The sequence below is a fragment of the Formivibrio citricus genome (assembly GCF_900115065.1).
Lineage (GTDB): Bacteria > Pseudomonadota > Gammaproteobacteria > Burkholderiales > Chitinibacteraceae > Formivibrio > Formivibrio citricus.
Genome location: NZ_FOVE01000014.1, coordinates 1 through 99,287, shown reverse-complemented (window position 1 = coordinate 99,287; position 99,287 = coordinate 1). Strand labels below are relative to the sequence as shown.

Below are 99,287 nucleotides of genomic sequence, written 5' to 3'. Positions count from 1 at the left end.
CATCATGTGCAGGAAGTTCTCCGCGTAATTCAGTTCATTGCGCGGATACATGAACGGCTGGCCCACCGTGTACTTGTAGGCCATCGCCACGATGGTCGGCATCTTGGCCACCAGGCGCGTGGCCGCCAGCAAACGGTGTTCCGGATTGGTGATGTCGAGCGAATCCTGGTAATAGGCCGACAACGCCCCGACCACCCCGACCAGAATCGCCATCGGATGCGCATCGCGGCGGAAGCCCTGGTACAGGCGCATGAGCTGCTCATGCACCATGGTATGACGCTTCACCGTGGTGACGTATTCGTCGTACTGCGTCGCAGTCGGCAGCTCGCCGTTCTTGATCAGGTAGCAGGTTTCCAGGTAATCGCAGTGCGTGGCCAGTTGCTCGATGGGGTAGCCGTGATAGAACAGCTCGCCCTTGTCGCCGTCGATGTAAGAAATTTCTGAAGCGCATGTGGCTGTGGAAATCAGGCCGGGATCATAAGTGATGAGCCCTGCGTGTTTGTACAGGCTGTGAATATCGATAGCTTTGGGGCCCATCGTCCCCCTGAGTATCGGCAACTCAATCGACTTGCCCAAGTAGCTCAACGTGGCGGTATTGAATTTATCCATCGTTCAAATTCTCATTGGCGAACGAACTGCACACGTGACAAGCACTGCGCATTACCCATGCGAAACAGGATGAGCTGGCTTGCTGTCCTGCTCATGACCAAGTCCCCGGAAGGAATCTCCAAATTTTTGTTGTTTTTGACTGAGTCCTGAAATCCCGGGGATTCCCCCGGGAACTCCAGCTAGTTAATTTGCACGTTCGATCTGAACGATCTTGTGCGGGCCAACAACTACAGCAACCGCAGCCGAAATGGCGGCAACATGCTGGTCTGCAGCGTTGCCAGCCGGTGTGACAGAAGCCGCGGCCGGCAGTGCGCTGTGGCCGTGACCATGTACATGCTTTTTTCCGTGCGAGTGCTTGTGGCCGTGCTTGTCTTCCGCACTGGCGAAGCGATTCAGCAACGGAAAAAACGCCAATACCACACCAATCCCCGCAATGATCACAAAACTCAAAAAGAAATCGATGATGCTGAGTATCAGCGCCCCCGCAAGGGTATCTGGAATAATTGCGTTCACTTTCGCTCTACCTCCATATCAAGTTCAGAGCTGATTTGACGATCAGTCTGCAAAGGTCAGGCAATCGTCATCAGAACCTGGCCGGTTTCAACCTTGTCCGCGACCTTGACGGCAATGCTGGTGACCTTGCCAGTCTTGTTGGCGACCATGGAGGTCTTCATCTTCATGGCCTCCACTATCATGACCTTGTCCCCTTCGTTGACATGCTGGCCGACAGTCACTTCGATCGAATCCACGACGCCCCCCAGTCGGCAGGTGAGCGGGGTATCGCCACCTGCAACCGGAGTGGCTGTAGCCACAGGAGCGGCCGGGGTGGCCGCCACGACCGGCTTGGCTTGGACGGCAGCCGTTGCATCGACTTCTTCCACTACGACGTTGTAAGCAGTGTTTTCAACGGTGATCTTGAATTTGCGCATGATTATTTTCTCCTCCGGATTGCTCCGGCTCAGTTCAATTTGATAACTTGAATTTCAAGCAAAAAACCCGGGGCATTGCCTTATGCTGCGCCCAGCAGTGCCAGCAAGATTCCGCCCGAGATGGCCGTGCCGAATACGCCAGCGAGGTTTGGGCCCATGGCGTGGTAAATCAGCAGGTTGTTCGGGTTTTCCTGCTCGGCCACGATGTGCGAAACGCGAGCGGCAATCGGCACGGAAGCAATCCCTGCGGAGCCGATCAACGGATTGATTTTGGTTTTCAGGAACAGGTTCATGATCTTGGCGGTAACCACTCCGGAGGCCGTGCCGAAGGCAAATGCCACCAAGCCCAGAACGACGATCTGAATGGTCTGTACGGTCAGGAACTTGTCTGCGGCCATGGTGGAACCGATAGCAACAGTCAGGATCATGATGATGACGTTGATCAGGCCGCCCGCAGCTGTCTTGGCCAGACGATCGACCACGCCACACTCCTTGAACAGGTTACCCAGCATCAACATGGTGATAAGCGGGGCAACCGGCGGGAAGAACAGGTTGACGACGATGGCGATTACAATCGGGAAAGCGATCTTTTCCAGCTTGCTAACCTTGCGCGATTGGGCCATGCCGATCTGACGCTCTTCCTTTGTGGTCAGCAAACGCATGATCGGTGGCTGGATCAGCGGCATCAAGGCCATGTAGGAATAAGCCGCAACCGAGATGGGTCCCAGCAGGTGGGGTGCCAGCTTCATGGTCACAAAGATCGCCATCGGGCCATCCGCGCCGCCAATAATGCCGATGGCGCCTGCTTCGTTCATGGTAAAACCGAGCATCTTGGCAAAAATCAGTGCAACAAAAATGCCCAAGTGCGCGCCAGCGCCAAGCAGAACCAACTTTGGGTTGGCAATCATCGGACCGAAGTCGGTCATGGCACCCACGCCAAGGAAGATCAGCGGCGGAATGATCAGCTTGCCGACGCCTTCAAAAGCGAAATGGAACAGGCCGCCTTCCTTGACCACGTAGAGCAACGCCGAAACAGCAGGTCCACCAGGCACATCGGGCGGCCCCGGGATATTGGCTACGATGCAGGAAAAACCAATCCCGATCAGTAATAATGGTTCAAAGTGTTTTGTAATAGCCAGATAAATCATCACACAGCCCAGTACACACATTACAAAATTGCCAAATGTGAAGTGCACCAAACCGGTTTGATCTAACATGGCCTGAAAAAATGGCAACAGCGTTTCAAACATTTACATCTCCAGATAAGACAACAATCCAAACAACACAAACACCGAAAACACAATCAAAAACATTTATCAAAATTAACAATTAAATTCAGGGATAAACTCTACTTGCAATATATGCCTGGCAGGGATGAACGCCTCCAAGGACATCTATGGATTTTGTTACAAGAATAACTTGTGCATTGTTTACATTGGATTCAAAATTGGCAAACATACCAAGATGGGCATTCAATATTTCAGGATCGACCAACGCATCCATGCCATCCATGCAAACAACCCCACCTCCCTCTAGGGCTGGAAGCAAGACGGATAGCTGCACGAATACCGCCATAAATTTTCTATCCTCAAGCCAAATCGGTGTGACTGAATAGCCGTCTGGCTTGCGTGTGCAGGAACGGATAATTTCCGGTACGTAGTAAAAAATGGGATTCCCATCGCGCGGAATGTGACGTGAACGCTTCATCTTTACATCACACAAATCAAACCCTTGATGAACAAGAAAATTCACCATCTTCTTGCGCAATAAATCATGGTTATAAAAAAAGTCTGCCGCTTTTAAAACCTGGCCAGGCAAGACATCCTGCAGATCGCGCACCGCACCTCCTCCCATCATTGACAGGAAGCTACTGGCCATTTTTTTCGCGATCAAAGACCCTTGCATGGCTCCGGCATAGATTAGCGATGAGTTGGCTTTGACATGGCGCAGACATTTTTCAGTTACTCCAAAGTTTTTGATTTTGATTTCGTTCAAAAAGCATACTTGATCAATTTCACGCACGAACAGATAGCTATACAATTTAGCGCGTTTTTGATGAAGCGATTCATACACAATCCGCCCTCTTTCTAATTCAAGAACGTATCGATACAACACCCCATTCATCTCAAACTCAAGCGAAAAATTTCCATTCAGCACTGAACCAAGTGGCAAGAACGAGGTGCAACCCAAATGACCGCACAGTAAATCCTCTTCCCCGCCATTGAACAGCCCGACCAAAAAATTGATCGCTTTAATAAAATTACTACGGCTTCGATCCTCCCCTGCCACTACAGAAATTGGTGATAGACATATCTCGTCATTAGCCGAAGATTTAAATCCATCACATGAATGCGCATTCTTGCCATCCAGCACGAACGACATCGAGCAATCTCCATCGAACGACAGAAAATTGGAGAAGCTGAAACTATGCAGTATTAAATTATTCATGTGCGTACAACCCAACTACTACACTTCCATTTCGCATACATGGATTACAACTTGAATCGCACAGCTACTTGGTTGAGCTCGCGCGCCAGCTCATCCAGTTGCCGCACCTGATCGTGCGCGGCCTGCACGGCGGCGTCGGATTCTTCGACCATCTGGGCGATGCGTTCGACGTTGCCGGCAATGTTGTTGCTGACCTGACTTTGTTCCTGGGCGGCATTGGCGACTTCGCGGGTCTTTTCCAGGGTGGCGCGGGCGCCGTCGTTGATTTCACGCAGCGCTTGGGCGGCCTTTTCGGCGAGTTCGACGCCGAGGGTGACCTGGTCGCGTACACCTTCCATGCGCGCGGCGGCGACGTCGGTGTCGCTCTGCACGGCGCGGATGGTGCGGGTGATGTCCTGGGTGGCACCGCCGGTGCGTTCGGCGAGTTTGCGTACTTCGTCGGCGACGACAGCGAAGCCTCGTCCCTGTTCGCCAGCGCGGGCGGCTTCGATGGCGGCGTTGAGCGCGAGCAGGTTGGTCTGGTCGGCGATTTCCTTGATGACGGCGCTCATGCCGTCGATTTCGCGCGAGCGGTCGACCAAACCTCGGATGAGGTCGGAGGCGGCACTGATGTCGCTGGAGATGCGGCGGATTTCTTCGGCAGCATCCTTGGCAAGCTGTTCGCCGTGGGTGGCGAGTTCGGCGGCTTGCCGGGAGTTGCTTTCGGTTTCCCGGGCGCTGGAGGAGATGTGGCTGATGCTGACGGTCATCTGTTCCACTGCGGCGGCGGTGGCGGCGGTGGCTTCGGAGGTCTGCTGGCTGCCGCGGCTGATCTGTTCGGTTTCTTCGGTCAGTTGCTGCGAGGCGGTGGCGAGCGTGGTGGAGGCCTGGTTGAAGCGGGCGACGATGTCATGCAGCCCTTGCTGCATGACGCGCATGGAGCCGAGCAGGCTGTCGGCCTTGCCGTGGGCGTCAATGCTGCGCGAGAGGTCGCCGTTGGCAATGCCCTGGGCGATTTCAGCGGCGTATTGCGGTTCGCCGCCAATTTGGCTCAGTATCTGGCGGGTCATTCTGACAATAAGAAACGTAACTACGCCGAGGAGTATTAAATTGACAATGACTAAAATACCTGCCTGCTTCCAAAACGTAGTCTCAATATCATCCACATAAAAACCGACACCAAATACCCAACCCCATGGTTTAAACGAAGTAACACCAATAAGCTTCGGCTGCGGTTCTGTTTGACCCGGCCTGGCGATCATGGATTTGACAAATCCCACCTTGGATATTGCAAGAGCATCTGCAAAAGCTTGTGCTGAAGTGCGCCCACTGGGTAGTTTCACCCCCAAATCTACTTTACCAATACTTTCCGCATTAGGATGAACAAGACGGATGTTGTCGGTGGTTCGAACAAAGATATAGTCATCACCGCGACGAAGCCCGCGCAAGGCTTCTTTAGCCTTATTTTGCGCTTCTTCATGAGTTAATTTGCCTAATTGTTCCTGTTGCTGATACTGGGCAGTCATGTTTACTGCGAGCTCCAGCGTAGTGCGAATTTGGGACTGCCGCTCGTTAAGAATGGAATGCCGCAGGGAATAAAGCGCCACACCAGATAGCGTCAACAAGCCAAGTAAAGTAGCCAAAATAATGATCGAAATCCGAGTTTTTAGCCTCATGACAGTCTCCAGTTTAGAAAAAATTGTCGTTATATATAACAATAAACATACAGAATCTAAACTTTTATTCTGCCAATTGACCTATTAAACAGAGAAGCAAAACCAAGTACTTTTTTCAACCCTCTCTGCAAAACATCTAAATCAGCATCTGACTTTGTTCTCAAATATGTCTTGACATTTTCATCGAAATCGCGCACCTGCTCTTCAAGTAAGTCTGCATTTTCATGAATAGCGACAGAAATATTTTTTAACTTCATCTGCATTATCTTTAGGGAGGACATCAAACTTTCTCCATCCCCGTTTTTTATATTTATATCGACACCAAGATCACCGGTTGCAATTTTTTGCATACATTCTTTTGCGTATTGTGGCTCACCGCCAATTTGGCCCAGTATCTGGCTGGTCATTCTGACAATAAGAAACGTAACTACGCCGAGGAGTATTAAATTGACAATGACTAAAATACCGGCCTGCTTCCAAAACGTAGTCTCAATATCATCCACATAAAAACCGACACCAAATACCCAACCCCAGGGTTTAAACGAAGTAACACCAATAAGCTTCGGCTGCGGCTCTGTTCGCCCCGGCCTGGCGATCATGGATTTGACAAATCCCACCTTGGATACTGCAAGAGCATCTGCAAAAGCTTGCGCTGAAGTGCGCCCACTGGGTAGTTTTACCCCCAAATCTACTTTACCAATACTTTCCGCATTAGGATGAACAAGACGGATATTGTCGGTGGTTCGAACAAAGATATAGTCATCACCGCGACGAAGCCCGCGCAAGGCTTCTTTAGCCTTATTTTGCGCTTCCTCATGAGTTAATTTGCCTAATTGTTCCTGTTGCTGATACTGGGCAGTCATGTTTACTGCGAGCTCCAGCGTAGTGCGAATTTGGGACTCCCGTTCGTTAAGAATGGAATGCCGCAGGGAATAAAGCGCCACACCAGATAGCATTAACAAGCCAATTAAAGTAGCCAAAATAATGGCCGAGACGCGAGCTTTAAGTCTCATCTAAAACCCCGACTTCAAATATAATTATATCTAGCAATTGTTAATTGCAACAAAACATCAGATTCTGGCTAAATAAATTTAGTCGCCGTTAGATTGCATAGGCGTAACGAAGAGCAACTCCGATCATAGTGCCTCCAATCCAAAGGATTTATTTAAAGTCAACAAACAATACGCAGCCAACTTAACTTTCTATAACAATGGCAATATTTGTCAGCAATACTTGAACACAAAATACAAGCCAACACTCTACCCTCCTCATGTCACAAGGAAAAAAATATGTGTTTGGCAGAAGCAAGTAAAAAGAAAGGTGGGTAGGATTTTCACCGAAAATAAAAATCCTCTGGCTAATATAGGATTGCTCAGCCGCCCACCCTTTCAAAGTTCCCTTGAAGGAGGTATGTGAATTAGAAGCTGGTTGTTACGCCAGCAGCAATGGTCGTAACTTTCATACCAGGCACAGCTGCAGGGCTAACTGAGCCACCTGTAACATAAGTGGTTCCCATGCTATATGATGCATTTATATCATTCTTGGTATAACCAACCGATGCATGCATATAGGTCTGCTTGCTCAGTGCATACTTGTATTGCCCTGCCACAAGATACGCACCGGTATCGTCAGAGGTAAGTCCTGTACTCATGTTCTTCTGGTTGCCGATCTTGCCATAATGCACACCGAAACCATGTTTTCCAGTCGCATAGTTAGCACCAATTGCCCATGCATCTTGCCGAATTTCAGCGGCTGCGGTACTTGCCTTGGTTTTCTTGCGATCCCACATTACAGAAACGTCCAGCCCATTAACCGGCGTTAGCGTAGCGCCAACGAGGTAGTTTTTCAGGAAGGCTTCTGCGGTTGGGGTGACTGTGCTATTAACCAGCGCTCCCGTCTGCTGACCAACAGTGTTGGTGTCATTATTTTGCTTGTAGGTTGCACCAACCTTCAGCATGCTGAATTTGTAGGTGGCAGTCGCTTGGTAGCCTTGATAATTACCCGCAGTAGTCTTGGCACCAAAGTCGTACAGGGCATTAACTTGTGCGCCCCCCAAGAACACGGGAGATGTGTACTGAGCCAGATTGCTCAGGCGAGCTTGACTTTGGTTGATACTTCCCTGTACGCCATTGATGGTTTCGTTGTAGTTAATCAAGCCTCGCAGGTAATCAAAGCGCGCCTGGAACGGCAAATCAAACATTGCGGTTCCAACAACGACACGGCCAAAGTTGCCTTCAACACCTACAAAAGTGTCGCGAGTATTGAACCCACGGCTTTGATCTCCTGTGCCTATGTAAACTCGGTTTTCGACTTGCCAGAGCAGTTTCAAACCATTATCCAGCTTGTCGGTACCTTTGAAGCCAATACGAGACAAGTTGTCTACCAAACGAACACGAGTCAGATCACTGCTTGTCGTGTCTGAAATTTTTGAATATTCAACGGACGGAGCTGCAACGCCATATACAACCACTTCGGCCAGAACAGAAGGCGCGACAAATGCAGAAGCCACTGCGATAGCAATAATCTTTTTCATGGAAATATTCCTCATTTATACAACTTGGCTACTTAGTAGAGCAGAAGGCATAAACCATTTACACCTTCTACATATAACTTACACGCAAACAATTTTGTGCCTGTGGCTCGGCAAAAATCTGCTACTGAGTTGAAAAATTATTTTCACTAAATTATTCAATATTTCTTCAACCCACACAGCCATACACTTCACCAGCACAACAAAATGTTATTTGATAGTCGCATTAAGTTCTTCTTGAAGCACCTTATCGTCCAGAGCATTCTCCCATTTCGAAACAAAGATGGTTGCAACAGCGTTGCCGATCATATTGACTGGAACCAGCCCTTCTGCCATCAGGCGGTGAATGCCCAGAATAAGCGCAACACTCGTTACGGGTATTGAGCCTACCGTTGACAATGTCGCGGCCAATACTACGAATGCCGCGCCAGAAACTCCGGCGGCACCTTTCGACGTCAAGAGCAACACCAACAAAAGACCAATTTGTTGCATCACATCGAGAGGGGTATTGGTTGCTTGCGCAAGGAATATGGCAGCAAATGCTAGATAGAGACACGTACCATCAAGGTTAAATGAATAGCCGGTTGGAATAACTAGGCCAACAACACTCTTCTTGCACCCAAGTTTTTCCAATTTCTCCAACATGCGTGGCAACACAACCTCAGACGACGTTGTTGCCAAACAAATTACGACCTCTTCTCGGAAATATTTAATCAATTTAAAAATGCTATATCCGGTATATTTTGCAACTGCCCCCAAGACAACTACTACAAAAAATACACATACGATGTAGAAATACCCCAAAAATTTGCCAAGAGTCGCAAGAGAGCCAACGCCATACTTGCCAACGGTAAAGGCGATGGCTCCAAAAGCTCCAATCGGCGCAGCCCACATGACAAAATTGACAGCTGCAAACAGCGTTTTTGCCAGCATTTCAACAAAATTAATCAGCGGCTTACCATAATCGCCCAAGGCACTCAATGAAAAACCAACCAAAACAGACAAGGTAAGGACTTGGAGTACATTTCCTTCGCTAAAAGCCCCAACAAATGTGTTAGGAATCAGATCCATTAGAAACTGCACAGTGCCTTGAGTTTTAGCCTTGGCAACATACTGGCTCACTGAGGAGGTATCTACAGTTGAAATGTCAACATTCATTCCAACGCCAGGCTGCCAGTAGTTGACCGCTATCACTCCAATAATAAGAGCGATCGTCGTCATTACTTCGAAATATATAAGCGCTTTAACTGCAACTCGCCCAACCTTGGTCATATCCCCCATGCCTGCAATGCCGAGCACTACAGTGGAAAATATAATTGGTGCAATGAGCATTTTAATAGCTTTAATAAAGCCATTGCCAAAAGGCTGCATTAACACACCAATATTTGGAAACCAGTGCCCAAGGGCCACTCCAGCAAACATTGCCAAGACAACATAGAACCACAACTGCTTGTACCAAACTTTTTTGCTCATGGCTGGCCCCTCTCGTTTGATTGATTCATTTTTGTCACTTTCCTGTGACAAGACAATTTCCAACGCCATTTTCTCTCACTCCTTTTTACACTTATTATGATTGACAACACGAATTATATTCAAACCTCTTCGGGCCAATACAATTGCATTGGATTCCCAACCAACAACTTCTCCTGCAATTCAACGGTTGGCGCTATATGCGGAATAAAATCAACCAAAAGACCATCGTCTGGCATATGATTTTTGAGGTTGGGATGCGGCCAGTCCGTTCCCCATAAAACACGATCAGGAAAGAGCTCAACCAGACGTCGAGCAAATGGCACCACATCGCGATACGCATTTTGTTCGCCGTTAAGCGCAGTAGGCCCAGAAACACTCAAACGCTCCGGACAACTAACTTTTGACCAGATATTTGAGTGTTCCCGCATCAGTTTTATAAAAAGCTCGAACTCAGGGCCATCTACCGGCTTGGTTACATCGGGTCGTCCCATATGATCGACAACAACCGTGGTTGGAAGCTCGGTAAAGAAATCCCACAATTCAGGAAGATCGACTGCCTCAAAATAAATAACCACATGCCAACCCAAGGGAGCTATGCGATTGGCAATCTCCATCAACTCTTCCTTGGGAGTAAAATCGACCAGCCGCTTGACGAAGTTAAAACGAACACCGCGAACCCCGGCTTCGTGCAACTCCAGTAGCTCCTTGTCCGAAACGCTACGCCGAACGGTTACAACACCGCGAGCCTTTCCGTTCGAGTATTTGAGTGCATCTACAAGCGCACTATTGTCGGCGCCGTGACATGTTGCTTGAACAATGACATTTCGCTCGAAACCCAGCTTGTCACGCAAAGCGAAGAGCTGCTCCTTCGATGCATCGCAGGGGGTATATTTGCGCTCAGGCGCATAAGGAAACTGCGCTCCAGGGCCGAATACGTGGCAATGGGCATCTACAGCGCCCAAGGGGAGCTTGAATTGGGGACGAGAGGGGTTGGCGTACCAGTCGAGCCAACCCGGGGTTTTTTGGAATTCCATTGGTATCCTCTGCAGTTTGGGTAACGGCCAATTGCCAAAATTGACCAAATTACAATTGGCTAGTCGATGTACTTGAGCCCAGCTTTTTCCAGCGGCTCTCGCATCTTGTAAATATCGAGTCCAAGCTCACCAGCCGCAAACTTGGCGCGTTTTTCGCCTTCCAAGCTCTCACGCTTCTCTGCTGCATCGGCCACCTGTTGCGCGATTGCGGCAGGAATAACAACCACGCCGTCGATATCGGCAATTACCACGTCACCCGGATTGACCGTGGCACCAGCACAAACCACGGGAACATTGACCGAACCCAGCGTGGCCTTGATAGTTCCTTTCGCATGGATCGCACGGGAAAAAACCGGGAAAGACATTTCTGTCAGATCATTCACATCACGCACGCCGCCATCAATAATCAAGCCTTTAGCACCTCGCGCACGGAAAGATGTAGCAAGCAAATCCCCGAAGAAACCATCTGCGTTGTCAGTCGTACAGGCTGCGACAGCGACATCACCTGGCTGCAATTGCTCTGCTGCGACATGCATCATCCAGTTGTCACCGGGTTGCAGCAGGATAGTCACGGCGGTACCGCATACCTTTGCGCCTGGGTAGATCGGGCGCATGTATGGCTTCATCAGCCCGACACGACCCATCGCTTCGTGAATGGTGGCCACACCGAAGCGGGAAAGTTTCTCAACAGCAGCTTTGTCTGCTCGCACAATGTTGCGTTTTACAATTCCCAAATTGTTCATACTCATGATCACAGTCCTTTAGCTTTGAGCGCCGCATCAAGTCGCGGATATACTTTTCTGGCGTTACCTTCGTAGATCTGAATATCAATAATCATGTGTTATCTCCTTTATTCCAGATGACTGAGGGAATCATGACTTCGCCGCGCATAATTAAGCGCGCCGTACGAAGCAGGGCTGCACGATTAACTTTTTGCGGATCAACTTGATCTATTTCGAGTTCGACAGAAAATTCGCCGGTGGGATGCTCGACCGATATCGCCTTGACATTGCCTTCAGGCACGACAGCAATACCTTGTGTAACTGAACCATCCAAAACGCATGCAGTACCCACCGTCACTGCGGCAAGTACGCCAATAGCGTCATGGCATACGTGAGGAATAAAGCACCGAGTGCTAATGCTGCCGCCCTCTTTGGGGGGAGCTACTAGGCACATTTTGGGGTAGGACTTTTTGCTGACATCTCCCAAGCCCATCGCTATACCGGCCTTCAGACGTAGCTGCTCAATGCGCTCTTTGAGTTGAATATTGCCATTCAACTCTGCAACGGTTTCGTAACCAGTACAGCCAACATCAACAGCCCGAAACATCACCAGCGGCATACCGTTATCGATGCACGTCACTTCAATTTCATCGATCACATCCAATACACTACCTGTGGGCAGCAGCCCAGAACACACGGAGCCCGCCGTATCCAGAAAATTGATGGTTATCGGCGCAGACGTACCTGGTGCGCCATCGATGCGTGCATCGCCCTCATAACTGACCTGCCCACCCGGTGTCTGCACAGTAATATCACACTGCATATCGGTATTCAGCGTCAGCACACGTAGCGTTGTCGTGTCGCCCTGCGGGGCTACAAGCCCTGCCTCAAGTGCAAAAGGCACCACGGCGGCAAGCATGTTTCCGCAATTTGGAGTGGTATCAACGGTATCTTTATCCGGTTGCAATTGCGCAAAAAGGAAATCAAGATCGACGCCTGGCTTGGAGCCCGGACTGACGATACCGACCTTGCTTGTCAACGGATGTGCGCCTCCCAAACCATCAATCTGGCGTGAATCTGGAGATCCCATAACCGCCAGCAGTACACGATCACGCGTAGCAATGTCTTTGGGTAGATTTCGTGCAGCAAAAAACGGGCCGCGAGATGTGCCTCCGCGCATGAACATGCAAGGAATCGGTGTTTGCATTGACCTCTCCATCCATTAAATAAATTTTATGTACTCATTCTGGAGCGAGCGATGCAAAGCGCCTAGTAGGCCTGCACACTACTAGCTATCACAATTTGTTATACGCCACGCCTTACAGATTCGGACGTCTTGGACCGTCTATCTGACCGAAGCAAAAAGCAGAATAGATGGCGACCCGAAAAGCGTAGACAGTCTGTTTGGCAAACCATTACCCAACAGGAGGGGTGTGAATTACATAGAGCTATACTCTCGAAATATCTGGCGGGAGCGGCCAAGCTGGTACATGAGCGAAGAATGAAGGCCGAGGCCACAACTTGGCTGAATATGAATCAGGGTATATTGGCCTACCGGGTCACACAATTCCGCGAAGGCACAAGATTTGTTTCTACTACAGACCTACCGTAGGTAGAGTCTTTGCCTGCGGAAGTTCTGCAATTGTGCAAATAAATGGCGGGAGCCCGTTTGGAACGGGACATTCTAAAAAAGCGACGGTGTACTTTGCCCGGGAATCGACTGCCTGATTTGATCTGACAGTCCTGCACCGTCAAAACGGGGAACTGTCAGATCAAGTTGAAACTTCCACACCGCAGCCGACGTAGAGTCTATTGGGCGTTACCAACTACACGCTCCAACATTATCGATTCAAGTTACTTCATTATTCAAAGCGACTCGACAACTGATGGCGTCAAACGCATAAAGCCTTCCGCGTATTCAATGTTACGGGTTGCCGTGATGCCAATGTTACGCTTCGCCTGAACGCCTCGCTGCTGAGCCACTCGTGTGTAGTAATGCCACAGATGCTCCTGCCCCTGCATACACTCGATCGCGCGACGCTTGATGTCCCAAACATCGGTGATGTCCAAAAAGGTATTCGGTTGCCATTCACACTGTTCAGTTTGATGCGGTTCAAAGGCAAACACAGGAGGAGCCCCAAGAATTTTTTGCCCTGGATTATGACCTTCAGCTTGCGCGGTTACGCGTGCCTCTAGCGTCAAATGCATTGCCAGTGGATGATCGAAGTTATATGGATCCTTGACTGAGTGGCTAAGCACAAAAGAAGGTTGTAACGTGCGATAGAGATCCACCATACGGAACATAATCTCGTCGTTTACTCGCATCGGATAGTCACCAATATCCCAAAATTCTACTTCACCACCTAGGATATCCGCAGCCTGCTGAGCCTCCGCTTTGCGCACTTCCTTTACTTTACCCAACTCCATATTCGGCTGGCGCCACAGCTTGGCGGACTCCCCTCGCTCGCCAAAGGAAAGGCAAACAATCTTTACCTTCCAACCTTCTTTAACATGTTTTGCGATCGCGCCGCCCGCGCGCCAGACAAAATCCGCGGAGTGCGCACTTACAACTAGGGCTGTTTTATTTGAAATATTCATAGTGTTTCCTTTTTAATGTTCTTCCAAGACAAAATTTCATGGGGCTCAACGATAATTGGCTATCGCTCAACACTGGAGGACATCCAACACAACTTAATAGCCATTAAAAAATTCTTTTTGATTTAACCATTTTATGGCCCCTATCAAATATGCATAGTAGGCACATGATCTACTTGATATAACGTTTTTGCATATCTTAGCCACACACCCCCGTCTGCCACAAAAAACCATAAAAAACAAGCAATTACATCGTCGCATAGCCGAAATATGGCATACCCTGCAACCGAAAGTTGTGTGTTTCTTAGAAAGGCCAGGAAAGAAGGCGACGTCCACCCAAGATTGAGTAGCGCAAGGAATTAGAGTCCAATCCCATCACTGAAGGAGATTGGACATGAAGAAGCGCTACACGGAAGAACAGATCATCGGCTTTCTGCGGGAGGCCGATGCCGGCATTCCGGTAAAGGAGTTGTGCCGTCGGCACGGCTTCTCCGAGGCCAGTGATTACCTCTGGCGCAACAAGTTTGGCGGCATGACAGTTTCTGAAGCCCGGCGGCTCAAGGAACTGGCAGCCGAGAATGCCCGCCTCAAGCGTATGCTGGCCGAGGCGATGCTCGAAAACGAAATCACCAAGGAAGCCCTGCAAAAAAAGTGGTGACCGCGCCAGCCCGTCGAGAGCTGGTGCGCCATCTGACTGCGCGTGGCCTAAGTCAGCGGCACCTTTCTGGCACTAAAACTGTGTAACCAACGAAGTCGTGTGCTTTTTCCATGAGATCGCACATGATAAAGGCGCTAGTCAGCCAAGCTTTATGACAAGTAGCGAAGCAGAAACCATAGGAAGCGGGTTCGATCCTGCATTCGGATCAAGGCGGTCGCGATATTGCACGCGGGGTTAGTCAGAATAGGCCGAATCCTCTACAGGTCACCAGTAATTGCCTCACGGGCCACGGGGCACACGGAACGGCGCTACCGACTCCTTTAGCCACGCTGCTTGCGATGAGAGCTGATCCGACATCGAAGCCAATTCCTCACTTGAGGCGGCATTCTGCTGAATAACCATCGTAAGCTGACTGACTGCAGAAGAAACCTGCTCGACCCCACTCGCCTGCTCGCGACAAGAAAAAGATATTCCCTGCACGAGAACCGAGGTTTTTTGGATGCCAGGCACAATCTGACACAAGAGGCTACCTGCTTTTTCCGCCACAGATACGGAAGACACCGACAGCGCAGATATTTCACCGGCGACCTTCTGGCTATGCTCAGCAAGCTTGCGCACTTCCGAAGCCACGACGGCAAACCCCTTTCCGGCCTCTCCAGCCCGAGCCGCCTCAATCGCGGCATTGAGCGCCAACAGATTGGTTTTTCGCGCAATTTCCTCGACAACTCCGATCTTGTCAGCAATTTCTTGCATCGCAACAACCGTTTGCCTTACCGCTCGACCACCTTCTTCGGCATCCTGTGCAGCTTTCTGGCTGATCGCTTCCGTTTGCTCAGAATTGGTTGCGTTTTGCTGGGTAGCTCCGGCCATTTCTTCGACCGTGGCTGACACCTCTTCCACGTTTGCGGCTTGCTGCATTGATCCTTGCGAGAGCGATGCCGCCGTCTCGGCTATCTGGCGAGAGCCACTTGCCACCTGATTGGCAGCAGAAACGACACCGGAAAGCATTTCCGATGTTTTTTCGATGAATTGATTGATCCCCACGGCAAGCATACCGATTTCGTCGTTTTTTTTCGTATACGTCGGATTAATTTTGCGAGTGAAGTCACCTTTTGCCATCTCATTGAGGACGCCAACCACCTCCACAATCGGCTTTGCAATGCGGTTGGACATGACATAGGTCCAAACCATAAAAACAATGACCATAAAAGCGCCAATAAGCAGCAAAACCATGGCCCGGGACCAGAACAGCGCCTCGATATCGTCTACAAAGAAGCCAATGCCAATCATCCAGTCCCAAGGTTCATATTTAACGATGCCGTTAAGTTTTGGATAGAGCCTGTTTTTATCTTCTTTATCCGGCCTGGCAACTTCAGTCCGCACAATGGTCTTAGCGCCCATGCTCTTGTTGAGCGCATCCTTGTAGGTCTCGACCAAGGTTCGACCGTCCGGCATTTTTCCACCATCACGAACCTTGCCAACTCGGTCGGCAATGGGAATGACAAGTAAAATATCGTCTTTTAGCGAGCGGACAAAATAGTAATCAGAACCTCGTTGCTGCGCCGCCAGAGCCTCCTTGGCTCGCGCCTGAGCTTCTGCCCGCGACAGCTTGCCGCTTACCTCCAGGCTTTGATAATGCTTAGTCAGTGCTTCAGCAAAATCCAGAAATTGAAAAATCTGCGTTTTGCGCTCTTCCAGAATGTTTTGCCGCAGCGAATACAGTCCGGAAAATGAGAGCACAAGAAGCCCAAGCAATGACGTCAAAGCCATTACCCAGATTTTCGTCCTGATACGCATAGTCACTTACTCCGTCAGATGTGCCGCGTAACTCTGTCAACGTAGTTATTACAAATTTTAACTTCGCCGCCAGCCGGTTGAGTTCGCGCGCCAATTCATAGAGTTACTGTACCTGATCATATGTTGCTAGTACGACAGGCCGCGAATTATTCAACCATTGAAAATTTGATAGATGAACTCTGGGGCAAGGTGCACAAAGTACCTAGTACACTTTTCCACTACTCGTTATCGCATTTTGTTATACAAGCCACTTGCTCGTTTAAAATGCGGAACCCAGGAGCGAAACCAGTGACAGTTCATAAGTGGCAATTTGCACCTCGATTCCGTCGTAACGCATTTGGCTGGAAATCTGACACCCCGATCCAGCGCATTAAGGAAGCTGTTTCAGAAATCAAACAAGTGGTGCGCAAGGACCCTGAACTTGCCGCCGAAGGTGCCGTGGTATTCCTGGAAAAACTGACTCCAGCCATTGAGCAGGTTGATAGCTCATCCGGGGCCATCAGCACTGCGGTCCATCGCGCCATTGAAACACTGGTCCCCATCATCGCCAAAGCAAAGGTTGATGCGAAGGTACGCAATCGGTGGCTGGTGCGCCTGTGGCAAGCCATCCAGGATGACGGCATCAGTTACATCGAAAGCCTGGCAGACCATTGGGGCGACATGTGCGCAGATCCCAATGTTGCGAAACGCTGGATTGAGGAATTCAAGCCGATGGTGGAATACGCATGGCGCCCGCATTCCAACGGTCATGGGTATTACAACGGCACGGCCGCCTGCCTGTCGGCGATGCTGGCTGCAGGCCAGTATGAACAGTTACTCGCGCTGCTCGAGTTGGCGCCACACCCGTTATGGCATGACCGGCGGTGGGGGGTGAAAGCGCTGACGGCACTCGGCAAGAAGGCCGAAGCCATCAGATATGCCGAAGCTAGCCGAGGACTCACTCAATCTGATTGGCAAATCTCGGAAATCTGCGAGGAGATCTTGCTCTCGTCCGGCCTTGCCGACGAAGCGTATCAACGCTATGCCATCGCGGCCAACCAGGGCACGACCAATCTGGCCACTTTTCGTGCCATCGCCAAGAAATATCCGCACAAAGCACCCACGAAAATCTTGCGCGACCTTGCCGCCAGCACGCCGGGAGCAGAAGGAAAGTGGTTCGCTGCTGCCAAAGATGCCGGGCTGTTTGATGTGGCCATCGAGTTAGCCAGGCGAAGCCCAACCGATCCGCGAACACTAATCCGTGCAGCCAGGGACTTCGCTATCAAACGTCCAGAGTTCGCGATCGCCACTGGCCTCTCGGCGCTGGGGTGGATGGCCAGAGGCTACGGCTACGAAATTACAGTACTTGATGTGTACAGCGCTTATGACGCAGTGATGGAGGCATCCCTCGGCGCGGGGATGGATAGTCAACAAATCAAAACCCAGGTGCACCAAATGATTGATGTACCCCCGTCAGGGGTAAATTCTGTACAGAAAATTCTTCAATCCAAACTGAGTCCGTGAAGGGCCTGTGCTGAATTTTGCGTAAACTAAGTAGTGGGTGGCGCTGAGGGAATGCTGAAGCTTCTGAATTCTAACGCCCGTGAGGATCAAGACGAAGCCAATTCCTGGCGCGTCCCTCGCCTGTTTGATCTACGCGCCGGCAATGCCACACTGGTTCGCATGACTGCCAGTCACTGGGATGGCAATTGATCCTGCGGCTCATAAAAATAGCAGTCGGATCATTGTCCAAAAAAATGCCGCCCAAAGGCGGCACAGTCTGGGAGGAGTATGGAATAAGCCGGTCATTTCCCGGCATCGGGTTGCGCCGATGTTTGCTTAACGCTGCTGTGGTTTGTGGGTTGACAGTGGCTCGTGTTTTTTCGGGTTTATTTAAAATCCAGGATCGTCATGCCTTTGGCTTCTCAACCCAGCATGAGAAGCTTGGCCCTGTTCAAGAAGCTTGTCATGCCACGGTATGGGCAACATGATTTTGGTTCATTCCATGGTGTGTTTACTGGAAACGGGAACGAGCAGCTCCGATGCGGCCAGTGTATCAGGGAGTAAATACGCCCCGCCCACGAAGGGCATATTGATGATGTCGCGCTGGTTGGTCAGCGCAATGCCCGCGGTTTTCCAGGCGGTTTCGACGAGTGTTGTACAGTAAATTTCACCCTTGGCATCGGCGGCATCCGGGTGAATCCCGAACGGCATGCCAATCATGCGTCTTGCTGCTTTTACTACCGTTTCAGCTTCCTTTTCTCCGACGCCTTTGACCCGCATCACTGCTGCATTGGTCGCTCGCTCTTTCGCCAGAAAGTATTCAAGGCTGTCTTCTTTTACCACATCGGGTTTGCCCTCTTCCTCGGCGGGAACGGCATGGATGACGGTCACCCCATGGGGGCCTGAAGCGATAAGCCCAACGTGGCTCCATAAGCCGTTTCGTTCAGCAATGACGACAGCACCCGCCTCTGTGCCTTTGCCACGCCTGAAGATCAAGGCGCCATTGGGCAGACTATTCTGTTGAATTGCCTGGTATAGAGCACCCTCCGCAGAAGGATCGTCACGGGAAGTCCAAACGGAATACAGCAAAAAACAGGCGCAGGCCATCAAGGCCGCTGCGCCTGCTTTAACACTCAGCCGTTTTACTTGACCTTCCATGCGCCGTTGATTTTTCTGACTTCAGTGTTTTGCTTCTCTGAACGACCATTCCCATAAGTAATGATTGTTATGCAATTTTTCGCATCATCCCCCCCCGAACATGTCGCTTTGAGGTCTTTAATTCCGCCTTTCATTTTGATCTCGGCTGCGGCCTGCCCAATAACAATCTGGAGTTTTTTCTCATCCTGCATTGAAATATCGTGCCCAGCATAATCAACCGAACGACTCAGGACACCTTTCAAATCACCATTAGCAAGAGATGCGTAAAACGATTTAATCGTCGCCTCTGGGCCCGCCGAAAAAAATAGAATTTTTGCTCCGAACCCAACCGCCAATACCAGCAAGCCCAAAACCAAACCACCAACGATTTTTTTCTTGGTCGCGGGGTCGGCTTCATTCACCCCCTTGATTGCCCGTGTTCCGATTTCGCCAACAATGGCGGCGCCGGAAGCCGCAGCAGATGCAGCAGCGGACGCGGCAGATCCCGCTACATCCACGGCAGCATCCACGACATACTTGGCTTTTTCCGCACGTTCGGCCGCTTCTCGTGACTTGCTGGCATCCTGACTGGCAGTAGCCTCGGGCGGTTTAATGGGGGCGACGGAAGGCGTGCCCGCCATAGAAGAACCGCACTGACCACAAAACTGGGATCCATCATCCAATTTGGTACCGCATTTAGAGCAAAACGCCATTTTGTTTTCCTTTGTCTATTAATCGCGTAGAAATATCTTTCTCAACAGCACATTGATAAGCCCCATCCGGCTGAACACCTCACGGCGTAGTCGAAGCCAACCGGGGCGGCCGCGCGCTACCGCCCCTCCCCGGCCTGCTTCCGCCACTCAGTCTTTCCGGTTAATGACCACCGTGCCGGCCACCAGGTCATGCAGGGTTTGCTGCTTCTCGTTGAAGAACGCAAAAAAATAGCCGGCAAAGAGGAACAGCCCCGAGGCAATCGACATCAGCGAGCGGATCAGGGCTTTTTCCGGGGGCAAGCGGTTACCCTGGAGATCGCAAACCTCCAGTCCCATGGCTTTCATGCCGAGGGTGCCCCGGTAGTCCTTGTTGCTCATGAAGAAGACTTCATAAGCAATAAACAGCGGCAAGGTCAGTACCATCCCCATGCCGAGGGTCATCACCGAAAGCACCATGCCACAGACATAGATCATCAAGTGGTCGATGATGCCGCCCAGTATCCGTTTGGAGAGAGGGGCCAACTCCAGTGCCCGATTTGTTTCAGTTTGCGCAGATGGGGGAACGACCGGTGCGGGGGCAGGAACGACCTGCGGACTCACAGGCGCGGCGGCGGTCAAAGCCTGTCCGCAGTTGCCGCAAAAGGAAGCCGCAGCTTCATGACTGGAACCGCATTTGACACAGAATGGCATATTCAATATCTCCTTGGCTGTGTTGGGGAAGGTTCATCGGACAGCAACTTCAACAATTCCGGCGCGCCGATTTTGTTGCGGTCGATCCTGACTACCAGATCATCGATGGCTGGCGACTTGGGGTCGTACCATTGCACCGTATATTCGAAGCTCCCTTTGCCGCCGACCGATTGGTATTCGCCCGCGCAGCGACGGATTTGCCTGATCGGGTCATAGGCGATTTCTCTGGCGCGCCGCAATTCGATGAGGCTCACCGGGGAATAACGATTGACCAGCTCCAGTCCTGATCCGAAAGAAGCATAGATTTCTGAGGCCACGATCTTGCTGCGGCACTCGGGCAAGACGAGTTCCATGCCCGCTTTGCCTTTGACGGCATACACGAAGCGATCCACCGTTCCCGCTGGTGCTACCAGCAGATACAGTCCCGCGCCGATCAACAACAACAGAAGCAGCAGGATCATGGCGATTCGAAAGAACCACTTGGCAATGGCAGGCTTTTTGTCGGAAACAAAAACAACCGGTTGGGTCATGGGCAGTTCCTCGTGTCTCGTCGAAACATCTGCGTATCAGTACTTGGGACGACGGCGCTTGTTGCTTTCATATACGGGCATCAACTCTTCGGCCCATTTGCCGTTGTCCGCGATCCGCGTTTCGTTGGACGGATGGGTGCTTTGGAACTCAGCAGGGGCGTTCCCCTTCATAAGCTTGTTCATTTTTTGCCACAATGAAACGCCGGCCATGGGGTTGTAGCCCGCCATCGCGGCAATGCGCAGTCCGATGTGGTCGGCCTCGGACTCAGCCGAACGCGAGTTGGGCAGTTTGACCAATAAATTGCCCCCCTGTTTCATGAGGAGTTCATTGCTTTGGGCAGTCTGGCTGGTCGAGGCAGCAAGCGTTATCGCCGCTTGCACGCCCATTGCCATGGAAACTTTTTCACGACCATGCTCCGAGATGGCATGCGCGATTTCATGTCCGATCACTGCAGCCAGTTCATCGTCCGTGGCATGTAATGCGCCAATGATTCCCGTGTAGACCGTGATCTTTCCGCCGGGGAGGCACGTGGCATTGACGGTTTGGGGATCATTGATCACGACCGTTTCCCACTTCCATTGAGCAGATTCCGGCTTTAACTTGATGGCTTGGGCGATGAGGGCTTTGGTGATCTGGGTAATGCGGGCCACTCGTGCTTTGTTCGTGTCGGCTTGACCTGCGCGTCTGGCCTTTTCTTTGGTATCTGCAAACTCTTTTTCACCCATGGCCACGACCGTGGCACTGGGAATGAGCATCAGCTGCTGGCGCCCGGTCACTTCATTGGTGGCACACCCGAGGAGGCTCCCCAAGCCCATTGCCAGCGATGTTGTCCAAATCATTCTTTTCATGATGCAGCCTCCCTGTTTTTTGCCATTGAATGGCAAGGCTGTTGTTGCCCATTCATGCAGCAGGCCAGCGGGCTCGTCCGTTGGCCATGTACCGCTTATTTGGCCGTGCAGTATTTCTTTTGAAATGCATTCTTGTTGGGTGCTTTCTTGCTCTGGCCTGCCTTGATGCAATCGGCATCGAATGCGTCGCTCATTTTTTGGCCGAGCAATTCCTGAACACTCATCCGGGTGGCATTCCCCATTCCAAACAACCCATCAGGACTCCCTTCTGTCGTGCATTTGCGCATCACGGCAAACAACTGTGCGCAATCGTTCTGGCGCAGGCCCTTGCTGGCACCCCGCTTGGCGCCGCAGTGTTCAGCGATCCATTCTTCGACCCCGGCTTTCCCATATTCGCTTTCCACGCCGGCGGGAACGTTTTGTACACACTGTTCCCAGCTCTGGGATTTGGGGTTGGGGGCGGCAAAGGCAGAGGAAGCCAACGCGCACGCCAACAAGACAAGAGGAAGTTTTTGCATGGAGGTGTCCGTTTCATGTGAAAGGAGAAGGAATAGCTTTATGGGCCAGCTTGTCCGGGATGACCCTACCGCCGAAATACTAAGTAAATCTTAGTGCGAAGGCAAGTTCAAACTAAGACGATCTTAGGTACCATGAATGAAAAGATTCCCCCTTCCGGTTGTTTTGCCAAGCGCTTGCGTGATGCTCGGATGCGCCTTGGCATTTCCCAGATGACATTGGGCGTGCTTGCGGGAATCGATGAGATGTCGGCCAGTCCGCGGGTCAATCAGTATGAACGCGGGAAACATGTCCCCGATCTGGACACCATGGGGCGGCTGGCGGAGGTTTTAGGTGTGCCAACGGCTTACCTTCTGGCCGAAGAAGATGAGCTGGCCCGCTGGATTCTGGTTTACCAGTGTTTGGATGCTGCAGAGCGGGCGCCGATCTTGGCGCGGCTTGGGCAGGTTTAAAATCACGTCACCCGCGCCTCGGCCCCACCAAGCACTCCGTCTTATCGCCCAGTTCAGATGATTTGGCCTCGGGGGCGAATTTCTGCAAAAACGCCATCCGCTGGGCTGGATCGGCCAATCTCGGAGAAAGATCGGCGATCGCGTAAATCGCCTTTTCATGTGGCACCCCCTCCAGTACCGCCTTGAGCAGGGCCGCTTCTTCGACTTGTTGCCAATCCACCTTACCGAGCACTTCCCCGCTCGCTTGCAATGCCCAGGTGGCGCGCTCGGCAAATATTCGTTCAATGCCAGATTTTTTCCGAAGCACTGGCATGTTCTTAACGCGCCGCCAGTATTCATCGACAACCTGCGGAGAATGCGCCGCAGGTTTGCCTGACACATGCGGAATCACAGGAGCGGCCGAAGGCGAAGCACAGGCACTATGCCGATTTTTGGCTGGTGGAATGGCATATTCTGAATTGGAAATGATGCGCGTGCAGGTACGCTGCTTGACAGGGCTAGCGATACCCACCCCCTCATCGCCACAGTCAATTTTCGGCAGCGATGGGGTCAGCTCTGGCGCGATCGATATCGCCATATCATGCTCAACGACATGAATTTCGGCCTGTGCCGGTACGGTGGAAACGACGGGTTCAGGCACGGATGGCAAGGCCGGCGGTGTTGTTTGGACAGCCTCGGCAGCCATGGCAACCTCCGCACCGGCTCTGAGCGCGACTGACTTGGCACAAAAAATCTCGATAACCTCGTGATCTCGTTCAACATCGTATTCGATGCCTCGCTCAAGCAAGCCCTTGAACGAATAGTCACACCCCAGTGCTCTGCCTTTTTTAGTATTCCCGTCATAACGGAAAGCAATGCCGACACACTTGCCCGCCGTCACTCTTGGGAAAGGCGTCACGCCCGCCTTTTCCAGTGCGAGCAGAAATTGCCCCATGTTGGTGGCGCACGCCAGCACCTGATCGATTTTGTCCTGCACTCGGGTGTTCCACGGGGCTTGGGAGCGTTTTTTCATGAGCTGCAGATCAACACCATCTGCGGCTGCGCGCCGAATTCTGCGGGAAGGATCTCGGTCGCGAATGGCAACCGCTTCTCGCTGAATCACTCGCGTCAGCTTGTAGAAGATCTCCTGGCGCTCCATCTCCAGTTCCCACAACCGATAATCTCGGTGTGGATTGAATATCAGCCCGACCTCCAAGTCGACTGTGCCTATGATGCAGTGAACATGAATGTGCTTCCTGTCGCCATGAACCACATATATGGCCATCCGACGACGTTTGGTGACATTCTTTGTGGACTCGCGCGCAAGCGCTATTGCTTTCTGCGCGACTTGCGCGCGGCTCAAGCTTGGAAAATCATCTGGCGACAGAGCTATTACGATGCGTTGAGCCAGATTTTGGGGCATTTCGCGATTCATCCGCATTCGCCGCGCAGCTGCTTCCATTTGAGTGGCAATTCGCTCAGCTTCCAATTCAGGATTGATGATCAGCAACGGCGCAACAATATAATCCGCAGCAACGGCCAGTACACGGGTGCATTCAGCAGATTGTTCGTTCTCTGGCTTAGGGGTGATTATGTACAGCACAGAACGAAAAACATCAGCTGCATCGGGCAAATCTATTTTATCTGCAATCATAATTTCAGGCTCCGCAAGTCATGCGCCATAGAAGCCAATGCGGCCATGTCGATTTTATTGTCTTGCTGCGCGACAATGGTTAGTTCGTTCAACTTATCGGCGATTTCACATAACACCGACATGTATTGCTCGCGCCTCTCATCGGCCGCATCCGTAATCCGGATAGGCACACAATCGAGAGAAAGCGTCATACGCATCAGGTCGGAAACTGAGCGCCCCATCTGCTTGGCTTTCTCCTGGGCCTGAAGGTATTCCTCTTCAGTGACTCTAATTTTCAGAAATTTTGATCGCATCGCCCATACCCCAGTTCAGTGCAAGCGTAGGTATTAACCACACCTGCGATAGCCAGTTAAATTTGCGAGACCGGTGTGGTAGCCACATATTGTGGCCACAGCAGCCCTTGGTCCCTAACTACGGATTAACAGGCTTTATTCTGGGGAAATACTCAAGGTCAATCAACACGTAGATCATTGTTTTGCATGACATTTTTTAACAGTCCACACCATTCTTGTCAACAAAGCCAACATCCAAAATTGCACCATAATGATGCAAAAACATGTAACAGACCCCTATCCGGCATAAGGATTTAGGCGCACATTCGGCACGTATTGCTTGATCAATTTTTTTACCAAAGCCGGACCTGACATATTTTTTTGCGCTATAAAAAATAGCTTTGCGCCGGTGGTTGGAATATTTACTTTTATCCCCATATTTTCTGGCTTGTCATGAACCACCACTTCATCGGTGGAGCATGATGCGCAAATTTCTTCGACTTATTTATATGGAGCATGCCGTGATCGATATTTCGACGCTGAGCCTGATTGAACTGGCCGAACTGAAGAAGCAGATTGATGTTGAAATCGTTAAGCGCAAGGAAACCGAGAAACAAAACCTGCGCACTGAAATTCAGCGTATGGCTGCCAATGCAGGTATGACTTTGAATGAAATCCTGTCTGGTTTGGACAAGAAGCCCCGCAAGCAGGCGAATGCGGGTATTGCCCAGTTCCGTAACCCTGCAGATGCTGAGCAGACCTGGACAGGGCGTGGTCGCAAGCCGCAATGGGTGTTGGATTGGCTGGCCAGCGGCAAGAATCTAGACGGCCTGCGCATCTAAGCGCCCATCCGAATCTGTAGGGATATCTCGCTGGTCTTGGTGGCCCGCGAGATAATTACCCTCGTCCCGCTGGCGCCGTTCTGCGACGGAACACCTGATTCACTGAGGGTAAGACCTCTTCAACGCACGCGCAGTACTGGATATGCACCAGGACGCGTGACATTACAGGGCAGCAATACGGTCCATCTGCGCCTGTATGGGATACCGCGGATTTTGTAATCACCGCGCTCCGACCGGGTTTGGCAAGCCCCTCCCCTCGCATCGAAACACACCGTCTCATTTGCGCCATGCGCCGTAGCAACATGCTTGGCGGGATCGATATCAACGGCGATAATGATCGTGATTGTCTAATGCTGTAAGTTATCCAGTGGGAGATGAAAATCCCATCCTGGCACTCCGCTGCCGAAGTGGCTTCCTCCATCGCTTCGGGATGGCATCGTCCTTTTTTCGCAAGCACGCATATGAACCGACTGATCACTCATCTTTCGCTTGTTGCACTGGTACTTTGCGGTCCAGTATTTGCATCGCCATCGAACCCGACTGATAGCCCATCCAGTGCCGTCGAAGTCGTCAGCGCCGATTTTGGTCTTTTCAATTCGGCAGAGTCCGGAAACCCTCCGTTTGAACCTGCGAAGGTAGTACCTCTTACGCCAAATCAAGGTTATGGCTGGGTCATGCTTCTTCGCACGGACAAGCCCAAGATCAAATGGCGCGAGGAATTCACCCTTCCGGCAAAGCCTGACACCTGGGGGAACCCTGAACCATTGGGCACGCGTTCGGTTTCGACCGACGGCCGAGTCTCGATCACCGAGCGGGAGGTTTCCCCTGAACGGGGCATCATTTTCAATTCCTGGGCAGTGGCGCCGGGAGACCCCAAGGGGCGTTATGTCATTCGCGTTTTTATCGAAGGCGTTTTAGCCAGCGTATTTGAGTTTGATGTGCAATGAGTAAGCGCCGCAACGTCACTCCCAAATTTCCTGTTGGAAGGTTGGATTTATCGCGGCTTTTTTATCTAGATGAGGGGATATATGCGTAATTTTCTGATCGTACTTCTTGTTTGTTTTGGTCTTGCTTCCATGCCGGCAGAGGCTCGCGGCAGCCGAGGTGGCGGCAAATCCCACGCCAGCAAGTCTTACTCAAAGAAATCGTATTCCAACAAAGGGGGCCATTATGCCGGTGGCAAAGGTTCATCCCACAAAGGCGGGAAATACAAAAACCGTCGTACCAATGATCACTACACCAAGCGGACATAAATCATGATGCTCCGCCTCGCTATCGTTTTCAGCCTCCTCCTCCCCGGCGCTTCCTTCGCCCGAGCTCCTATCTCGGACACCCAGATCAAGCAGCAAATCATCAAGGATTCCCTCGCGAACTATCCCGGCAACTGCCCGTGCCCGTACAACACAGATCGGGCTGGGCGTAACTGTGGAAAGCGCAGCGCATATAGCAAGCCCGGGGGCTACGCGCCACTGTGTTACCCGAAGGACGTGACGCAGGAGATGGTTGAGGAGTGGAAGAAGGACAACATCAAATAGAAAGGATTTTATGAAAAAGATCAGCGTAGCTTTGTCTCTTGCCATGCTTGGCGCCTGTGCTTGGGCATCGGCCATGACACCGCAGGAAGCCATGGACTATTCGATCAAGGATGCGCGCGCCAAAATCGCGAAGCAATTCCATAACCCATCGGCAGTAAAGTTCAACGAGTCGTTTGCGATCTATTCAAAAAACATCGATCAAATCTACGTGTGCGGATCGATGGCCTCCGGTGACTCTGTCGGTCAGTTCGCTGGCAACACCCGATTCGTGGCGACCTACAACTTCTATGCCGACGAATCCAGCCCGCCCAATTTCTCCAGCGTAGCGTTCAATGTAAAAGGGGAACCGATGGTGAGGTCTGCGGATGGATCAGGTAAACGGGCGACCTGGTTCGACGACATGAACTGGAATCAGCGGTGTGTCGATGAAAAGCATCCTCCCCGGTACTCAGAGGATGAATAGCGCGACGGGATGTAAAAAACGATGATCCTTAGCATTCATGTGTACCGGCATCGTTTTCAAATTGCGCACCCTGATAGTCAGGTGACTATCGAGCGATACACGCGCTTTCGCGATCCCGTATATCTGCACTGTCCGATACATGGAGAAGTTAAGGCATCCTCGGCCGCCAACCTGCTTTGGGCGGCACACGCCTGCCCGAAATGCGGGGAAGAGGCCAGTCAGTCGCCGAGCTATCCATTGCCGGAAAAACACAAGGCCTCAAGACGGTTCAGCGATACGGTTCTGCAACGGCGGATGGCCCAATCGCCCACCCCCGACTGCCGCGATGTTCAGCGCGACCCCGCCGATCCCCTGTTTGCTCTTTTTATATGCCCCCGCCATGGGCAGCAAAAGGTGCGCATTGGAGGGTTGATTTGCGGCTGTATCTTGTGCCGAAAGGATCGAAATCGGGAAAAACGTGAAGCTAAATTGCAAAAATGAGTAGTCATGACCAAAAGCTATGGCTTGCTTGGACCTATACATCCCTGGGGAGGGTACTGTTCGAATCCCGGTGATATATGTCTGTAGTTCGGCCAAAGCGGGCGTTGACCACCAACTGAGGGAACGACTACTCTCGGCCAGAAGCGGTCATCCGATCCAATGTTGTTGTAGGGGCGATAGCATCGCGTAATCGCCCAGTTCGTTGGCGCGCAAAATCAACATGCGTGCGATTATGCTTCGCTAATCGCACCTACGGCCCTGTACTTGTAGCTATGAACAAGCAAACAGATTAATGCATAATGGGAATAATCCTGAGGGGCATTATAACATGGATAACCAACTCAAGCGCGAATTAGAAGAAATATACCGACGATACGGATTCGAAACTGCAAAGGTTTACGAGCCTGAAAACGTAATCGTCTTCACTCTTAAGACGGGCTACTTCGACAACGCAGACATTGTCCCGCTGAGCGAAAGCGCCAACACCAAGAAGCCATTTGATGATTTTTCGGCCACTGGCTATGCATGTACTGTGCGAAGTTTCTTGTCTCCAAAACAGACTGAAACAGAGCTGTTCAAAGGGTTCTTTTCTGTTGCCTCAATTCTCGACAGGCTTGATAAAGACTATAAGCAATTCACTAATAACATTGTTAAGCCATTTGCCGACGACGCGCGCTACGAATACATCAATGCGCCCTATAGCGTCAACGGGAAGGATGGCAGTAAGTCACCAGCTGCCGAAGTCGTCGCTCGATTAAATGCTGCCCGCCCTATCCTCTTTCTGATTGAGGCCGCCGCCGGATTCGGAAAAACCTGCACCGCCTACGAAATAGTTCACCAACTAATACAGGAGAAAAACTATTTACCACTTTTCTCTGAACTGTCTCGAAACAGAAAGGCCCCAATATTTCGCTACGTACTTCTTGATGAAATTGACAGAAAATTTCCGACACTCAGTTCCCGCCTCGTCCAGAGCGAAATGATAAATGGACGTGTGGTTACCATCCTCGACGGCTTCGATGAACTTTTACGAAAGACCGACGAAGATGATGACTTCGAGAATCAGGAGCCAATGCTCGAAACTATAGGCCAGTTTTTGACGGGCAACGCCAAAATAGTTCTTACCACGCGTCGCACGGTTTTGTTCGAGGGGGACGCTTTTCATAGTTGGGCGGCCACACATTCTGACGAATTTGAATTAATAAGGATCCGAATTGGCGAACCATCACTTATCGACTGGTTGCCAGAAAATCGACTCAAGGCTATTCAAGCCACATCCTTGGACATAAAGAATAGTCTTACCAACCCCGTTCTGCTTTCTTACTTACGATGCATTCCTGATGATAAATTCGACGCAGTTATCGAATCGCCGCAAGGTTTGGTGGAGCGCTATTTCAACTTTCTGCTCGAGCGAGAAAGACTGAGGCAAGATCTGCAGATGAGCGTCGACACACAAAAGTCGATCCTTACAAGCATCGCAGCCGACATGATCTCAGGCGGATACACATCAGAACAGAGAGACTACATCGTCGATTTGATACTAAAAAATTGTATACAAGAAATCGAAGAGGCCTTGGTGCTTTATCCTTCATCAGAGCGCCCGGATAAGGAATTTATTGCAAATAAGATTGCTAGTCACGCCCTTCTAGACAGAAGTAGCAAGGAAGAGAACAAAATAGGATTCATCAATGAATTTGTCTTGGGCTATTTTGTGGCAGCAAATATTATTAATGACGACGATTGGTTAAACGACGATGTGCGCTTTCTTGAGCCAGCTGTGGTTTCATATCGTCCGCGAACTATTTTTGAACGCAAAGAGCTTCTCGAACGCATTCGCCAATCGTTAGAATTCACAGCGATTTCATACAAAACGGACTTTACGGCGCGACTAATAGGCGCCGTCGACTTTCCCCTTCAATCCGATGAGGCCGAAGGCCTTGAGTTTGATGCGGTTAAGTTTGGCTTAGAGACAATCGAAAGCTTTCAGTTTAACGATTGTACATTTAGAAGCTGCGAATTTGCGCTTGACAAGTTGTCCGGCGTTACATTTCTGAATTGCAAGTTTTACGGCGACAACGTTGCAACCGGTAAGCCCGCTGGCTCCATATACATCCTTGGCGAAGTAGGTGACAGTGAATTCCTTAAAAAAGTAATAGAAAATATTGATGAAATTGATTCTTCAGTCTTGCCAACTCATGCACTCTTGCTTGAAAGGCATGTTCTTGAAAAATTTTGGCCTGTCGGACGTGAAAAGCTCATGCACAAGCATCGTCCAATATCGGGGATTTGCAACGGATACGGCGGCTTCCGGCCTGATGAAATATATAACGCTATTCACCAATTAAAGAAAAGAGGTGTTTTGCTTCAACCCCATAGTGCAGCGTTTGTCGAGCTGAATTTTGACCGGCTACCTGAGATTCGTCATATTTTGGGAAGGGCGCAATGAGAAGCAAATATGAACATATTGCAGCAGAAATGCGGCGTGAAATTGAAGATTTATTGTCTGCCGTCGGCATTCTTTTTCGCGTCTTTTCCAGAGGCAAAGACGATGCATCCCTCAACTCGAAGCTTATGCGGGAACCTGGAAAGTATCGAGTCGGCGGGAAATTGATTCAAGACTCCATCGGTATTAGGATAGCGCTATATTTTCCTGACGACATTCCAATCGTCAAATCAATTCTCGAGTCAAATTTTCGTATTGATAGTAGTGCTTCGACAATTGATCGACCGGAAAGAGACCAATTTTCTGTAACGCGTTATAACTTGATATTCCGCCTCCCAAGTGAATCCACCGATAATTTTCTCAGGATTAAAGGCGACGCACCACTCGATTCAACATTCGAGGTTCAATTGCGTAGCATCCTTTCCGAGGGGTGGCACGAAGTGGAACATGATCTGAGGTACAAAGCCAAAGAAAATTGGAACGGTCATGATGACCTTAGTAGGGTACTGAACGGGATTGTTGCCACTCTCGAGACATCTGAATGGAATATGGGAAAGGTTTTTGAGGAACTTGCCTATCGGCATTACAAATCGCGGAATTGGCACGGGATGTTACCGAGCATACTAAGAATGAGGCTTAAGGGCGAAATTACACAGCCCATAGTTGACGCACTCAACTCCGACATTCAAGTAGCAAAAGATTTGCTTAGAATTGACCGGGCTAGACTCCTGAAGTTTTTGTCGCTTGCTAAGCCAAAGCTACCGGTAACGCCAGACAACGTGATCTTGTTTTGGAATGCAACTGGTCCTCAGCACCAGTGCCTACAATCGCTCACCCCTGTTATTGTGTACGATGCAGCTGCCGGTCTTTCTCCAAGTTGTCATGATCGTCCCGTGATCGAACATTCAGAGGTTTCTTGCTCCTATTAGACCCCTGCAACCAAGTCCCGCGACTGAATGGCAGCTAAGCACCAGACAGTTGCCTATCGTTGCAAACCAAGCCAACGGCAGCTAAGGCCGAACTCCGGGCCCTGAGTGCGTATTCCCCCCTATTTCCGCCACCCGTTCTCGTTCAAACCGTACCAGTTAATCCGGTTCAATGCGGCCCAACGGTTCTCCTTTAAACTAAGCCAAGCATTCCGGCTCAAAACCAGCCAGTCGCATAAAAAATAACCCGCCACTCCGGCGGGTTGGTGGCGAATAAAATGGGTCAGTCTGTTATGGATTTTTTACTGCGTTGCTTGCGCATGGACTCCCCCTTAAGCTCAATTCGATGCGTCCCGCTGACCAAACGATCAAGGATTGCATCCGCCACGGTTGAGTTTTTATCCCCCAGATAACTGTGCCAGCTTGAGATCGGCAGTTGGCTCGTAATGAGCGTGGCGCGCCCACTGCTGCGGCTTTCGATGACCTCCAGCAAATCGTGACGGCTGATTGCATTCAATGCCGAAAGACCAAAGTCATCCACGATCAGCAAATCAACTTTAGCGAGCTGTGCCAACTTCTTACGGAAACTGCCATCGCTATGCGATACGGCAAGGTCTTCCAGAAGCAGGGGGAGGCGCTGAAAGCTGACGGACATTCCTTGCCGACATGCCTGGTTGCCGAAAGCACAGGCGAGCCATGTTTTTCCGCTTCCGGTTGGGCCGGTCACGATCATGTTCAGCCCATTTCGAATCCAGCGCCCCAGTGCCAGCGATGCGATTTCCGCACGTTCAAGCCCGCGCCCCGGCCGGAAATCAATATCCTCGACACAAGCATTTTCCTTAAGCTTTGCAGCTTGGAGAAGGCGCGTTAGACGGCGGTCTTCCCGTAAGGTGGCCTCATGATCGACCAGCATGCCGAAACGTTCCTCGAAACTCAGTTGTCCTGCCCCTGCACTGGCCAGCTGATCTTCAAATGCTTTGGCCATGCCATACAACTTCAGTTCATAGAGCTTGCGTACAGTTTCTTGAATCATCATTTTTGAGTCTCCGAATTCAGTGGTAGTAACCTGGGCCACGCACATTGACATGATCGAAAGCGGCCTCTTGAATACCTGATTCCGCACCTTTTTTATCTAATCCCGCGCGTAAAATTGAACGCACACTACTCATGGAGTCGGCGTCTATTTCCAAGGCGCGCGCACAAGCCGTATTCAGTCGCTCTGCCCCATAGTCCTTTTCCAAGCGTTTCATTGCTCCCGCAGCGCGCATGCCAAGGTCCTTGCGCTTCACTTGTTCAAGCACTTTTTTCAAGAAAGACCGGGCATATTCACCAATATCGGCAGCCCACTTCAGTTCAATGTCCGGCGCCCAAAAGCCCACATAGCGATGTTCTGGGGACAAATGTTGTGGGTCAATGACAGGCTGCGATCCCCGGCTGCGCTCATGACTTCCGACGCGGCGCCCGCGATGCAAAATTTCCACGGTCGCAGCTGTCACACGCAGCTCCACTTCTTGTCGGCACAAAGCCCATGGCGCGCTGTAAGGGCATCCATCGAGCTCAAATAAACCATCCTGTCCGACTCGTACCTTGCGGAATTCCGTGTACTCGTAATGCTGGATTGGAAGGGGTTTGAGTGCAGGCCGGTCAATGGATTCATATTGGCTTCTGCGTGACCCTGGCAATTTCTGGAATGGCCGATTATTGAGCTCGATGAGCAACTCACGGATAGCCGCATTGAGTTCATCGAGACTGGTAAAGACGCGTTTGCGCAAACGAAACAGAATCCAGCGTTCTACAACGAGTACGCCGTTCTCGGCCTTTGCCTTGTCCTGGGGTTTTCTGGGGCGTGCAGGGATGATCATGGTCGCGTAATGTGCGGCCATGTTCTGATATGTGGCATGAATTTCAGGTTCGGTTCGACTGGCCTTACTCACCCCAGCCTTGAGGTTGTCGCACACCACAACCGCTGGTACGCCACCAAAGAACTCGAACATCCTTGTATGGGTGGCAATCCAGTCGGGGAGTTTTTGACTCCAAAGCGCTTCCGCGAAGGTGTAGTTACTGGCACCCAACACTCCCACAAATATCTGTGCACGACGCTCCTTCCGCGTTTCTGGCAAATAGATCGGCATGGTCGGCCCCGCGAAATCGACGAGAGCCTTTTCGCCGGCAATATAGGTTTGCCGCATGTAACGCTTAAGATGCTTGGCCCACTTGCGGTAGGCGTCGCAATAGCGGCTATACGCCAAGCCGTCCGGGTACTCTTCCAAGTATTCTGCATGTAAGGCCTGAAGCGTCGCCCCTTTTTTCTTGAGCTCTACATGCACCGTAGCCCAGTCGGGTTGTGGCTTGCGAATTGATCGTTGTGATACAGGAGGAAACAGCAAATCCTCGAGGGCTGCATCATCAAGGTCTGGGGGGAGGGGCCAACTTAACTTGGCAGCGGCCGCACGTACGAGATAGTCCCGCACCGTATCGCGATGCAAGCAAAGGCTCGCTGAAATTACACGCCTACTTACCTTGTCATTAAAAGCAAGTCTCAATACTTGCCGGATCTGTCGCATGTCGATTCTCCTGTTTGCCATGGCAAGATCGAAGCCGCAGGCTGTACGGCCTCGTCGTCTCTCCGAGAAGACCTGCTTTACCGCGCCTCATAGCGCGCATGCAGGTTGGTCATTGGGATGCAGTCAGGCCGCCAGCCTTGACAGGCTGGCATGGGAAACGCAGAATCAACTTGAAGGGTCGATACTTTCAAGCAGTTCCTGAAGGGGTTCGGAGTTGACGCTCCGAGCCCTTTTGCTTTTCCTGGCCGTTGTTTTTTGTACGATCGGGATCAGTTCATTTTTTTGCCCTCCTTGGGGTTCGCTAGTTCTGCAAGCCAGCGTTCTACTTCTGGCCGTAGAAACAGCCGCCGCCTCCCGACTCGGAATGAGGGTGGCATGGGCAGGTTCAAACTTAGCCGGTTGCGTGCCGTATGTTCTGAAATCCGGAGAACCCGGCTGACTTCAGCAAGTGTCATCGTATCCACTGTCACACCCTTCCATGTCCTTTAACATCACGGCTACTCATGCTATTAAGTCAGCCCGGCTTTCGCTACTGCCTTAAATGGACACTTGAATTGTGCCGCTCTACATCGACGACGAGGATATCTTTGCCAAATTCACAAACACAGATGTCATTGTCGGACTTCTATCAATAAAAATTATTGCTTCCTCCGTTGCGATCACGCCCGCATTGGCTCAGCAGTTAATTCGGCGCTATTTGCGACCATTAGCATCTACAGAAGGCCGGCGAGCCTTTGACGAGAGGCAGAAAGCCCGCTGGAACAGCATCTTCTTTTTGTACGTAGAACTTGGTTCCCTCTCAAAGGATGATGACAATCTCTGGCAGTTAGCATGTGCCGTGGAACTCGTGTATTCCCATACAAAGAAACCGCCTAGAGATTTGGAATTCGCGCCGATTGAAGTAAATACTTTCTTCGACCTTTGCGGCTATCTTCGCCTCCCGACGCAGGCTGTACGATATCCGATGGGGAATCGGGATATTGACCCATTGTGTTTCTGTACATTGTGCTGGCGTCAGCCCATGCCAGGCAGAGCGCTGTGCGGATACCACGCACCGAGTGGCCCGGAACGGTTCAAGGATGATGAGCGCAGTGCTGCAGCGCGTTATAAATCTGGAATAAGGCAGGAGAAGTTGTTCGAAAATACAGTCAACCGCATTCTGACGCGGGAAACTATTGAATTCCACGAAAGTTCATTTCAAGCCCAGACACTATTCCCTGACCGGAATATTGCCTTATGGCTCGTAGAACGACGCCCGGCTGTCTGGAATGAACTTGGGCATCATCAGCACGAATTAACTGATGAGAATGCCATTCAAATACTACTGAATACTTTGCACAATCCAGATGCCTTGCCCATCAAGGCCAAGGCGTTGTATCGGGTTATCAACGAACACATCCAGTCCCATCCCGCCTTGATCTGGCCAATGTTGGTCAGAGCCGAGGGCTGGTATCAGAGTCGCGAGCTCATGGAAAAAAATTGGGGCGGGAAGCGTCTTGGAGCGGGCAGACCTGAACAGGCAAAGACTTGCTAACCCGCTTCATTCAAGCATGGTGGCATGTTTCAAATCCATCTACGACTGTCCACAGACAGGTCTTCCGCCTTTGCTGCCGTTGAAGGAGGAGCCCTCCATTGGTCGGTGCCGCGCAGGTTACTGCCGTTGACCGGCTGCGCGACCCGAACGGCCGCCTTTACTCTTCGGCGTAGAACAGCATCGTACCCGTCGCTATCATTGCCCCCTACCGCTGTCCGCGAGTAAAGCAGCGGTACATGGTTTAAGCACGAAAGCCATTTACCAGATGAACTCAATGTTAGATAGTGGCACTGAACAGCCGGTTCTCGGCTGATCGTTCTGCTCCCCATTTGTATTTTTAGACCTCCATTACGGCGGTTCGAGATGGCCGTGCCTGCTTGGCGCGGTTCAAACTTTTCGTATGCCCGCAAGGGCAGGTCTACGTTTGCCAAGGCCGCAGAACATTATGAGCCTCAACATTCTGAAAGAACTTTTTGTCTATTACCCGACCGTTACTTGGGAGTCCTTCCGCAACCAAAGAGGGGCTGACAACCCTGCTTGAGACGGGCCAGAGAAACAACGCCGCAAGTCGAGGCTCATCGTGTCTTCTCCTCAGGATGGCAGGCACAGCCTTCGCCTTCGGCAGCCTGCTCCAGAGTGCGCATGATGCCGCACTCCCCGGTTTTCTGGTTGGCATGGCAGGTATCGCGCAAGGCGTGCAATTGCCTTTCGAGTTGCCGCAGCGATTCGGTCTGCTCGTGAATGCGTGCGATCTGCTTGTCGATCAACTGGTTGATTTCGTCGCACGCCAAGTCGGGAGTGGACTGGAAGCGACGCAGGATGCGCACCTCTGTAAGCCCGATACCGAGCGAGCGGCAATGACGGATGAAGTTGAGTTGCGTCAGATGCTCATCGGAATACTGCCGATAGCCATTGGCCTCCCGTGCGGGTCGGTCGAGCAATCCTTCACGTTCGTAAAAGCGCACTGTTTCTACATCGCAGTTACTCAGCTTTGCCAGCTCTCCGATTCTCATTTCGTGCTCCTCAATGCTTGACCCTGTAGCAGCTACAGGCAGTTAAATAATCGCATTGTTCCGGGAGGAACGCCACCAACATTGCTGACTTGCACCTCATTCCGCAATTTTCACCACTCAAGGAAATTTAAATGCACATGATCAATAAACGACTCCTCATGGCCGGCACGGTTTCGCTTGTACTTCTCAGCGGCTGCAATGCAGATCGACAAGCGAACTCCACGGGCTTGGCAGCAAAAGATGCTGTCGAGGCAACTGTAAATGGCTTCGCTATCAGCAAAAGCCGCGTCGATTTGCTTGCCAAGCAAAATATCAATACAGACCGCACCGGCGACTCAGAAACCAGAGACAACGTCATCGAACAGTTGATCATGCAAACTCTGCTCGCAGAGGAAGCCTCCAAGAAAGGGCTGGATAAAAAAGCCGAAAACAAGGAGAAGATCGACCTGATTCGCCAATCCGTTCTGGCCGATGCCTATGTTCAGGATTTCCTCCAGAACAATCCGGTTAACGACGATACGCTGAAGGCAGAATACGAGCGCTTCAAGAGCAGCGCGGGCAATGAATACAAGGCGCGCCATATTCTGGTAGAGAAGGAGGCTGAGGCCAGGGAGATCATCGCCAAGCTCCGGAAAGATCCGGCATCCTTTGGCAAACTGGCCCAAGAAAAATCAAAAGATATCGCCTCCAAAGCCAAGGGGGGGGATCTGGGATGGTTTAATCCTCGCCGCATGGTTCCGGAATTTGGCGCCGCAGTCAAAACACTGGACAAGGGTAAATTTACCGAAGAGCCGGTCGTAACCTCGTTTGGCTACCATGTCATCTTGCTGGACGACTCCAGACCCATTGAGGCGCCTCCCTTGGACAAAATCAAAACGGGCCTGACGCAACAGATCCAGCAGCAAGCCCTGATGAAACATCTGGACGAGGTCAAAGCTAAAGCCAAGATCGTGAAGACCGGCGCATCTGCTGTGGAAGCCAAGACCGCCCCCGTCAAGGCCTCTACCGTGGATGCGAAGTAGCACCCTCCGCACCCCCCGCAGCGCGGCACAATGAGCTGGCGCAGCGGGGGAATTTGTCCGTAAAAAAACACTTGACCCTGTATCGGCTACAGGCTGTTAAATGAAGCAGAAACATCGCCATGCGCAGGAGACCATCATGAACCCGTCAACAAACTCCAAGCCGGAGCTTAGTATTCACGTCAAGAAAACAAACACGTGTTGCGAAGCAGGTCATGCCCCTCAGTCTGGAACTTCACAGGCCGACGTACCTGTGAAAGCGACATGCTGCGCATCGGAGCATGGCCACGGGCAAGCCCTCGACACATGCTGCACTTCGGCCACGAAAACGGATCAAGACTTGGCGCAGGACAAGGCGCCACCGCCAGCCGGTGCCAGGCAGGTACGCTACCGTATCGACAAGATGGACTGCCCGGTTGAGGAACGCTTGATTCGCAACCGGCTGGAACCCATGGCGGAGATTGTGCGACTCGATTTCAATCTGCTGGCACGCGAACTGACGGTCTACCACCGTTTCGACGACCCGCAGCCGATTGCAGACGCATTGAGCAGTCTGGACATGGCCCCCAGACTGCTTGAAGCCGGCGCACCTGCTGCGGCACTGCCGCCAGCCCTGAGCCTCCGGCTCAAAATCCTTCTGGCCATCAGTGGCCTTTCGGCAGTTGGCGCCGAAGCGATTGCCTGGGCAACCGGCAAGGAAACCTCCTGGCCTGTGCTGATTCTGGTGGCACTTTCCATCTTGAGTGCTGGTCTACCTACCCTGAAGAAGGGCTGGATTGCCGTCAAGAATCGAACCCTCAACATCTATTTCCTGATGTCGCTGGCGGTTGTCGGCGCGGTACTCATCGGCAAGTGGCCGGAAGCCGCGATGGTGATCTTTCTGTTTGCAGTGGCCGAGGCCATCGAGGCGTTGTCGCTGGAACGGGCGCGCAACGCCATCCGCGCCCTGACCGCGCTGGCGCCGGAGACCGCCGAGGTACAGACAGCGGACGGCTGGCGCGAGCAGCCGCCGGCCGAGGTGCCGGTCGGCAGCCGCATCCGCGTGCGCACCGGAGCGCGCGTGCCGCTCGACGCGCGCGTCGACAGCGGCCACGCCGCGCTCAACCAGGCGCCGATCACCGGCGAGAGCCTGGCGGTGGACAAGCAGCCCGGCGACCCGCTCTACGCTGGCACGATTGTCACCGACGGTGTGGTCGAGGCTATCGTGACGGCCGCCGCCGGGGACAGCACGCTGGCCCGCATCGCCACGGCGATTCAGGACGCGCAGGCACAACGCGCGCCAACACAACGCTTTGTCGATCAGTTTGCCCATTACTACACACCCGCTGTCGTGGTCGTGGCGGCACTGGTGGCCGTACTCGGCCCGACGCTGCTCGGCGGCGGCTGGGGGGAATGGATTTATCAGGCGCTGGTCATCCTCGTCATCGCCTGCCCGTGCGCGCTGGTCGTGTCGACGCCGGTGACCGTGGTCAGCGGCTTGGCCGCCGCGGCCCGGCACGGCATTCTGGTCAAGGGCGGCGTCTTTCTGGAAGGCGGGCACCGGCTCAAGGCCATAGCCTTCGATAAGACCGGCACCCTGACCCGCGGCGAGGCGGCACTGACCGACGCAGCCACGCTGGGCGACATGCCGCTCGAACGCGCCCTGCTGATCGCAGCCAGTCTGGACGAACACAGCACCCATCCGGTGGCGCGCGCATTGGTCGACGGCTGGCGGGAACTCCAACCGGCCGCGTCGCTTCTGCCGGTGGACACCTTCAAGGTACTGACCGGGCGCGGCGTGCGCGGCTTCGTTGAAAAACAGGAATGGTTTCTCGGCAACCACCGGTTGGTCGAGGAACTGGGCGTTTGCTCACCGGAACTGGAAAAACGGCTGGAGCTGCTTGAGCAATCAGGCAAGACGGCCGTCGTGCTGATCGAGCCGACGGGGCCGGTAGCGGTGTTCGGCGTGGCCGACACGCTGCGCCCGGAAAGTGCCCAGGCCGTGGCAGGTCTCAAGGCGCTCGGCATTGCAACGGTGATGCTGACCGGCGACAATCAACGCACCGCCGATGTCATCGCCAAGCAGTTGGGCATCGAGGACGCGCGCGGCAACCTGCTGCCGGAAGACAAGCAGCGCGTCATCGCCGAGTTGAAGGCGCGGCATGGCGAGGTCGGCATGCTCGGCGACGGCGTGAACGACGCGCCGGCGCTGGCGCGGGCCGATATCGGCTTCGCCATGGGTGCAGCCGGCACGGCCACCGCGCTGGAAACAGCCGACGTCGCGATCATGGACGACGATCCGCGCAAGCTGGCGCGCTTCATTGATCTCAGCCGGCACACGGCAGCGATCCTCAAGCAGAACATCGCGCTGGCGCTGGGCATCAAGGTGGTGTTCCTTGGTCTCGCGCTGGCCGGCCAAGCCACGCTGTGGATGGCCGTGTTCGCCGACATGGGCTCTAGTCTGCTGGTCGTCTTCAATGGATTACGCTTGTTGCGTAAATAGACAGCTTTTTACACCAAGGGATGAAATGAGATCCTTTCGTCCGAGTTGACTTCCAATCTTGAAACAGAGAATTGTTATGAGATTATTTAACCTGTTGTCGTGTGACCAGTCTGGTAGTGGGCGGGGACGAGGGCGTGGCGAATCTGACGATTGCGTAACTTTCACCACGTTTTCTTCAAGACCTCTTGTGGGTATCTGGCTCCTGCTTGCCTTGACGCTGGTCGGTCTGGATCAAGCCATCAAATATGTGATTCAAGTGCTGATATCTTTGAACGCCAGCATCAAAATCACTTCCTTTTTCAATCTGGCTTATGTTCTGAATCCAGGCGCAGCCTTCTCGTTTCTGGCCGATGCTGGCGGATGGCAACGTTATTTCTTTATTGGACTGGGCTTGGCGGTCAGCGTGCTCTTGGCGTTCACCTTGTGGCGAGGAGTACGCAATCGACTCGAAACAGCCGCCTACATCAGTCTGATTGGTGGCGCGCTGGGCAACGTCATTGATCGCCTGCGCATCGGTGCGGTTGTGGATTATCTGGACTTCCATTGGTCGGGCTGGCACTGGCCGGCATTCAATTTGGCTGATGTCTTTGTTATCGGCGGCGCGGGGCTCCTGTTTTTGGCCAGCTTGGCGAGTCAAGAAGGATCATCTCGACGGGGTGTCGACAAAATGCCACGACGCCCGCTCACGGGCGATCAAAATGGAGGCTCAAATTCATGAATATGAGCTTGTTTCGTTTTGCCTTGCTGGCAGGCCTGCTGACGAGCGCAGCAGCCAAAGGCAATGTCCTGGATCAACCGGTTACGCTCAAAACGGAAAGCGATCTTATCCAGGCAGTTTCCGTCACGCTACAGCATGCCATCGCCACCTCGGAACAATATCGCGGAACAGAACCCCGTCTGCAGCGTTTTGCCCGCCGGGAAATCGCTACACGCCGCAAACCCATCGATCAACTGAACAAGTTGGGCGGCATCCAGCCCAAAACCGTAAAGACACTCGCCATCCCCCCCAAAGACAATGTCAGTTACCAGCGTGCCATGCTTCGCAATCACGCCAGGCTTATTGAATTGCTTGGATATGGCCGGGGATTACCGCTGTCCGCCAATACCAAACGCCTCATGGACACGTTGTCGCGTGAAGCCACTGCGGAATTTGCCATGCTCAGCAAACTGGAGAAGCCATGAGCCCTGGATATTACAAACCTGCGCACTGGAACATGCTTTTTCTCTGCTGGCTCATTGCCTGTATCTCCACGCTGGGGAGCTTGTTTTTCAGTGAAGTGATGGGCCGGACACCTTGCGTTTTATGCTGGTATCAACGCATCTTCATGTATCCGCTGTTGTTCATTTTTACCGTCGGGCTATTCCCTTTCGATGCCCGCAGCGTTCGCTATGCCTTGCCGATTGCAATAACCGGTTGGGCTTTCGCGCTGTACCACTGCCTGCTCTACTTGGGTGTCATCCCGACGCAACTGCAACCCTGCACGCAGGGAGTATCATGCACCGATGCGAAGCTGGAGCTTTTCGGTTTCGTCACGATCCCCCTGCTCTCGCTTCTCGCATTCACCCTCATCATTGCACTGCTCCTGGCCGTGCGAAAAGGCGTCAAGTCATGAAAAGACCATACATTGTCATTGCATCGGCTCTCGTTTTGGTGTTGGCCTTCGCTGGCGGCGCCTACTATTTCAAGACGCAGCAAACACAGGAAATCGGCTGGTTGGTCAGCGCGGAAGAATCGGCGCTCAATCGTTCCTCATCCCCTTCTTTGGGCGCGGAATCTGCCAAAGTACAGATCGTGGAGTTCTTCGATCCGGCCTGCGAAGCCTGCCGAATGATGTATCCGTATGTCAAATCGCTTATACACACCAACGATGGCAAGGTTCGTCTGACGTTGCGCTATGCCACCTTCCATGACGGGTCCGATTATGTTGTCAAGGTACTTGAAGCCGCCCGTATGCAGGGGCAGGACATGTACTGGAAAGCGCTCGAAGCCATTTTGGCCAACCAACAAACATGGGCCACTCACGGTCGCACGGACCCCTTGTTGGTCTGGAGTTTTCTCGGGGGAACCGGGCTGGACATTCCCAAAGCCAAGCAGGACATGAACGATCCGCGGATCGCTGCAATACTGAAACAGGACGCCACGGATCTGGCAATATTAAAGATCAACAAGACACCTTCGTTCTTCATCAACGGAAAGCCGCTGAATGACTTCAGCCCGAATGGGCTCAGAATCCAGATAAAACGTGAAATCAGCGCTGCGTACCATGTAAATGAGTCTAATTAGCTAATGTCATCTTTAGTAACGGCCGCGCTCCGCTGTCCTCTGATTCATTCCGCAGCGCAGTACGGGGCCAGACCCTGTTCGGACTCAAATCTGTTTAAAAAGATCAGAACAACCCCAAGCCCAGACTCGTTTCGCAGTCAATGTGCCCCGCCGATCCAACCGGAATCCATGGCCTAATTTGGATCGGAACCTCCGACCGTCATTGAATGAGAACGCTCGGTAGCTTTTGAACTGGAATGTTTGGTTGGTTTTAACCGGAATACGCACCTGAGGATCGGTGCTGCAAACCACGGTGAGTTTTCTGTGCTGGCAGACTCATCATCGGCCTAAGCGGTCGGCGGCGAAGACGGCCAGAAAAGACCGCTTCGTGCCCAAAGCGGAAATAGCTGACTTGAGAATGCGGACGCTCAACGTTCAAGGTCAGGGGCGCTGCGCGGCTTTATCGCGCAGCGTCCCCTGCACCGCCGGGTTAGGCTCTTGGGATGGAGATGACACAGCTCGCTTTACTGCAGCCTCGATGTCCTTTACGTCTGGGCTCTTCCAGGTTAAGTAAAAGCTCCACGTTCCCACTATTAAGCTGACAATGCCGGCAATGTTGAGCCATTTCGCCTTTGTTCGATTCTTTTCAACTTCGGCCTTCAGTTCGACATAGGTGCCCAATGTTTTCTGCACCGGACTGAGAAGATATTTGTCGCTCTTTACGGAGCTTGCATCGCACAACTCTGTAAGCCGCACTAAAGATGGTTTTACTTCCTCAGGAAGATCATCAAACGGCTCTTCTTTTTCAAGCTCAGCGGTAAGGCGCTGCAATTCTCCAAATGTGACTGGGTCGTTAGTGGCGCTAAGAAGTTGATTCAAGCATTTTCCAACACTCGGTCTAGCTAGGTCGGCACCCTTTGCCATGTTGATGACATCGTTAATCGACAATGGAATAGCGGCCTTAAATTTCTCCAATAGGTTTTGCTTAAGCTCGTGCCTTGCCTTACGTTTATCGATGACAAGTTTTGCCATCACGACAAAGAAAACCGATAAGCCACCAACGTAAATTACCAAGAAGATGTAGTTGAATATTTTATCGAAGTCCATGGCCGATCCAATATGTGAAGAGCCTAACGAATAGCGTTTATCCGCCGTAGCGGGAACGGTTGATGAGAAGGCTGCATCATGGCGGCGGATAAACCTTGTTGGACTGAACCGCCCCACGGGCAGTGACTATGGGGATTGTAAGCGGGCTGTATGGGCCGTCAATGGATTTTTCGCACGGTTTGATCGCATTGCCCGGTGTTGACCGGGTTTTCGGGATCTCGCTTTGACCAATGGCTGCTGTGCCAAGTGGTTTTTGTGCCCTGTTTGCACCGATTCGCCGGTGTTCGGGCGAACGCGTGCCTGGTAAGGTCCACCATTTCCTTGTTCTTGCGAAGACACCCGATGGGTATAGCGCGCCAGATACTCCAGCACCTGCGCCGGACCACCCAACGGTTGCTTGGCATACACCACCCAATCGTGGGCATGTACATTCCCCATGTGTTTTCGGTGCCTACTGGGCGTGGAGTTCGCCCGGATAGATATTTTGTGGCAGAGGTTGCAGTGACTGGTGGCTGCGCTGCCTCGAAAATTATGTTGAGCGCACACTACTCCCAATTGCCCGCAGGCCCTTCGTAAACATGCATACGAAACGGGATGGTTCAGAAGCTCAACATAATCACGAGATCTACATAATCGGCCTTATGTTGAGCTCCACATAAGGCCGAAAAACAGTCACACCGCTTATCGCTCTGTTGTTTTCGCCAAATCCAAATTTATTTCAAATCCCTCTCGAACAATTTGGCCACAACACGGGCAAATAGTCTTTCCTGAACGTTTCCCCATTGCCACACGCAGTGTGCTCTCTGCTACTCCAGCCTTCTGGGCGGCTTCCTTGGGCGTCATTCCTTCCTGCAGATAGGCGAGCGCCTGCTGCGTTTTACTCAATGCCATACCAGGCTCCTCGTCGATAAGTAGCCATTCTACAAAAAAATCGTGCGCATGTTGCACAATATGCTTGACTCTTCATTGCATGTTGTACATACTGCAATACGCAAACATCACAAAGGAGCCAATCATGACACACACCCTCAACCCACACGTCAATCAAGCCCTACTTCTACTTGAAGGTCTTCCTGAAGACTTTAAAGTTCTGCGCCGCTTGAAACCACACGACCAGTTTGCCACCTCGGCCAACGAACCATGCTATCGAGGCATCGCCCTTGACATTGAAACTACGGGCAAACGCCATCAACACCACCGCATCCATCAATTGGCAATGATTCTGTTCGAATACACGGCAGAGGGAAAGGTCATCCGCGTCCTGGATCGCTATTGCGGCTATGAAAATCCCCAAGCCCCGCTTCCACCGCCAGCCGACATTCCTGGGCCACGACCTGATGGGATGTACCACGTTTATTTTGATGAAAATCGCATACGTCAGATGCTGGAGGGCGTCTCCATCGTAATTTCGCACAACGCCAGTTTTGACCGCCCTTTTGTCGAGAAACGCTTTGGATTTTTCAGTGAACTGGCCTGGGGGTGCTCGTTGCATGATGTCGATTGGCTCAGAACCGGCATCCGTAGCGGCAAGCTTGAACACTTGGCAATGCATTACGGCTTTTTCTACGACGCACACTGCGCGGAAGAGGATTGCAATGCCCTGCTGGAGATTCTCTCCAAGCAACTTAAAAAGCAGCGATACACAGTACTAAAGGCGATTCTCAACCAAGCCGTCACTGAAAAGGTTCGGATATGGGCAGAACACGCCTATGGAAAAAATCCCCAGCTCTTCGACCGTGAATACGCCTGGGGACCAAACAGCCGCTGCCGTTATAAAACTTTGCCGCGCGACCATCTGGAAATGGAGTTGAGCTGGCTTCAAACACATGTCTATGGCAATCGGATGTGCCCGACAACGATCCATATTGAGCAATTACCACCGCAGAAGCGGTTTGCAGATCGGCGTTACAAGGGCCTGCCATTCACATTCAAATCAATCAAGGAATCCCATCATGAGCAACTCGCTGCATGAAGACGCATTAAACACCATTGCCGGGCAAATCACGGACGGAGAAGAACCCGATCCGGACTGGGATGAGGTGCCGGAGGAAGATGAAGAAGACGTGATCAGCGAGGCAGCCCATCCTCCCGGGTTTGCCTTGCTGCTGAGCTGGCTGCGAGCCGAGCGGTGTTTGCAGGCCCATGGGCAAAAAGGCGCGGCGTTGATTCAGATCTGCGCGCCGCAGGCGGTATATGAGTCTGCGGACTTTGAAGCCTTGGCTTGGGCGGGGGGGTGTCAGTTGAGTTCGGCGTCTTCCCGTCGCCCCCGCAAGCGTGATTCCAGCGCTGCGTCGGATGTGCAGTTGGTCTTGTTGCCCCCAGAGCGCTTGGAGGCGGAGGCTTGGGTGGCGCGCCACGGGGCTGCGGTACGGTGTATCGGCCTATGGTGTTCGGAATCCGCGGAGCCTTTGTCAGGGGTGCCGGCCAGCCGGTGTTTAAAAATCGATCTGTTCGCTGAGCCCTTCCGTCCTTTCCTGATCCGCCATCTCTGGCAGCAATGGAGCAGGCAGGCTTTTGGCGAAGAGGTGGCATTGAGCACGCAGGTGTTCGAGGAATTGCAGTCGTTGCCGCGCGAGCAGGTTTTACCGGTTTTGCATGTGTTGCTGAGCGAGGCACTGAGTGGCGGCGATCTGCAGCATTTGCCGGGCTTGGCGATGGTGGAGCAGACGGCATGGCTGGCGGACGGGGGGATGATCTGGTCTGAGCCGGAGAGCGTGCGCGAGTGGGTCTTGGAAACTCTGTGTCACTGGTGGCAGGCACAGCATATGACAGTACTGCGGACAGAAGAGGATCGGTTGCAGTGCGTGATGACCTGGCGACCACCGAGAGGGATCCGTTTCGAGTTGGAATGTTCGGTCGATCGTTTCGGTCAGTTGCTGTTGGTGAGTCGCAGTGAGCGGCGATTCGAGCCTGAGCGGGTGGCGGTGTTGATGGGCGCGGTGAATGACTGGAATCAACGCGCAGGCTTGTGTGCGGCGGTCGTCAGTGAAGAGTCGGCACTGCTGGTGACTTTGAGTACCACGCTGGAATTCTCGCCAGGGACTTCCCGGACTTGGGCGCGCCAGTCCTTGTTGAAGGCGGCGCGGCAGATCTGCGAGTTCTGGTTGTTGAGCATGGGGGTGTTGCTGGAGGGCGGGTTATGAATGTCGATGTCACACAGTTACTGCAAGCTCATCCGCGTGCGCTGCTGCAGATGCTGCCCCGTAGGGCATCGGCTTCCTGTCTGTGGCGCGCCCGGCGTCTGATGGATCAGCCGGTGCCAATGTCGAAGGCCGTGCCAGAAAGTCCGCATTCGGTGGTGTTGGCCGATCCTGGGGCGTTGCTGCAACGACTGCAATCGGAGAACGGCAAGGATCGCCTTGCGCTGGTTGAGCAGTTGAAGGCATTGGCCCAGCCCAAGACATTGCTGATCCCGCAGGCGAAACATTGGCAGCAGTTGTTGGCATTGCATGAGCAGTTGCCCCATCAAAAAATGTGGATGGATCAGGTTCTGAACCGGGTGAAGTTGCAGGTTGCGACACAACAACCTTTGAAGCTCTCCCCTACCCTGTTGGCGGGGCCGCCGGGGAATGGCAAAAGCCATCTGTTGCATCAGGTGGCCGAGGTCTTCGGAGTGCCGACACTGGAAATCCAGTTGGGCGGCAACGCGGACAATCTGTCCTTGATCGGGACCAGCCGACATTGGGGCTCGGCCTCGCCGGGGAAACTGGCCTTGTTTATGGCGCGCTGTGAGGTGGCGAATCCGTTGATCTTGTTGGAGGAGGTCGACAAGAGCGGTCTCGGTCAGCATGGCTGGACACTCGACATCATCCTGATGCTGCTGGAGCCGGAGAATGCCTGTCGTTTTGAAGACAAGTTCGTCGATGTACCGATTGATTTGAGTTACTGCTCCTTCCTCGCTACGGCCAATCAGACAGACTATTTGCCGGCACCGCTGCTAAGTCGATTCCAGATCTGCCCGGTTCACGCACCGAAGGCGCGGGAATGGCCCGTGATTGTGCAGAAGCTCTATCAAGCGCTGCGCTTGCGCGATGGACGTGCGCAATTGTTTGCCGAGGAATTACCTCTTGAAGTGATGGAGGCCTTGTTGGCCAACTGCGGCAGTATTCGTGAACTGCGCTTGCGCTTGGAACAAGGATTCGATGCGGCGTTGGGCAAGTTCGATTCGCCGCAGGCCTTGCAAGCCTGTGCGGGGAATTTGTTGCCGGAGCCGCCGGAACCGCAGGCGGCGAATAATGCGCGGCGGATGGGGTTTGTGTAAGCGCTGATCCGCGGCCGCGCTGATATGAAATCACACCGTTGATACTGGCGGCAAACTTTAAGCTGGGTTGTGACTTAAATAGTGCATGGGCCCGTGGTTTTCACAAAAAAGCGGCCTAAAGTTTGAGTGTTTCGTGGGGAATGTGATTTGCTATGCACTTCAATACAAAGGAGTTTTTCCATGGCGATCATTGAAATCAACCTCTGGCAAATTCCCGTGCCACCGGCAGTGTCCCCATCGTTACCCAGCCAGGATCACCCGGCGATTCGGCAATGCGGGCAATGGCTGGCCACGGCTTATCGACAAGATCAGCAGCAACCGTCGATCACATCAAATGCGTTGGACGCAAACACATCAAATGCGCTGGATGCAAATGCACTCCCTTTCCCGGAGGATGCTCCATGAGAGTCGCCGCCTATTGTCGTAAAAGCACCGAGGATAGTCGCGTGGACGATAACAAATCGATCCATCGCCAGATGATTCGCTGTCGGGAATTTGCGCAAAGCCGCGGCTGGCAGATCGAAGATGCCGACATCTATGTGGACGATGGCATCTCCGGCGCTGAGTATTTATTGCGAGAGGGATTAAACAGGCTACACGCGAATCTGTCTCGCTATGATGTTTTGATCACGGCGGATCTGGATCGGCTGGGGCGCGACTCGCAACTGAATGTACTTTTGCTCGATGACATCATCAACCAGCACCATATTCAGGTTTGGTACTACCAGACAGGGCAACGTGAACTGGCTGATTCGCCGGAGGCGCGCCTGATGATCAATCTGCGTTCTTATGCCGGAGAGATGGAGCGAATCAGTGCCTCTGTGCGCAGTCGGGATACCCTGGCGCGCAAGGCCAGTCTGGGGCATGTCACGGGTGGGCGCGTATACGGTTATGAGAATGTGCCGGTTTTTACGACGGATGCGCATGGGCATCAGGTGCGCAGCCATACTGAGCAGCGGCCACTGGAAGCAGAAGCTGGGGTGGTCAGAGCGATTTTTACGATGTACGCCGATGGCTTGGGCTACCGCGATATTGCTCGGGTGTTGAATGGCGAGAATTCGCCACGCTATCTGGCGTTGAATTGCAAGTACTTGAACGGTGTTACCCCCCCTTCGCCCAGTGCAGGCAACCGAGGGTCGGGGAGCTGGTCCTCCAGTTGTATTCAGCCGATGCTGTGTCGGGAGCGTTATATCGGGGTGATCAGTTATGGGGAGTATCGTAAAACCCGACAACGGGGGCGCAAGAACAAGCGGGTGAAACAGGATGAATTTGCCCGGTATGAATTCCCTCATTTACGCCTGATTGAACAAGCGCTCTGGGATAAGGTGCAATTACGCGTTCAGGCGCACCGGGAGAATTACAACCGGCAGGTTAAAGCCGCGCCCCCGCCGAGTGCCTTCACCGTATCTGGCACGCCCTCTTCCGATTGGGCCTTGCCAGGCTTGTTGTCCAAGCCCGCGGCCATCGACACAGGTAAATCGAGTAAATACCTGCTGACGGGGATGATGCGTTGCGCGCTCTGTGGCGGGAACATTGTGATGCTGGGTGGAAAACCGCCCAAAAATCCTGAAAACGATCCTCGTAAATACTTGTACTACGGGTGCAGCACCCATCGCAATCGGGGCAATAGTGCCTGCAAGAACAGTTTCCGGATCAATATGCTGGTTCTGGATACGCAGGTCTTGGATCAAGTGAAGAAAATCCTGCTGACACCAGAAACCCGCGATCTGATGGTGGCGCAAGCCAAGGACTTCATGACGCAGCATGGTAATGAATCGGACAGCACGCAGCGCACAGAACAAATGAAAGCGACGCTAAGCAAGATTGAGCGGGAACTGAAAAACTTGCTGGGTTATCTTGCCGAGGGATCAGCCCCCAAAAGCGTTCTGGATGAAATTCGCCAGCGGGAGCAGTTACGCGAGGGGCTTCAAATTGGGTTGAAGCAAGAAGAAATGGTCATGCGTCAGCGCCACCAGTTTGACGAACAGGTGCTGAGCGACTGGCTGGACGAAATTCAACCCAAGTTGGGTGAGTTACTATCAGGGAATCTAGAGGAAACGCGAAAACTACTGAGAGAACTGCTTGCTGAACCGTTGGTTGCAACACCGCTCGCGAGTGCTAAAGGTAAGAAGCAGTTTTTAATTACCGGCAGAACCACACTGGGAGCAGTGATTCGTTCTGCGGGTTATATAAAAGTGGCGTCCCCACGGGGAATCGAACCCCGGCCGCCGCCGTGAAAGGGCAGTGTTCTAACCGCTAAACTATAGGGACTTCAACTTTTTACAAACGAATGCCGCACATTCATGCGGCCTTCATTTTATGTCTTGGTGGAGGTAAACGGGATCGAACCGATGACCTCTTGCATGCCATGCAAGCGCTCTCCCAACTGAGCTATACCCCCGAAGAGATTCGAATTATGCAGCACCCCTTCAGACCTGTCAACACCCCACTCAAACTTTTTGAATCAGAGCGGCGACCACCACCACGGGTCGCTCAGGAAGTTTTCCTGCATAGCCTTGCTGTCGGGATAATTTTTCTGCAATACGCGCTTGGCATCGTCACGCAGATCCTTCATGCCCAGCTTGTCGTAGGAAAGCACCATGAGCCCGAGCGCGCCTTCGACCTGTCTGGTGTTACCGTACTGCTCAATCAACAACTTGGCGCGGTTGGCTGCAGCCAGGAACGCGCCTCGCTTGTAGTAATAGCGCGCCACATGCAGTTCGTGCGAGGCAATCGCACCAATCAGGTAGTTCATCCGCAAACGGGCATCCTGCACGTACTTGCTGTCCGGATAGCGGTTCACGAGCTCGCGGAAAGCGTCGAAGGATTCCCGTGCGCTCTTCGGATCGCGCTCGGACATATCCTGTTGCGAGACTTTCGACATGAAGCCCTGCACTTCATTGAAGGAAACCAACCCCTTGAAGTAGTAGGCGTAGTCCATGTTCGGGTGCGTCGGATACTGCTTCACGAAGCGGTCGATTGCCGCCAGCGCCAGCGCGGGCTCTTTGTCCTTGTAATGGTTATAGGCAATCTCCAGCTGCGCCTGCTGGGCATAGCGCCCATACGGGAAGCGCGCCTCCAGCTTTTCGAAAAGCTTGGTCGAACGGTCGAAGTTGTTGCTGGATTGCTCGCTCTTGGCTTCGGAGTAAATCTTGTCCGCGCTCCAGCCTTTGGCCAGATCGTTGTCGTCCGGCGTGGAGGAACAGCCGGCAATCAAAATACCGGCACAGGCAACGGCAAGGATTCGGGTTAGAATCTGGTTCATGATGAATTCCACTATTGAACCCGACGATTATAGCGACTTCACGGAGGAGCGTGTTCTAACCGTTCCTCGGGAGCTCGCCGGCGAGCGGCTGGATGCCGCGCTGGCCAGTCTGATGCCGGAGTATTCTCGCAGCCGGATCAGCAACTGGATCAAGGACGGGCTGGTCACGGTCGACGGCAAGGAGTCAGTCCCCAAGCTGAAGCTCTGGGGCGGCGAGCATCTTTGCGTGCACATCCAGGCCAATCCGGAAGAAACCTCGTTCCAGGCCGAAGACATTCCGCTCGACGTTGTCTACGAAGACGAATCGATCCTCGTCATCGACAAACCGGCTGGCCTGGTCGTACACCCCGGCAGCGGCAATTGGTCCGGCACCGTGCTCAACGGTCTGCTTTTCGCATTCCCCGAACTCAAAACCGTTCCGCGCGCCGGTATTGTGCACCGGCTGGACAAGGACACCAGTGGGCTGATGGTCGTCGCACGCACGCTGACCGCGCAGAACAACCTGGTCCAGCAACTGCAGGCCCGCACGGTCAAGCGCCACTATCTGGCCATCGTCCAGGGCAAACTGGCCGGTGACGGCACCGTGGACGCCCCCATCGGCCGCCACCCGCGCGAACGCATCAAGATGGCCGTGGTGCATACCGGCAAACCTGCGATCACGCACTGGCGCGCCATCGAGCAATTCGCCGCGCATACACTCGTCGAATGCCGGCTGGAAACAGGGCGCACCCACCAGATCCGCGTGCACATGGCGCACATCGGCCACCCGCTCGCGGCCGATCCGGTCTATGGCGGCAAACCGCGCCTGGCTTCGCAAGAAATGACGCTGGCACTGGAAGACTTCAACCGTCAGGCGCTGCATGCGCGCAAGCTCTCGCTCGTCCACCCGGAAAACGGCAAGACCATGACCTGGAAAGCGCCGGTCCCGGAAGACATGACCGCCCTGCTCTATGCCCTGCGCGCCGACGCCGGCATGGCCGAAGAAGAGGAAGACTGGGACGATGACGATTGGGGCGACGAAGACGACAATTGCGAGATCTTCTATGTCAAGGAATGAGCCGGAATTCATCATTCCGGACTGGCCTGCACCGCCCAACGTCAAAGCGCTCGCCACCACCCGCCGGAGTGGCTTCAGTGGCGCGCCGTTCGATTCGCTGAACCTTGGCACCCATGTCGGCGACGACGCGCAAACCGTGGCCCGCAACCGCGCAAGCCTGCGCCGGCATCTCCCCACCGAACCGCTGTGGCTGAACCAGGTGCACGGCACCGTTGTCGCTGATGCGAGCCAGACTCCGGCCGGCAGCGATGCCGATGCAGCCGTTGCCCATGCTCCCGGCGCAGTCTGCGCGGTCATGACTGCCGATTGCCTGCCGGTACTGTTCTGCGACGAAACCGGAACCGTCGCAGGCGCCGCGCACGCGGGCTGGCGCGGGCTGTGCAACGGGGTGCTGGAGGCTACCGTTGCGGCGATGACGGTTGCGCCAGAACGCATTCTGGCATGGCTTGGCCCGGCCATCGGCCCGCAAGCCTTCGAGGTGGGAAATGAAGTTCGCGCCGCCTTTGTGGCACGCGATGCACACGCCGCCGACGCCTTCCGACCCGGAGCCGCGGAAGGCAAGTGGCTGGCCGATCTCTACCAACTGGCCCGGCAGCGGCTCGAAGCCTGCGGCGTTACCCGCATCTACGGTGGTGAATACTGCACCTTCAGCGAGCCGGCGCGTTTCTTCTCCTACCGTCGCGACGGGCAGACGGGACGGATGGCCAGCCTGATCTGGCTTGAGAACCCGTCATCATCCCGGCCAGAAAATCGCTCGACGGGATGAATTCCGTCCTGCGGCCTTACCGTCGCAATGGACAGACTGCCTGATCAGGCAGAAATGAGAAAGCCGGCTTGCGCCGGCCTTTTTGAATCCACTGCTACGCAGCAGTTATGCGCCTTCGCAGCAATTATTCACACGCTTGTCCTGCTCAATCAGCGCATAAGCCGAATGATTGTGGATCGACTCGAAGTTTTCCGATTCGACCACATAGGCGGCAATGCGGCTGTCGGCATTGAGACGCGAAGCCACGTCGCGCACCATGTCCTCGACGAACTTGGGATTGTCGTAGGCACGCTCGGTCACGTATTTCTCGTCGGGGCGCTTGAGCAGGCCGAAGAGCTCGCACGAGGCTTCCTTTTCCACCAGTTCGACAATCTCCTCGATCCAGACGTGTTCGGCCAGCGTGGCGGTCACCGTGACGTGCGAGCGCTGGTTGTGCGCCCCGTATTCGGAGATTTTCTTGGAGCACGGGCACAGGCTGGTGACCGGCACCTGCACCTTGAGGCGCATCTCGAACTGGCCTTTCTTGATTTCGCCAACCAGCGTCACCTCGTAATCCATAAGGCTTTGCACTTCGGAAACCGGCGCGCGCTTGTTGATGAAGAAGGGGAAACGCATTTCCAGGTAGCCGGATTCCGCCTCCAGGCGTTCGCACATCTGGCGCAGGATGGTTTCGAACGAATCGACCGAGATCGCCTTTTCATGGCTATTGAGAATCTCGACAAAGCGCGACATATGCGTACCCTTGAAATGCTGGGGCAGGAATACGTACATATCGAAAACGGCCACGGTGTACTGCTCACCGTCGGCTCGGTCGGATACGCGCACCGGGTGGCGGATCGACTTGATGCCCACCTTGTTGATGGCGATGTTGCGGTTATCCGGTGAATTCTGCACGTCGGCAATCGCTGCGGACATGGGGTCTCTCCTGAGTATTTTCCGGGATTATAACGCAGCCAATAACCGATTAAAGTAATCGGGAATTATTACAGGCGGGATGGAGCGCAATCCACCCAAAGTCACCCTCCGAACGCCCTCAACAGTTTCAGGAAATGACGGGTTATTTCGCCCAGGAAACCGTTGATGTACGGAACGAGGTAAGGCAGCGAAAGATAGAGCGCCCCAGCCCCGATGGCCAGCGTGAGAGGGAAGCCGATGGCAAACACGTTCAACTGCGGCGCGGCGCGCGTCATCACCCCGATCGCGAGATTGGTCACCAGCAGCGCAGCCAGCACCGGCAGGGACAGCATCACGCCCGAGCGAAAAACGAAAGCGCCAAAATCCGCCATCAGCTTGAGTCCGCCCGCGCCCGGCGGCGCCGGGCCGATCGGCAATTGAGCATAACTCTCGAGCAACGCACGCAGCACCACGAGATGACCATCAAAGGCCAGAAAAACCAGCAACATGAAAAGGCTCAGCAATTGCGCCACGACGGGTGTACTGGTCGCATGCTGCGGGTCGTAAAAAGTGGCAAAACCCAGCCCCATTTGCAAACCGCTTAAATGCCCGGCCATTTCCATTCCGGTAAAAATCAGGCGCACGGTAAAACCCAGCGAGGCGCCGATCAGCAGCTCTTTCAGGGCAATCAGGATGCCTTGCGGGGACACGACGGGGATATGCGGCAAAGGCTGGAGGTTCGGCGCCACCAGCAACACCAGGAGGATCGAAAGTCCGACGCGAACCCGTACCGGAATCGAGCGACTGGAAAAGAACGGATCAACGATCATCAGCCCGAAGATGCGCAAGTACGGCCACCAGAACAGCGCCAGCCACGCATCCACCTGCCCCTGGGTAAAGGAGAGCATGGCAGATTCAGCCGACCATCTGCGGAATGCTCTGGTAAAGGCGCACGGTGTAATCCGTAATCACCTGCAGCATCCACGGTCCGGCCAGAACGAAGACCAGAAACGCCACCAGCATCTTGGGGATGAAGGACAGCGTAGCTTCGTTGATCTGGGTAGCCGCCTGGAACACACTGACCACCAGCCCCACCACGAGCGTCGCCAGCAGCAAGGGGCCGCCCAGCAAAACCATAACCTCCATCGCACGCTGCAGAAGGCTGATTACGGACTCCGGCGTCATTCCGCCCTCCTCACAGCAGGAAGCTCTGCACGAGAGAGCCCATCAACAGCGTCCAGCCATCGACCAGAACAAAGAGCATCAGCTTGAACGGCAAGGAAATGATCATGGGCGAAACCATCATCATCCCCATCCCCATCAACACACTGGCCACCACGACATCGATAATCAGAAACGGGATCATCACCAGAAAGCCGATCTGGAATGCCGTCTTGAGTTCGCTGGTCACATAGGCCGGCACCAGCACGCGCAACGGCACATCCTCCGGCCCATTGGGCTTCTGCGCACCGGAAACCTCGATAAAGAAAGCCAGATCCTTCTGCCGGGTCTGCTTGAGCATGAACTCCTTCAACGGCACCGACCCCTTGGCCAACGCCTCGTTGAAACCGATCTTCTGCGCCGAATAAGGCTGGTAGGCTTGCTGATAGACCTTGTCGAACACCGGCGCCATCACGAAGAAAGTCAGGAACAGCGACAGACCGACAACCACCTGGTTGGGCGGGGACTGCATGGTTCCCAGCGCTTGGCGCAAGAGCGACAGCACGATCACGATGCGCGTGAACGCCGTCATCATCAACAGGATGGCCGGCAGGAACGACAGCGCCGTCATGAACAGCAGCGTCTGGACCGGCAGGGTGTAAGTCGTGCCTCCGCCGGAAGACGAGGCGTTCAGCAGCGGAATTCCCGGGTCAGCTGCCCAGACAGGGGCAATCAACAAGCCGAGCAAAATGAAGGGGGCGAAGCGTTTCATGTTTTTCCCGGCGCATTGCCGGATGCGCCGCCGATCCGTTTTTGCAGAGCCCGGCCCAGCCATTCGGCGAATGGTGGTGTACCGGGCGCAGAGACAGCCGCATCTTCGGGCTTGGGCATACTGGAAAGCAGATTGACGTTCTGGGCGGTCACACCCAAAACCAGCCATTGATCGCGCACCTCGACAATCACCACGCGCTCGCGCTGCCCCACCATCACCCCTGACACGACCCGCAGCTGCCCGCCAGCCGCAGAGGGAAGAAGGGAGAAGCGCCGCATCAGCCAGGCAGCAGCCACAATCAAACCCAGAACGAAAACCAGCACCAGAAAAACCTGCAGCATGTTCCCGGCTAGTGACGGCTCCGCAGCCGGCGCAGAGGCCGTTGCGCGGGCGATGCAAGGCAAGCCGGCTGGCAACGCCGCAAACAGACACCGGAGTTGCATTGTCGATTACTTGTGCAGACGGCGGATACGTTCCGCCGGGGTGATGATGTCGGTCAGGCGAATCCCGAATTTGTCGTTCACGACCACGACTTCACCTTGGGCGATCAGGCAACCGTTGACAAGCACATCCATGGGCTCGCCCGCCAGGCCGTCAAGCTCCACGACGGAGCCTTGCGCCAGCTGCAGCAGGCTGCGAATGGCGATCTTGGTACGACCCAGTTCCACAGTCAGCATAACCGGGATATCGAGCACCATGTCGATATTGCTGGGCGCAGAACCGCCGCCCCCTATCGTATGGGTATCGAAACTTTCAAAGATATTGGCTGCCTGAACGCTGGGCGAAGGCGCACTCTCTGCCGTTTCTACAGTTTCCTGTTCGGCAAGCGCGGCCGCCCAGTCATCCATGATGCTGGAATCGTCTGCGGATGTATTCTCGTCGTCAGCCATTCGGCTCCCCCTGGCCATCATCTTCCGGCAAACCGGCCATCATTTCCGGCGTGCTGAGTATCTTGTTCACCTTCAAGGCGTACTGACCGTTAAGAATACCATATTTGCATTCAAGCACTGGAACTCCGTCCACCTCGGCCACGACCGCCTCGGGAATATCCAGAGAGATCACATCTCCCACTTTCAGGTTCACGATATCGCCAAGTGTGACCTTGGCATTACCCAGCTGCGCAACGAGATCGACCTCCGCCTGCTGGACCTGGCGACGCAGCAACTTCAGCCAGCGGGTATCCGATTCCATCCGGTCGGCCTGCATGGAGCTGTAGAGCATGTCGCGAATCGGCTCGATCATCGAATACGGCAGGCAGACATGGAAATCACCGCCACCGGCACCCAGTTCGATCTTGAAGGTATAAGAAACAACGACTTCGGTCGGAGTAGCGATGTTGGCAAACTGGGTATTCATTTCCGAGCGCACGTAGGCGAACTCGCACTCGAACACCGGTTTCCAGGCTTTCTGGTATTCCTCGAACACCACGTCCAGCAAACGCTGGATGATGCGCTGCTCGGTCGGGGTAAAGTCACGGCCTTCGACTCGTACATGGTAGCGCCCATCGGAACCGAAGAGATTGTCGACCACCAGGAATACGAAATCCGGATCGAAGATGAACAAGCCGGTGCCGCGCAGCGGCTTCATGTGGATCAGGTTGAGGTTGGTCGGCACCACCAGATTGCGGATGAAATCACCGTATTTCTGAACCTTGACCGGCCCCACCGATATTTCGGCGTTGCGGCGCATGAAATTGAAGAGGGCAATGCGCAGGTTGCGGGCGAAACGCTCGTTGATGATTTCAAGCGTCGGCATCCGGCCACGAACGATGCGTTCCTGGCGGCCGATGTCATACGAGCGGACAGCCGAACCCTCGGCTTCCTCTTCAGAAGAATCCTCCTCGCCGGTCACACCGCGCAGCAGCGCATCGACCTCTTCTTGGGAAAGAATATCGTCTGCCATGATTCTTCAGCGACAAACCCGGTTTACTTTCTATCGGCTCAACGCACGATAAATGTAGTGAACTGCACCGAGAGCACGCCCTCACCCTCGCCTTCTATCTTGAGAATCTTGTTGATGAGCTCGCGAATCTCCGCGCCGAGCTTGTCTGTTCCTGCCGCGGTTTTCACTTCCTCGGGCTTCTTGGAACGCAGCAGCTTGTTCACTTCACTCTGGATCTTGGGCATGTACTGCTTGAGCAAATCCTTTTCCTTGACGTTCGACAGCTCGACCGAAATATCGGTTTGCAAGACTTCGTTGGTTTCGGGCGCATTGAGGTTAACCGTAAACTGGGCCAGCTTCTCGAAAACGGGCGCGGCCTTCTTTTCGTCTTTCTTTTTCTTGGCGTCTTTCTTGGCTTCCGTCTTGGTTGCTTGCCCGCCATCGTCTTCGGAATTGCCCGATTTAAGCATCAGAAAGGCCGCCAGTCCACCGCCGACCAGCAAGACCAGAACCACCACACCGATGATGATGAACATCATCAATTTTTTCTTGGATTTGGGAGCGGCATCGGCTTTGGCTTCGGACATGACTCACCTCTCGTTGAAACTGTTTTATAGCCCCCTGCCCGAACAGCAGAAAGCGGCGCTTACGGCAAAGCCAAAGCGCCTCATCGGGTTATAAAACAAAAACGCCCTAAAAACAAGAGATAAGCGAGCTGTGTTGAGATATTACTTGGAATACAACACCGCAATCATACGTACAAGCTTACGCCCGAACGTGCTACCGGCACCGTCGTCTCCGTGCGCCAGTAGGGCGCAGCCGATTCCCCGTCAAAGGCACGGCCATTTTGCCCCCCTTGCCCCGCACTCTGGAAAGAGGAAGCCTGCTGCTGGCGCGACTGCTCCTGCGCATGCTGGTGCAGGGAATCCGACGCCACCTGAACATTGACCAGCTGGATACCCTGATCAGCCAGCAAGGCCGTGAGCTTGGGCGTGGCGGCCTCCAGCGCTTCCCGCACCGCCGCATGCTGGGAGGCAAATACGACGCTGGCCTGCTCCTGCCCCAGCGTAAGCCGGACTTCCATCGGCCCCAGATGCGGCGGATTGAGCTGCATTTCGACCTGCTGCTCCTGCCGCCCCAGCATCATGCTGACTCGTTGAGCCACCGCATCTCCCCAACGGGAATCACCGACCGGCTCGGCAACGACATGCTGCGCCGCGGTCTTGGCGACCTGTTCGCCGCTGGATTCGGGCGAACGGATTGCCGGCTGGCTGACCGCCAGCCAGTTCTGCGACTTCGCTCCCTCTTCGGAGCCAAGCGCATCTTTATCGTTATCCAGGCGCCCGGCGAGGATGCCGGAAAAAGACATCTTTTCCAGCGAGGCAGACAGATCCTGCGGCAAAGCCTTGCCGGATTCCGTGACAGAGTTTGCCGCCAACATTTGGCCAAGCCCCCCCGTGACCGGGGCTCCGGGCTCGCCATTGCCTGTACTTGCCAGCTCCCCGAAGGGTTGCGCTGTTGCTGCCTTCCCTTGCCCTTGCGCCGCCAACACCGTGGCTTTTGCGCCCTCAGGGGCAATTTTGGCCGCGTCCGTCAGCCCCTGCATCTGCGGCATGATCTGCGTCGCCTGGGCTGTCTGTTGCATCATCAACAACCAGGGCATGGCCACTGCATCTACCATGGCCTGCTGTTCGCCTGTAGCGCTTGCATCTGCTGTTTGCGCCTCGGTGGTAGTTGCTGCTTCGGCTGATGCGGTTTCTGTCTTTGCAGATTCTGCCGCAGCCTTCTCCCCTGCTTGCTGCTCTCCGCCCTTGCGGGACACTTCCCGTGCAAGCACCTGACCAAAAGGCTGCTCTGCAGAAGCTTCCGTCGTGGCCGATTTCGTTTCCACACCGCGACCGATACCTGCACTGACGGACAAGACTTGGGATGCTGAAGCCATGGTATTCACCTTGACGAAAAATTTGCTCTTGCCGGACATAAAGCAAGGACAATGCCAGGCAGATTCTGGAGCTAGCCCAAACGCAGCTTTCTAACCAGCGTCAACAGAACTTGGGTCAGTGATACACTTCGCGCATGGCAGAGGATTCCGATCTCGAACGAACAGAACCGCCTTCCCCGCGACGGCTGGAAGAAGCCCGTCGCAAGGGGCAAGTACCGCGCTCGCATGAACTCACGACCTTTGCCGTGCTGATGACCGGGCTCATGTCCGTATTCATGCTGGGCCCCTCCCTTTTTTCCACCCTGAAGCAGATCATGGTCGGCGAATTCGGCTTTACGCGCGCCGTACTGGCCGATCCTTCCATGATGTGGCTGCATTTGCAGATGGCCGTTCGTGCAGCCATGCTCGCCCTGTTACCGGTCTTTCTGGCCTGTGCGCTGGCAGCCGTCCTTACGCCGATCATGATCGGCGGCTGGCTGTTCACGTTCGACCCCCTCACCCCCAACTTCGAACGCATGAACCCGATGAACGGGATAGGCCGCATGTTTTCGATTCGCAGTCTGGTCGAGATGACGAAGACGGTGCTCAAGTCGGGGTTGGTCGGGGGCGTAGCGGCTGCCGTGCTCTGGAAGGACCGCGACCAGTTCCTGCAGATCATCACCATGCCGCCGGATGCAGGCTTCGTGTTCCTGGGGCAGATGGTGCGCTTCACGCTGACGATGACCGTCGCAGCGATGGCGCTGATCGTGCTCATCGACGTTCCCTATCAATTGTGGGACTACCACAAGGGCCTGCGCATGACCAAGGAAGAGGTCAAGCAGGAAATGAAGGAAATGGAAGGCTCGCCGGAAATCAAGGGCCGCATCCGCCAGTTGCAGCGCGAGGCCGCGCGCAAGCGCATGATGGCCGCGATTCCCAAGGCCGACGTGATTGTCACCAACCCGACCCACTATGCCGTGGCCATCCAGTACACGGAAAAGATGCGCGCGCCGATTGTAATCGCCAAGGGCTCTTTCCTTCTGGCCGAGCGCATCATCGAGATCGGCAAGGAGCACAAGGTCATGGTTATCCGTACCCCGCCATTCGCTCGAGCCCTTTATCATCACACCGAACTCGGCCAAGAAATTCCTGCTGCGTTGTATACTGCCGCAGCCGAAGTGCTGGCCTATATCTACCAGCTCAAGCAGTACCAGAACCACGGCGGCGTGGAACCTGAACTCAACGACAACCTGCCTGTTCCCAAAGAACTGGATCCGGAAGCTGAAAACTAAACGTGTGGCGCGACTTTAATCTCAACCGGCTGGCGGGCCCGATCCTCGTGCTGATGATCCTCGGCATGATGATCCTGCCCTTGCCGGCGCTGGCCCTCGATTTTTTCTTCACCTTCAACATTGCCATCTCGGTGATCGTGCTGATGGTAAGTCTGTATACGCGCGAGATCCTGGAATTCTCCTCGTTCCCGATCGTACTGCTGATGACCACGCTGCTGCGACTCTCGCTCAACGTCGCCTCGACCAAGCTGGTGCTGACGGCCGGGCACACCGGCCCGGATGCAGCCGGCAAGGTCATCGAATCGTTCGGCCATGCGCTGATCGGCGGCAACATGACTGTCGGTATCGTCGGCTTCATCATCCTGACCATCATCAACTTTGTCGTGATTACCAAAGGTGCTGGCCGGATCGCCGAAGTGTCGGCCCGCTTCACCCTGGACGCCATGCCCGGCAAGCAGATGGCCATCGATGCCGACCTCAACGCAGGGCTGATCGGCGAGGACGAAGCCCGCCGGCGCCGTGCCACCATCTCTCAGGAAGCCAATTTCTTCGGCTCGATGGACGGCGCCTCCAAGTTCGTCCGCGGCGATGCCGTTGCCGGCATCATGGTCATGATCATCAACATCGTCGGCGGGTTGATCGTCGGCATGGTGCAGCACGACCTGCCCTTTGCCGAGGCCGGCAAGGTCTACACGCTGCTCACCATCGGCGACGGTCTGGTCGCCCAGGTACCCTCACTGATCATCTCGGTCGCGGCCGGCATCGTCGTTTCGCGCGTCAGCAACAACGAAGACCTTTCCGAACAGCTGCTCGGCCAGCTTTTCGCCAAGCCGCAGGTGCTGTACGTCACAGCCGGGGTGCTGGCGATTCTTGGCCTGATTCCGGGTATGCCGCATTTCGCTTTCCTGCTCATGGCCCTGCTCGCCGGCGGCTTGGCCTGGTGGCAGGAACAACGCGCCAAGGAAAAGGAAGCGGCCGCCCAGGCTGCACCTGCCGCTGCCGCAACAGGCGTAGCCCCGGCGGAAGCGCCGCTACAGGACGTGAGCTGGGCCGATGTGCAACCGGTGGACCAGATCGGGCTGGAAGTCGGCTATCGCCTGATCCCGCTCGTCGACCGCACTCAGGACGGCGAACTGCTGCGCCGTATCCGCGGCATCCGCAAAAAGATCGCGCAGGAACTGGGCTTTCTGGTTCCGGCCGTGCACATCCGCGACAACCTGGAACTGAAACCCAACCAGTACCGCATCCAGCTCAAGGGCGTGGACGTCGGCGCCGGTGAGGCTTATGTCGGCCAGTGGCTGGCGATTAACCCCGGCAACGCAATGGGGCAACTGCCCGGCACGCAAACCACGGACCCCACCTTCGGCCTGCCAGCGACCTGGGTCGACAGCGGTCTGCGCGACCAGGCGCAGGCCATGGGCTATACGGTCGTTGATGCCAGCACCGTGGTCGGCACACACATCTCCAACATCCTGCAAAGTCATGCTTCCGAATTGCTCGGGCGCGAAGAAGTACAGCAATTGCTTGACCATGTCCGCAAGGAAGCGCCCAAACTGGTCGAAGACCTGATCCCCAAGATCGTTCCGGTTGGTACCCTGCAAAAGATACTGCAGAACCTGCTGGAAGAAGGGATGCATATCCGCGACATGCGCACGATTCTGGAAACCGTCGGCGAACATATTGTGCGCAACCAGGATGTCGATGAACTCACCTCGGCAGTACGCGTGGCATTGGGCCGCGCCATCATCCACCAGATTTTCCCCGGCGAGAACGAGCTGCAAGTGGTCACGCTGGAACCGCAACTGGAAAACATCCTGCTCTCCGCCGCTACCGGCAAATCGCAGGGGGGGTTGGAACCGGGACTGGCCGAGCGCCTGCTGCAACAAGCTTCGGCGCTGGTCGAAAACATGGAAAACCAGGGGCTCAACACCGTCCTGATCTGCCCGGCGCAACTGCGCCCCATGCTCTCGCGCTTCCTGCGCCGCAGCACACCGGGCCTGCGCGTCATTTCGCACAACGAGATCCCCGACAACAAGACCATCCGCATTGTTGGCGTGCTGGGCGGGCAGTAAATTCTATCTAGCGTTCACGCTTTCTTTCGCCCCACATCCGGCAAAAACGCCGTCAACAGCCCCAGCAGCGGCAAATACGCGCAAACCTGATAGACGAACTCGATCCCGTACCAATCCGCCAGTTTGCCAAGCAGCGCCGCGCCGATGGCCCCCATGCCGAACGAGAAGCCGAAGAACAAACCTGCGACCATGCCCACGCGCCCCGGCATCAGCTCTTGGGCAAACACGATGATCGCGGAAAAGGCCGACGCCAGAATCAGGCCGATGATGAAGCTGAGAATGCCGGTCCAGAACAGGTTGGCATGCGGCAGCATCATGGTAAAAGGCGCCACGCCGAGAATCGAGAACCAGATCACGCGCTTGCGGCCGATGCGGTCGCCGACCGGGCCGCCGATGATCGTGCCCGCCGCAACCGCGAACAGGAAAACAAAGAGCTGTATCTGCGCCGCCTGCACCGAAATCCCGAACTTGTGCATCAGGTAGAAAGTGAAGTAGCTCGACAGGCTGGCCAGATAAAAATATTTGGAAAAGATCAGCGTCAGCAGTATGGTAATCGCCGCCACCACCTGGCCGCGCGGCAAAGCGTCGGGCTTCACGCCCTGATTCAGCTTGGACTTGAACGTCCCCTGCGCTTGTTGATGCGCATACCAGTTACCGACTTTCCACAACACGGCCATTGCCAACACCGCGGCCAGCGCAAACCAGGCCACGCTGCCCTGCCCGTTGGGAATCACGATCAGCGCTGTGAGCAGCGGTCCCAGCGCGGTTCCGGCATTGCCGCCGACCTGAAACAGCGATTGCGCCAGCCCGAACCGCCCACCCGAGGCCATGCGCGCCACGCGCGACGATTCCGGATGGAAAATCGATGACCCGCTGCCCACAAGCGCCGCCGCACACAGCAGGCCAGGATAGCTCGTCGCCATGGCAAGCAGCAGCAGGCCCGTCAGCGTGCAGCCCATGCCGAACACCAGCGAATACGGCTTGGGATGACGATCCGTGTACATGCCCACCAGCGGCTGCAACAGCGAAGCCGTGGCCTGGAAGGTAAAGGTGATCAGCCCGATCTGGGCAAAGCTCAGGTTGAACCCGCCCTTGATCAGCGGGTACATCGCCAGGATCAGCGACTGCATCATGTCGTTGAGGAAATGCGAAACGCTGATGGCTCCCAGCACCCGGAAGGCCGTTTCGTGTTTTGCCACAGCCGATTCACTGCTTTGCGTCATTTTCCATCCTTGCAAAACGCCAGTTTTAATGGGTTCGACGATACGCCCTGCCTCATCGCCGGACAACGCAAATACGAACCAAACTCCCCGCTCCGTGTCAGGCTACGGAGTGGGAAACAGACAAGATTTGTACAGAATGGGACTTACGGACAATAATAAGCGGATTCCATTCGGCAACCGGTTATGGTCGTTAAAAAGTTCTACGGAGCCACCACTCGAGATGCGCTGCGCCAGGTTCGTGATGAACTGGGGCCGGATGCGCTCATCCTGTCGAACCGGCAGGTAGCCGGGGGCGGGTTCGAGATCATGGCCGTCGCGGAAGCCGACGTCGCGATCCTGACCAACATCCAGTCCGGCTCCTCGGCCCCCAAGCCCACGGCACGCGCCACGCAAAACGGCGCGCGGCTGGTGCAATCGGCGCAAAGCCAGCCACCGGCCGCTCGCGCGCTGGCACGCTCCTACGCGATTCCCGATGAAGACCACGATCCGACGCTTGACGATCTGCCGACCGAGATGCCTCCGGTCATCCGCAGCAACCGCCAGGCCCCGCCGCCCGCGCCACCCAAAGAACAAGCACGCTACGAAGCAGAACCTGAACCACAGCCGGTGCGCAGTGCACCTCCGCCGCGCCGCGCCGTAACGCCCGCAGCCCGGACCATGCCGATCCTCGACTTCGAGGAACGCACGCCTCCCGCACCTTCGTTGCAGGAGCAGGAAGTCGCCCAGGATATCGCCCGCGAGATCCGCCTGCTGCGCGGCCTGCTGGAAAGCCAGATGGCCGGGATGGCCTGGAACGAGCTCGCCAAGCACGCCCCGGAAAAACTGGAAATCCTGCGCCAACTGCTCGGGGCCGGCTTCTGCCCGGCGCTTTCACGCCAGTTGATCGACAAGATGCCGGCCGGATTGAGCATCGAGCAGGGAATCGGCTGGGTCAAGGCCGCGCTCAAGCACAACCTGCCCACCCCCGTGCCGGGCGAGGACATCATCACCCGCGGCGGCGTCTACGCCCTGATCGGCCCGACCGGCGTGGGCAAGACCACCACGGTCGCCAAGATCGCTGCGCGCGCGGTGCAGGCCCACGGCCCGCAATCGGTCGCGCTCCTGACCACCGACAGCTACCGGATCGGCGCGCACGACCAGTTGCGCATCTACGGGCGCATCCTCGGCGTACCGGTTCACGACGTGAAGGACGAAACCGATCTGGAACTGACGCTATCGGACCTTTCCGACCGCCATCTGGTCCTGATCGATACCGTGGGTATGGGCCAGCGCGACCAGCGCATCGGCGAGCAACTGGCACTGTTCAACCTGGAAAACATCGGCACGCTGCTGCTGCTTTCGGCCAACGCGCAGGCATCGACGCTCGACGACGTGGCGCGCCGCTACCGCAACAGCCACCTGACGGGCTGCATCCTGACCAAGCTTGACGAAACCATGGCTTTCGGCGGCTGTCTCGATGTTGCCATCCGCCACCGCCTGCCGCTGCATTTCGTCACCAACGGCCAGCGTGTTCCGGAAGACCTGCACGGCGCAAATACCGGCTACCTGATCGACCGCGCTTTCCGCACCCAGCAAGACAGCAACGCCTTCCAGCTCAAGAAAGACGAGTACCCGATCTTCATGGGTGCGCAAGACATGCCGCTCGATTTCGACCTGAACCTCGGAGCACCCCGTGGCTAGGATGAAGCGCGGCCACGATCAGGCGGCCGGGCTGCGAGAATTGTTGTCCACCCCGGTCTGCCGCAGCGTCAGCCTTGCGGGCGGGCGCGGGGAGGCCGGATCGACCACGCTGGTCATCAACCTTGCTGCCGCGCTGGCGCAACGCAGCCGTGACGTAATCGTGCTCGACGAATTTTCCGGCACTGGTAACGTCTGCAACCGGCTGCAAGTCGCGCCCCACCACGATTTTGAATCCGTACTGCGCCGCGAAGCGAGCCTGGGCGATGCCTTGGTCGATAGCGGCTACGGTTTTTCGGTGCTGCCGATTGCCGCCCGCGCGCAGACGCTCGCAAGCCTCAACGAGCTGGAACAGCGGCGGCTGGCGCATGAATTCGAACACCTGGCGCAGGGCGCGGACTTTCTGCTGCTCGACACCCGACCCGCAGCCAACAGCGACGTTCCCGGACTGAGCCTCGCCGCCGACGACGTGGTCGTGGTGCTCACCAACCGCGCCGAGTCTCTGACCGATGCCTATGCCACGATCAAGTTGCTGCATACCGAGTACGGCCGCCACGAGTTCCGCATCCTCGTCAACCGTGCGGAAACGCTCGACGAGGCCGCTGCACTGTTCGGACGCATCCGGCAAGTGGCACGCCAGTATCTGGGCGAAGGCATCCACCTCAAGCTGATCGGCTTCGTCCCCGAAGACGAAAAACTCAACCGTTCCGCGCGCCTGGGACAATCCGTGCTGGAAGCCTTTCCCGATTCGGAATCGGCCATCGCTTTCCGGCAACTCGCCGACGCGATGCTGCGCTGGACCCCGCCGCGCCATCCGGCTGACACGCCAGCGGTTTTCGTGCACCGCCTGATCGAATCCAGTCGTTTGCTTTCCGAACAGTTGCGCCACTGATCATGGACACTACACCGCCCTTTGCCTCGCTCGATGCTTGCCCGCCGGGTTCGGACGCCGATTTCGCACTGTCCGGCAGACTGGAGCTGTCTACGGTCAGCGCGCTCTGGCAGGAAACCCGGCAACGGATCGCCGGCCCGACCCGCATTGATGCCAGCAAAGTCAGCGCTTGCGACGGCGCGGGGGCCGCGCTGCTGTTCGATCTCCACCGCCAAGGTGCCCGCATTGCCGGCCTGCGCCCGGAGTTCCAGCGTCTGCTCGATTCGCTGGAGCCGGACAAACCGTTCGCGCCGGGCAAATTGGCTCACCGCAAGCCGCTCTTGATCCGCGCCGGACAATTCCTGCACGACTGGCTTCTGGAATTGCGCCAGCAGATCACCTTCACCGGAGCGATCGCGGCCGATCTCGCCGACCTCGTGCGTCATCCCAGGAACCTGCGCTGGCAGGATTTCCTGCGCCAGTGCGAACTCACGGGCGCCAACGCGCTGCCGATCATTTCGCTTATCGCCTTCCTGATAGGCGTGATTCTTGCCTTCCAGTCCGCGCTGCCGCTGCGCCAGTTCGGTGCGGAAATCTTCGTCGCCAACCTGCTGGGGTTGTCGCTCGTGCGCGAGATGGGACCGCTGATCACCGCGATCCTGCTCGCCGGACGCACCGGCGCGGCCTTCGCCGCCGAAATCGGCACCATGAAAGTCAATGAGGAGGTCAACGCGCTGACGACCTTCGGCTTCGACCCGGTGCGCTTCCTGGTTCTGCCACGCCTTCTGGCCGGGCTGCTGATGGCCCCGCTTCTGACTGCCTGCGCGGAAATCGTCGGCCTCGTAGCCGGCGCACTGGTGCTCGAAGGCTTCGGCATTCCGTTCAACACCTTCTTTCACCAGGTCGCCAGCAGCACCAATCTCGCCGATTTCGTCGGCGGCATGGTCAAAGCTGCCGTTTTCGGGCTCGAAATCGCCGCCATCGGCTGTCTGCGCGGGCTGGCCACGGGGGCTGGCGCAAGCGCCGTGGGCAGCTCCACCACGCGCGCGGTCGTGCAGACACTGGTCATCCTCGTCGTCACCGACGGCCTTTTTGCCATGCTCTACTACTACCTGAAAATATGATTGCCCCTACCATCCGCGTCGAAAACCTGCGCTGCGGCTACGGCAAGCGGGTCTTGCTCGACGACATCAATTTCAGCATTGAGGCAGGCGAGGTCGTCACCATCCTCGGCGGCTCAGGCTGCGGCAAATCGACACTGCTCAAGCACCTGATCGGCCTCTACAAGCCGATGTCCGGCCGCATCGAGATCGGCGGCGACGATTTTGTAGGCGCCAGCGGCGCCCTGCGCGAACGCATCCTGCGCCGCTTCGGCGTGATGTACCAGTCGGGCGCGCTGTTCGGCTCGATGACGGTGCTGGAAAACGTGCGCCTGCCGCTGGAAAGCTTCAGCGATCTGGACGAAAAATCGATTGACCTCGTCGCGCGCCTCAAGCTGCGCCAGGTCGGGCTGGAAGACTTCGCCGCGTTTCTGCCCTCCGAGTTGTCCGGTGGCATGCAGAAACGCGCCGCGATTGCCCGCGCCATGGTGCTTGATCCTGCTATCCTGTTTCTGGACGAACCTTCGGCCGGTCTCGATCCGGTCACTTCTGCCGGGCTCGACGCGCTGATCCGGCGGCTGGCAGAAATCCAGGGCATGACCATCGTCGTGGTCACGCATGAACTTGCCAGCATTGCGGCGATTGCAGACCGGGCGATCATGCTCGACCGCGACGCCCAAGGCATCATTGCCGTGGGTACGCCGGCAGAACTCGCCGAACACACCGACCCGCGGGTACGCCGCTTCTTCCTGCGCGAGCCGGAAAATCATTTGACGGGATCTTGAGATTGGGATCATGACCGAACACAAAACCCATTACCGCCTGGGGCTGTTTGTCCTGGCCTCGCTGCTGATCAGTGCCGGCCTGATGATCGGCTTGGGCGCCAAGAAATGGTTCACCACCTACACGATGCTGGAAACCTACTTTGACGAATCGGTCCAGGGCATCGACATCGGCTCCAAGATCCGTTATCGCGGTGTGGTGGTCGGCGAAGTCAGCGAACTGGGGTTTTCCCATACCCGCTATGAGCAGGACAAACCGGTCAAGGATCGTTACCAGTACGTCATGGTACAGGCCAAGATCAAGAACGACGTGTTCGGCGATCCCAAGATCGCCACGCCGGACCAGGCCACACTCAACGAAGGCATCGCGCGCGGCTTGCGCATCAAGCTCACGCCACAGGGTCTGACCGGCACCAGCTATCTGGAAATCGACTATGTCGAATCTGGCCAGAACCAGATCCTTCCCATCGACTGGAAGCCGAAAAATCTCTACATCCCGTCCACCAAGAGCACGGTCAAGCAGTTCGTCAACGCCTTCCAGGATACGCTGGGGCGCCTGCAGCGCATCGACATCGAAGCCTCGCTCACCCGCCTGAACCGCGTACTGGAAACCACGGAGCGCAAAATCGAGGCAATTCCAATGGAGCGCATCGGCCAGAATGTCGAGCGATTCTCGGATCAGCTTGCCAAAGCACCGGTCGGCAAACTGGCCAGCGAGGCCAGCGCGTTGGTCGCGGAAGTACGCGACAGCAACCGCCACCTCAACAAGCTGCTGGCCGATCCAGCACTGGCTTCCGCGCCGGCCGACATCGCCGCCAGTGCCAAGCGGGCGCGCGAGCTGCTGGAAAATCCGGAACTCAACCAGACCGTCGCCCGTCTCAACCAGTCGCTGGGCCGCATCGACCGGCTGCTCTCCAGCCGCGACCAGGAAATCTCGGCGCTGGTCGACAACCTCAACGAGATCAGCGCCAACCTCAAATCGCTATCCGAAAACGCCCAGCGCAACCCGGCCGGGCTGTTACTGGGAGCACCCCCGAAACCCTACGAGCCGCCACGATGAAAACGCCAGCCATTCGCACCTTCCCGCTGCTCGCCGCCCTGCTGCTGGGCGCGTGCAGCCTGCAAACCGCCGCGCCGGAAAAAACCGTCTACCAGTTCGGCGCCGCGCGTTCCGCATCGAAAACCGGCGCAGCCCAAGCCCGCTTCGGTCTGTTGCGCGTGCAGGATTTCCGCGTCACGCAGGTCAACCGCACCTCCAGCCTGGTCTACCGCGAAACCGACCAGCGTTACGTCGCCGATCCCTACCGTATTTTCGTCGCCCCACCCGCCACGCTGGCCGCCGAGCGCACCCGCGCTTGGCTAGCCGCCAGCGGCCTGTTCCGCGCAGTTGCTCCGGCCGGCAGCCTGCTGGCCGCCGACCTGACGCTCGAAGGCGAACTCGCCGAGTTCTACATCGATGTACGAGAACCCAAAGCGCCGACCGCCGTCGTTGTCCTGCGCGCCTGGCTCGTCGGCAGGAACGATGCGCTGGTCCGTCCGGAATGGCGCTTCAGCAAGCGAATCGCGCTCGATTCACCTGACGCCGCCACGGCTGTCGCGGGCTTCGACCGGGCGCTGGCCGAGGCATTGAGCGATCTGGAAATGACACTGGCAAAATAACGGATTATTTTGGGGAGTTTCGTCTTTCCGGACAGTCTGCTTCGGTAGGCATAGCCGCCTGATGAAATAGGCTCTAAACTGAAAGGCGTTTATTCAAGACCTCGTCATGGCCAGTCCGCGCGCACTTTCGCTCTATCAATCCACGCAATCCACCGCCGAAGGGGATCGCGTCGCCCAGTACATGCCACTGGTACGGCGCCTGGCCTACCATCTGGTCAGCCGCCTGCCGGCCAGCGTGGAAGTGGACGACCTCTATCAGGTCGGCCTGATAGGCTTGATGGATGCCGCGCGCAATTTCGATCCCAACGCCGGCGTGCAGTTCGAGACCTATGCCTCCCAGCGCATCCGTGGCGCGATGCTGGACGAACTGCGCAACTCGGACTGGCTACCGCGCCAGGCACGGCGCAACATGCGCGCAATCGAAAGCGCCGTTGCCAAGCTGGAACACCAGTTGGGCCGCGCGCCACAGGAAAGCGAAGTCGCAGCCGCGATGCAAGTTCCGCTGGCCGAATACCAGGGCATGCTGGCCGACGCACGCGGGCACCAACTGGTACATTACGAAGACTTCGAGGAAAGCGACGAAAACGACCAGCTCGACCAGTACGCCGCCGACCATGAAGCCGACCCCGACAGCATCCTGACCGACGCGGCCTTCCGCAAGCTGCTGATTGAGGGCATCGAAGCGCTGCCGGAACGTGAAAAACTGATGATGGCGCTCTACTACGACGAGGAACTCAACCTCAAGGAAATCGGCGCCGTGCTCGGCGTGACCGAATCGCGCGTCTGCCAGCTCCACAGCCAAGCCGTGGCGCGGCTACGAGTCCGGCTCAAAGACTGGCTGGGCAAGTAACCAGCATATTTTCAGGATATTGAATGGACAAGATCAGCATCATCGGCATCGCACTGGGGTTGGCCGCCATCCTGCTCGGGCAGGTACTGGAAGGCGGGCATCTGGGCTCGCTGTTACAGCTTACCGCCTTCCTGATCGTGATCGGCGGCACCACGGGCGCCGTGATGCTGCAAAGCCAGACACGACACTTCATCGCCGGCGTGCGCATGCTGGGCTGGATTTTCGTTCCACCGCAGCTCGATTTCCGCAAGGTACTCGCCACGCTGATGAACTGGGGGCAACAGGCGCGTCGCAACGGCTTGCTGGCACTGGAAGCCTACATGCACAGCGAAAAAGACCCCTTCGTGAAACGCGGCCTGACCATGGTGGTCGACGGAGCCGAGCCTGCAATCGTATTGCGCGCGATGGAGCTCGACATCGAATCCTACGAGGAACACGCCCGCGCCGCAGCGCGCATCTGGGAATCCGCCGGCGGCTATTCGCCCACTTTTGGCATTCTGGGCGCGGTGCTCGGTCTGATCCATGTGATGGAAAACCTCTCCGACCCCTCGCGCCTCGGCGCCGGCATCGCCGTCGCGTTCGTCGCCACCATCTACGGCGTGGGCGGCGCCAACCTCTTCTTCCTGCCGATAGCCACCAAACTCAAGTACTACATCGCCCTCGAAGTCCGCCGCCGCGAGATGCTGGCCGAAGGGCTCTACTCCATCGCCAACGGCGAAAACCCGCGCCTGCTGGAAAACAAGCTGGCGGGGTATTTGCATAGTTAATTTGATGCAGAACCGATTCAGCCTCAAGCTGCTGGTCGCTGCCATTTTGTCTATCCCGCTACTGGTCGCGGGGGACTCATCTCAACTAGTCCTTGGCAGTCTGTTCAGTTATCGCCTGAACCGGATTGAAGTGCCGACGCAACTTTCGGCCTTGACTCCTTTTGACTGGAACGAGGTTTGCGCTTCACATCCCTACGATGGAGACTTCCGGCACCCCGTGACCGGGCGAATCTATCCCGCTCCGTTGGAGCATGCCCACGACGGCACATGGGTTCTGCTTTTTCTAGACGCGAAGGGCGAACCGCGTCATCTGACAGGAAAGAGCCCGTTTATCGAGGATTTCTCTGGTTGTATTCTGCGGCGTCACGCCATCATTTCGCCTTCTGCCGCTGGCCGCCAGAGCAAGACATTCAGCGTGCAATCATCTGCCTCTCCACGAGAGTAAACTGGCGCGGCATTCAAACAGCAAGCGCTGCTTACGCAATTGCCACGGGAACAGCGAACCGCGAGGGATACAAACGTGGGCAGCTATTGTTTCCATTGCAGACGGTTTTCCTTCCCCTCAGCCAGCGCCGAGGAAGCGGAGCGAGACAAGTTTGTTTACAAAATTGGCTCGCGACCGACCGAGGGTAGCCCGGAGGGCCGCCAAGCGGGGGCGCCTTCTTTTGGTTTCTTTTCTTGGCGAGACAAGAAAAGAAACTCGGCCGCCGGGACGAACTCCCGGCATTCAAACCAGCGCGCCGTCAGGCGCATAACACCATCCGCCGACCCCGCTTCGATTCGCGGATTTCATCCGCTCCCACAGCCATCCCGTCGCTGGCGAGCAAGCCCGCGCTGGACACGCATTGCCGTTCTATAGCACCATCGCTGTCTGGCGGCTCCATCCTTGCTGATTTTCTTTGAAAGAAGAGAAACCATGCCTTTGCACACTCTCTCCCCTCTTCTCGAGCGCCGGAAGAAACGGGGCAAGAGCTTGCATCTTTCCCGGCTCGCCTGCTGGGGAGCCTTGTTATTCTCGCCGCTGGCTGCGGCCTCGCTCGAAGCCGGCAAGCTGATCGACCTGCCGCTCGAAGAGCTGCTCAAGATCGAGGTCGTCAGCGCATCGCGCTTTGCGCAGTCCACCACAGAAGCCCCCGCCACGGTTGCTGTAATCGAAGAAGACGAGTTGCGCCAGCACGGCTACCGCAATCTGGCGGAAGCGCTCGTCACGGTGCCCGGTGTCTATTCCAGCAACGACCACAACTACACCTACCTCGGTGTGCGCGGTTTCAACCGTCCGGGCGACTACGGCACGCGCATCCTGCTCCTGACCGACGGCGCACGGCGCAACGATCCGCTCTACGACCAAGCCCTGTTCGGCAATGAAGCGCCCATCGAGATCGACTGGGTCAAGCGCCTTGAATTCGTGTCCGGCCCGGCTTCGGCCGTCTATGGCCCGAACGCCCTGTTCGGAACGGTCAACACGGTCATGCTCGAAGGTGGCGACATCAACGGCGCCCGGGCATCGCTCGATGCCGGGACCTGGAACACCCAGCGCTTCGGCCTCGTAGCGGGGCAAAAGCTGGAGGGCGAGCGCGACTGGTTTCTGGGCCTGGCGGCCTACCAATCCGGCGGCGAGAACTTCTACTTCCCCGAATACCACAACGGCACCAGCAACGGCCGCGCCGACGGCCTCGACGGCGAGCGCTACCACAAGGCGTACGCAAAATTCCGCTGGGGCAACTGGCGGCTGGCCGGCAATTTCAGCTCGCGCACGAAAGACCTGGCCACCGCACCGTGGGGCACGATGTTCGGCGCGGACGGCACCTGGAACCGCGACACAACCAGCCTGATCGAGCTGCGCTACGACGGCGACAACCACAAGGGCTGGCAGCCGAGCTTCCGGGCGTATCGCGGCGGTTACCGCTATGACGGCAGCTACCGCTACGAAACTTCGCCCAACTCGAAAGACCGCGCCACAGCCGAGTGGCTGGGCAGCGAGTTCCACCTGGCCTATACCGGTTTCGCCCAGCACAAGCTGATGGCTGGCGTGGATGCGCAGTGGAATACCCGCGTCGAGCAGGTCTATTACGAGACCGATCCAAGGAGCGCGATCCTCGACACCAACAATCCGTCGCGTGTCGTCAGCGTCTTTGCCCAGGACGAATGGCGTTTCCTCCCGGAATGGCTGCTGAACCTGAGCTTGCGCCACGACAAGCACAGCGACTACTCGGGCGTCACCTCGCCGCGGGCGGCGCTGATCTGGAATGCCACCCCGCGTCTGGCCCTGAAGGCCATGCTGGGCAATGCCTACCGTTTCCCCAATGCCTACGAGCGTTTCTACCACGACGGCAACGTCACGCAATCGGCCAACCCGAACCTCAAACCGGAGCAAATTCACAGCCGGGAGTTGTCCGCCACCTATCGCATCGGACAGGGCGGGCGCGTCGGTGCCAGCTTTTACGACAACGACATCCGCAACCTGATCGACCAGGTAACCGATTCGTCCGGCGTTTCGACCTATACCAACCTTGGCAAGGTCCGGGCTCGCGGCGTCGAACTTGATGCCGAAAACCGCTGGAGCGGCGGCTACCGCCTGCGCGGCAGCGTGAGTTGGCAACGCAGCAAGCTGGAAAACGGCGGGATACTGGCCGACTCGCCCAAATGGCTGGGCAAACTGGTCGCCGACGTTCCGTTGCCCCATGGCTGGATCGCGTCCGGGGAAATGCTCGGCGTTGCAGCGCGCGATGGCAACAACGGCGCAGTTCCCGGTTACGGCATCGTCAATCTGAAGCTGTCGTCGGCCAGAAGCAACAAGCTCGGGCAGGTCAGCATTGCCGTCTACAACATCGGCAACCGGCGCTACTACGCGCCCACCAACGCCTATCTGGTTCAGCATGCCGTCGAACAACCCAGACGCCAGTTCATGCTGCGCGCAACATTGGGGCTCTGAGCGGAAAAATGGTTTCCTTCCGATCCAGCCTTTCACGGAAAGCCTGCGCCATAGCGCTGCTGGCACTGTATCTCGCCGGCGCCCCGGCCACGGCCAGCGCCCAACCCCGAGCATCCGAGCCCGCGCTCAAGGCAGCGATCATCGTCAACATGCTGATGTTCGTCGACTGGCCGCAATATCCCGGGTTGATTTCGAACCAGCTGCGTATTTGCTATCTTGACAGCAGTCCGGTAGCGGAAGCCCTCAACGAGGCCAACGGAAAATCGATCAGGAACAAAACCGTGCAGGTGCAAAAGAAAAGTATCGATACGCTTCGGAGTTGCAACGCGATCTATCTGTCTTCGGCAGATCAGCCCTTGCTACCGGAAGTCTTGGCCTTGGTTCGCGACCAGCCTGTTCTGCTGGTCAGCGATTCGCCGGCCTACCTCCAGCAAGGAACCATGCTGAATCTGGACGTGGCTGCCGGCCGTATCGTTTTCGACTTCGATCTGCGCGCTGCCCGACAAGCCAAACTGCAGGTCAGTTCCAAAGCGCTACGGCTTGCCAGACGCATCATCGAATAGACCATGGAAATATTCGCCCTCACACGCGACACCAAGCGCCTGAACCTGCTGACGACATCGGTATCGGTGCTGGTTGCCTTCCTGCTCTTGATGACCCACCAGTATCTCTCCGGCCACAAGCAGATGCAGGAAGAGCTGCAAACCCAAGCCGCCATCGTGGGCGCGAACAGTGTCGCTGCACTGGTTTTCGACGACGGCAAAGCCGCACGCGAAAGCCTCGGGACCATTCTGCTCAACCCCCGCATCCTCGGCGGAGCGTTCTATCTTGCTGACGGCTCGCTGTTTATCGTGGCCAACGACACCGACCGGATTTTCCCGGATCGCATCGACCCGCGCGCGCAGAACACCCCGCCAGTTGGCAAGACCGAACTGCAGCGTTTTACCGGCTTGCTGCGCACCGAAATCAGCCAGGACGGCAACCGGATCGGTTCGCTCGTGTTGCATGTCAGCCACAGGCAGCTTTACCTGAACCTGCTGGAATACGCGGTCGGCCTGGCTGCCATCGGGCTCGTCGCGCTTTTGCTTGCCCGCCGCTTCACCGCCGGGCTGAGAAACAAAATGGCACTCACTGAGGGCCAGCTTGAGCAGATGGCTCTTTACGACCGGATCACGGGCTTACCCAACCGGCGCTTCTTCGAGCACGAACTGAAGAAAGCCATGATTCGCATCAAGCGGGAAAAGGAAAACGCGGCGCTGTTCCTCATCGACGTCGACGACTTCAAGAAGGTCAATGATCTTTGCGGCCACCATGCCGGCGACGAAGTACTGGGGATGATTGCCGATCGCTTGAAGAAAAGCGTTCGCGACGACGACATCATCGCCCGCATAGGCGGCGACGAATTCGCGGCGATCCTGTTCAAGGTCGGCGATCCGCGCAATGTCGAACGTGTCGCCCAGAAAATGATCCAGGCCATGACAGAGCCGTTTCCAACGCAGCCCATCCCGAGCCACGTCGGCCTGAGCATTGGCGTGACGATGATGCCCAACGACAGCGAAGATCCGGCCACATTGATCCGCTGGTCCGACATGGCCATGTATGCAGCCAAGGCCCAAGGGAAAAACCGCGCCCAGTTTTTTTCCGAAGAAATCAACCGCAAGATCCGCAACGACCTGCAAATCGAGGCCGGGTTACGCCAGGCCATCAAGGATCCCGGCAGCGGCTTGTATGTTGCCTATCAGCCTCAAGTCTGCGCCACGACCCGCGAAATTGTCGGGGTTGAAGCATTGATCCGCTGGCGGCAGGATGACGGCAAATCCGTTTCGCCCGGCGAATTCATTCCCGTCGCCGAGAAAACCGGCCTTATCATCGAGATCGGTGCCTGGCTGGTCGGCCGGATATGCCGGGATCTTGCCCACATGCGGCAAAGCGGCATTGAGTTGCCGAAGATCGCGATCAACGTCTCGCCCAAGGAAATGACGCGCGGCACCGCGATCGTGGGCAATGCCTGCCTGACGCTCACGGGGTTCGGCGAGAGCGTGGAGCGTTTCCAGTTCGAGATCACGGAAAACGCCCTGATCGACGAAAATGCTTCGGACGTACTGAAAGCCTTCCATGACGCCGGATTCACACTGGCCATCGACGATTTCGGGACCGGCTACTCATCGCTCGGCTATCTCAAGCGCTTCCGGGTCAGCACGCTGAAAATCGACCAGCAGTTCGTGCAAAGCCTCCCCGGCGACAACGAAGATGCAACCATTGTCTCTGCCGTGATCCAGATGGCCCAGGCGCTGGGAATCACCGTCGTGGCAGAGGGCGTAGAAACGGAAGCGCAGGCGGCGTTCCTCACCGAGCACGGTTGCGACATTCTGCAAGGCTACCATGTCGGCCGGCCGATGCCCGTTCATGAGCTAGTGACGTTCATCCACGGGCAACACACCACGTAGCCCGATACCTGCGACCGCGGCAACGCCCGCCCGCGGCAGCCCTTGCACCGTTACACACTTTACCCCTTACTGCGCCCCCGCCGTTATAATCGGGCAAACAATCAGGTACATACATTTTATTCAATGGCCATCTTCCGCAAGAAAAACGTCGCCAACGTCTCCAGCCGGGCCGCACTGCCGCCGCAGCTCGCCAACCTGCTGCGTGAGTCGTGGTGGCTGCTTCTGGTCGGCCTGGTCATCTATCTCGTGCTTGCACTCGCCACCTACAACCCGGCCGATCCCGGCTGGTCGCACAGCGCCACGCGCGGTTCCATCTACAACCGAGGCGGGGCGTTCGGTGCCATCATCGCAGACCTTCTGCTCTACCTGTTCGGACTTTCGGCTTGGTGGTGGGTTGTTTTCTGCTTTGGTGCAATCCTCTGGGGCTATCGCCGCATCGACCGCGTCGAAGACGAATCGCGCCACGTGGTGTTCTTTGCCTGCACCGGTTTTGTCATACTGCTCCTGGCCAGCAGTTGCTTTGAGGCGCTGCGCCTGCACAGCCTGAAAATCGCATTGCCGCTCGCGCCGGGCGGCCTCTTCGGGGTTGCGCTCGCGGGCTGGCTCAACACGCTGCTGGGTTTTTCCGGCGCCACGCTGGCACTGGTCGTGGCATTCGGCCTGGGGCTCTCGCTTTTCTCCAATATCTCGTGGCTGGATGTCATGGAAAAGGTCGGCGGGGGTCTGGAATTCACCTTCTTCAAAACCCGTAACCTGATTCAGGCTGCGAACGACCGCCGCATCGGCCGCCAAGCCGCGGTCAAGCGCGAGGAGCGCGTGGTCGAAGAAAAGAAAAAGCAGGTCGACAAACCGCCGGTCCGCATCGAGCCGCAACAACTCGAAGTACCTGTCGCCAAAGCCGCCGCCAAGGCGTTCGAAAAACACGCCGAGGAAGAAAAGAAGAAAGCGGTTCAGCCCACGCTGTTCGATTTCGGCGACATCCCCCTGCCAACCGGGGATTCCATGCTCCCGCCGGTCACATTGCTGGCCCCTCCGCTTGCAGCCCAGGAAACCATCAGTCTGGAAACACTGGAATACACGTCGCGCCTGATCGAAGCCAAGCTCGCCGAATTCAACGTCTCGGTCAAGGTCATCGCCGCCTACCCCGGTCCGGTCATCACCCGCTACGAAATCGAGCCTTCCGTGGGCGTCAAGGGCGCGCAGATCGTCAACCTGATGAAAGATCTGGCGCGCGCGCTGGGGCTGGTTTCGATCCGCGTCGTGGAAACCATACCCGGCAAGACCTGCATGGGTCTGGAACTGCCGAACCCCTCCCGCCAGACCATCCGTCTATCGGAAATCATCTCATCCGAAACCTACCACCAGCACCACTCCAAGCTAACCATCGCGCTCGGCAAGGACATCACCGGTCGCCCGGTCGTCACCGACCTCGCACGCGCACCGCACATGCTGGTCGCCGGCACCACCGGCTCGGGCAAATCGGTCGGGGTCAACGCCATGATCCTGTCGATGCTCTACAAATCCACGCCCGAAGAAGTGCGCTTCATCATGGTCGACCCGAAGATGCTGGAGCTTTCCGTCTATGACGGCATTCCGCATCTCCTGGCGCCCGTGGTCACCGACATGAAGCTCGCCGCCAACGCGCTCAACTGGTGCGTGGCGGAAATGGAAAAGCGCTATCGCCTGATGAGCCACGCCGGCGTGCGCAACCTCGAAGGCTACAACAAGAAGATCCGCGAAGCCGCCAAGGCTGGCCAGCACCTCACCAATCCGTTCAGCCTGACGCCGGATAACCCCGAGCGCTTGGATCCGCTGCCGCTGATCGTGGTCATCGTCGACGAATTCGCCGACCTGATGATGGTCGCCGGCAAGAAGATCGAGGAACTCATCGCCCGTCTGGCGCAGAAAGCGCGCGCTGCCGGCATCCACCTGGTGCTCGCCACCCAGCGTCCGTCCGTGGACGTAATTACCGGCCTCATCAAGGCCAATATCCCGACACGCATGGCCTTCCAGGTCTCCAGCAAGGTCGACAGCCGCACCATCCTCGACCAGATGGGCGCCGAAGCCCTGCTCGGCCAGGGCGATATGCTGTTCCTGCCACCGGGCACCGGCTACCCGCTGCGCGTGCACGGCGCTTTTGTGGCTGACGACGAAGTGCACAAGGTCGTGGAATACCTCAAGCAGTTCGGCGAACCGGAATATGAGGAAGGCGTACTCAACGGCGGTTTCGAAGCCGAAGCCGCGAGCGGCGGCAGCGGCCTGCCATGGGAAAGCGGTGGCAGCGGAAACGACGAATCTGACCCGCTCTACGACGAAGCCGTGGCGTTCGTCCTCAAATCACGCCGCGCCTCGATCTCTGCCGTACAGCGACAGTTGCGCATCGGCTACAACCGCGCCGCGCGCCTCATCGAGCAAATGGAAGCGGCCGGCCTCGTCAGCTCGATGGAGACCAACGGCAACCGTACGGTGCTGGTTCCGGCGCAGGAGTGATTGGGCGCCTTCGGAACTTGGGGAAGCTCTCTGCAATTGTTCAGCGCCTCCCTAAACCTTGATGAACAGGCGGCCAGCCAGTGCCTGATCCGTGGACCGGCGAGCAATGAGCCGCCTGTCGTTTCCGGTGCGGGTATCAAGCGGACCTTTCCGGCCCAGCTGCCGGCGGTCGCCGCTACGTCGCTCCACGTTGTTTCTGCGCTCAACCCCATCCCACCCGGTGCCGGCAAGGCTTTGCAAACCATCCGATACCGGTGATTCCTTCGAGGACGTACCTGTCGAACCTTGAGGTAACACATCAGTCCGCGCGGCCGGCTTGGCCGGAGTCACGGCCCGCTCCTCAATGGAAAGAAGTTGAAGGATATCCACGATTTTTCCGAAAAATCATTGCATTAGGAAATTGATCGTCAAAAATGGAATAAGCTTTAGGCGTGATACTTTATCGACCGACGAAAGGCATTCCGGCGCACCCCCGTTGAAACGCAGAGCATGCTGGCACACCAAAACACCCTTTCCGCCCCGAACGGGAGAGGGCAATTTCAACAAGCACTTGAACAGACTTGCAAATCCGTGTTATAAATTCGCCCTTTCTAGAAGTCCAAGCAGGAAACTGAATCATGGCACGAGTATGCAAAGTCACCGGCAAGCGTCCTGTGACCGGGAACAACATTTCCCACGCGAACAACAAAACCAAACGTCGTTTTCTCCCGAACCTGCAATCCCGCCGTTTCTGGGTTGAGAGCGAAAACCGCTTTGTGCGTCTGCGCGTTTCCAACGCCGCCCTGCGCACCATCGACAAGGTGGGCATCGAGGCCGTTCTGGCCGACCTGCGCGCCCGCGGCGAAATCTAAGTTAAAAGGCAGCCATCATGCGTGACAAGATCAAGCTCGAATCCAGCGCCGGCACCGGCCATTTCTACACCACGACCAAGAACAAGCGCACCATGCCGGAAAAGATGGAGATCAAGAAGTTCGATCCCGTCGTCCGCAAGCATGTGATGTACAAGGAAACCAAGCTCAAGTAAGCCGTTTCCGGTGACGCATACTCGAAACCCCGCAGCCGCAAGCTGCGGGGTTTTTTATTGCGCGTCCGCCATGAAAAATCGCCGGAAATTTTCTATGCTGAAAAAGGTGCGGCCGGGAGCCTTTTTGCCCCCCCCAAAAAAGAGTCTTTACAAACCATCCAAGCCATCTCTTGAGTGCACCAGCAAACCTGTGAAACGCGCAGCCTTGGAGATGACTTGCCATGCCCCCCAAAACCCCGCAACTCCGCAAAACACCATCGTTTCGTCAAGCTCTGGCATTCTTGCTCACAAGCCTTGCAGGACTCTCCCTCTCTGCCTGCTCCGGGAAGAAGCCCGTTCTTGTCGGTTTCGTCGCCCAGATGACCGGCACACAGGCTGAACTGGGCGTTCAGGAACGCAACGGCGTTCAACTGGCCGTGGAAAAGATCAATACGGAAGGCGGCATTGCGGGGCGCAAGATCGAACTGGTCATCCGTGACGATTTCGGCATACCTGAAAAAGCCCAAGCCGCCGACGAAGAACTCATCAAGGCCGGCGTCGTCGCCATCATCGGGCACGCCACCAGCGGGCAAACCATGGCCGGACTGAAAATTACCAACCCGGCCAAAATGGTCATGATCAGCCCGACGGTATCCTCCCCGGCACTGAGCGGGCTGGATGACCATTTCTTCCGGGTCTACCCCACATTCAAGGACAGCGCACAGGCCTTCGCGGAATACGTCTACAAAACCGGCGGACTGAAACGGCTGGCCGTCATTCATGACACAGACAACGCAGCTTATGCCAAAACGTACAGCACGACGTTTTCAGAGAAATATGTCGCCTTGGGCGGCGTCATTTCGGGCGAAGGCAGCTTCTCGTCGAAAGCTCGCCCCGACTTCTCGCCCCTGCTGACGCGATTGCGCGGCGGAAAGGCGGAAGGACTACTCGTCATCGCCTCCGATATCGATACGGCGCTCATCGCGCAAAAAACCCGCATCATGGATTGGAAAATTCCCCTGTTCACCTCGGCCTGGGCGCAGACGGAAACACTAATCAGCAACGGGGGCAAGGCTGTGGAAGGATTGAAACTTGAGCAATCCTATGCGCTGAGCAGTTCGACTCCCGCCTTTGTCGAATTCAGGAACAGCTATCAATCCCGGTTCGGCAACGCGCCGTCGTTCGGCGCGGCATTCGGCTATGAAGCCGCCATGGTATTGGCCAAGGCGCTGAAAAAAACGGGGGGTTCGTCCGCCAAACTCAAGGAAGCCCTGCAGGAAACCAGGAATTTCCAGGGCTTGATGGACAATTTCTCTCTTGACCAATATGGCGACGTTCAACGGCCTTTTTACTTGAGCGGCATCGAAAACGGGAAATTTGTGATTCTCGGCAAACTGAATTGATCCTGCCTGCGCGGGCTGCACCATGACAAAAGACGGGCTACTTCCTCCACTCAGGCACGTATTTTTAAGCCTGATTCTGTTCCGCGTATTCCTGCCGCTGCTTGCAACAGGAATCGGCGCAGTTGCGGGAATGAGTTATCTGGGCCTGAAATTTTTGCAAAATCAGCAGCAACAGGTCGTGCAATCCCTGTCCCGGATCGTGGATCATCATCTCGATCATGGCGGAAGAATCCTGGACGCCGTTGCCCGCATGGCCGAGGCCTCGGGCGAGAAAAACCTGCAGGTTTTCATGAAGAGCACATGGGAAGCCTACGGTTACTTCGACACCCTGTACCAACTGGACGAAAACGACAACATCGTTCTGATCATGCCGCCCGAGCCGAATTACGCGGGCTTGGACATGTCGAATCTTCCGGACTTCAAAAACGTCTCGAATAAGAATTACAGTATTTCCCGCCCCTTCATTTCGGTCCGGACCGGCGCCCCGACCGTCTACCTGGTCCGAAAGCTTGCCAAAGGCGGCAGCGTGGTAGGGGAGCTGAACCTCGGCGTCTTCCAGAAAGAGATCGACCGCATTTCCAGCGGTCTTGGCAAGGATTTCGTGTTCATCATGGATCAAAGTGGCACCCTGCTGGCGCACCCGGACGCGGCGCAGGTCAAGCAGCAGACAAACCTGAGCAATCTCGGGATTTTCCACAGCATGCTGACGGGAATATCCGAAGACTTCTATGCGTATGGCCAAGAAAAAGTACTGGGAAGCGCTACGCGGGTGGAAAAAACCGGCTGGCTGATCGTGAACCAGCTCCCCCTGTCCGTTTTCATGGTCTCATATGCTTGGATTTTTGCCCTGATTTTCAGTGCATCTCTTGCGATATGGATCACACTGGCCTGGAACCTGCGCAAACGGATACAGAGGCACTTCATCGCGCCGCTGGAGCAACTCAGCCGGAGCGCCAACTCGCTGGCCATGGGCGATTTCAGCCAGGTCAATACGCTCACAACCATCCCTTCGTCCTTTGCTGAATTGCGCAAGCTCGCCAGCGATTTCCAAGCCATGAGCAGCATTCTGCATGCCAGGGAAACGGACCAGCAGAGCGCCCATGACGAACTGGAAATCCGCGTTGAGAAAAGAACGGAAGAGCTTTTCGTCATCAACAACAACCTGCAGGCCACCACCGCACGCCTTCAGCAATCCAACCAGGAATTGCACAGCGAAATTGCCGAACGCAGGCGGGCACAAGCACTGCTGGCGCAAAAAGTAGTGGAAATCGAGCTTGCGCATACCGAGCTGAAAAACGCCCAGTCGCAAATGCTCCAACAGGAAAAAATGGCCTCCATCGGGCAACTGGCCGCCGGGGTGGCCCATGAAATCAACAACCCCATCGGCTTCATCAACTCCAACCTGGGAACGCTCAGGAACTATGTAACCGAATTGCTCGATGTCGTCGATGCCTATGCCGGCTGCCACTCCTGTCCCCCGCAAGACATGCCGGCATTACTTGGGCGAATCCAGGTCATGAAGCAGAACATCGACTTCACATTCCTGCGCGAGGACATCCGCAAGCTGATCGACGAATCCATGGATGGAGCTACACGGATCAAGCGAATCGTTCAGGATCTGCGCGATTTCTCCCGCATTGGCAGCAGCGAATGGATATGGACGGATCTGCATGCCGGCCTGGACAGCACGCTCAACGTATTGGGCAGCGAGATCAAGGATAAAGCCGTGGTCGTATGTGAATATGGCACGCTGCCACAGGTGGAATGCATCCCGGCCCAGATCAACCAGGTATTCATGAACCTGTTGCTCAACGCAACCCAAGCCATTACCGGCCAAGGACGGATCACCATTCGCAGCGGCTCCGACGCGGATGAAGCATGGATATCGATCACCGACAATGGCAAGGGAATTCCAGCGGAAGCTATCGCCAGGATTTTCGATCCCTTCTTCACCACCCGGCCCGTAGGCGCCGGAATAGGTCTGGGGCTGTCGGTGGCGCACGGCATCGTCAAGAACCACGGAGGAAAAATCGAAGTCATGAGCCAGGAGGGACAGGGATCGACATTCATCATTCGCCTCCCGATCCGGCACTTGCATACAACATAAAATTTCAGAAAACACCGTTCAAAAAAAACATCACGCACGCCGCACGTGCGGTTACAAATACAGTCAGCTAAACTGGCGAAAACCATCCAATCTGCCGGGGTTACCATGCGCCCACGCCTTGCCCTTCTTTCCACCGCATTCGCTCTGACCATCCAACCCGGTTTCGCCGCCCGGATTTCATCGCTCACGCCCCAGGGGGAGGTCGCGCAAGTGCGCCAGCTCGTGACCCGCTTCGATGAGGCGATGGTGCGCTTTGGCGACCCCAAGGCGCCCGCACCGCTAACGGTAGAATGCTCCGACGCCAAAGCCGCGCAAGGCCAGGGGCGCTGGCTGGATGACAAACGTTGGGTCTTCGATTTCACACGCGACCTGCCTCCCGGGGTCAAATGCAGCGCCAAACCGGTCAGCGGTCTGAAAAGCCTTGCCGGCAACACATTGCAAGGCCCCGGCGAATACCGCTTCAACACCGGCGGCCCCTATGTCACCCATACTCGCCCGTACGACGGAGCGACCATCGACGAAGAGCAGATCTTCATCCTGCAGCTCAACGGCCCCGTCAAGGCAGAAAGCCTGCAGGCCAACGTCTGGTGCCAGGCCAAGGGCGTGGGTGAGCGTATTCCCGTGCAACTGGTCGATGGCAGCGACCGCAAGGCTTTGCTGGACCGTTTCCGCCTGAACAAGGAAGCGGAGCGTGTGGCCATGGCGCGCTGCCAGCAGAAACTGCCGGCGGGGGCAGCCATGCAGCTCGTGTTCGGCCAGGGCGTCGCCACGCCTTCAGGGGTCATCAACAAGATCGAAAAACGCTTCAGCTTCACGGTGCGAGAGCCGTTCAAGGCCACCTTCAGTTGCGAGCGGGAAAACGCCAACGCGCCGTGCATTCCGCTGCGCCCGATCACGCTGCAGTTCAACGCCACGATCAGCCGCAAACAGGCCGAAGGCATCGTCCTGAAAACGCCGGAAGGGAAATTCAAACCTTTCCTCGACAAACGAGAGGAAAGCGATTCGCTCACTTCGGTCCAGTTCAAACCGCCGTTCCCGGAGAGCGTCGAAATCAGCGTCGAGTTGCCAAAGAACTTCAAGGATGAAATGGGGCGCCCGCTCGTCAATGCCGACCAGTTCCCGCTCAAGAGCCGTACCGGCACCATGCCCCCGCTCGCCAAGTTCGCTGCGGCCCCCTTCGGCATCGTCGAACGTTTTGCCGAAAAAGACATGCCCCCGCTTTTGCCCGTCACGTTGCGCAGTGTCGAAGCCAGCCTGGGGATCAAGAACCTTCACGCCAGCCGGGCATCCGACCTGAAAATCAGCAGCGATGCCGAAATCATCCGCTGGTTCAAACTGGTCCACCGGTTGCATGAAAGAAGCTACTCGAAGAAAACGCTCTCCGAGATCATGGCCGGCAAGGGTTCGGACAATGAGGGCGAAGGCGATCCCAAGAAACTGGTCGAAACCCGCACCGTTTCGCTGCTGAAAAAGGAAAAAACCGCCCAGTCCATCGCGCTGCCCAAACCGGAACAGGGCGACAAGCGCCCGTTCGAAGTCGTCGGCATTCCGCTACAACAGCCGGGATTCCACGTTGTGGAAATCGAATCACCGATGCTCGGCAAGGCGCTGCTCGAACGCAACGCATCCATGTACGTGCGCACCAGTGTGCTTGTCACCAACCTCGGCGTGCATTTCAAGCGCGGGCGTGAAAATGCGGCGGTCTGGGTGACCACCCTCGACAAGGGCCGGCCGGTCGCCAACGCCGAGGTACGCATTTCCAACTGCAACGGCGACGAGCTGGCCTCGGGCAAAACCGATGCGCAAGGGGTTGCCTTCATCGACAAACCCCTGCCGGAGCCACGCAGTTGTCCCGGCATGAACGGTTTCTTCGTCTCCGCCCGCGCCAAGGATGCCAAAGGCGTTGAGGACATGGCCTTTACCCTGTCCGACTGGAACAAGGGCATCGAATCCTGGCGCTTCAATGTCTCGACCGATTACTCGCTCAAGCCCACGCTGCGCAGCCATACCGTGCTCGACCGCACCTTGCTGCGCGCCGGAGAAACCCTCTCCATGAAGCACTTTGTCCGCGCCGAAACCGGCAAAGGTTTTGCGCTGCCGACAAGCTTCCCGGACAAGGTCATCATCGAACACGTGGGAAGCGGCACGCGCTATCAGCTTCCACTGACCTGGCGCAATACGGCCTCGGGAGGCAAAAGCGCCGCAAGCAGTTTCACCGTCCCGCCAGCGGCCAAACTGGGGCAGTATGAAGTCCGCCTGCCCCAACGCAGCGACGACGGCTACGGATCGGGCAGCGTGATCTTCCGCGTCGAGGAATTCCGCCTGCCCGTACTCGAAGGCAAGATCGCACCAGCCGGAGGCGCCAAGGCAGCACCGCTCGTCAACGTCAAGGAAGCCCCGCTCGACGTGCAGGTGAACTACATCTCCGGCGGCGGCGCAGCCAACCTGGCCGTGCGCGTTTCGGCGCTCGTGCGCGCCAAGTCGCTGATGCTCCCGGACTATCCCGGTTTTTCATTCACCCCGCCCAGCGAATCGCGGCGCGGCGGCGAAGAAGAAGCTTCGGATGAAGAAAGCCGCGATCCCGAACAAAAACTCGTGGCCGACAAGCTGCCGCTCACGCTCGACAAGAACGGCACCGGCAAGCTCAAGCTCACCGCTCTGCCCAAGGTCAAAACACCGAAGGAATTACTGCTGGAAGCGAGCTTCAGCGACCCGAACGGCGAAGTACAGACCATCCGCAGCCTCGCCACCCTCTGGCCTGCCGGTGTAATTGCCGGCATCAAGGCCGATAGCTGGGTTTCCGTGCGTAGCAAGCTGCAACTGCAAGCCATAGCGCTCGATCTCAACGGCAAACCGCAGGCCGATGTGCCGCTGGAAATACGCGCCCAGGCCAAAGTCACGACCACCAACCGCAAGCGCATGGTCGGCGGTTTCTACAGCTACGACAGCAAAACAGAGACCAAGGATCTGGGCAAGCTGTGCTCCGGCAACAGCGATTCGCGCGGCCTGCTGCTGTGCGAGGTCAAGCTCGAAGACGCCGGCAATATCGACCTCGTTGTTGTCGCACGGGACAAATCCGGCAATGCCACCAGCTCGGCCACCTCGGTCTGGGTGACCAAGCGCGGCGAACTGTGGTTCGGCGGCGAAAACCACGACCGCATGGACGTACTGCCCGAGAAACCCGCCTACAAGCCCGGCGAAACCGCACGCTTCCAGGTGCGCATGCCGTTCCGCCGCGCCACAGCGCTGGTTTCCATCGAGCGCGAGGGCATCATGGAAACGCAGGTCGTCGAGATTTCCGGTGACGACCCGACCATTTCGCTCAAGATCAAACCGGAATGGGGCCCGAACGTGTTCGTTTCGGTGCTGGCCATCCGTGGCCGTGTCGAGCATGTGCCTTGGTACTCCTTCTTCACCTGGGGCTGGAAGAAACCGGTCGAGTGGTGGAAAGCCTTCCGCGACGAGGGTGAGGAGTATGCGCCGCCCACCGCCATGGTCGATCTGGCCAAGCCGGCATTCAAGCTGGGCGTGGCCGAGATTCGCGTCGACAGCCCGGAATACAAACTCGATGTCGACGTGAAAGCCGACAAGGAAAGCTACCCGATCCGCAGCAAGGCCAAGGTTCGCATCCGGGTGAAACTGCCCGACGGCAGCCCTGCAGCCAACGGCGAAATCGCGCTGGCCGCGGTGGACCAGGCCCTGCTGGAGCTGATGCCCAACAGTACCTGGAACATTCTCGACGCCCTGTTGCAGAAACGAAGTTGGGGCGTGGAAACAGCCACCGCGCAGAGCGAAATAATCGGGCGGCGCCATTACGGCAAGAAAGCCGTGCCCGCCGGTGGGGGTGGCGGCAAGGCACCGACGCGCGAACTGCTCGATACCCTGCTGCTTTGGAAGTCCGACGTCCAGCTCGATGCCAACGGCGAGGCCACGGTCGAAGTGCCGCTCAACGACGCGATCACCAGCTTCAAGATCGTCGCCATTGCCGATCACGGCGTCAGCCGCTTCGGCACCGGGCAGACGACGATCCGCGCCACGCAGGATTTGCAGGTCATCTCCGGCCTGCCGCCACTGGTGCGCGAGGACGACCAGTTCCGTGCGCAGATCACCCTGCGCAACTCGACCCAGCGCGCCATGAAGGTCGAAGCCCGCGGACGCGGCCCGGTCGAACTCAAATCACAGACCGTGGACATCCCGGCCGGCGAGGCCCGCGAAATTGCCTGGCCGATCACCGTTCCCGCCAATCTGGGCCAGGCACTCAGCGGCGAGCTGGTCTGGAATATCGAGGCAAGGGAAATCGGTGGCGGCAATGTGGCCGACCGGCTCAAGGTCACGCAAAAACTGGTTCCCGCAATCCCGGTTACGGTACAGCAGGCCACGCTAATACGGCTGGACGGCAACCTCAAGTATCCGGTCCAACAACCCGCGGACGGACTGCCGGGCCACGGCGGATTGCGGCTGGCCCTGCAACCCCGTTTGGCCGAGGGGCTGCCCGCCGTGCGCGACTGGTTCATCCGCTACCCGTTTGTCTGCCTGGAGCAAAAAACCAGCAAGGCCGTGGGCCTGCGCGATCCGAAGCTCTGGCAAACCGTGGTCAACCAGTTGCCAACCTATCTCGACAGCGACGGGCTGGCGAGCTACTTCCCGCCGCGCGACGGCGAAACCCGTAGCGGTAGCGACATCCTCACCGCTTACCTGCTATCCGCCACGGACGAGGCCAGGAAGCTCGGGCTGAACTATCCGATTCCGCCAGCGGTACGCGAGCAGATGGAAACTGCGCTGGTGAACTTTATCGAAGGTCGCATCAAGCGCGAGCACTGGTCGCCCGCCAAGGATCTGGACGTGCGCAAGCTCGCCGCACTGGAAGCCCTGTCGCGCTCGGGCAAGGTCGAACCGCGCCTGCTCGGCTCGATCACGCTCACTCCCAACCAGTGGCCCACTTCGGCGGTCATCGACTGGTACGCCGTGCTGCTGCGCACGCCGAACCTGCCGCAACGCGAAGCAAGGCTCAACGAGGCCGAGCAAATCCTGCGCAGCCGCCTCTCCTACCAGGGAACACGCCTCGGCTTCAGCACCGAGAAGAACGACTACTGGTGGTGGCTGATGGTCAACGGCGACGTCAACGCCGCGCGCCTGTTGGCGCTCGTGCTTGAACTGCCGCAATGGCAGGACGAAGTGCCGCGTCTGGTCACCGGCATGATCGGCCGCCAGCGCAACGGTACCTGGCACACTACCACCGCCAACCTCTGGGGCGGACTGGCGCTGGAACGCTTCTCGCAAAAATTCGAGAGCGTCCCCGTCGCCGGCACCACGCGCGCCATACTGGAAACCGGCAAGGCCAGCGGCAGCGTGGACTGGAGCCGCGTTGCCAAGGTCACACCGGCGGAAGGCACCGGCCCGGCCGTGATCGGCAGCAACCCGACGCTGAAGAACAACACCATCGCGCTGCCGTGGCCTGCGAAGGCTGACAACCTGTTGGTCCAGCACGCGGGCAGCGGCAAGCCGTGGCTCACCGTGCAAAGCACCGCCGCCGTGCAACTGAAGCAACCCTTTGCCAGCGGCTACCGCGTCAAGAAAACCGTCGCAGCCATCGAACAAGCCACCAAGGGGCAATACACCCGCGGCGACGTGCTGCGCGTTTCGCTGGAAGTCGACGCCCAGACCGACATGACCTGGGTCGTAGTCAGCGACCCGATCCCGGCCGGCGCCACCCTGCTCGGCTCAGGGCTGGGCCGCGATTCGGAAATCGCCACACAGGGCGAAAAACGCGAAGGCTGGGCCTGGCCGGCCTTCGAGGAACGCAGCTTTGAAGGCTACCGCGCCTATTACGGCTACGTTCCCAAGGGCAGCTTCAAGGTCGAATACACCGTGCGCCTGAACAACGCCGGCGAATTCAACCTGCCCCCGACCCGCGTTGAAGCGATGTACGCGCCGGAGATGTTCGGGGAGACGCCGAATGCGAAGATGAAGGTGGGGGTGAAGTAATGAGGGCACGCGGGGTAATGTAGAGGTAATTCCGTCATTACCCCGCTCACTTGAATTGCCGCGCCCGGCGGATTGCTTCGCTAAGTCTTGCCATCCCCCGTAAAACCGTCAGACGCATAAAATCTTCAGGATTCCGGTTGCGCCACAACAGCACAGCATCCAAAGTATACGGACGCAGATTCCATGCAGACACCAAACATGAAACGCCTTCTCCCCCTCTTCGCCACACTGCTACTGCTCTCGCCCCAAGCCTACGCCTGGGGCCGCAAAGGCCATGCGGCGATTGCCGATCTGGCCACGGCCAACCTCACCCCGGCAGCACAGGCCCAAGTAACCGAACTGCTGAAAGGCGATCTGGATGCCGAGGGGAAATTGTCCGGCCGCACCACGCTGGCCGAAGTCGCTTCCTGGGCCGACGAGATCCGCGATGTCGCCCCCAAGGGGACTTACAAAAGCTGGCACACGCGCAGCAACCCGGTTTGCGGCGAGGGGCTGGGCGGTTGCAAGCGCGGTGAATGCGTGGACCGTAAACTCGTCGAATACACCGCCATTCTCAAGGATCGCAGCCAGCCGCACCGTGCCCGGAACGAGGCATTGAAATGGGTAGTTCACCTGATCGGCGATCTGCACATGCCGTTGCATTCGGGCAGCAACAAGGATAGCGCCGGGCAGAAAATCGAGGTTCGACTGGTCAATCTCAAAACCGGCAAGAATCCTACTTTGCATACGGTTTGGGATAGTGAACTGGCCGTTCTGGCGCTCAAGCAAGGCCCGCTTGCGGCCAAACTGACGACATCTGCCTCTCTCACGGAAGACGCCCCGGAACAATGGATGCAGGAAAGCCGCGCCATCGCCCGCAAGCATGCCTACGACCCGCTCCCCGGCTTTGCCTGCGGCAATCCATTCTCCGACACGGTCGAACTCGACAAGCGCTACCAGCAACAGGCCATCCCGGTGATTCGCGAACAGATGACCAGGGCCGGATTGCGGTTGGCACAGTGGCTGAACCAAACCCTGAGATAAGCAGACAGCCCGGAGAACAGACATGCCGCTTCTCGACTGGAACCCCGATTACTGCATTGGAATCCACACCGTCGACAAGGACCACCAGTATCTCTTCCTGCTGGTGAACCGGTTTCACGATGCCTACAAAGCCAACCACGACAAAACCCAGATCCTCTCCCTGCTACGCAACCTGATTCTCTACGCCGAAACCCATTTCCGGCATGAGGAAGAGTACATGGATCAGATTGCCTATCCGGAAATCGAAGAACACAAACAAGCACACAGCCAATTCATCGAGCAGGTTTTCCGCTTGCAGGACGAATACGAATCCGGTGTACTGCGCCTTTCCGACGACGTGATGGATTTTCTCGGTACATGGTTGATGCGGCACATCATCGAAATGGACCACAAGCTCAAGAACTGATGGCTTCAAGCGCCATTACGAAACAACCCATTTAACGGAGAAGAAACATGAAGAAAATTTGGTTCGCTACCCTGCTGCTGTTTTTTCTCAGTCATGGGGCACAGGCCGCAGACAAAAACCTGAGAGCCATTACCGAAGATGGCCGCAAGGTCATTTTGCGCACCGATGGACAATGGCTATTCGATACCACGCAGGACAAGTCGCTCCCAAAACCAAGCAATGTGTACCAAACCAACGTTCCCGGCTTCTCGGTTACCTATGACAATACAAAGTGGAAGCCACAACCCAGCGATACCAACGGCCTGCAGGTATTCCGGCATACCACCTACCCCCTCTTCAGCATGGCAATTTCGGATGAAATGCCGGCCACGGTGGATGCCATGAAAGGTGTTGCGCTCTACCACGCAAAAAAGGCCGACCCCAACGCAAAAATCATCACCGAAGAAATGCGCAAAATCGGGGGGAAAGAAATCCTGACCCTGAAATTCATGGCCAAAATCGAGAACCTGCCATTCTTCTATTACGGCAACTATTACGCCAACCAGAGTGGCAATGTGCAAGTAGTCTGCTATACATCCCAGCAGCTTTTCCACAAGTATGAAAACGAATGCCAGCAATTCATCGATGGCCTGAAAATAAAGTAATGCCCATGCGCCCCCCCTTCTTTGCCCTCAGCGCCACTCTCGTCTTGCTGCTTTCAATTCCCGCACAGGCTTGCACCCTCTGGGCAGCGGCCGGACCGGATGCGGGGGGTGGAACATTGCTGTCAAAAAACCGCGACTGGGCACCGGATCACGTCCAGATTCTGAAGTACGAACGCCCCTTCGGGGGCCATGTCTTCTTCGGCCTGTATGCCGAAGGCAACAACGATCCGGGAATCAAGAACGGCATCAACGAGAAAGGGCTGAGCATCGTCTCGGCTTCGGCCAGCAGCATCCCCAAGAAAATGCGCGCGCACCAGCCGGGCAAACGCGGCGTGATCCGCACGATCCTGTCGCGCTACGCCAGCGTGGATGAGCTGGCAGCCGACGCCGACAGGGTGTTCTCCGGCGCGCGCGCCAATTTCTACCTTGTTTCCGACCGGAGCAAGGTGTTGCTCGCCGAGGTCGGGCTGGATGGGAAATTCAGCTACCGGGTCGTCGACAAGGGCGTGCAGACCCATACCAATCATTACCTCGATCCCAAACTGGCCGAGTTCAACGTATCCATCGGTCAGAGCAGCAGCACCCGACAAGCTCGCATCAACGAATTGCTGACCCAGTCACCGCGCCCTTTCACGACTGAGAAATTTGCCGCGATCAGCCGCGACCGCAACGACGGACCAGACAACAGCTTGTGGCGCAACGGCAAGCAGCACACGGTGGCATCGTGGATTGTGCATTCACCCGCCAGCGGGCCGCAAAAGCTGCGCGTGGTCCTGGCCAACCCCGACCAGCCGGAAGCGCTGCACGAATACACGCTGGATGAAGCGTTCTGGAAGAAAAATTGATGCCAGATAGTTCATTGGAGCCGAACGGATTCCTTCCCCCTTGCAGGGGGAAGGTCAGGATGGGGGTAGAGTCATGGAATTCCATCATTTCTACCCCCTCCCCAACCCTCCCCCAGCAAGGGGGAGGGGGAAAAGAGGAGAGCCGGGGTAAAGGGGAAAGCCTTCCGGGTGCGCGAAACAATCACCCTCTTTCCTCCCGGTTGTTGCTGGCACTGCTTCTGCTCGCCCCCCTGCCCGCCCAAGCCCTGCCCAGCTTTAGCGAAGTCAAACAGGGCTACCATTCCTCCGACGCCATTCTGCTCGACCGTCACGGTGAAGTGATCCAGCGTCTGCGCATCGACAAAACTGTACGTCGTGGCGACTGGATGAAACTGAACGAGATTTCCCCGGCCATGCGCCTGGCGCTGATCGTTTCCGAGGACAAACGCTTCTACCGGCACAGCGGGGTGGACTGGCGCGCCGTCGGGGCCGCAACTTGGGGCAACCTGTGGAACAGCAAAACCCGCGGCGCATCAACTATCACCATGCAACTGGCCGGGCTGCTCGACGAAGACCTGCGGCAAAAAACCGGCGGGCGTAGCGTCGGACAGAAAGTCGGCCAGGCCGTCTCCGCAAGCTGGCTGGAGCGAAGCTGGCGCAAGGACCAGATTCTGGAGGCCTATCTCAACCTCGCGCCGTTCCGCGGCGAATTGGTCGGCGTATCGGCGCTGTCGCAGCGCCTTTTCAACAAATTTCCGAGCGGGCTCAACGAAGAGGAATCCGCGCTCGCGGCGGCACTGGTTCGTGGTCCCAACGCCACACCCGAACAGGTCGCACAGCGTGCCTGCGTCGTGCTGCGCGAAATGCAGCCGCCCAAGTCGCCGCCCCCGGATTGCAGCCGCCTGCCCGACATCACGCGCCTTTTGCTGACCACGCCGGCCACACCGCAACGCGATGAAGGCATCGCCCCGCATTTCGCACGCCGGATGGCTGGCAACCTCACGGCGCCCGCCACGATCCGCTCCACGCTCGACGCCCGTCTGCAACGTTTCGCTGCGGACACCCTGCGCCGCCATCTGCGCGAACTGGTCCGGCGCAACGTGGAAGACGGGGCGGCCATCGTCATCGACAACGCCAGCGGCGAGGTGCTCGCCTGGATCGGCTCCGGCGGGCCGCTTTCCTCCGCTGCGGAAGTGGACAACGTTCTGGCCCGGCGGCAGGCCGGCTCCACGCTCAAGCCTTTCCTCTATGCACAGGCGATAGCGGAAAAGCATCTCACCGCGGCATCGCTGCTCGAAGATTCGCCGGTCAACCTGCCCACCGGCAACGGGCAATACATTCCGCGCAACTACGACAACCGTTTCAAGGGCTGGGTGAGCGTACGCACGGCACTCGGCTCCTCGCTCAACATCCCGGCCGTGCGCACACTGGTCATGGTCACGCCGCACCGCTTCCAGAAAACCCTGGCCGGGCTGGACCTGCCGCTGGAACAGAGCGGTGATTTCTATGGCTACAGTCTTGCGCTGGGCAGCGCGGACGTCACGCTGGCAAGCCTCGCCAACGCCTACCGCGCGCTCGCCAACGGCGGCAAGCTCACCGCGCTGAAACTGCGCCCGGAAGACAGGTCAGGCTCGCCCCGGAAGGCACTCGACCCGCTCGCCACCTTCGTCGTGACCGACATCCTGGCCGACCGCAATGCCCGCGCGGCGACTTTCGGCCTCGACAGTCCGCTCGCCACGCGCTACTGGTCGGCAGTCAAAACCGGCACCAGCAAGGACATGCGCGACAACTGGTGCATAGGCTTTTCACGCCGCTACACCGTGGGCGTATGGGTAGGCAACGCCAGCGGCGCGCCGATGTGGGACGTTTCCGGCATCACCGGCGCAGCGCCGGTCTGGCACGCGATCATGGACCGGCTGCACGCCGGCACCCGCAGTCCGCCGCCCGCAGCACCTGCCGGCCTGAAACAAGCCCGGATCAGCTACGAGCAGAACATCGAGCCCGCGCGCAACGAATGGTTCCTGCCCGGCACCGCGCAAACCCGCATCCGGCTGGCGCAGGCCAGCGCACGCCAGCCCGGTATCGCGCGCATCAGCCAGCCGCTCAACGGCGCGCTTTACGCGCTTGACCCCGACATCCCTCCCGCCAACCAGCGCATCGCCTTTACCAGCGACAACCCATCTGCCGTCTGGAGGCTGGATGGCAAGCGCATCGGCAAGGGGCGCAAGATCGACTGGCCGCTCTGGCCGGGGCCGCACAGGCTGGAACTGCTCGACGAGAAAGGGAAAGTCGTCGATACGGTGCGTTTTGAAGTACGGGGCGCAGGCGTGAAAGATAACAGGAATAAATAATTATTCTCACCCGGCCAGCTCATGACATTGGCTCTAGAATGGTGCTTATCGAAACCGCAACCTGTAGTGGCGAGGTCAGCCATGATCAAGAAAATTCCTGTTTCCAGCCTCAAAACCGGCATGTATCTGCACGACCTGAACGTGGGGTGGATGGATCACCCGTTCGTGCGCAGCCAGTTCACGATCACGACCGAAGCCGAAATCGCCAAGATAGTTCAACTGGGCGTGCGCGAACTCTACATCGATACCTCACGCGGGCTGGACGTGGGCGATGATGCGCCGACCGCGGCCGAGGTCAAGGCCGAGATCGAGGCCCAAATCATCAAGGCCGCCGAAGAACCGCTACTGATCCGCGTTTCGGCCGCAGAGGAAATGGCACGTGCGCGTAAAGTCCACCAGCAGGCGCACAAGGTCGTGCGCTCGGTCATGAACGATGTCCGCCTCGGGCAAGCCGTGCAGATGGATCAGGTGGAAGAAGTGGTCGAGGCCATCACCGAATCCATCCTGCGCAATGCCGGCGCCCTGATCGGGCTTTCCGGCATCAAGGACAAGGACGAATACACCTTCCTGCACTCGGTCAGCGTCTGCACACTGCTCGTGACCTTTGCCCGGAGCATGGGCATGGATGCCGAATCGGTCCGGCTGGCCGGCATCGGCGGGCTGTTGCACGACACCGGCAAGATGAAGGTGCCCAATGAAATCCTCAACAAGCCCGGCCGCTTTACCGACGAAGAATTCGCCATCATGAAAACCCACCCGGAAGAAGGCTGGAAGATCATCCGCGAGATTCCGGGCATGCATGAAGTACCACTCGACATCACGCTGCACCATCACGAGCGCGTCGATGGCAGCGGTTACCCGCACAAGCTAAAGGGCGACGAGATCAGCCAGTTCGCCAAGATGGCGGCTATCGTCGATGTCTACGACGCAATCACCTCGGACCGCTGCTACCACAAGGGCATGCCCGCGCCCGAAGGGCTGCGCAAGCTTTGGGAATGGAGCAAGTTCCACTTCGACCCGGCGCTGGTGCAGGCTTTCATGCGCACCGTGGGTATCTACCCGGTGGGCTCGCTCGTCAAACTGGAATCCGGCCGGCTGGCCGTGGTCATCGACCAGAACGAAGGCAGCCTGCTCACACCGAAGGTCAAGGCCATTTTCAGCACCAAGTCCAATGCCTATATCCCGCCGCTGGAAATCGATCTATCCAAGCCCATGGGCAAGGGCGGCGCAGACAAGATCACCGGCCACGAAGACCCGGCCAAGTGGAAGATCGATACCGGCCGCTATCTGGGGGCACCGACCTGAAACCTCTGTTGAACCACAGAGGCACAGAGAGCACGGAGAAAAACAAGTCGCTGCGCCTTGAGATTGCCCACTCCCGACGGGAGAGCTAGCGTAGGTCTGATAAGCCGTAGGCGCCATCCGACGCATGACAGGCAAATGTCGGAAGGCGCTACGCTTTTCCGACCTACTCGTTGGTCAGCGTAGCCGATCTCCGAAATTAACCAACAAGACCCCGACTAGAACCAGCATCGCCCCGATCAAGCGCGGCGTGGAAATCTCGCGCACCGGCAATCCCAGCCAGCCGAAGCGGTCGAACAGCAGCGAAGCCAGAATCTGCCCGCAGATGATGAGCGCCAGCATCACCACGACGCCGAGGCGGGGCGCCAGCAACGTGGTACCGAACACGAACAGCGCGCCCATGAGCCCGCCGGTCAGATGCCACCAGCTCGCTTGGCCGATTTGCCCCAGCCCGCTCCATTTCTGTTGCGTGAACACGGCCACGACAGCCAACGCCAGCGTTCCCACGGCAAACGATACAAATGCCGCCAGCACGGTGCTGCCGCCGATCAGGTGCTTGAGCTGGTTGTTCACGGCCGATTGCAGCGGCACAACCAGGCCGATAGCCAGTGCAAGCAGAAGATATAGCGGGTACATCCAGAGCCTCCCCTAAGAACCTGTTCATGATCTGTCGCGAGAAGCCGTCAACGGGGTGAAGAGCAGCGCAAAAACCGGAGTGTACAAGGAGTACATGAGGATTTTGAGCAGCGCATGAGCCCCGATCACGGCTTCGCAGCAAGATTGTAAACAGGTTCCAAGTTGAAAAAACGGCACGCCTGCGCGTGCCGTTCAGGCTGCGGGCAACGGGGCATGACTGTTTTTCAAGCTCCGGCAAAGCCGGGCCGGTCTTGCAACCCATTGATTCGCAGCCATCTTAGATCTGCTCCCACCCGTCCTGAAGGAATGACCCGCATTGCGGGTGGGTTTGTCGTTCTGCCCTGTCGCAGAAACATCAACTGCGATAATCAGCGTTGATCTTTACATAGTCGTAGGAAAAGTCACAGGTCCAGACCGTGGCATTTTCTTGCCCGCGATTCAGTTTCACGGTGATCGTAATTTCTTCTTTCTTCATCACGCGCTGACCGTCTTCTTCGCGATACGAAGCCACGCGGCCACCGTCCCTGGCAACCAGAACGTCATCGAGCCAGACTTCGAGCGTGTTCACGTCCAGATTCTCGACCCCGGAATAACCGATCGCGCAAAGAATGCGCCCCAGGTTGGGATCGGATGCAAAGAACGCGGTCTTGATCAGTGGTGAGCGGCCGATGGCATACCCCACGGCTTTGCATTCTTCGCGGGTCTTGCCACCTTCGACGTTGATCGTCATGAACTTGGTCGCGCCTTCGCCATCGCGGATGATGGCCTTGGCCAGCACTTGGGCGATTTCGGTCACGGCATCGCGTAACGTGATGAAATCGGCGCTGTCGGCGGCGGCGATCTCGGTGTTACCGGCCTGGCCGGTCGCGATCAGGATGAAGGAATCGTTGGTCGAGGTATCGCCGTCGACCGTGATCGAGTTGAACGAGCGATCCGCCGCGTACTTCACCATTTTCTGCAGCAACGACTGGCTGATCGCAGCATCGGTCGCCATGTAACCCAGCATGGTCGCCATGTTCGGGTGGATCATGCCCGCGCCTTTGGAGATGCCGGTGATCGTCACGGTCTTGCCGCCGATCACGACCTGCTTCGATGCGGCCTTGGGCGCGGTGTCGGTGGTCATGATCGCGCTGGCAGCAGCCGCCCAGTTGTCGGCCTTGAGATCGGCAATCGCCCCCGGCAGCGCGGCGATGATTTTTTCATGCGGCAGCGGCTCCAGAATCACACCGGTGGAAAACGGCAGTACTTGCTCCGTGGCCAAGCCCATCTTTTCAGCCAGCGCGGCGCAGATGGTGCGCGCGCGGTTTTCGCCATCCTGCCCCGTACCCGCATTGGCATTGCCGGTATTGACCACCAGCGCGCGGATCGCCTTGTCGCCCCCCAGAAACTCGCGGCACAGACGCACCGGCGCTGCGCAAAAACGGTTCTGCGTAAACACGCCCGCAGCACGAGTGCCTTCCGTCAACACCATCACCAGCACATCCTTGCGGCCGGGTGTCTTGACGCCGGCAGAGCCGATACCCAGCGTCACGCCGGGAACGGGATGAAGTTGGGCAGGATCGAGCGGGGGAAGATTGACGGGCATGGCTTAACCTCTTGAAACGGCATGTCAAAAATGAAGCGGGCAATTTTACTCCCGCATGGGGCTTTGCGGCACAAAAAAACCGGCTTTGAACCGGTTTTTTTGTGCCGTTTGCCGCGCTCAAAGCCTGAACTTCGCCGCAGCCTGATTGAGTTCCCTCGCCAGTTCATCGAGCTGGCGCACCTGGTCGTGCGCAGCCTGCACGGCGGCGTCGGATTCTTCGACCATCTGGGCGATGCGTTCGACGTTGCCGGCGATGCTGTTGCTGACCTGACTTTGTTCCTGCGCGGCATTGGCGACTTCGCGGGTCTTTTCCAGGGTGGCGCGGGCGCCTTCGTTGATGTCGCGCAGGGCCTGGGCGGCCTTTTCGGCGAGTTCGACGCCGAGGGTGACCTGATCGCGGACGCCTTCCATGCGGGCGGCGGCGACGTCGGTGTCGCTCTGGACGGCGCGGATGGTGCGGGTGATGTCTTGCGTGGCGCCGCC

93 protein-coding genes, 2 tRNA genes and 2 pseudogenes are annotated in these 99,287 nt (G+C 56.4%); 51 read left to right on the top strand and 46 right to left on the bottom strand.

All coding sequences use genetic code 11. The annotated features are described in order from the left end of the window. The 13 genes from BMZ36_RS10140 to BMZ36_RS10080 all read right to left on the bottom strand — a co-directional run. A partial coding sequence (locus BMZ36_RS10140; protein WP_281242240.1) for a citrate/2-methylcitrate synthase occupies positions 1-609 on the bottom strand: 609 nt, incomplete at its 3' end. A gap of 183 nt (positions 610-792) precedes the next feature. Beyond that, the gene (locus BMZ36_RS14375; protein ID WP_143086030.1) at positions 793-1,122 is read right to left on the bottom strand and encodes a hypothetical protein; all 330 of its coding nucleotides are present in this window, start codon (positions 1,120-1,122) and stop codon (positions 793-795) included. Between the two features lie 56 nt (positions 1,123-1,178). Continuing rightward, the gene (locus tag BMZ36_RS10130) at positions 1,179-1,538 is read right to left on the bottom strand and encodes a biotin/lipoyl-containing protein (RefSeq protein ID WP_091195582.1); all 360 of its coding nucleotides are present in this window, start codon (positions 1,536-1,538) and stop codon (positions 1,179-1,181) included. Positions 1,539-1,618: 80 nt separating this feature from the next. Further along, positions 1,619-2,707 (bottom strand): sodium ion-translocating decarboxylase subunit beta, encoded by a 1,089-nt coding sequence (locus BMZ36_RS10125; RefSeq protein WP_281242241.1) that lies wholly within the window; start codon positions 2,705-2,707, stop codon positions 1,619-1,621. A gap of 166 nt (positions 2,708-2,873) precedes the next feature. Further along, positions 2,874-3,920, bottom strand: a complete 1,047-nt coding sequence (locus BMZ36_RS10120) for an ATP-binding protein (RefSeq protein ID WP_143086029.1) — start codon at positions 3,918-3,920, stop codon at positions 2,874-2,876. 110 nt (positions 3,921-4,030) lie between these two features. Next, positions 4,031-5,641: a methyl-accepting chemotaxis protein gene (locus BMZ36_RS10115; RefSeq protein ID WP_143086028.1), complete on the bottom strand. Its 1,611-nt coding sequence runs from the start codon at positions 5,639-5,641 to the stop codon at positions 4,031-4,033. A 56-nt stretch (positions 5,642-5,697) separates the two neighbouring features. Then, complete coding sequence (locus BMZ36_RS10110) at positions 5,698-6,654, bottom strand: cache domain-containing protein (protein WP_091195568.1); 957 nt, start codon at positions 6,652-6,654, stop codon at positions 5,698-5,700. 404 nt (positions 6,655-7,058) lie between these two features. Further along, a complete protein-coding gene (locus BMZ36_RS10105) occupies positions 7,059-8,174 on the bottom strand; it encodes a porin (protein ID WP_177187849.1) in 1,116 nt (371 codons plus the stop codon). Positions 8,175-8,381: 207 nt separating this feature from the next. Continuing rightward, entirely contained in the window at positions 8,382-9,713 is a 1,332-nt protein-coding gene (dctA, locus tag BMZ36_RS10100; protein ID WP_281242239.1) for a C4-dicarboxylate transporter DctA, read from the bottom strand. A gap of 50 nt (positions 9,714-9,763) precedes the next feature. After that, a complete protein-coding gene (locus tag BMZ36_RS10095; RefSeq protein ID WP_091195560.1) occupies positions 9,764-10,678 on the bottom strand; it encodes an amidohydrolase family protein in 915 nt (304 codons plus the stop codon). A 59-nt stretch (positions 10,679-10,737) separates the two neighbouring features. Continuing rightward, positions 10,738-11,427, bottom strand: a complete 690-nt coding sequence (ligK, locus tag BMZ36_RS10090; RefSeq protein ID WP_281242237.1) for a 4-carboxy-4-hydroxy-2-oxoadipate aldolase/oxaloacetate decarboxylase — start codon at positions 11,425-11,427, stop codon at positions 10,738-10,740. 85 nt (positions 11,428-11,512) lie between these two features. Then, positions 11,513-12,607, bottom strand: coding sequence for a 4-oxalomesaconate tautomerase (locus BMZ36_RS10085; protein WP_091195597.1), 1,095 nt, complete (start codon positions 12,605-12,607; stop codon positions 11,513-11,515). A 659-nt stretch (positions 12,608-13,266) separates the two neighbouring features. Next, positions 13,267-13,998 carry a PIG-L deacetylase family protein gene (locus BMZ36_RS10080; RefSeq protein WP_091195554.1) on the bottom strand — a complete coding sequence of 244 codons (732 nt, stop codon included), beginning with the start codon at positions 13,996-13,998 and terminating at the stop codon, positions 13,267-13,269. A gap of 391 nt (positions 13,999-14,389) precedes the next feature. Here BMZ36_RS10080 and BMZ36_RS10075 point away from each other — a divergent pair. Further along, positions 14,390-14,712: pseudogene (locus BMZ36_RS10075) on the top strand (transposase); the annotation flags it as partial. Between the two features lie 220 nt (positions 14,713-14,932). Here the strand turns inward: BMZ36_RS10075 and BMZ36_RS10070 are convergent. Next, complete coding sequence (locus tag BMZ36_RS10070) at positions 14,933-16,450, bottom strand: methyl-accepting chemotaxis protein (RefSeq protein ID WP_091195549.1); 1,518 nt, start codon at positions 16,448-16,450, stop codon at positions 14,933-14,935. Between the two features lie 288 nt (positions 16,451-16,738). Here BMZ36_RS10070 and BMZ36_RS10065 point away from each other — a divergent pair, with 288 nt between their 5' ends. Then, a complete protein-coding gene (locus BMZ36_RS10065) occupies positions 16,739-17,953 on the top strand; it encodes a hypothetical protein (protein WP_091195540.1) in 1,215 nt (404 codons plus the stop codon). A 474-nt stretch (positions 17,954-18,427) separates the two neighbouring features. Here the strand turns inward: BMZ36_RS10065 and BMZ36_RS10060 are convergent, their stop codons facing one another. From BMZ36_RS10060 to BMZ36_RS10035, 6 genes are all read right to left on the bottom strand, one after another. Further along, on the bottom strand, positions 18,428-19,090 hold the full coding sequence (locus BMZ36_RS10060; RefSeq protein ID WP_091195534.1) for a YiiX/YebB-like N1pC/P60 family cysteine hydrolase: 663 nt from the start codon (positions 19,088-19,090) through the stop codon (positions 18,428-18,430). Beyond that, positions 19,075-19,782, bottom strand: coding sequence for a zinc ribbon domain-containing protein (locus BMZ36_RS10055; RefSeq protein ID WP_091195595.1), 708 nt, complete (start codon positions 19,780-19,782; stop codon positions 19,075-19,077). Before BMZ36_RS10055 ends, BMZ36_RS10060 begins: the two co-directional genes overlap by 16 nt. Before the next feature lie 147 nt (positions 19,783-19,929). Continuing rightward, positions 19,930-20,472: an RDD family protein gene (locus tag BMZ36_RS10050; protein ID WP_091195531.1), complete on the bottom strand. Its 543-nt coding sequence runs from the start codon at positions 20,470-20,472 to the stop codon at positions 19,930-19,932. 2 nt (positions 20,473-20,474) lie between these two features. Next, positions 20,475-21,002 (bottom strand): hypothetical protein, encoded by a 528-nt coding sequence (locus tag BMZ36_RS10045; protein ID WP_091195527.1) that lies wholly within the window; start codon positions 21,000-21,002, stop codon positions 20,475-20,477. A 36-nt stretch (positions 21,003-21,038) separates the two neighbouring features. Further along, a complete protein-coding gene (locus BMZ36_RS10040; protein ID WP_091195523.1) occupies positions 21,039-21,851 on the bottom strand; it encodes a M48 family metallopeptidase in 813 nt (270 codons plus the stop codon). A 95-nt stretch (positions 21,852-21,946) separates the two neighbouring features. Continuing rightward, positions 21,947-22,369: a hypothetical protein gene (locus BMZ36_RS10035; protein WP_091195520.1), complete on the bottom strand. Its 423-nt coding sequence runs from the start codon at positions 22,367-22,369 to the stop codon at positions 21,947-21,949. 132 nt (positions 22,370-22,501) lie between these two features. Between BMZ36_RS10035 and BMZ36_RS10030 the strand changes: the two genes are divergently transcribed. Beyond that, a complete protein-coding gene (locus tag BMZ36_RS10030) occupies positions 22,502-22,819 on the top strand; it encodes a helix-turn-helix domain-containing protein (protein WP_091195517.1) in 318 nt (105 codons plus the stop codon). Between the two features lie 7 nt (positions 22,820-22,826). Here the strand turns inward: BMZ36_RS10030 and BMZ36_RS10025 are convergent, their stop codons facing one another. Together BMZ36_RS10025 and BMZ36_RS10020 are read right to left on the bottom strand one after the other, a co-directional pair. Beyond that, entirely contained in the window at positions 22,827-24,452 is a 1,626-nt protein-coding gene (locus BMZ36_RS10025; protein WP_091195512.1) for a relaxase/mobilization nuclease domain-containing protein, read from the bottom strand. After that, positions 24,449-24,745, bottom strand: coding sequence for a plasmid mobilization protein (locus BMZ36_RS10020; protein WP_091195509.1), 297 nt, complete (start codon positions 24,743-24,745; stop codon positions 24,449-24,451). Before BMZ36_RS10020 ends, BMZ36_RS10025 begins: the two co-directional genes overlap by 4 nt. 500 nt (positions 24,746-25,245) lie before the next feature. Between BMZ36_RS10020 and BMZ36_RS10015 the strand changes: the two genes are divergently transcribed. From BMZ36_RS10015 to BMZ36_RS09985, 8 genes are all read left to right on the top strand, one after another. After that, entirely contained in the window at positions 25,246-25,566 is a 321-nt protein-coding gene (locus BMZ36_RS10015; RefSeq protein WP_177187848.1) for an H-NS histone family protein, read from the top strand. Between the two features lie 461 nt (positions 25,567-26,027). After that, positions 26,028-26,513 carry a PM0630 family protein gene (locus tag BMZ36_RS10010; protein ID WP_143086027.1) on the top strand — a complete coding sequence of 162 codons (486 nt, stop codon included), beginning with the start codon at positions 26,028-26,030 and terminating at the stop codon, positions 26,511-26,513. 81 nt (positions 26,514-26,594) lie between these two features. Next, positions 26,595-26,819, top strand: coding sequence for a hypothetical protein (locus BMZ36_RS14370; RefSeq protein WP_143086026.1), 225 nt, complete (start codon positions 26,595-26,597; stop codon positions 26,817-26,819). A gap of 3 nt (positions 26,820-26,822) precedes the next feature. Continuing rightward, the gene (locus BMZ36_RS10005) at positions 26,823-27,101 is read left to right on the top strand and encodes a hypothetical protein (RefSeq protein ID WP_218142695.1); all 279 of its coding nucleotides are present in this window, start codon (positions 26,823-26,825) and stop codon (positions 27,099-27,101) included. A 10-nt stretch (positions 27,102-27,111) separates the two neighbouring features. Then, positions 27,112-27,564: a hypothetical protein gene (locus BMZ36_RS10000; RefSeq protein WP_091195498.1), complete on the top strand. Its 453-nt coding sequence runs from the start codon at positions 27,112-27,114 to the stop codon at positions 27,562-27,564. Between the two features lie 21 nt (positions 27,565-27,585). After that, positions 27,586-28,044, top strand: a complete 459-nt coding sequence (locus BMZ36_RS09995; RefSeq protein WP_091195494.1) for a DUF723 domain-containing protein — start codon at positions 27,586-27,588, stop codon at positions 28,042-28,044. Positions 28,045-28,372: 328 nt separating this feature from the next. After that, entirely contained in the window at positions 28,373-30,490 is a 2,118-nt protein-coding gene (locus BMZ36_RS09990; RefSeq protein WP_091195489.1) for an NACHT domain-containing protein, read from the top strand. Further along, positions 30,487-31,416 (top strand): RelA/SpoT domain-containing protein, encoded by a 930-nt coding sequence (locus BMZ36_RS09985; protein WP_091195486.1) that lies wholly within the window; start codon positions 30,487-30,489, stop codon positions 31,414-31,416. Before BMZ36_RS09990 ends, BMZ36_RS09985 begins: the two co-directional genes overlap by 4 nt. A gap of 280 nt (positions 31,417-31,696) precedes the next feature. On the opposite strand, the gene istB is transcribed toward BMZ36_RS09985, so the two are convergent. From istB to BMZ36_RS14870, 3 genes are all read right to left on the bottom strand, one after another. Further along, complete coding sequence (gene istB / locus BMZ36_RS09980) at positions 31,697-32,449, bottom strand: IS21-like element helper ATPase IstB (RefSeq protein ID WP_091195482.1); 753 nt, start codon at positions 32,447-32,449, stop codon at positions 31,697-31,699. A 16-nt stretch (positions 32,450-32,465) separates the two neighbouring features. After that, positions 32,466-33,977 carry an IS21 family transposase gene (gene istA, locus BMZ36_RS09975; RefSeq protein WP_091195589.1) on the bottom strand — a complete coding sequence of 504 codons (1,512 nt, stop codon included), beginning with the start codon at positions 33,975-33,977 and terminating at the stop codon, positions 32,466-32,468. A 269-nt stretch (positions 33,978-34,246) separates the two neighbouring features. After that, positions 34,247-34,432, bottom strand: coding sequence for a helix-turn-helix domain-containing protein (locus BMZ36_RS14870; protein ID WP_091195479.1), 186 nt, complete (start codon positions 34,430-34,432; stop codon positions 34,247-34,249). 101 nt (positions 34,433-34,533) lie between these two features. On the opposite strand from BMZ36_RS14870, the gene BMZ36_RS09965 reads away from it, so the two are divergent. Next, positions 34,534-35,511 (top strand): hypothetical protein, encoded by a 978-nt coding sequence (locus BMZ36_RS09965; protein ID WP_091195476.1) that lies wholly within the window; start codon positions 34,534-34,536, stop codon positions 35,509-35,511. Positions 35,512-36,086: 575 nt separating this feature from the next. Here BMZ36_RS09965 and BMZ36_RS09960 read toward each other — a convergent pair. Next, positions 36,087-36,524, bottom strand: coding sequence for a Cd(II)/Pb(II)-responsive transcriptional regulator (locus BMZ36_RS09960; RefSeq protein WP_091195473.1), 438 nt, complete (start codon positions 36,522-36,524; stop codon positions 36,087-36,089). A gap of 131 nt (positions 36,525-36,655) precedes the next feature. Here BMZ36_RS09960 and BMZ36_RS09955 point away from each other — a divergent pair, with 131 nt between their 5' ends. From BMZ36_RS09955 to BMZ36_RS09930, 6 genes are all read left to right on the top strand, one after another. Then, positions 36,656-37,546, top strand: a complete 891-nt coding sequence (locus BMZ36_RS09955) for a peptidylprolyl isomerase (RefSeq protein WP_091195469.1) — start codon at positions 36,656-36,658, stop codon at positions 37,544-37,546. 337 nt (positions 37,547-37,883) lie between these two features. Continuing rightward, positions 37,884-40,025: a heavy metal translocating P-type ATPase gene (locus tag BMZ36_RS09950; RefSeq protein ID WP_218142693.1), complete on the top strand. Its 2,142-nt coding sequence runs from the start codon at positions 37,884-37,886 to the stop codon at positions 40,023-40,025. A gap of 187 nt (positions 40,026-40,212) precedes the next feature. Then, entirely contained in the window at positions 40,213-40,743 is a 531-nt protein-coding gene (gene lspA, locus BMZ36_RS09945) for a signal peptidase II (protein WP_245747881.1), read from the top strand. Continuing rightward, positions 40,740-41,207: a hypothetical protein gene (locus tag BMZ36_RS09940; RefSeq protein ID WP_143086025.1), complete on the top strand. Its 468-nt coding sequence runs from the start codon at positions 40,740-40,742 to the stop codon at positions 41,205-41,207. The genes lspA and BMZ36_RS09940 overlap by 4 nt, the downstream gene beginning before the upstream one ends. Beyond that, positions 41,204-41,638, top strand: coding sequence for a disulfide bond formation protein B (locus tag BMZ36_RS09935; RefSeq protein ID WP_091195458.1), 435 nt, complete (start codon positions 41,204-41,206; stop codon positions 41,636-41,638). The genes BMZ36_RS09940 and BMZ36_RS09935 overlap by 4 nt, the downstream gene beginning before the upstream one ends. Continuing rightward, positions 41,635-42,309 carry a DsbA family protein gene (locus tag BMZ36_RS09930; RefSeq protein WP_091195454.1) on the top strand — a complete coding sequence of 225 codons (675 nt, stop codon included), beginning with the start codon at positions 41,635-41,637 and terminating at the stop codon, positions 42,307-42,309. The genes BMZ36_RS09935 and BMZ36_RS09930 overlap by 4 nt, the downstream gene beginning before the upstream one ends. A gap of 420 nt (positions 42,310-42,729) precedes the next feature. Here BMZ36_RS09930 and BMZ36_RS09925 read toward each other — a convergent pair whose 3' ends face one another. The 3 genes and pseudogenes from BMZ36_RS09925 to BMZ36_RS09915 all read right to left on the bottom strand — a co-directional run bounded on the left by BMZ36_RS09925 (position 42,730) and on the right by BMZ36_RS09915 (position 44,286). Then, positions 42,730-43,395, bottom strand: coding sequence for a hypothetical protein (locus BMZ36_RS09925; protein ID WP_091195451.1), 666 nt, complete (start codon positions 43,393-43,395; stop codon positions 42,730-42,732). A gap of 333 nt (positions 43,396-43,728) precedes the next feature. Beyond that, positions 43,729-43,941, bottom strand: a pseudogene (locus BMZ36_RS14820) (transposase); the annotation flags it as partial. A gap of 135 nt (positions 43,942-44,076) precedes the next feature. Beyond that, positions 44,077-44,286 (bottom strand): hypothetical protein, encoded by a 210-nt coding sequence (locus BMZ36_RS09915; protein ID WP_091195447.1) that lies wholly within the window; start codon positions 44,284-44,286, stop codon positions 44,077-44,079. Between the two features lie 124 nt (positions 44,287-44,410). Here BMZ36_RS09915 and BMZ36_RS09910 point away from each other — a divergent pair, with 124 nt between their 5' ends. The 5 genes from BMZ36_RS09910 to BMZ36_RS14865 all read left to right on the top strand — a co-directional run bounded on the left by BMZ36_RS09910 (position 44,411) and on the right by BMZ36_RS14865 (position 49,893). Then, the gene (locus BMZ36_RS09910; protein WP_177187847.1) at positions 44,411-45,367 is read left to right on the top strand and encodes a 3'-5' exonuclease; all 957 of its coding nucleotides are present in this window, start codon (positions 44,411-44,413) and stop codon (positions 45,365-45,367) included. Beyond that, the gene (locus BMZ36_RS09905; RefSeq protein ID WP_091195438.1) at positions 45,348-46,538 is read left to right on the top strand and encodes a hypothetical protein; all 1,191 of its coding nucleotides are present in this window, start codon (positions 45,348-45,350) and stop codon (positions 46,536-46,538) included. Before BMZ36_RS09910 ends, BMZ36_RS09905 begins: the two co-directional genes overlap by 20 nt. After that, entirely contained in the window at positions 46,535-47,656 is a 1,122-nt protein-coding gene (locus tag BMZ36_RS09900; protein ID WP_091195434.1) for an AAA family ATPase, read from the top strand. Before BMZ36_RS09905 ends, BMZ36_RS09900 begins: the two co-directional genes overlap by 4 nt. 180 nt (positions 47,657-47,836) lie before the next feature. Further along, positions 47,837-48,061 (top strand): hypothetical protein, encoded by a 225-nt coding sequence (locus BMZ36_RS14360; RefSeq protein ID WP_143086023.1) that lies wholly within the window; start codon positions 47,837-47,839, stop codon positions 48,059-48,061. Beyond that, positions 48,058-49,893, top strand: coding sequence for a recombinase family protein (locus tag BMZ36_RS14865; RefSeq protein ID WP_373277413.1), 1,836 nt, complete (start codon positions 48,058-48,060; stop codon positions 49,891-49,893). Before BMZ36_RS14360 ends, BMZ36_RS14865 begins: the two co-directional genes overlap by 4 nt. Here the strand turns inward: BMZ36_RS14865 and BMZ36_RS09885 are convergent. The 3 genes from BMZ36_RS09885 to BMZ36_RS09875 form a co-directional block, all read right to left on the bottom strand. Then, positions 49,853-49,927: transfer RNA gene (locus BMZ36_RS09885), tRNA-Glu, on the bottom strand. The two genes, BMZ36_RS14865 and BMZ36_RS09885, sit on opposite strands and share 41 nt — an antisense overlap. A 54-nt stretch (positions 49,928-49,981) precedes the next feature. After that, positions 49,982-50,057 (bottom strand) — tRNA-Ala (locus tag BMZ36_RS09880). Positions 50,058-50,120: 63 nt separating this feature from the next. Continuing rightward, positions 50,121-50,921, bottom strand: a complete 801-nt coding sequence (locus BMZ36_RS09875) for an outer membrane protein assembly factor BamD (RefSeq protein WP_091195430.1) — start codon at positions 50,919-50,921, stop codon at positions 50,121-50,123. On the opposite strand from BMZ36_RS09875, the gene rluD reads away from it, so the two are divergent. Then, entirely contained in the window at positions 50,920-51,978 is a 1,059-nt protein-coding gene (rluD, locus tag BMZ36_RS09870; RefSeq protein WP_091195426.1) for a 23S rRNA pseudouridine(1911/1915/1917) synthase RluD, read from the top strand. The genes BMZ36_RS09875 and rluD overlap by 2 nt on opposite strands. Beyond that, positions 51,965-52,744, top strand: coding sequence for a peptidoglycan editing factor PgeF (gene pgeF, locus BMZ36_RS09865; protein ID WP_091195421.1), 780 nt, complete (start codon positions 51,965-51,967; stop codon positions 52,742-52,744). The genes rluD and pgeF overlap by 14 nt, the downstream gene beginning before the upstream one ends. Before the next feature lie 105 nt (positions 52,745-52,849). Here pgeF and folE2 read toward each other — a convergent pair whose 3' ends face one another. The 9 genes from folE2 to BMZ36_RS09820 form a co-directional block, all read right to left on the bottom strand. Beyond that, complete coding sequence (folE2, locus tag BMZ36_RS09860) at positions 52,850-53,659, bottom strand: GTP cyclohydrolase FolE2 (RefSeq protein ID WP_091195417.1); 810 nt, start codon at positions 53,657-53,659, stop codon at positions 52,850-52,852. Positions 53,660-53,760: 101 nt separating this feature from the next. After that, the gene (fliR, locus tag BMZ36_RS09855) at positions 53,761-54,546 is read right to left on the bottom strand and encodes a flagellar biosynthetic protein FliR (protein ID WP_091195414.1); all 786 of its coding nucleotides are present in this window, start codon (positions 54,544-54,546) and stop codon (positions 53,761-53,763) included. Between the two features lie 7 nt (positions 54,547-54,553). After that, positions 54,554-54,823: a flagellar biosynthesis protein FliQ gene (gene fliQ / locus BMZ36_RS09850; RefSeq protein ID WP_091195411.1), complete on the bottom strand. Its 270-nt coding sequence runs from the start codon at positions 54,821-54,823 to the stop codon at positions 54,554-54,556. 10 nt (positions 54,824-54,833) lie between these two features. Beyond that, a complete protein-coding gene (fliP, locus tag BMZ36_RS09845) occupies positions 54,834-55,571 on the bottom strand; it encodes a flagellar type III secretion system pore protein FliP (protein WP_091195408.1) in 738 nt (245 codons plus the stop codon). Next, the gene (gene fliO, locus BMZ36_RS09840; RefSeq protein WP_091195402.1) at positions 55,568-56,014 is read right to left on the bottom strand and encodes a flagellar biosynthetic protein FliO; all 447 of its coding nucleotides are present in this window, start codon (positions 56,012-56,014) and stop codon (positions 55,568-55,570) included. The genes fliP and fliO overlap by 4 nt, the downstream gene beginning before the upstream one ends. 6 nt (positions 56,015-56,020) lie before the next feature. Then, a complete protein-coding gene (gene fliN, locus BMZ36_RS09835; protein WP_091195399.1) occupies positions 56,021-56,461 on the bottom strand; it encodes a flagellar motor switch protein FliN in 441 nt (146 codons plus the stop codon). Then, positions 56,454-57,473, bottom strand: a complete 1,020-nt coding sequence (gene fliM, locus BMZ36_RS09830; protein ID WP_091195396.1) for a flagellar motor switch protein FliM — start codon at positions 57,471-57,473, stop codon at positions 56,454-56,456. The genes fliN and fliM overlap by 8 nt, the downstream gene beginning before the upstream one ends. A 38-nt stretch (positions 57,474-57,511) precedes the next feature. After that, positions 57,512-58,039 carry a flagellar basal body-associated FliL family protein gene (locus tag BMZ36_RS09825; RefSeq protein WP_091195391.1) on the bottom strand — a complete coding sequence of 176 codons (528 nt, stop codon included), beginning with the start codon at positions 58,037-58,039 and terminating at the stop codon, positions 57,512-57,514. 164 nt (positions 58,040-58,203) lie between these two features. After that, on the bottom strand, positions 58,204-59,394 hold the full coding sequence (locus tag BMZ36_RS09820; RefSeq protein WP_177187846.1) for a flagellar hook-length control protein FliK: 1,191 nt from the start codon (positions 59,392-59,394) through the stop codon (positions 58,204-58,206). Between the two features lie 134 nt (positions 59,395-59,528). Between BMZ36_RS09820 and flhB the strand changes: the two genes are divergently transcribed. Both flhB and flhA read left to right on the top strand, forming a co-directional pair. Continuing rightward, the gene (gene flhB / locus BMZ36_RS09815; RefSeq protein WP_091195383.1) at positions 59,529-60,665 is read left to right on the top strand and encodes a flagellar biosynthesis protein FlhB; all 1,137 of its coding nucleotides are present in this window, start codon (positions 59,529-59,531) and stop codon (positions 60,663-60,665) included. Positions 60,666-60,718: 53 nt separating this feature from the next. Then, on the top strand, positions 60,719-62,737 hold the full coding sequence (gene flhA / locus BMZ36_RS09810; protein ID WP_373277411.1) for a flagellar biosynthesis protein FlhA: 2,019 nt from the start codon (positions 60,719-60,721) through the stop codon (positions 62,735-62,737). 14 nt (positions 62,738-62,751) lie between these two features. Here flhA and BMZ36_RS09805 read toward each other — a convergent pair whose 3' ends face one another. Next, positions 62,752-63,960, bottom strand: a complete 1,209-nt coding sequence (locus BMZ36_RS09805) for an MFS transporter (protein ID WP_091195373.1) — start codon at positions 63,958-63,960, stop codon at positions 62,752-62,754. A gap of 183 nt (positions 63,961-64,143) precedes the next feature. Here BMZ36_RS09805 and flhF point away from each other — a divergent pair, with 183 nt between their 5' ends. The 13 genes from flhF (at position 64,144) to BMZ36_RS09740 (ending at position 79,535) form a co-directional block, all read left to right on the top strand. After that, positions 64,144-65,640 carry a flagellar biosynthesis GTPase FlhF gene (flhF, locus tag BMZ36_RS09800; protein ID WP_091195369.1) on the top strand — a complete coding sequence of 499 codons (1,497 nt, stop codon included), beginning with the start codon at positions 64,144-64,146 and terminating at the stop codon, positions 65,638-65,640. A gap of 1 nt (position 65,641) precedes the next feature. Beyond that, positions 65,642-66,529, top strand: coding sequence for a MinD/ParA family ATP-binding protein (locus BMZ36_RS09795; RefSeq protein ID WP_091195365.1), 888 nt, complete (start codon positions 65,642-65,644; stop codon positions 66,527-66,529). Positions 66,530-66,531: 2 nt separating this feature from the next. Continuing rightward, positions 66,532-67,632 carry an ABC transporter permease gene (locus tag BMZ36_RS09790; RefSeq protein WP_091195361.1) on the top strand — a complete coding sequence of 367 codons (1,101 nt, stop codon included), beginning with the start codon at positions 66,532-66,534 and terminating at the stop codon, positions 67,630-67,632. Further along, a complete protein-coding gene (locus tag BMZ36_RS09785) occupies positions 67,629-68,393 on the top strand; it encodes an ABC transporter ATP-binding protein (protein WP_091195358.1) in 765 nt (254 codons plus the stop codon). Before BMZ36_RS09790 ends, BMZ36_RS09785 begins: the two co-directional genes overlap by 4 nt. Positions 68,394-68,403: 10 nt before the next feature. Next, positions 68,404-69,450 carry an MlaD family protein gene (locus tag BMZ36_RS09780; protein ID WP_091195355.1) on the top strand — a complete coding sequence of 349 codons (1,047 nt, stop codon included), beginning with the start codon at positions 68,404-68,406 and terminating at the stop codon, positions 69,448-69,450. Beyond that, positions 69,447-70,049: an ABC-type transport auxiliary lipoprotein family protein gene (locus tag BMZ36_RS09775; protein ID WP_091195350.1), complete on the top strand. Its 603-nt coding sequence runs from the start codon at positions 69,447-69,449 to the stop codon at positions 70,047-70,049. The genes BMZ36_RS09780 and BMZ36_RS09775 overlap by 4 nt, the downstream gene beginning before the upstream one ends. 106 nt (positions 70,050-70,155) lie before the next feature. Next, a complete protein-coding gene (locus BMZ36_RS09770; protein ID WP_091195345.1) occupies positions 70,156-70,899 on the top strand; it encodes an RNA polymerase sigma factor FliA in 744 nt (247 codons plus the stop codon). Between the two features lie 23 nt (positions 70,900-70,922). After that, positions 70,923-71,666 (top strand): flagellar motor protein, encoded by a 744-nt coding sequence (locus BMZ36_RS09765; protein WP_091195341.1) that lies wholly within the window; start codon positions 70,923-70,925, stop codon positions 71,664-71,666. Positions 71,667-71,670: 4 nt separating this feature from the next. Next, positions 71,671-72,111: a hypothetical protein gene (locus BMZ36_RS09760; RefSeq protein WP_091195338.1), complete on the top strand. Its 441-nt coding sequence runs from the start codon at positions 71,671-71,673 to the stop codon at positions 72,109-72,111. Between the two features lie 471 nt (positions 72,112-72,582). Further along, complete coding sequence (locus tag BMZ36_RS09755) at positions 72,583-74,598, top strand: TonB-dependent receptor plug domain-containing protein (protein WP_091195335.1); 2,016 nt, start codon at positions 72,583-72,585, stop codon at positions 74,596-74,598. 8 nt (positions 74,599-74,606) lie between these two features. After that, positions 74,607-75,161 carry a YfiR family protein gene (locus tag BMZ36_RS09750; RefSeq protein WP_091195332.1) on the top strand — a complete coding sequence of 185 codons (555 nt, stop codon included), beginning with the start codon at positions 74,607-74,609 and terminating at the stop codon, positions 75,159-75,161. Positions 75,162-75,164: 3 nt separating this feature from the next. Continuing rightward, positions 75,165-77,045, top strand: a complete 1,881-nt coding sequence (locus tag BMZ36_RS09745) for a putative bifunctional diguanylate cyclase/phosphodiesterase (RefSeq protein WP_091195327.1) — start codon at positions 75,165-75,167, stop codon at positions 77,043-77,045. A gap of 123 nt (positions 77,046-77,168) precedes the next feature. Next, positions 77,169-79,535, top strand: a complete 2,367-nt coding sequence (locus tag BMZ36_RS09740) for a DNA translocase FtsK (RefSeq protein ID WP_091195324.1) — start codon at positions 77,169-77,171, stop codon at positions 79,533-79,535. 51 nt (positions 79,536-79,586) lie between these two features. Here the strand turns inward: BMZ36_RS09740 and BMZ36_RS09735 are convergent, their stop codons facing one another. Further along, positions 79,587-79,904: a hypothetical protein gene (locus BMZ36_RS09735; protein WP_091195318.1), complete on the bottom strand. Its 318-nt coding sequence runs from the start codon at positions 79,902-79,904 to the stop codon at positions 79,587-79,589. A gap of 248 nt (positions 79,905-80,152) precedes the next feature. On the opposite strand from BMZ36_RS09735, the gene rpmB reads away from it, so the two are divergent. The 11 genes from rpmB (at position 80,153) to BMZ36_RS09680 (ending at position 96,586) form a co-directional block, all read left to right on the top strand. Continuing rightward, complete coding sequence (rpmB, locus tag BMZ36_RS09730) at positions 80,153-80,386, top strand: 50S ribosomal protein L28 (RefSeq protein WP_091195314.1); 234 nt, start codon at positions 80,153-80,155, stop codon at positions 80,384-80,386. A gap of 17 nt (positions 80,387-80,403) precedes the next feature. Then, positions 80,404-80,559 (top strand): 50S ribosomal protein L33, encoded by a 156-nt coding sequence (rpmG, locus tag BMZ36_RS09725; RefSeq protein ID WP_091195311.1) that lies wholly within the window; start codon positions 80,404-80,406, stop codon positions 80,557-80,559. 221 nt (positions 80,560-80,780) lie between these two features. Next, positions 80,781-81,941 (top strand): ABC transporter substrate-binding protein, encoded by a 1,161-nt coding sequence (locus BMZ36_RS09720; protein ID WP_091195308.1) that lies wholly within the window; start codon positions 80,781-80,783, stop codon positions 81,939-81,941. 22 nt (positions 81,942-81,963) lie between these two features. After that, entirely contained in the window at positions 81,964-84,048 is a 2,085-nt protein-coding gene (locus tag BMZ36_RS09715) for an ATP-binding protein (RefSeq protein ID WP_091195305.1), read from the top strand. A gap of 105 nt (positions 84,049-84,153) precedes the next feature. Continuing rightward, positions 84,154-90,033: an alpha-2-macroglobulin family protein gene (locus BMZ36_RS09710; protein ID WP_091195302.1), complete on the top strand. Its 5,880-nt coding sequence runs from the start codon at positions 84,154-84,156 to the stop codon at positions 90,031-90,033. A 198-nt stretch (positions 90,034-90,231) separates the two neighbouring features. Continuing rightward, a complete protein-coding gene (locus BMZ36_RS09705; protein WP_177187845.1) occupies positions 90,232-91,056 on the top strand; it encodes a S1/P1 nuclease in 825 nt (274 codons plus the stop codon). A gap of 22 nt (positions 91,057-91,078) precedes the next feature. Further along, positions 91,079-91,462 carry a bacteriohemerythrin gene (locus BMZ36_RS09700; protein ID WP_091195296.1) on the top strand — a complete coding sequence of 128 codons (384 nt, stop codon included), beginning with the start codon at positions 91,079-91,081 and terminating at the stop codon, positions 91,460-91,462. Positions 91,463-91,509: 47 nt separating this feature from the next. Further along, positions 91,510-92,106 (top strand): hypothetical protein, encoded by a 597-nt coding sequence (locus BMZ36_RS09695; RefSeq protein WP_091195293.1) that lies wholly within the window; start codon positions 91,510-91,512, stop codon positions 92,104-92,106. 5 nt (positions 92,107-92,111) lie between these two features. Beyond that, complete coding sequence (locus BMZ36_RS09690; protein ID WP_177187844.1) at positions 92,112-92,951, top strand: carcinine hydrolase/isopenicillin-N N-acyltransferase family protein; 840 nt, start codon at positions 92,112-92,114, stop codon at positions 92,949-92,951. A 203-nt stretch (positions 92,952-93,154) separates the two neighbouring features. Beyond that, complete coding sequence (pbpC, locus tag BMZ36_RS09685; protein ID WP_218142692.1) at positions 93,155-95,281, top strand: penicillin-binding protein 1C; 2,127 nt, start codon at positions 93,155-93,157, stop codon at positions 95,279-95,281. An 81-nt stretch (positions 95,282-95,362) separates the two neighbouring features. Continuing rightward, the gene (locus BMZ36_RS09680; RefSeq protein WP_091195281.1) at positions 95,363-96,586 is read left to right on the top strand and encodes an HD-GYP domain-containing protein; all 1,224 of its coding nucleotides are present in this window, start codon (positions 95,363-95,365) and stop codon (positions 96,584-96,586) included. Between the two features lie 174 nt (positions 96,587-96,760). Here BMZ36_RS09680 and BMZ36_RS09675 read toward each other — a convergent pair whose 3' ends face one another. From BMZ36_RS09675 to BMZ36_RS09665, 3 genes are all read right to left on the bottom strand, one after another. After that, positions 96,761-97,219: a DMT family transporter gene (locus BMZ36_RS09675; RefSeq protein WP_091195278.1), complete on the bottom strand. Its 459-nt coding sequence runs from the start codon at positions 97,217-97,219 to the stop codon at positions 96,761-96,763. Positions 97,220-97,574: 355 nt separating this feature from the next. Then, entirely contained in the window at positions 97,575-98,804 is a 1,230-nt protein-coding gene (gene argJ / locus BMZ36_RS09670) for a bifunctional glutamate N-acetyltransferase/amino-acid acetyltransferase ArgJ (RefSeq protein WP_091195274.1), read from the bottom strand. A gap of 117 nt (positions 98,805-98,921) precedes the next feature. Further along, the coding region (locus tag BMZ36_RS09665) for a methyl-accepting chemotaxis protein (RefSeq protein ID WP_245747875.1) at positions 98,922-99,287 on the bottom strand (366 nt) is incomplete at its 5' end.

Coding starts and splice junctions, on each gene's coding strand:
- folE2 (WP_091195417.1), bottom strand. CDS start 53,659: ATGTCCGCAGCGATTGCCGACGTGCAGAATTCACCGGATAACCGCAAC.
- BMZ36_RS10080 (WP_091195554.1), bottom strand. CDS start 13,998: ATGAATATTTCAAATAAAACAGCCCTAGTTGTAAGTGCGCACTCCGCG.
- BMZ36_RS14370 (WP_143086026.1), top strand. CDS start 26,595: ATGCGTAATTTTCTGATCGTACTTCTTGTTTGTTTTGGTCTTGCTTCC.
- BMZ36_RS10000 (WP_091195498.1), top strand. CDS start 27,112: ATGAAAAAGATCAGCGTAGCTTTGTCTCTTGCCATGCTTGGCGCCTGT.
- BMZ36_RS09710 (WP_091195302.1), top strand. CDS start 84,154: ATGCGCCCACGCCTTGCCCTTCTTTCCACCGCATTCGCTCTGACCATC.
- BMZ36_RS09955 (WP_091195469.1), top strand. CDS start 36,656: ATGCACATGATCAATAAACGACTCCTCATGGCCGGCACGGTTTCGCTT.
- BMZ36_RS10020 (WP_091195509.1), bottom strand. CDS start 24,745: ATGCGATCAAAATTTCTGAAAATTAGAGTCACTGAAGAGGAATACCTT.
- BMZ36_RS10120 (WP_143086029.1), bottom strand. CDS start 3,920: ATGTCGTTCGTGCTGGATGGCAAGAATGCGCATTCATGTGATGGATTT.
- BMZ36_RS09705 (WP_177187845.1), top strand. CDS start 90,232: ATGAAACGCCTTCTCCCCCTCTTCGCCACACTGCTACTGCTCTCGCCC.
- BMZ36_RS09770 (WP_091195345.1), top strand. CDS start 70,156: ATGGCCAGTCCGCGCGCACTTTCGCTCTATCAATCCACGCAATCCACC.
- rpmG (WP_091195311.1), top strand. CDS start 80,404: ATGCGTGACAAGATCAAGCTCGAATCCAGCGCCGGCACCGGCCATTTC.
- BMZ36_RS14865 (WP_373277413.1), top strand. CDS start 48,058: ATGAGAGTCGCCGCCTATTGTCGTAAAAGCACCGAGGATAGTCGCGTG.
- BMZ36_RS10060 (WP_091195534.1), bottom strand. CDS start 19,090: ATGGAAGGTCAAGTAAAACGGCTGAGTGTTAAAGCAGGCGCAGCGGCC.
- BMZ36_RS10130 (WP_091195582.1), bottom strand. CDS start 1,538: ATGCGCAAATTCAAGATCACCGTTGAAAACACTGCTTACAACGTCGTA.
- BMZ36_RS09785 (WP_091195358.1), top strand. CDS start 67,629: ATGATTGCCCCTACCATCCGCGTCGAAAACCTGCGCTGCGGCTACGGC.
- BMZ36_RS09960 (WP_091195473.1), bottom strand. CDS start 36,524: ATGAGAATCGGAGAGCTGGCAAAGCTGAGTAACTGCGATGTAGAAACA.
- BMZ36_RS10095 (WP_091195560.1), bottom strand. CDS start 10,678: ATGGAATTCCAAAAAACCCCGGGTTGGCTCGACTGGTACGCCAACCCC.
- BMZ36_RS09935 (WP_091195458.1), top strand. CDS start 41,204: ATGAGCCCTGGATATTACAAACCTGCGCACTGGAACATGCTTTTTCTC.
- BMZ36_RS09700 (WP_091195296.1), top strand. CDS start 91,079: ATGCCGCTTCTCGACTGGAACCCCGATTACTGCATTGGAATCCACACC.
- BMZ36_RS09925 (WP_091195451.1), bottom strand. CDS start 43,395: ATGGACTTCGATAAAATATTCAACTACATCTTCTTGGTAATTTACGTT.
- istB (WP_091195482.1), bottom strand. CDS start 32,449: ATGATGATTCAAGAAACTGTACGCAAGCTCTATGAACTGAAGTTGTAT.
- BMZ36_RS09900 (WP_091195434.1), top strand. CDS start 46,535: ATGAATGTCGATGTCACACAGTTACTGCAAGCTCATCCGCGTGCGCTG.
- pgeF (WP_091195421.1), top strand. CDS start 51,965: ATGTCAAGGAATGAGCCGGAATTCATCATTCCGGACTGGCCTGCACCG.
- BMZ36_RS10025 (WP_091195512.1), bottom strand. CDS start 24,452: ATGATTGCAGATAAAATAGATTTGCCCGATGCAGCTGATGTTTTTCGT.
- BMZ36_RS09795 (WP_091195365.1), top strand. CDS start 65,642: ATGAAGCGCGGCCACGATCAGGCGGCCGGGCTGCGAGAATTGTTGTCC.
- BMZ36_RS10115 (WP_143086028.1), bottom strand. CDS start 5,641: ATGAGGCTAAAAACTCGGATTTCGATCATTATTTTGGCTACTTTACTT.
- rluD (WP_091195426.1), top strand. CDS start 50,920: ATGATGAATTCCACTATTGAACCCGACGATTATAGCGACTTCACGGAG.
- fliQ (WP_091195411.1), bottom strand. CDS start 54,823: ATGACGCCGGAGTCCGTAATCAGCCTTCTGCAGCGTGCGATGGAGGTT.
- ligK (WP_281242237.1), bottom strand. CDS start 11,427: ATGAGTATGAACAATTTGGGAATTGTAAAACGCAACATTGTGCGAGCA.
- BMZ36_RS10040 (WP_091195523.1), bottom strand. CDS start 21,851: ATGAAAAGAATGATTTGGACAACATCGCTGGCAATGGGCTTGGGGAGC.
- BMZ36_RS09750 (WP_091195332.1), top strand. CDS start 74,607: ATGGTTTCCTTCCGATCCAGCCTTTCACGGAAAGCCTGCGCCATAGCG.
- BMZ36_RS09915 (WP_091195447.1), bottom strand. CDS start 44,286: ATGGCATTGAGTAAAACGCAGCAGGCGCTCGCCTATCTGCAGGAAGGA.
- BMZ36_RS09995 (WP_091195494.1), top strand. CDS start 27,586: ATGATCCTTAGCATTCATGTGTACCGGCATCGTTTTCAAATTGCGCAC.
- BMZ36_RS09790 (WP_091195361.1), top strand. CDS start 66,532: ATGGACACTACACCGCCCTTTGCCTCGCTCGATGCTTGCCCGCCGGGT.
- BMZ36_RS09820 (WP_177187846.1), bottom strand. CDS start 59,394: ATGGCTTCAGCATCCCAAGTCTTGTCCGTCAGTGCAGGTATCGGTCGC.
- BMZ36_RS09745 (WP_091195327.1), top strand. CDS start 75,165: ATGGAAATATTCGCCCTCACACGCGACACCAAGCGCCTGAACCTGCTG.
- BMZ36_RS09940 (WP_143086025.1), top strand. CDS start 40,740: ATGAATATGAGCTTGTTTCGTTTTGCCTTGCTGGCAGGCCTGCTGACG.
- BMZ36_RS09875 (WP_091195430.1), bottom strand. CDS start 50,921: ATGAACCAGATTCTAACCCGAATCCTTGCCGTTGCCTGTGCCGGTATT.
- fliM (WP_091195396.1), bottom strand. CDS start 57,473: ATGGCAGACGATATTCTTTCCCAAGAAGAGGTCGATGCGCTGCTGCGC.
- flhF (WP_091195369.1), top strand. CDS start 64,144: ATGGTCGTTAAAAAGTTCTACGGAGCCACCACTCGAGATGCGCTGCGC.
- BMZ36_RS14360 (WP_143086023.1), top strand. CDS start 47,837: ATGGCGATCATTGAAATCAACCTCTGGCAAATTCCCGTGCCACCGGCA.
- BMZ36_RS09675 (WP_091195278.1), bottom strand. CDS start 97,219: ATGTACCCGCTATATCTTCTGCTTGCACTGGCTATCGGCCTGGTTGTG.
- flhB (WP_091195383.1), top strand. CDS start 59,529: ATGGCAGAGGATTCCGATCTCGAACGAACAGAACCGCCTTCCCCGCGA.
- istA (WP_091195589.1), bottom strand. CDS start 33,977: ATGCGACAGATCCGGCAAGTATTGAGACTTGCTTTTAATGACAAGGTA.
- fliO (WP_091195402.1), bottom strand. CDS start 56,014: ATGCAACTCCGGTGTCTGTTTGCGGCGTTGCCAGCCGGCTTGCCTTGC.
- BMZ36_RS09825 (WP_091195391.1), bottom strand. CDS start 58,039: ATGTCCGAAGCCAAAGCCGATGCCGCTCCCAAATCCAAGAAAAAATTG.
- argJ (WP_091195274.1), bottom strand. CDS start 98,804: ATGCCCGTCAATCTTCCCCCGCTCGATCCTGCCCAACTTCATCCCGTT.
- BMZ36_RS09760 (WP_091195338.1), top strand. CDS start 71,671: ATGCAGAACCGATTCAGCCTCAAGCTGCTGGTCGCTGCCATTTTGTCT.
- BMZ36_RS09680 (WP_091195281.1), top strand. CDS start 95,363: ATGATCAAGAAAATTCCTGTTTCCAGCCTCAAAACCGGCATGTATCTG.
- BMZ36_RS10030 (WP_091195517.1), top strand. CDS start 22,502: ATGAATGAAAAGATTCCCCCTTCCGGTTGTTTTGCCAAGCGCTTGCGT.
- flhA (WP_373277411.1), top strand. CDS start 60,719: ATGATCCTCGGCATGATGATCCTGCCCTTGCCGGCGCTGGCCCTCGAT.
- BMZ36_RS09755 (WP_091195335.1), top strand. CDS start 72,583: ATGCCTTTGCACACTCTCTCCCCTCTTCTCGAGCGCCGGAAGAAACGG.
- BMZ36_RS09740 (WP_091195324.1), top strand. CDS start 77,169: ATGGCCATCTTCCGCAAGAAAAACGTCGCCAACGTCTCCAGCCGGGCC.
- BMZ36_RS10085 (WP_091195597.1), bottom strand. CDS start 12,607: ATGCAAACACCGATTCCTTGCATGTTCATGCGCGGAGGCACATCTCGC.
- fliN (WP_091195399.1), bottom strand. CDS start 56,461: ATGGCTGACGACGAGAATACATCCGCAGACGATTCCAGCATCATGGAT.
- BMZ36_RS10055 (WP_091195595.1), bottom strand. CDS start 19,782: ATGGCGTTTTGCTCTAAATGCGGTACCAAATTGGATGATGGATCCCAG.
- BMZ36_RS09990 (WP_091195489.1), top strand. CDS start 28,373: ATGGATAACCAACTCAAGCGCGAATTAGAAGAAATATACCGACGATAC.
- BMZ36_RS09985 (WP_091195486.1), top strand. CDS start 30,487: ATGAGAAGCAAATATGAACATATTGCAGCAGAAATGCGGCGTGAAATT.
- BMZ36_RS09805 (WP_091195373.1), bottom strand. CDS start 63,960: ATGACGCAAAGCAGTGAATCGGCTGTGGCAAAACACGAAACGGCCTTC.
- BMZ36_RS09720 (WP_091195308.1), top strand. CDS start 80,781: ATGCCCCCCAAAACCCCGCAACTCCGCAAAACACCATCGTTTCGTCAA.
- fliP (WP_091195408.1), bottom strand. CDS start 55,571: ATGAAACGCTTCGCCCCCTTCATTTTGCTCGGCTTGTTGATTGCCCCT.
- rpmB (WP_091195314.1), top strand. CDS start 80,153: ATGGCACGAGTATGCAAAGTCACCGGCAAGCGTCCTGTGACCGGGAAC.
- BMZ36_RS10110 (WP_091195568.1), bottom strand. CDS start 6,654: ATGAGACTTAAAGCTCGCGTCTCGGCCATTATTTTGGCTACTTTAATT.
- BMZ36_RS14870 (WP_091195479.1), bottom strand. CDS start 34,432: ATGACACTTGCTGAAGTCAGCCGGGTTCTCCGGATTTCAGAACATACG.
- BMZ36_RS09775 (WP_091195350.1), top strand. CDS start 69,447: ATGAAAACGCCAGCCATTCGCACCTTCCCGCTGCTCGCCGCCCTGCTG.
- BMZ36_RS09690 (WP_177187844.1), top strand. CDS start 92,112: ATGCGCCCCCCCTTCTTTGCCCTCAGCGCCACTCTCGTCTTGCTGCTT.
- BMZ36_RS09695 (WP_091195293.1), top strand. CDS start 91,510: ATGAAGAAAATTTGGTTCGCTACCCTGCTGCTGTTTTTTCTCAGTCAT.
- BMZ36_RS10010 (WP_143086027.1), top strand. CDS start 26,028: ATGAACCGACTGATCACTCATCTTTCGCTTGTTGCACTGGTACTTTGC.
- BMZ36_RS10125 (WP_281242241.1), bottom strand. CDS start 2,707: ATGTGTGTACTGGGCTGTGTGATGATTTATCTGGCTATTACAAAACAC.
- BMZ36_RS10035 (WP_091195520.1), bottom strand. CDS start 22,369: ATGCAAAAACTTCCTCTTGTCTTGTTGGCGTGCGCGTTGGCTTCCTCT.
- BMZ36_RS10105 (WP_177187849.1), bottom strand. CDS start 8,174: ATGAAAAAGATTATTGCTATCGCAGTGGCTTCTGCATTTGTCGCGCCT.
- BMZ36_RS10005 (WP_218142695.1), top strand. CDS start 26,823: ATGATGCTCCGCCTCGCTATCGTTTTCAGCCTCCTCCTCCCCGGCGCT.
- BMZ36_RS10045 (WP_091195527.1), bottom strand. CDS start 21,002: ATGACCCAACCGGTTGTTTTTGTTTCCGACAAAAAGCCTGCCATTGCC.
- BMZ36_RS09910 (WP_177187847.1), top strand. CDS start 44,411: ATGACACACACCCTCAACCCACACGTCAATCAAGCCCTACTTCTACTT.
- BMZ36_RS09905 (WP_091195438.1), top strand. CDS start 45,348: ATGAGCAACTCGCTGCATGAAGACGCATTAAACACCATTGCCGGGCAA.
- BMZ36_RS09930 (WP_091195454.1), top strand. CDS start 41,635: ATGAAAAGACCATACATTGTCATTGCATCGGCTCTCGTTTTGGTGTTG.
- BMZ36_RS09765 (WP_091195341.1), top strand. CDS start 70,923: ATGGACAAGATCAGCATCATCGGCATCGCACTGGGGTTGGCCGCCATC.
- BMZ36_RS09715 (WP_091195305.1), top strand. CDS start 81,964: ATGACAAAAGACGGGCTACTTCCTCCACTCAGGCACGTATTTTTAAGC.
- BMZ36_RS10050 (WP_091195531.1), bottom strand. CDS start 20,472: ATGCCATTCTGTGTCAAATGCGGTTCCAGTCATGAAGCTGCGGCTTCC.
- fliR (WP_091195414.1), bottom strand. CDS start 54,546: ATGCTCTCCTTTACCCAGGGGCAGGTGGATGCGTGGCTGGCGCTGTTC.
- BMZ36_RS10070 (WP_091195549.1), bottom strand. CDS start 16,450: ATGCGTATCAGGACGAAAATCTGGGTAATGGCTTTGACGTCATTGCTT.
- BMZ36_RS09780 (WP_091195355.1), top strand. CDS start 68,404: ATGACCGAACACAAAACCCATTACCGCCTGGGGCTGTTTGTCCTGGCC.
- dctA (WP_281242239.1), bottom strand. CDS start 9,713: ATGGCGTTGGAAATTGTCTTGTCACAGGAAAGTGACAAAAATGAATCA.